The organism is Sphingobium sp. FG58, assembly GCF_057809055.1.
On the sequence record NZ_JBMDJF010000014.1, the window covers coordinates 1 to 85,433 of the forward strand.

Genomic DNA, 85,433 nt, shown 5'->3' on the forward strand with positions numbered 1-85,433 from the left:
TCGGGCCTCAACGGTGCGCAGTATGGTGTTGTGGATATCGTTCCTGAATCTGCTAGCAATGCCGCGATCTGCCGACAGCTTTGGTCGGGTCTGGCGTCTTGGAAAACAGTGCTATGCCGATGCAGGGCAAGACTTGTCTATGTAAGTCTGACGCTTGAAGCGATCGAAAAGTGCCGCACTGGGCCAGGCCTGTTTCCAATAAAACTAACGGGAACGGTATAGCGTCGGGATCGTTTGCGTTTTCAAGCTGTCCACTGGTCCTGGTGGCATAACAACAGCAAGACAATAGAAGATCTCATGCTGCGGACCTCATCCTTGATCGGTCTGCCTGACTGAAGCTTTTAACCCTGGCCACTTCAAGCCGACAGGAAATCTACATGCATGATATGGCGAGCGTGGCGATGGATTATGATGGGATTGTCCGCGTTTCGGACACCCAGCCGCCAGCATCTGACACCAGCGAATTCCTCCAAGCCGTAGTTGACGGACTATCGCAGCCCGAACGGGCAATACCCTGCAGGTTCCTGTACGACGCAGCGGGATCGGCGATCTTCGACCGGATTTGCGAACTGCCGGAATATTATCCGACGAGAACTGAGCGGTTGATATTGGAGACGCATGCTACATCCATTGCGGAAGCTATCAGCGGGGAGGTGCGCTTTATCGAGTTGGGCGCGGGATCGGGCGGAAAGGCCGAAATCCTACTAGACGCGATAGAGCAGGTTTGCGCTTATGTCTGTATCGACATATCCCCGGTTCCACTGGCATCGGCGGCAGCGGCTGTACGGGCACGCTATCCCGATATCACGGTTGATGCCGTGTGCGGCAACTATTTGGGCGAACTTGATCTTCCACCGCACGGGGGTTTGCGTGACATCTGCTTCTTTCCCGGATCGACCATCGGCAACTTTGATCGCGACGATGCGCAAGCCTTTTTGCGCGAATGGAGCGGGCGACTGGGGCAAGATGGCATGATGCTGATTGGCGTCGACCTGAAGAAAGACGCAGGATTGCTGGAGGATGCCTACGACGATGCGCAAGGGGTGACGGCGCAGTTCAGCCTGAACCTGTTGCATCGCGCCAACCATGAACTGGGCGCTGATTTCGACACCAGCGCCTTTGTACACCGCGCTCGCTATGTAAGCGAACCCGGCCATGTCGAAATCTCGCTCGTCAGCCTGCGCGAGCAGATCGTCACGGTAGCGGGCCGGCGCTTTGGTTTTGAACAAGGCGCGGCTATTCACGTCGAAAATTCGCATAAATATGCCGTCGACGAATTTGCCTTGCTGGCCAGCAAGGCCGGGTTCGACAGTGTCGACGTCTGGACTGACGAAGACACCCTGTTTAGCGTCCATCTGCTGCGCGTAGCACGCTGATGCATGCCGCCAAGATGCGCTACGCCTCAGTTCGCAAGCTGACTGAGAATCTGGCAAAGCCTCTATCGAACGCAGATGCCACGATCCAATCGATGCCCGATGCGTCGCCCGCCAAATGGCATCTGGCGCACACGAGTTGGTTCTTCGAAACCTTCATCCTGCGCGACCATGTACCAGGGTATCAGCCGTACCGGGCAGAATGGCCGTTCCTGTTCAACAGCTATTATGAAGCCGAAGGCGCGCGCATGGCGCGGGCGGCGCGGGGTATGCTCTCGCGCCCTTCACTGGCCGACATCCTCGACTATCGCGCGGCGGTTGATGCAGCGATGGATCGCGCAATCGAGCAGCTTTCGCCTGAGCTGCTAGCGCTGGTCGATCTGGGTTGCCACCATGAACAGCAGCATCAGGAATTACTGCTGACAGACATACTCCACGCATTTTCTCTCAATCCCCTGGAATGCGCGGTCTGGCCGCGCCAAGACACGCTACATCTCGCCGATCCTGCGCCAGTGAATTGGCTGGATGGCCAACAGGGACTGGTCGAGATCGGTGCCTGCACCATCGACAGTGGGGCGTTCGCATTTGACTGCGAAGGGCCGCGACACACGGCGTTGCTCCATCCCCACCAATTGGCGGATCGGAAGGTCACGAATGCCGAGTGGATCGCCTTCATGGCAGACGGCGGCTATGATGATCCCCGCTTGTGGCTGTCGGACGGCTGGGCCTGGCGGCAGGCTCAAGGCATCGTCGCGCCACTTTACTGGGCTGACAGCGCCGATGGCTGGACCAGTTTCACCCTGTCGGGTCGGCATCCTATCGATCCGGCTGCTCCGATCTGCCATGTCAGTTTTTATGAAGCGGACGCCTTTGCCAGCTGGGCTGAAGCCCGCCTGCCGACCGAGGCCGAATGGGAAGCGGCGGCCACGCAGCACGATCCAACCGGTGGCAACTTGCTGGACGGTCCGGGTGACATCCGCCCGCGTCCGGTCGATAATGGCCCGGCATTTTTCGGCAATGTGTGGGAATGGACCGGCAGTGCCTATCGGCCATACCCTGGATTTCGCGCCGCCGATGGCGCGATTGGCGAATATAATGGCAAGTTCATGAGCGGCCAGTGCGTATTGCGTGGCGGCAGTTGCGCTACCCCGCGTGGCCATATGCGAGCAAGCTATCGCAACTTCTTCTATCCCCATCATCGTTGGCAGTTTATGGGATTGCGGCTGGCCAAGGACAGTGTGTGATCGTTAGAAGCCAACCGAGATACTGCCGCTGCCTCGCAGTGGCGGAGGAAGTAAGCTAAGTGCTATGCCCGCTACTGGGGAGCACTGGCTGTCAGACTTAGCGACCGCCATTGCCTAGCGGCAGGCATTGATCGACATCCCGGTGGGACCACTGTCGACTTCCATTGCGCTATTGTTGCGCCAGCGCGGCGTATCGATCGGCTTTGAAGGACTGGTGCCGACCTTCCGCCAGATCCGTGCGGGGCGATATGCCACCGGGCAAGTGCTGGTGAACAGGCTGGCTGGGCCGGTCGCCAGCAACAATCCCTCCAGTACCATCAGGTAACGGGCAAGGCCGATGGAAAAAGCCGGAAACAGGAAGTGGAAACTGACGGTGAAGGCGAATTGCGATCGGGCTAGAAGCAGGGCGTCAAGCGAGTCGAACATGAGACATGTCCTTTCGCCCACCATGTAGCAGGTGGGCAGCGGGAAAGAGATCGGTCATATTGTCATGTCCGGCAGAAAGGCCGCAGCGCTGCGCCAGAGCATATAAAACGCGACGATGAAGATCAGCCCGGCAAAGACCGTGGTAAGCCGCCCGGTCTTTCCACCCAGCGCCTCGGCCAGCCGGGTGCCGCCGATGCTGCCCGCAATACCGCCGACGACGAACACGGCTGCCAGCGGCCAGTCGATCAGCCCGGAAAAGGCATAATTGGCCGCCGTCGTCAGGCCGAAAGCAGTGACCGCGACCAGGGAGGTGCCGACCGCCATCAGCATCGGCATCCCCGTCGACGCCACCAGCCCCGGCACGATCAGGAAACCGCCGCCGATCCCGAAAAAGCCGGAGAACAAGCCTGACCCCAACCCGTAGGCGACAACCTTGGGCGCTTTTTCCCGGTTGCATTCGGCTCCCGGATTGCCGGGGTTGCCCCGGCCTTTGAGCATCAACGCGCCGACCAGCAGCATCACCAAAGCAAACAGCGCCAGCAATTTATCGCCGTCGACCATCTTGCCAAATGTCGATCCGGCCAGCGCGCCGACGATGCCCGCCGTGGCGTATATGCCACCGCACCGCCATTTGACATGATGAGCGCGGGCATGGCTGGCCAGGCCTGCCGCCGCATTGGCCGCGACGGCAAGCGCGCTGGTGCCAATGGCGACATGGGCATTGGGCACGCCGACCAGATAGACCATCAACGGCACGGCAAGGATGGAGCCGCCCCCGCCGACCAGCCCCAGCACGAAGCCGACCAGCCCGCCAGACACGCCGCCCAGCAGATATTGGGTTGTGTCCATCATTGCGTGGTCAAGCGATGGATCGCCATGCCGCCCAACATGGCCAGCACGAAGGGTGCGACGGTTGCCGGAGCCAGCGCCAGGCTGGCAATGGCAGGACCGGGGCATAGTCCACCAATGCCCCAGCCGACGCCGAACAGGATCGCGCCCAGCGCCAGCTTGCCATCAATCCCGCGCGTTTCGGGCAGGACGAAGTCATTGGCGGCAAGGGGCCGATCGAGCCGTCTCTGCGCTGCCCAGGCCAGCGCCATCGGGATGATCGCCCCGCCCATGACAAACGCAAGCGTCGGATCCCATGCCCCCAAAAGATCGAGGAAAGCGCGCACCCGCATCGGATCGGCCATGCCCGAAATGGCGAGTCCGGCACCGAACAGCGCACCAGACAATAAGGCGATCATGATCCGCATCAGATTGTGCCTGCCAGACGCATCAGCGCCACGGTCGCAAAACCGCTACCCATGAACAGGGCCGTCGCGACGATCGAGCGGCGTGACAGGCGCGACAGGCCGCACACGCCATGGCCGCTGGTGCAACCCGACCCCAGCCGCGTGCCGAAGCCGACGACCAGCCCCGCGACAATCAGCAGGCCCGGCGCAGGGAAGCTCGCAGGCACTCCGCCCCACAGCCAGGCGGCCAAGAGAGCACCAAGCGGCAAGCCGATGATGAAAGCCGCCGCCACGCTGCGCGGCGCACCACTGTCCGCCAGCCCCGTAGCGCGCGCCGTCAGCCCGCTGACCCCGGCGATCCGCCCCAGCCCCAGCAGCATGATCGCGGCGGCCAGGCCGATCATCAACCCGCCGATAAGGCCCGCAACCGGCTGCGCCTCTGGAAAGCCGGGGATCATAGCTGGTTCACCGGGATTTTGAGGTAGGTGACGCCATTGTCGTCAGGCGGCGGCATATGGCCCGCGCGCATATTGACCTGCACCGATGGCAGGATCAGGCGCGGCATGGCCAGCGTGGCGTCGCGCGCCTCGCGCATGGCGACGAAATCATCCTCGCTCACCCCGTCACGCGCATGGATATTGGCACGGCGTTGCTCGGCGACCGTTGTTTCCCAAACATAATGATCGCGCCCTTCGGGCAGATAGTCATGGCAAAGGAACAGCCGGGTTTCAGGCGGCAATTCCAGCAGGCGACGCAGGGACCGGAACAGGGTGCGCGCGTCGCCACCAGGAAAGTCGGCGCGGGCGGTGCCATAATCGGGCATGAACATGGTGTCCCCCACGAACACTGCGTCACCGATGACATAAGCAACACAGGCCGGGGTGTGGCCCGGCACATGCAGTACCGTGACGGCCAGATTACCGATCATGAACTGGTCGCCATCGGCCCAGAGATGATCGAAGTCCGACCCGTCGCGCTGAAAATCAGCACCTGCATTGAACAGCGAACCGAATGTCTGCTGCACTTCGCTGATATGCGCGCCGATCGCGATCTTTCCGCCCAGCTTCTGCTGGAGATAGGGCGCAGCCGACAGATGATCGGCATGGGCGTGGGTTTCCAGGAGCCAGTCGACGCTCAGCCCTTGTGCCTCGACATAGGCGATGACCGGATCGACCGCATCATGCCCGGTGCGCCCGGTGGCGGGATCATAGGTCAGCACGCTGTCGATCACCGCGGCGCGGCGCGTTTCTGCATCATGCACCACATAGGTTACGGTGAAGGTCGGCGCGTCGAAGAACGCCTTTATAACGGGCACGCCGCTTCTGGCGACAGTGACTTGGACATAGGCTTTCTCAAATGCAGGGTCGGCCATGCGACTCTCCTTCGATTTCATATTTACATGAAATATGTATTTATATAATTTGAAATCGTCAAGGCCTTGCCACATTCCCCGGACGATTGCAGGAAAGCATCATGAACGACGTCACGACCGCCCGACCGAATCCGCTCCGTATTGGCTCCCTCGCGCCTGATTTTCGGGCACGTTCGACCATGGGTGATTTTCAGCTCTCGGCGCTGCGGGGCCAGTGGGTGATCTTCTTTTCTCATCCCGCCGACTTCACACCGGTGTGCAGCACTGAATTTGCAGCCCTTGCGCGGCGGCAGGCGGATTTTGAGGCGCTCGACTGCCGGTTGGTGGGCTTGTCCGTCGACAGCCTCTATTCCCATATCGCATGGGTTCGGGCGCTGCGCGATCTGTTCGACGTCCAGATCGCCTTCCCTATCATCGAAGATCCCAGCATGGCGGTGGGCCGTGCCTATGGCATGATCGATGAAGATGCAGCGGACAGCATGACGATGCGCTCGACCTTCTTCATTGATCCGCAGGGGGCGATCCGCGCAACCACGGCCTACCCCCACAATGTCGGTCGGTCGGTGGACGAGATGCTCCGCCTTTTGCACGCATTGCAGCGCGTCGATGGCGGGACCAGCCTGACGCCCGAAGGCTGGGCGCCGGGTCAACCCACATTGCTGCCTGCTGCCGAGTATTTAGACGCTGCACCCGACTGGTTCTGTCGACTGGAGGCCCAACCATGAGGGCTCTTTACGAAGATCGCGACGCAGCGGCGGCGGCGGCCGAAAAGATCAAGATCTTCGCGCAGCCTCAGCGGCTAATGATCCTGTCCTGCCTGTTGCGCGGCGAGCGCAATGTTGGCGAGATCGCCGATGTCACTGGTATTGGCCAGCCTGCGCTTAGCCAGCAACTGGCCGAATTGCGACGCGCCGATCTGGTCCAAACGCGCAAGGAAGCCAAGCAGGTCTGGTATATGCTGGCGGACGACAATGTGGCGCTGTGCGTCCGCAATATAGAGGCAATTTTCGGCAGTGAGGGCAGCCCTGTATTGCCGCCAGCGGCAAAGCCAGCTTTACAGTTGCCGCCAGCGGGCGGCGTGGCAGGTTTTGCCCGCGTCCTGTGACTGGAGAATTTCAGCCTTTCGATGGTGAGTTGCGCGGAGCCAGCTCGATACCTCGACGATGCGCTAAACCCGCGCTTCCGCTCGGATAGCGGACCGTCTGGACTTGGGAATTTAAATGGCGCGTCCAAAAGCCTGATTTGGGTCGCGAACTGCCTCAACAACGAGCAACTTACCCTGAGACTTTTCTGCCTTTTTCCGCAGAGGGGAATGCCAGTTTTTGGTGCGAGCAGCCCTGCCAATTCGGTCCATCCTCTGGCTGTCCGGCTTCTACCCAGGCGAGCTTCCGGCCGAGAAAATCCATCAGGATAATCTATCTGCTATCCCGTGCCATAACTGCCTGCTGGCCGAGTAGGATCGCGCCCAACGGACCCGCGTCGGCACCCAGTGCGGGCGCGACGATCAGTTGCTCCAACGCGGCGGCGTCCAAATCCTCTATATAAAGATTCAGTAGGTCGGCCGATCGACGGGCGATGAGAGGCAACAGCATGGGCCGCGCTTGGATCACGCCGCCGCCCAGCACCAGCCGCTCTGGTGAAAAGGCCAGGATCAGTATCGCTGTCCATTCCGCCAGATCGGCGGCAACGTGGTTCCAAAGCGGATCGTCGTCGGTCATGTCCGCCACCGCGATCGGCGATCGTGCGGCCAATGCCGGTCCACCGACCAGCCCTTCCAGACAGTCGCCATGGCTGGGGCAGGCACCGGCGAACAAATCGCCCGGCTGGCGCCGGACACGCATGTGTCCGGCTTCGGGATGCAGATGGCCGTGGACGGCCTGGCCGTTTACGACCAGCCCCAGGCCGACCCCGGTGCCGATCGTGGCATAAGCGTGGACCGCGCATCCCTGCGATGCGCCCCACATGCCCTCCGCCAGCGCCGCGCCCGCGACATCAGTATCGATAGCAATCGGCACGTCAAAGCGGCTGGCGAAATGCCCGAATATGTCGTGCCCGGCCCAACCGGGCTTGGGAGTATTACCCATATGGCCAAAGCGGGGGACCTGTGGATCCAGATGCAGCGGCCCGAAGCTGGCGATGCCGATTGCTGCGAACGGCATATCCTGCTGCCAGAGCGCCAGCGCATCGGACATGGCGTGCAACATGTCCGCCGTCCCGGTCGGCCATCGTTCTTGCCGCAGGATGGTCCGCCCCCGTGCCAGCGTAGCGATGCATTTGGTGCCGCCCAGTTCCAGGCCGACGATCAGCGGTTCGTCCATGGTCATGCCAGCCAAACCCTGTCTCCCGCAATTGCCAGCCGCAGTTCGGGGGCAGGCGCACCGCCGAAATGGTTGCGCGCCTGCGCCGGATCGGCCGGAACATGGGCGATGCCGGTCATATCAGCAAAACTCTGGACCGTAAGATCTGGCAGCACGAACCAGCTATAGGCCTGAAAGGGTGCCTCGGGTGGATTGGCGAAGGCAAGCCCGGTGCCGTTGATCGGTCGCCACGGACCCATCAGCCGATCCGCTACCATGCCGTAAAGACCATTGGGACCGGCCGGACCATCCTTTGCAAACACTTTCCGCTGGGTGGACCAGAAGAGATAATAGCGCCTGTCATGCACAATGACGTGGGGCCGCTCCAGTTCATTGTTCAGGCCATCCGCGGCGATCAGCGGCGGCAATGCGTCCCAGCCGCCATCGCCATTGCGCCGGGCCATGCCGACCGCCCCGTTCCAGAAGGACATCGATTGCGCCAATGATGCGGCGAAAAAGATATAGGTCTCGCCATCTGTCGGATCACGAAAGAAAGCGGGGTCGCGAAACGCCTTGATCGTGCCGATCGCCCCGCCGCCCTCCATGTCGCGCACATAATCCATACCATCGGGTACCAGCATCTCGACCGGCGTCGACCAGGGAGAAAAAGCGATGGCATCGCCCTTGACTGACAGGGTGGCACGGGTCTCGAACAGCCGCTGGCTGAAGCTGACGACATTTTCGCCGCGCACGCCCGCAACCGTATAATAGAGCGTGACCTGGCGATGATCGGACGACATTTTCGCCGACCCCGACCATTCCCGGCTGCCCGGCGAAAAATCGGTGTCGAACAAAAGGCCAAGGTCGCGCCATGCTTCCCCTAACCGATGCATCAGGCGCAGCCGGGCCATGCCATGGCGCGCTTCGGGATCGAGCAGTGCGGGGGCCGACAGCAGGATGAACAATGTGCCGCCTGCAATCTCCGCTTGCGACCCGTCCTCTTCCTGCACCGGCCAGTAATCCCACAGGTCGATGCCGGGTATCAGCGGTTGCGGCTTGGCAAATAGCGGCGCGCACGGCACGCTCTGACAGTCGATCGCGGCGACATGGGCGGCGGTCCAGTGGCTTGTCATCATCGGGGATCCGTCGGCAGAGCGTGGGAACAGTGGTTGAGCCATGGTCTCCGCCGGTGCGTGCAGTCGCCGGCGGAGACCATGATTTCCAAAGGCGTATAACGCCCCGGAAAAGAGTGGGTCAGAAGTCGAACCGCACCGAAGCGGAGACGGTTCGACCATTGATCGAACGTGCGCGAACGATGCCATTGGCAGGGATGGCGGCCTCCTCTGCCTCGGTGAATCCCTTCACGTCGAACAGATTATTGGCATTCAACGACAGTTGGACGCGATCCATCGGCTTGACCGTCAGGAAGGCGTTGACCTGAGTATAGCCCGGCAGCTTCAACTGGTTGCTGTCCTGCGCATAGCTACTGGACGTGCCGATGACATTCGCGCCGACGGTGAATATCCCCGCATCATATTGCGGCGTGACCTGGTACAAAAACTTGGCCTGGCGACGCGGCCGATTGCCGACGACCGTCTGGTTCAGCACGTCGCTGACGATCTTCGCATCTGTGTACGTTCCGCCTGCGGTGAGGCTGAACCTGCCGGTGCGATAGCCGCCCTCCAGTTCCAGTCCATAGGCGCGATAATTGCGATTGAAAAAGGTCTGGGTGGTCGCCTCGAAATTCTGTTCTTCGGTCTTTGCGTGAAAGGCCGTTGCATTCAGGGTCAGCCCGCCATTGCGATATTTGACCCCGCCTTCTAGCTGCCTGACGAAATCGACCGCAGCACCACTGTCGGTTAGCTCGCCGGTCGTGAAGCTGACGGCGGGACCAAATAGCAGGCGATCGGCATTGGCGCGCGCACCCCGGCTGTAGCGGGCGAACAGCGCGACATCGTTGGCCAGGCGGTAATTAGCGCCCAACGAGTAGGACAGATACTCATAATTATAGTCAACCGGGGCGGTCAGTGCCGGGATCACGGCAACCTGTGTTTCCGGAATGGAGATGACGCCATTGCCATTCATGTCGCGGCTGATGACGCCGATGCGCCCGCCGCCCAGATCCGATCCGGCGATCATACCCTTGGCGCTGCCGAAATCATAGCGCAGGCTGCCGTCCAGGGTCAGCGCGCCGGTGGCCAGGCTCAGCGAGGCGAAGGGCGCGTTGGTATTATAATCAACATCATAGCTGCGGCGGCAGCAATTGCCGAAGAAGGTCGCGCCATAGCCATAAGTGCCATCCTGCGTCAGCGCCTGACCCGCCGCATTGGTCAGGTTGACCAGAGCTGCATTGCCGCCGCCGGTCACTTCCAGCAGGTGCGACGTCCACAGCCAGTCGGTAGCGATCGTCTGGCGCGATTTGTAGAAGCCGGCCGTCGCGGTCAACTTGCCCAGGCCCAAGTCGAAATCCCGGCTGACGCGCAGGTCGTTGGTGATGTTGTTGAGGCTGTTGATCTTGACGTCGAACAGCACGATCTGCGCTAGATAATTGCTGCCGTTAAACGCCTGGCCCGCTTTTGGGCCATTGGCATAGGTCAGGGTCGATCCCGCGCCGCCCAGTGCGGCCGCGATCGCCGATCCGGTGTCGACCGCAGAGGGGAAGGGCGAGGTGAAACCGCCCGACACGTCCGAATAGCGGAAGCGTTCGGTAACGTTCCAGCCATCGCCCAATTCGAATTGCGATTCCAGGCCGACGGCATAGACGACGGGATGCTGGCCATCGCGAATGTCGCGCGTGACCGGATTGTTGCTGCCGTCCAGCGTCACATTGTCGCGAAAATAGCGCGAATGGAGCGTATCGCCATTGATGCTGAAACCGGGCAGATCCTGATATTTGGGATTGCTGTTGCTGCCCGTCACCAACACGGGATTGGGCAGGTAGCCGATGGCGCGGTCATCGAGATATTTGCCGTAGAGGCGGATATAGCCGCCGGCAAATTCCTTTGTGATGTTCGCCTTGATCTGCCCGCCCTTGTTGGCGTCATAGCCCGCCTTGCGCGGTCCTTCGCCCTGCCGATAGAAGCCGCCGACATGATAGCGCAGGCTGTCACTGATCCGGCCGCCATAGTCGAAGTCCAGGCGATAGTCGCGATAGTCGATGCCCGCCGTTGCCTGAATGGCACCGCCTTCCTGTTCGCCGGTCTTGGAAATCATGTTGATGACGCCGCCGGGCGCATTGGACGCGAAGGTGGAGGCCGACCCGCCCCGGACCGATTCCACCCGGCCGATGTTGAAATCGGACCGCAGGAAAATGTCGGCATTGCCGAAGGTGATGTCGCCAAATTCCAGCACTGGCAGGCCGTCTTCCTGCAATTGAAGGAACTTCGCGCCGCCCGATGCTACCGGCAGGCCGCGAACCGAGATATTGGCATTGCCTTCGCCGCCCGAGGATTCGGAGCGGATGCCGGGCAGGTTGCGGAAGATTTCGGCAACGGAGCGCGGTGCGGCCTTGGCGATGTCGTCGCTGCTGAGCGAGCTGACGGTGACTGAGCTGTTGAGCCGATTCTGACCGCGGGCCACCGCAGTCACGACGATCTCGTCACCTGCCGCCACCGCAGGCGCGGCATCGCCAGCCGCATCGGCTTCGCTCTGCGCATGGGCTGTATGGGGCGCGATCATCGCCGCCGACGCTAATAACACTGCCTGGAACTGCCTCTTCATCTTCTCTCTCCCGCGCCGATTCGGTTCGGCTTGATCGCTTGATGACGCTGTCCGCAAACGATTGCAAGAATTATTTGCAATCGTTTGCAGCCTTTGATACTGACAAGGACAGGCAGGATGATAACAGTCCGCCACGACCGGAGAGGCAAGGACCATGAGCGACGCGATATCCCGTAAACCGCATTTATCGCTCGGCAGTATCGTCCAGATGAATCTGGGCTTCCTGGGTCTCCAGTTCAGTTTCGGACTGCAGCAGAGCAATATGGGTCCGATCTATTCCTATCTGGGCGCGGACGAGGCGTCGCTGCCGCTGCTATGGCTTGCCGGGCCGATGACCGGTTTGCTGGTTCAGCCGATCATCGGCGCGTTGAGCGATCGCACCGTTACCCGCTTCGGGCGGCGCACCCCCTATTTCCTGATCGGGGCCATATTCTGCAGCCTGTGTCTGTTCACCATGCCCTACAGTCGCGCGCTATGGGTCGCGGCCAGCCTGCTCTGGGTATTAGACGCCGCCAATAATGTGACGATGGAACCCTATCGCGCCTATGTCAGCGATCGGCTAGACCAGCAGCAACGGCCACTCGGCTTCCTGACGCAGAGCGCCTTTACAGGCCTCGCCCAGACGCTTTCCTACCTTGCGCCCTCGTTGCTCGTCTGGGGCGGCCTAAACGCCGATGCGCTCGATCCATCGGGTATCCCGGTCATAACGAGGATCGCTTTCATCGTCGGCGCGGTGCTGTCGCTATCGACCATCCTCTGGTCGGTCCTGCGCGTACCCGAATTGCCGCTGAGCGCAGAAGAGATCGCAGCGATGCAGGCGGAACCCCTTTCCGCGCGCACGACCCTGCGCGACCTGAAACAGGCGATGGTCGAAATGCCTGTGCCCATGCGCCAGCTCGCTATCGCCATGCTGTTCCAGTGGTATGCCATGTTCTGCTATTGGCAGTTCGTCGCCTTCGCCATCGCCCGCTCGCTCTTCGACACGTCGGACGCGACCAGCGCAGGCTTTCGCCAGGCCGTACTGGTCAACGGCCAGATCGGCGGCTTTTACAATTTCATCGCCTTCATCGCCGCCTTTGCGATGGTGCCGATCGCGCGTAAAATCGGCGCCAGGCCTGTTCATGCCGTCAGCGTAGCGGCCTCTGGCGTCGCGATGCTCGCGCTGCCATGGTGTTCGAGCGAAGCGATGCTGTTCCTGCCGATGATCGGCATCGGCCTTGGCTGGGCAAGCATGATGGGCAACCCCTATGTCATCCTGGCCGACAGCATCCCGCCCGCCCGCACCGGAATCTATATGGGCATTTTCAACATGTTCATCGTCATTCCGATGATGATCGAAAGCCTGACGATGCCACTGATCTACCGCCCGTTGCTGGGCGGCGATCCGCGTCATGTGCTGATGCTCGGCGGAGTCATGATGATCGCGGCGGCGCTCGCGACCCTTGCGATCAGGGACAAGCCCGCAGCGGGGGAAACAGCGCCAGCCTGATCGTCAGGCGGATGCGCGCTGCACAAGTTGCGGCGTCATGCACACCGAAGCGGTTTCGCTCCCCGCCAGCCGATCGAACAGCAGTTCCACCATCAGCGCTGCGCCCCGCGCTACATCCTGCCTGATCGTCGTCAGCGGCGGGCTGGTCTGGGCGGCCACCATTACATCGTCATAGCCGATGACGGCCACGTCGCCGGGTACGCGCATTCCTGCGTCGCCCAGCGCCCGCAGCGCGCTCATGGCAATCACATCCGACGCGGCGACGATACCGTCGATTGGCGGATGATCCGGCAGGAAAAGCCGAATGGCGTCGTAGGATTCCTGCGTCGTCAAATGCGCAGGCAGAAGCAAACCGTCCCCTTGCCCTGCATCGGCAAGTGCCGCCCTGAATCCGGCGTAGCGCGCCGCGAATTCCGGCACGTCAGGATTGCCGAAAAAGGCAAGGTGCTTGCGACCTTGCGCCAGCAGATATTCGGCCGCCATGCGGCCGCCTGCGATATTGTCCGAACCTACGGTCAACTGCGCATAGCCCTCTACCGCCGCGCCCCAGATGACCAGTGGCGGATAGCGCGTCGCGACGCGTTCGATCACATCGATCTGGTCCGACTGGCCGATCAGCAGCACGCCATCGACCCGCCCGCCATCGACGATCCGGTCCAGCCACTGGCCATCGGAGGGAATGACGCGTGACAATAGCAGGTCGTAGCCCCGATCTGTCAGCGCGTCGGCCAGCGGGCCGATCAGGCTCATGAAAAAGGGATCGGACAGATGCTGCTGCGTCTCATGCCCCAGCGGCAGCACCACCGCTATCGCGCCCGTGCGCCCCAGTCGCAGGTTGCGGGCGGTCAGATTGATCTGAAAGCCATGCTCCTTCGCCAGCGCCTCGATCCGCTCACGGGTTCCGCGCGCGATCATGGGATTGCCCGATAGGGAACGCGATACCGTCGATACGGAGACGCCGGCGATCCTGGCCAATTCGGCAAGGCTGGAGGCATTGGTAGATTTCATGACGAGCGCGACGTCCACACATGATTGGCAGGTTAGCGGCAGAGCCAACGAACTAATGAACGACGAGGCATATCCCTTGGCCGATATCGAAGCAAGGAAGCCGAAAGCAGGCAGCCGGCCATTTGCGGGACAAAAAGCTGAAATCCGGCACGTCGGCTTCTGGCCTAAGCAACAGGCGATCAAGCGTCTTGAATGGGTAGGATTACCCGCGTCCGGCGTCAGCGCGCAAGTCAGGCGCGCTGACGCCGTCGTTTTTTTCACGCAGCGTCGACCAGCACAATTTCGCTGTCTTCTATCGCTGTCACGCGGATCACGTCGAGGTCACTGATCGCAGCGCCATCACGTGCGTTGACGCGGACGTCATCGATAGTGATCGCGCCGGTGGCGGGTACCAGATAGGCTTTGCGGTCGCGGCCCACCGGATATTCGGCGCTTTCACCAGCCTTCAATGTCGCCGCGACGACGCGGGCATCGGTGCGGATTGGCAGGGCATCATTATCATTCTCATAGCCCGACGCCAGCGTCACGAAATGGCCCGATCGCTCACCTCTGGGGAAGGGCTTGGCACCCCAGCTGGGTGCTTCGCCGTCACGGGTGGGGACGATCCAGATCTGGAAGATTCTGGTGGTCACCTCCTCCAGATTATATTCGCTATGGCGCACGCCCGTACCCGCGCTCATGACCTGTACGTCGCCCGCTTCGGTCCGGCCCTTATTGCCCAGGCTGTCCTCATGGGTGATCGCCCCTTCGCGGACATAGGTAATGATCTCCATATCGCGATGCGGGTGGGGCGGGAAGCCGGTCTTGGGCGCAATGGTGTCGTCGTTCCACACACGCAGATTGCCCCAGTGCATACGGGCGGGATCATGATAGCCAGCGAACGAGAAATGATGCTTGGCGTCGAGCCAGCCATGGTTGGCGCCTCCGAGGCTGTCATAGGGGCGAAGTTCGATCATGTCGGTATCTCCAATGTCGGCGGCGATGTGCTGCCCTGTTGGATATGCTTTTATCGCTTGCGAGCCTGCCTGCTCAGAGGGATAAAAGCAGACGAAACGTTCGAGGAAATCGAAAAGTGAACAGGCCAGGCACGCCGACCTTCGACCAACTGCGCATATTTCTGACGATCGTGGATACGGGCAGTTTTGCCGCCGCCGGACGCCGGCTCAACCGCGCCGTGTCAGTTATCAGCTATGGCATCGCCAATCTGGAGGCGCAGCTTGGCCTGATGCTGTTCGAGCGGGAGGGCACGCGCAAGCCCGTATTGACGGTCGCTGGCCGGGCGTTGCTGGCAGAGGCACGCAGCATTTCCCACGGCATGGACGGGCTGCGCGCAAAGGTGAAAGGCCTGCTCGACGGGCTGGAGGCGGAGGTCGACCTTGCCGTCGACGTGATGCTGCCGTCGGAGCGGCTCGGCAAGGTGCTGCGCGCCTTCGCGGCGGAATATCCGACGGTGCAACTGCGCCTGCATGTCGAGGCGTTGGGCGCAGTCACTGCCATGGTGCTGGACAGGCGCGCGGTCGTTGGGCTTTCGGGGCCGCTCGCGGCCGGAGTCGATGGCGTGGAGTGCGTCGCGGCGGGGTCAGTGCCTATGGTGCCGGTCGCAGCGCCCGATCATCCGCTAGGCCGGATGGAGCGGATACCTCCCGGCGCGGGACGCGATTACACGCAGCTGGTGCTGACCGACCGCTCCCGCTTTACCGAAGGACAGGATTATTCCGTCATGAGTCCCAAGACATGGCGGCTGGCCGATCTGGGTGCCAAGCACGCGCTGCTGCGCGAGGGGATTGGCTGGGGCAACATGCCGCTGCCGATGATCGAGCCGGACCTGATCGACGGGTCGCTGATACGCCTGGCGATGCCCGACCATAGCGGCGGCATGTATCGCTTCGCGGGCGTGTGGCGACGCGATACGCCGCCAGGGCCAGCCGCCTCTTGGTTGCTCGACCAGTTCGTGGCACTGGGGCGCGACGACAAGGCGCTGGAGGGCATGGGTGATGTCTGACACGCGCACAGGCAAAAAAGGCGGGATGCCGTCCGGCCGACTGGAAGCCTTTACCGACGGGGTCGTCGCCATCATCATCACGATCATGGTGCTGGAATTGAAGGTGCCGCGCGATGGCAGCCTCGCGGCGCTGTCGGAGAGCGTGCCGATCCTGCTCGCCTATATCCTCTCGTTCGTCAATGTTGGGCTTTACTGGAACAACCATCACCATCTGCTCCACGCGACCGACCGGATCGACGGGAAGGTTTTATGGGCCAATCTTTATCTGCTGTTCTGGCTCAGCCTCGTCCCCTTCGTCATCCGCTGGCTCGACGCGAGCGGCTTCTCGGCGATGGCGACAGCCTCCTATGGCGTGGTGCTGGGCATGGCGGCGATTGGTTACGAAATGACCGAGCGGGCGATCATCGCCTGCAATGGCGCGCAGTCCGCGCTGGCCCGCGCGGTGGGGTCGGACCGCAAAGGCAAGCTCACGCTCGCCCTCTACGCTATCGCCGTGCCAGCTGCCTTCTTCGCGCGGCCGGTGGCGATTGTGCTGTACATCATCGTCCTGCTACCCTGGCTTGTCCCCGACCGACGGATCGAACGCGCGCTGCGCGATTAGGCGGTAGCGTTTTCGCCTGCTGCCGGATGCATCATGCAGGCGAACGTTCCTGCAAGGACGAGGAAGCCGGCGAGCAGCAGCGGCAGGACAAGGCCGCCATGGATGACGAGCCACGCGCCAATGGCCGCGCCTAGGAAGATCGCCACGATGCTGCCGATACGCCGCGCCCAGTTGGGGTTGCTACCGCCCGCCAGACTGGAATCGGCGGCAAGGCCAGTGATCGTCAGCGTCAAGACCGTGGTCGTCAGGTCAGGCACCTTCAACTGGCGGATGGTGGCGTTGCGGAAGCCCATGGCAAGGCCGGTCAGGGCAATGATCGCAAAGACCTTGTACCCCGGCGACTGGCTGGCGACATCGAAGCCGACAGAAACAAGGGCTGCGATCCACAGCAAGGCCGCTTCCACCAGCGCTGCGACGAACAGCCAGCGGCGCAGCGGCAGTCCGGCATGATGCTTGCCCACGCGCCCGGCCACCAGCGCGCCGATCATGAAGGAAGCGATCGCGGCCAGATAGGGCGCGACGCGGAAGCCGGGCGTGCCTGCCGCAGCGAAGCCCAGGAACACGACATTGCCGGTCATGTTGGCGGTGAACACTTTGCCAAGGCCAAGCACCGAGATGGCATCGACAAGGCCGGTGGTGACGGAGAGCAACAGCAGCAGCCAGGGCAAGGGGGAGGGCTTGGACGGGATCATGGGGGTCTCCTGCAACAGATATTCGATCGAGATGGGCTTAACGGACCGGACGCTGCTCTCTCAGTCGAATAAGATCGTCAGATATGTTCGATAAATCAGAAAAGATCAGAAACGGAAATTGCTTTCCAGCCCCAGCATCAGGATAGTGCGCCCGGGGCCGGTCTGCCGGATGAAGGCACCCGGCGCGAAGGCGGAAACCGACGTGGACAATTCCCATTCCGGGCTGGCTTGCCAAGCCAACGTCGCTTCGGCCTCCTTGCCGATGGAGCGCGCGTCGCTGTCCCCTGCCGCGCGGATCAGGTTGCTAGGTATGTCATAGACGCCGTCGCCCCGGCTATAGCGCCAATAGGCCATGGCCGCGACACTGGCCGAAACGCCGCTCCCAAGATCGAAGTCGATACGCGGATTGACGCTGACGATGTTGGTCGGACCGACCGGCGACAATTCGCCGAAATATTTGCCCTTCGGAAACGGTGCGTTGAAGGTGTCGAGATGACCGTCCGCCGGATCGCGGTCGCCGCTCACGATGTTGAAGCGCAGGGTGGCGGCAGGCGACAGCGGCAGCGTGGGGAAATCGCGGCCGAATTCCGTGCCCAGCGTCCAGGCAGCGATGCGTTGGCCATCATAGGTGCCGAATTGGTAAAGGCCCTCGACATTCCAGCGCCAGTCACCGCGCTTGCCCTGCGACCGCAGGCCGATGCTGTGCCGAAGTTCGCGCCCGGTGGTTCCACCGAAGCGGGCCGCCCGGTTGCGGTAGCCCAGATAATAAATGTCCAGTGCAGGCAGCACAGCATAAGCGCCCCACAACGCCTTTGTGTCGGACGTCGCATCGTCGAAACTGGCGAGGCCTGGCTGGACCGGCTTGACCGCCAGCAGGCTGACGGTCGCCTTGCCGATCCGCACATCGGCGCGCGCGCCGTCGAATGCGAGCGGGACGTTGGGACCGTAGCGGGTGCCGACGATCCGTTCCGTGCCGAGCGAGAGCATCTGGCGTCCGGCCCGCAGTGTGACCGGCCCGATTTCTGCTTGCGCAAAGCCCTGTAGCAGGTCGACCCGGCTCTGGTCGATTGGACCGGCTGAGGGGGCCACGCCGACGGCATAGGCAGCGATTGGCTGGACAAAGGCCCGGAGTTTGCCGACATGCAGGTCGGCATAGGGCGTGGCGCGCAGCCACAGATAGCTGTCGTCCGGCGCATCCGCCCCGCCCCACAGGCTGTCGCGATAGCTTTCGCTACGCGCGCGCAGTTCGATGCCGGTGGAAAGCCAGGCATCGCCACCCAGCGGAATATATTTGAAAGCCTCCGTCCAGCGTCCGTCGCGGTTGGCGGGATCGGCCAGCCTGCTCCAATCCTCCTCATAGCGGGTATTGGTGAGCGTGGGCGGCTGCCACGGTTCTCCGCTTTGTGCGATCGCGGGCATCGCGACGCAGGCCAGCAGGAACAGCAGGCTACGCACGCGCACGCCGCCGGCGGGGCGAGAGGATGGCGACCAGCACGAACCCACCGACCAGACCCAGATGCTCGAAAAAGGCGTTCGTCGCCATGAAGCGATCCTGCTCCTGCCCGGAGATTGGCATCGTCCAGAAGGCGTTGGCGACCATCGCCGCCAGCAGTGTGAAAAGGCCCAACATCCCGGCACCCAACCAAGCAAGCCGGTCCAGCAGGATCAGGGCTGGGCCGATCAGTTCCACAGCGATCGTCGCGGCGGCGAACAGTGCGGCTGGCTGCATCCCGAAATGCGCCTGCTCCGCAATCGCGCCCTGCCAGTTGGCCAGTTTCATGATACCGCCCAGCAGATAAGGGCCGGTCAGCGCAACGCGGGCCAGGAAAGCGGTGCCGGGCCAATCAAGAAGGACGGCGACGAAGCGGGGATTGTCGATCGGCATGGTAATTCTCCTCCGTTCGCGCCGCATTGATGCACGGCACGTTGACGGGAATGGGTTGGCTTCCTTGGCCCCTCCCATTCCGGGGAGGGGCGCGTTTAGGCGTCAGACGGCCCAGCAGCCGCAGCCGAGCGATCCCCAGAAGCTCTGGACATCGGCGGCCGGCACTTTGGCACCCAATGCGGCGGCATGGTCGTGGCCGTGGACATTGCACGACGCGGCGCAACCGCAAGCCAAAGCCAGCTTCTGCGCCGTTTCGTCGCGGCGATAATGGCCGCCGAAGGTCGCGACCGGCGACCAGTCGGGCATCGCCTTGGGCGCAACCGGTGCCAACTGGCCAAAATCACCCTCGCCATAGACGATCTTGCCACCCAGCACGGTCAGGACCGAACGCAGATGCGCGATTTCGTCCTCCGCCACGCTGAAATAATCGTCGGATAGCAGCGCGAGGTCGGCCAGTTGCCCCGCTTTGATCTGTCCCTTTTTGCCCACCTCGTTGGAGAACCAGGTGTTGCGCTCGGTCCAAAGGCGCAACGCCGTTTCGCGGTCGAGCCGGTTGCGGACGGGATAAAGAGTCAGGCCGCCGACTGTTTTCGACGTGACCAGCCAGGACAGCGAAACCCATGGATTATAGCTGGCGACACGGGTGGCGTCGGTGCCGGCGCCCACGGGTACGCCCGCTGCCATCATCTTCTTGATCGGTGGCGTGGCCTCGGCGGCTTTTGCGCCATAGCGCTCGACGAAATATTCGCCCTGAAACGCCATCCGATGCTGTACCGCAATACCGCCGCCCAAGGCTGCGATCCGGTCGATATTGCGATCGCTGATCGTTTCGGCATGGTCGAAGAACCAGTTGAGCCCTGCAAGCGGAATATCCTTGTTCACCTTCTCGAACACGTCGAGCGCGCGGGATATCGTCTGGTCATAGGTGGCGTGCAGCCGCCATGGCCAGCGGCGCTCGGCCAGCAGCCGGATGACCGGTTCCAGATCGCCTTCCATCTCCGGGACCATATCCGGCCGGGCGACGCGGAAATCCTCGAAATCGGCGGCGGAATAGACCAGCATTTCGCCCGCGCCATTGTGACGATAGCTGTCGTCACCGTCACCCGGCTTGATCTGGGTCGACCAGCTCGCAAAATCCTTCAGCTCTTCCTTGGGCTTCTGGGTGAAGAGGTTGTAGGCGATGCGCAGGGTGAGTTCGCCATCCTTGTGCAGCTTGTCGATCACCGCATAATCATCGGGATAATTTTGCGATCCGCCACCTGCGTCAATGACGCTGGTCACGCCAAGCGAATTCAACTCGCGCATGAAATGTTTGGTGCTGTTGAGCTGATAGTCCGGGGGAAGCTTCGGCCCCTTGGCGAGCGTCGAATAGAGGATCGTCGCATTAGGCTGGGCCAGCAGCAGCCCGGTGGGATTGCCCTGCACATCGCGCACAATCTCGCCGCCCGGCGGGTTGGGCGTGTCCTTGGTATAGCCGACGGCGCGCAACGCAGCGGCGTTGAGCAGCGCGCGATCATAGAGGTGCAGGATGAACACCGGCGTGTCGGGCGCGGCGGCGTTGAACTCCGCGATAGTGGGCAGGCGCTTTTCGGCGAACTGATGTTCAGTGAACCCGCCAACCACGCGGAGCCATTGGGGCGGCGGGGTATTTTCCGCCTGGCGCTTGAGCATCGCCATCGCTTCGGACAGACTCGGCACCCCTTCCCAGCGCAGCTCCATATTATAATTCAAACCGCCGCGGATGACGTGGATATGGCTGTCGATCAGGCCGGGGATCAGGCGGCGGCCCTTCGCATCGATGACGGTTGCATCCGGGGCGGCGGCGGCGCGAACCTCCTGCTCGCTCCCCACGGCCAGGAACTTGCCGCCTCTTATCGCGACGGCCTCAGCCATCGGATTCTCGCGGTCAAGCGTCGTGACCTTGGCATTGATGAGAATGAGGTCGGTCGGGGTCATGGCGAAACACTCCGGTGCGCTAATAAGGGGGAGGCTGGCGGCACTGGCAAGCGCCTGTCTGCGGGTCATCATGCGTCGCGGCTCCGGTTGTCGGGCAGGTCGCCCAGCACATGAGGGGCGCAATCGGTCGCCACGAAACGGGTCAGTTCGGGCAAGGTGGCGAGGCGCTTTGCGATCGGGATCAGCTGTTCGCCCAGCAATATCCCTGCCAGTCCGACCAGTGCGATAACCGGCGGAGCGGGAGAACGGACACCCAACAGGCTATAGACGATGCCGACGATCAGCCCGGCGCCCAGCGCAAAAAAATAGGCTCTCATGTCCCTTCTCCCTTGTCTTGGCTCAGGACTGGATGAAGGCGAGGATGTCAGCGTTGAGCACGTCTGCATTCACGGTCAACATGCCGTGCGAATACCCTTCGTAGATTTTGAGCTTTGCGTTCGGCAGGATTTCGGCCTGAAGGACCCCGGCGTTCCGATAAGGCACGACCTGATCGTCATCCCCATGCAGCACCAGGGTAGGCACGGTGATGACCTTCAGATCATCGGTCTGGTCGGTCTCGGAGAAGGCCTTGATCCCTTCATAATGGGCAAGCGCACTACCCATCATCCCCTGACGCCACCAATTGTCGATGATGGCAGGTTTCACGTCCGCGCCTTCGCGATTGAACCCGTAGAAGGGACCAGCAGCGACATCGCGGAAGAATTGCGCCCGATTGGCGGCGAGGCCGGCACGCAGGCCGTCGAACACATCCATCGGCAGGCCGTCCGGATAGCGATCAGTCTTCAGCATGATCGGCGGCACCGCGCTGACCAGCACAGCCTTGGCCACCCGGCCCTGCGGCAAGCCATGACGGGCGACATAGGCGGCGACTTCGCCGCCGCCGGTCGAATGGCCGATATGGATGGCGTTGCGAAGGTCCAGATGCTGCGCGACCGCGGCGGCGTCAGCGGCATAATGGGCCATGTCATGGCCGGAATCGACCTGGGCGGAGCGACCGTGCCCGCGGCGGTCATGCGCAACGACGCGGAAGCCTTTTGACAGGAAGAACAGCATCTGCGCGTCCCAATCGTCCGACGAGAGCGGCCAGCCATGATGGAACATGATGGGTTGGGCGTCCTTACTGCCCCAGTCCTTGTAGAAGATGTCAATGCCATCGGTGGTGGTAACGAAGTTGCTCATGGAAAATTCCTTTGCAGACAGTGGGAAAGGGACGGCCGGGATCAGCCCCGGCCGCCCGAACCGGATCAGTGCGATTCCGATGCGTTGAACATCGTCTTGGCGTATGTGATGCCCAGGCCGTAAGCGCCGCCCCATTTCTTCGCGATACCGGTGGTCATGTCGTAGGTTTCGGTCCGCGCCCAGTCGCGCTGCAGTTCGAGCAGATATTGGAGCGAGGTCATTGGCTTAGCGCCAAGCTGGATCATGCGTTCGACGGCCCGCTCATGCGCTTCCTCTGAAATGTCGCCACAGGCATCCGCGATGAAATAGACGTCGAAACCCTGGTCGATGGCCGAGGCGACGGGGCCGACTATGCAGACCGATGTCCACAGGCCTGCGAAGATCACACGCTCTTTGCCGATGCGGTTGACCTCGTCGATGACAGCAGCGTCCTCCCAGGTATTCATCGACGTGCGGTCGAGCAGCGTCTGGCCGGGAAAGGCGTCGGTAATCTCGCTGAACATCGGGCCGGAGAAGCTGTCGACGGCGACGGTGGTCAGGATGGTGGAGACATTGAAGCCGGCGGCGGCGTTGGCGACCAGCGCGGCGTTGTTGCGCAACAGTTCAGTGGATATGGACTTGGTGGCGAAGGCCATCTGCGACTGGAAGTCGATCATGATCAGCGTGTGATCATTGGCGGAAATCAGGGACTTGCCGGGGGAAGGGGTGGCGATGATGGTCATGATATGTCTCCGTTTTGAAGGGCAGCTCTGGTTTGCTCCGGCCGTGGATGCAGCTCTAACGCTCGGCATTGCATCAAAACAGTAGGATAATTCTGTCCTTACTTTTCTATTTTTTAGAACGATAAACGATGAAGTTTTGCTTTGCGCCGTTGATGTTATCGACGACCTGCACCTCTCAAGAATCGCATCTTTCAAGGGCGTTGCCGACCACACCGGCCTGCCGATCATGCTATACAACAACCCTCCGGCCTATCGCACCGTGATCGATCGCTGCTGTGCGGCGCGTCCAGGTCGGAACGGCGACAGGATTTCCTGAACCGCTTCGACTGGATTTGTACTGGCCTCTGCTTCGAACCGCGCGGCGATGACATGATGTCGGGCGGCTTCCTCTAAGCGTCGACGGAAAATGGCGTTGACGCACCCTATCACCTTTTCCGGCGTGTCCGGGGCGCCCATTTTTTCGCGACCGCTTCCAGCTTTTTCTCGCCAGAGGGATGCCAGGCTTGGTATTAGGGTCGTGGTCATCACCGAGGATCTCGAGCGCCTCTTCATGATATCATGTTGGGGGTCGCCCAGTGCTTCGAGCTTTTTAGCATAGCCCCACGGCCGTTTCCGTCAGGGAAACCCCGAATTCGTCATATAGCCACCGCGCAAGACCAATCAGTCGCCAGCCCTCCCACCGGCCGCCATTGATGCAGAATTCGCCGCTTTGGGAATCCCCTACGTCTGTCAGCATCACAGGAGGTTGGCATTATATAACCGTCGGGTTGAAATTGATGAACATGTTAAGTATATGGTAATCTTGGTTGACGGGGAGGCTTTGGTGATAGCGCGCTATATCTTGACAATGTCGTGTGAAAACAGACCTGGGCTGGTCGCGGCGGTTGCCGGGGCGTTGGCTGCGGCGGGTGGCAATATCGTAGAGGCCCAGCAATTCGACGAAGCGAGTACCGGGCGTTTTTTCATGCGCGTGGTATATGACGCGGAGGCGGACGCAGCGTCCGCTTTCGCCGATGCGTTTGCGGAACTTGCTCGCTCACGTGGCTTTGTGTGGAAAATCAGCCTCGCCAGCCGTGCCAAAAATGTTCTCTTACTGGTTTCCAAGTTTGACCATTGTCTAGGCGACTTGCTTTACCGCCATCGCATTGGCGAACTGCCGATGAACGTCGTGGGGATTATCTCCAACCACCCGCGCGAATTGTTGAAGGTGTCACTGCTCGATCCCTTCGAATTTCATTATCTGCCGGTCACGAAGGATAGCAAGGCGCAGCAGGAAGCAGAAATAAAGGCGATCGTAGAAACGTCCAAGGCGGACCTCGTCGTTCTGGCGCGCTATATGCAAATTCTATCGGATGACCTCGCCGAATTCCTGTCCGGGCGATGCATCAACATTCATCACAGCTTTTTGCCCGGTTTCAAGGGGGCGAAGCCCTACCACCAAGCCTTTGCGCGGGGCGTAAAAATGATCGGCGCGACAGCGCATTATGTGACTGGCGATCTCGATGAAGGTCCGATCATCGCGCAGGATGTTGAGCAGATCAGTCATACCGACACCCCTGAAGATCTCGTTCGCAAGGGGCGTGACATCGAGCGGCGGGTATTGGCGCGCGCCGTCAGTTACCACTTGCAGGACCGTGTCCTGTTGAGTGGTGGCCGTACCATCGTATTCGGATAGGGAGCGAAGGCTGATGGCCTACCTGATCGACGGACAGCATCTGGCGCTGGGCGACTGGGTGAAGCCAGGCGCGATGGCGATCAATGTTGGTATCAACCATATCCTACGCGATGGCCAGACCAGAATAGCTGGGGACGTTAGGCGGGAGGAAATGTCTCAGGCTGCGGCCATCACGCCGGTTCCGGGAGGCGTTGGACCAATGAGCATGGCCCGCTTGCTGGAAAACATTGTTTACGCGGCGCTTCGAGCGCAGGCGGCTTGATGACCGTCTTGGAACCTGGAACCGCATTCGGACACGATCAGGCGGACCGCACGCGCTGCTTCGTGTCGCTTGCCGGGCTCCTTCTGGAGGCCAGTATCGGAGTTTACAGTCACGAACGAAACAACCTCCAATCGCTGATTGTGAATGTTGAGGCCGAGGTTGATCCGCCTACCGAGGATCGGCTTGAGCAGACGCTGGATTACACAGTCATCGCCGATCTCGCTCGGTCGCTTGCCCAAAGGCATATTGCGCTGGTCGAGACCTTTGCGCGTCGTTTGGCCGAGGAGTGTCTCAGGCAACCCGGCGTACGCATGGTCGATGTGTCGTTGGTAAAGCCCGCTGCAATTGCAAACGCCTCCGCCGGCGCTCGCATCAGAATAGCGACACGCAAATGCGTTGATCGGTATCAACAAGGAGAATAGCGATGATTAAATATGAGAGCGATGTCACGCCGGCGGTGTTGGCGGTTATGGAGCGCACTGCCGATCCCCGGCTTCGTGAAATCATGGTGTCTCTGATCAAGCACCTTCATGGCTTTGTCCGTGACGTGCGATTGTCGGAACGTGAATTTCGCGAAGCGACAGCCATTATCAACGAAATGGGGAAGCTGACGAGCGATTCTCATAATGAGCCAGTTCTTATGGCCGGATCACTTGGAGTGTCCACTCTCGTCTGTCTGCTCAACAATGGCGAAATGGGCAAGCAGGAAACGTCGCAGAATTTGCTTGGACCGTTCTGGCGAATGAGTTCGCCTCGGACGGAGAACGGAGGCTCCATTGTTCGTTCGCACACGCACGGGGCGCCCTTGTTTGTGACCGGACGCGTCGTCGATGTGACAGGCGCGCCGATCGCGGGTGCGGAGGTTGACATCTGGCATGCCTCACCGGTCGGCTTCTATGAGAACCAGGACCCAGAGCAGGCCGAGATGAATTTGCGCGGCAAGTTTACGACTGATGAAGATGGGCATTTCTGGCTAACGACCGTCAAGATGAGCGGCTATCCGGTTCCGATGGATGGCGTGGTAGGCCGACTACTGACGGCGCAGGGCCGTCACCCATATCGTCCAGCTCACCTTCACGCGCTGATTCTCAAGCAGGGATATAAGGTGCTGATCAGCCAGGTCTACGACCCTGCCGATCCGCATATTGAAACAGATGTGCAGTTCGGCGTTACCGAAGCGACAATGGGAAATTATCTGCGTCATGACGATCCGCATCCAAGCGATTCTTCGGTGACCGCGCCCTGGTACTCGCTCGACTACACTTATGTGATGGAAGCTGGTGATACCGTGCTTCCTCGCGCGCCCATCAAATAAGGCCGGCGAAACGAACAAGGAGACCAATTGTGCTGACCGAGGATGAAATCCGACAGGCTGCAGATGCAATACTGCATGCCGAGACCAGCAAGGTGCCGACCCCGCAACTATCCAGGCTGTTCCCGAATATGGGCATCGAGGATGCCTATCGAGTGCAGGATTTGTGGGCGGAGGCTCGCTTCGCGAAAGGTGCCAAACTGGCTGGACACAAGATCGGGTTGACCAGCCGCGCGATGCAGATGGCGTCCAAGATGACCGAGCCAGACTATGGCCGGATTCTTGACGATGCGTTCTACAATGATGGTGCGGTCATTGCGGCGTCGGACTTCCTGAAACCACGCCTTGAGGTGGAATTGGCGTTCATCATGGCGGAGGATCTGGAGGGTCCCGGCAAGCGCATATATGATGTCCTGCGCGCCACCGAAGTGGTCGTTCCAGCGCTGGAAATTATCGACTACCGAACGGAGGTCCCCCGCGACATTGTCGACACGATTGCGGACAACGCGGCATTCGGCGCGATCGTGGTCGGCGGGCGTCCGGTACGCCCCTATGACGTCGATATCCGCTGGATCGGCGCAACATTATCAAAAAACGGAATCATCGAAGAATCCGGGGTATCGGCTGCGGTGATGGGACACCCGGCGGCTGGAGTGGCATGGCTTGTGAACAAGCTGCACGCGGTTGGCGCTGGTCTCAAAAAAGGCCAGATCGTCCTCGGCGGATCGTTCACCCGACCCGTTGACATTGCCGCTGGCGACTCCATCCAGGTCGACTACGGGCATCTTGGTGCGATCGGGGTATCGTTTCGATGATGCCCATGCCCGCCAACCGGTTCAAGCGCGCGATCGGTGAAGGTCGCCAGCAGATCGGGTTATGGTCCACACTGTCCACCGCCTTCGCGGCGGAGGCGGTTGCGGGCGCCGGCTTCGACTGGCTGCTGCTCGACACCGAACACTCGCCCGCGGACGTCCTCACCGTGTTGCCGCAGCTTCAAGCGCTGTCGGGGTTCCCCGATGTTTCGCCGGTCGTCCGCCCTGCCAGCAACGATCCCGTGTTGATCAAGCGATTTCTTGATATCGGTGCGCAGACCCTGCTCATTCCCTATGTCCAATGCGCACAGGAGGCACGAGCAGCGGTCGCGGCGGTCCGATACCCGCCGGGCGGCATTCGCGGCGTGTCGGCCCTGACGCGCGCGACAGGGTTTGGGCGGGTCGAGGGCTATGCCAGCAAAGCGGCCGACGAAACATGCCTGCTGGTGCAGATTGAAACCCGGGAAGGCTTGGATGCGCTGGAGGATATTGCAGCGGTGGACGGAGTCGATGGTGTTTTCATTGGCCCCGGCGATCTGGCTGCCAGCCTGGGGCATATTGGCGACCTGAGCCACCCGACCGTGGTTGGCGCGGTAGAAGACGCGATCCAGCGAGTAGCGGCGATGGGGAAGCCGTCCGGCATCCTGACAGGCGACCCGGCCTTCGCCGAACGCTGTATTGCTCTGGGAACCTGCTTCACCGCGGTCGGAGTGGATGTTGGCTTGTTGGCGCGCGCGGCCGACGCGCTGGTCCGCCGGTTCCGGGCCGCATGATTGACTGTCAGGTTGCGCGCCGGGCAGCGTTGGAGCAACTCGCCCCGAACGGCGTGATCCGTGTCGCACTGAACATGGGGAATGCGGCTACGGTCAGCATGGCAAACGCTCATCTGAGCGGACCCGCGCCAGATCTGGCCAAGCAACTGGCAGCTTGGACGGGGTTGCCGATCGAGTTCCTGCGATACAGATCTGCGGGGGAGGTCATCGAAGCGGCGCGGTCTGGCAATGTGTGGGATGTGGCGTTCCTCGCAATAGACCCCGCACGTGCTGCGATGTTTCATTTTACGGCGCCGTATCTTGCGATCGAAGCGGCTGCGGTGGTCTGGTCGTATTCGCAGCTTTCTGCGGCGGCGGAAATCGATACTCCGGGCCTGCTAATTGCTTCAAGCAAGGGCGCAGCCTATGACTTGATCCTCCAACGGACGTTGCGCCACGCCACTAGAGTGCCTTTCGATAACCCCGCCGAATCTATTGCAGGTTTCGAACGCGAGCGTCTCGATATATTGGTGGCCGTGCGGCAGATACTTGATCGCGTCATTCTGGGCCGCGACGACATGCGCATCCTTCCGGGCAGTGTTGCCACGATCGCCCATGCGGTCGCAATTCCCCTCGATCGCACAAGGGCGGCGGGCTTGCTCGACGAGTTCATCCGCGATAATAAAGGTCGGCCTTAAGGCCAGGGCGGTCAAAGATACAGGTGGCACATCAGTAATACGTGTGACGGACAGAGATATGGGTCAGCCTTCGCCGCGATTGCCCACCAAACGCGGCTGATCCAGGAGAATAGAATGACGATCGTGCCGAGATTCACCTTTCCCTCGGTGCGAGGTCACGCACGGTGACGGTTTCTCGGCAACTACCACCCTATCGCAGGTCGCTTGCGGGTCGTCTCCTGGCCGCACGCGAAGCGGTGACGGCGCCGATCCGACCGATTCTTCGTGAAGCCGGCATCTCCGAGCAGCAGTGGCGTGTATTGCGCGTTCTCATCGATCAAGGCGCCATCGATCTTTCCACTATCGCCAGCGGCGCTCTTTTGCGGGCGCCGAGCGTGACCCGCATCCTCCGCGAATTGCAGCATCGGCAACTGATAACGCGCAATCTCGATGTCCGGGATGCGCGGCGGTCGATCGTGACAATTTCCGCGACTGGCCGAGAGCTTGTAGACCGGACGACGCACGTAACTTTGCCGATGCTGGACCGCTATGCTGATGCCTTCGGCGTGGAACGCCTTGAAGCGCTGCTGTCGGAATTGGCGCTGCTTGTCGAGACGATCGCGGACCCCGACCAGCTGTTCGGCGAAGACTAGCGCAAAAGTGCCTTACGACAGCATTGAGGGGTGGACATCTGCCCGATTAATTACTACACATGATAAACAATTTATGGGGAGGACGATTTATGGGCGAGCGTAAGAGTTTGGAAGACGTGCTGAACCAGGCTGGTAATGCAGTCCAGCTTTTGCGGAACTCGCAAATTGGTGCCTATGTCTATCCGGTAGTCGCTCCAGAATTCTCGAATTGGCGTGACGAGCAACGCGCTTGGCGCGAGACGGCAGTGCTTTTCGATCAGTCCCATCACATGGTAGATCTATTCATTAAGGGTCCCGACGCGCTGCGTCTGATATCAGATACAGCGGTAAACTCGATGAGAGGCTTCGTTCCCGAAAAAGCCAAGCAATATGTCGCAGTGAGTCCTTCTGGTCATGTCATTGGCGACAGCGTTCTATTCTACCTTGCGGAAAACGAATTCGTGTCCGTCGGTCGCGCGCCAGCAGCCAACTGGCTTGCCTACCAAGCCGAGCGCGGTGGTTACGATGTCGAGGTGATACGCGACGACCGCTCGCCTTCCCGCCCGATGGGGAAGCCGGTGCGTCGCAAATTCTGGCGCTTTCAGATCCAGGGGCCGAACGCTTGGGCGGTGATCGAGAAGTTGAACGGCGGCAAGGTAGAGCAGCTTAATTTCTTCAACATGGGTTATATGAATATCGCAGGGCATAAGGTTCGTACCTTGCGCCATGGGATGGCTGGCGCGCCGGGCTTGGAACTCTGGGGTCCCTATGACGAGAGCGACGAAATCCGTGCGGCTATTTTGGAGGCAGGGCGGGAATTCGGCTTGGTTCATGTCGGTAGCCGGACTTATCCGTCGAACACGCTTGAGAGTGGCTGGATCGCCTCGCCACTGCCTGCCATCTATACGGGCGACGAATTGAAGCCCTACCGTGAATGGCTCGGTGCGGACAGCTACGAAGCGGCGGGCAGCATCGGAGGAAGCTTCACATCACCCAACATCGAGGATTACTACGTTACGCCTTACGAGATCGGCTATGGTTCTTTCGTGAAATTCGATCATGACTTCATCGGTCGCTCCGCGCTCGAAGGAATCGCTCCCGAAACGTCGCGTCGCAAAGTTACGCTTGCCTGGAACGGCGAAGATGTCGCCCGAATATTCACCTCGTTGTTTGATGGCAGCGATGTGCCGTTCAAATTCTTCGACCTGCCGCTCGCAAATTATGCATCTTCCAACTATGATCGCGTACTCGATGCCGATGGGAAGTCGATCGGTTTGTCGATGTTTACAGGCTATAGCTGGAACGAGAAGACTGCCCTCAGCCTGGCCATCGTCAATGCTGATGTGAACATTGGCGATGAAGTGCGGGTGGTCTGGGGCGAAGAAGAAGGCGGTACGCGTAAGACCACCGTCGAGCGGCACAAGCAGATGGAGGTCCGCGCCGTCGTTTCACCCGTGCCCTATTCCAAGGTTGCCCGGGAGGAATATGAAGGGGGCTGGCGCGTCAAGGCGCAGGGCTGAACGTGGTGAGTCCGGTGCAGTCGAGAGAGGCCGGTAAGAGGGTGAGCGCCGTCGAACTGGTAGAGCGTTTCTCGATCGAGATGACAGCCAAGGACGTCGACAGTCTGCGGGAAGCGGCGCCGATGCTCGGACCGCAAACTCCGGTCTCGGTAACTTATCTTCCGAATGAGGGGGAGGCGGCCCGGGTGGCTGCGGCGGCGTTGGTTCGCAAGCTTGGCTTCGTGCCAGTGCCGCACCTTTCCGCGCGGCGGATCGCGAGCGAAGCAGAGCTGAACGGCTATCTCAGTGCCTTGTCGCACGAGGCGGGCCTCGACCGCTGTTTCGTCGTCGCGGGGGATTGCGAACCGAAAGGTCCTTTTACCAATGCGCTCGATCTTATCCGCACCGGTCGGCTCGCGGCCTATGGGGTGAGGCGTGTTGGTATTGCCGGATATCCCGAAGGGCATCCCGAGATCTCAACAGAAATGTTGTGGCGCGCGCTGGTGGAGAAGCATCATGTCCTTCGTCAACTAGGCCATGAGCCGATCATCACCACCCAGTTCGCGTTCGACGCGGAGGCCATGCTAAGCTGGATTGCCGAAGTCCGCGCGCGCGATATTAGTTCGACGATTCGGTTGGGAGTACCGGGACCCGCCTCAGTGAAATCGCTGATGCGGTTCGCAGCGCGGTGTGGCGTAGGGGCATCGACCAAAGTCCTTCGTAAATATGGGATCTCAATTACCAAATTGATGACAGTGGCTGGTCCCGATCGCCTGCTATCAGAAATATCGGCGCGGCTTGACCCAGCGCTCCATGGTGATGTGCGCATACATCTCTACCCATTTGGCGGCCTTAAGCGAGCCGCGGATTGGGCGGCGGACTTCTCTTTGTCCCAGGCATGTCCCTAAGCGCAATCCGCTGCTCTGGGTCAGATCATTAAGCCCAACGTCGCGTACCGAACAATCGGGTTCGAGGGACGAAAACAGGCGGCTGAATGGCAAGGAAGGCGCGGTTCCGATCAGTGTATCAGCGCTTCTACGCGGTGGAGCTTATCGGGATTACGCATGACATAAATGGCTTTCACCCGATCGTCCTCGATCAGAAGCGCGGTCGTCTGCAATATGCCATCTGCCTCCCGCGTGACAAAACCGGGCAAGCCATTGACGAACGCCTGCCTGATCAGGTTCGGGGCACTCTGACGCAAGCGGAAGATCGCCAACAGGCCTCGCGTGACCTCCAGCGCACCCTTGAGGATACGCCCTGCAGCGGGACGCTTGCCGCCGCCGTCAGAATGGAAGCTGACATCGCTGGCGAGAAGGTCGTTTAGCATGGTTGCGTCCCCCGCGCGGGACGCTTCGAAAAAGGCGGCTGCGATGGCGAGGCCGTGGTCGCGCTCGACAGGATAGCGCGGCCTTTCGCTCCGCACATGCTCGCGTGCGCGGGCGGCCAACTGGCGGCACGCCGCGGCATCCCGGCCGATCAAGCGGGCGACATCGTCGAAGCTGTCCCCGAACACGTCATGCAGAAGGAACGCCGCCCGCTCGAGTGGAGAAAGCCGCTGCAGCGCCAGCATGAGGGGAAGGGTGATATCCTCCACCGGCTCATCCTCTACGATCGGTTCCGGGAGCCAGGGACCTACATAGTCCTCCCGCCGGACCCGCGCGGACTTGAGATGATCGAGACAGAGGCGCGTCACCGTGCGGCGGAGGAAAGCGGCCGGGACGCGGACGGCCCCCCTGTCGGTCTCCGACCAGCGTATGAAGGCCTCCTGTACGATATCCTCAGCATCGGCCATGGAGCCCAGCATCCGGTAGGCGACGCGCAGCAATGCCGCGCGCTGCCCCTGGAAGCTCTCGGTGCCTTCGTCGTTCACACTGGCCAGCCGAGCGCGGGGTTGTAGAGGTGGAAGCCGACAGCCAGCCGGTTCCAGCCGTTGATGACGTTGATCGCCAGCGTCAATTGCACCTGCTCCTCCTCACTGAACTCGGCCGACAGGGCGGCATAGACGGCATCTGGCGCCCGCCGGGCGGCGACCTGCGTCAGATGATCGGTCCAGTCGAGCGCTGCCCGTTCACGCTGGCTATAGCATGGCGCCTCCTCCCACGCGCTGAGCAAGTGGATGCGCTGTTCGGTTTCTCCCGCCCTCCGCGCATCGGATGTATGCATGTTCAGGCAGTTGGCGCAGCCGTTGATCTGGGACGCGCGGATTTTGACCAGTTCCAACAGACTTTTCTCCAGGCCGCATTTCTCTACCTGCATCGATAGATCATACCAGGCTTTGAAGAGAGGTCCGCCGGCGGCATAGACATTGGCACGGTCGTTCATGGGTCGGTTCCTTTGATAGCTGTTGGATACCTTCATGACGAGATGGCGCCGGGCGATGTGACATGGACCAGGATTTATTTTGATGTCAGCTTTTCCATCGATCGCGTCCGCTTCTGAAAATAGAGAATGGCGGGCCGATCGGCGTGCAAAGGCAGTTGCGTCGGAGTCGGGTTAAATTTCAGGCAGGGCCTGCGTTGCGAACCCCCAGCCTTTTAGCCCTGCATTCCGCTTCAGCAGTGTTTCGAGATCCTCGATCGAGAAGGGATGGGCGTCCTTCATTTTGCGCAGTTCGTCCCAGCCGATCGGGACGGCGACGGGTGCGCCGGGGCGGGCGCGGGCGGAATAGGGAAGGATGGCTGTGCTGCCGCGCTGGTTGCGCAGCCAGTCGACGAAGATGCGATCCTTGCGCTTGGCCTTGCTCATCGTCGCGATGAAGCGTTCAGGCTCGGCGGCGCTCAAGGCCTGGGCGAAGCGGGACGCGAAATCCTTGTGCGTGTCCCAATCATGGCCGGGTGTCAGCGGCACGACGACATGCACGCCCTTGCCCCCCGAAAGCATGGCGAAGGAGACCAGTCCGATGTCGGTGAGATGATCGCGTATATCGATAGCTGCCTGCTTCACCCTGTCGAAGTCCAGCCCCTCGTCAGGGTCGAGGTCGAAGATCATCCGATCGGGCTGTTCCACATCGTCGGTTCTGCTGGCCCAGCCATGAAATTCTATCGTCCCCATCTGGACGCAGGCAAGCAGGCCGTCGGCATTCTCGACATAGATATAATCTTCTGATCCGCCATCCTTTTCCCGGATCGGCACCTGGCGCACCGCCTTGCCGAAGGCGCCGCTGTCATGTTTCTGGAAAAAGCATTTCTTCGCGCGCCCCTGCGGGCAGCGGACCAGGCTGATCGGTCGATTGGCGACGAAAGGCAGCATCAGCGGCGCCATGCGCATATAATAGTCCGCCAGCTCCCCCTTGGTCTGGCCGCTTTCCGGGAAAATGATGCGATCGCGGTTGCTTATCTTTACTGCGCTCTGGGGAGCCGGTGCCGGTGCTGGCTTTTCCGGTTTCACCGTCCCGGCCGGCTTGTCTGCGCGCAGGCCAAGAAAGCTGCCATGACGGACGCGACCATCGCCGGTAAATTCGGCGAAAGCGACTTCGGCGACGAGCTTGGGCTTTATCCAGTTCACCCCGCGCGCCTCCGCGCTCGGTACGTCGGCTGCGGGCTTGTCCGTGGCCAGCGAGTCTATCGCCTTGGCCAGTTCGTCCATCGTCGCGCTGTCGAAGCCCGTCCCGACCTTGCCTTTGTAGGTTAGTGTCCTGCCTTCATGCTGCGCCAGCAGCAGGGATGCAAAAGGACGTCCCTTGGCATTGCTCTTTGTCCATCCGACAAGAACGAATTCCTGCCGCCGGGTGCATTTGACCTTCACCCAATTGCGCGTTCGAGCGCCACGATAGGGGGCATCGGCCCGCTTGGAGATGATGCCTTCCTGCCGCGCCTCGCAGAGTGACCGGAACAATGTCTCGCCGGCGCCCAGAATATGATCGGAGACATGGATGGGCGGCTCGGCCATGCTTAGCAGCGCTGCGAGCCGCTCCTTGCGTTCGATGGTGGTCAGTCCTTTAAGATCCTGTCCGTCGAGCGAAAGGAGATCGAAGGCGAACAGGTGCAGTGGCTGTTCCGCATCCTCCTGACCATGCCCGCGCTTCAGCATGTTCTGAAGCGTCGAGAAATCCGGATTGCCGTTCCCGTCCAGCGCCACCACTTCGCCGTCTATCAGGCAAGGGGGCAGGTCGAGCGCGGCGATCGCGTTTGTCAGCGGCGTAAATTTTTCGGTCCAGTCCAAGCCGTTCCGCGTAAAGAGCGTCACCTTGGCTCCGCTCGCGGCGATCAGCGCGCGATAGCCGTCATATTTGATCTCGTGCAGCCAATCATTCCCGGTCGGCACAGCATCGACCAAAGTGGCCAGTTGTGGTTTTACGAAGTGGGGCAAGGGCGTGGCGCGGGCCTTCCGCTTGCCGCCGACCTTGGCATTATGATCCTTCGCCGCCGCCATCTTGGCCGCGAAGCTTTTGCCTTTCACCCCCGCGAGGGACTGTTCGCCGCCTTTGTCAGCTTCGATCTGCGCCATGGAACGATCCGTTAGTACGCTGGTCAGCGCACGCTCGACCAGCGCGTCACCCGATCCGGCCTCCTTGTCGTCGATCTTGCGCAACAGCCAATTCTCGCGCTTCTCCTTGGGACGCCCTTTCATCCGCACCAGCAGCCACTCTCCCTTCATCCGCTCTCCATGCAGGATGAAATGCAGGTGTCCGTCCTTCATGTCGGCGGCGCTCTTGCCCGCGACCGGCTCCCATGTGCCGCGATCCCAAAGCATCACTGTGCCGCCGCCATATTCTCCCTTGGGAATCGATCCCTCGAACGTGCCATAGTCGAGCGGATGATCCTCCGTCCGCACTGCCAGCCTTTTGTCGGCCGGGTCGATGCTTGGCCCCTTTGTGACGGCCCAGCTTTTTAGGACGCCATCAATCTCCAACCGGAAATCCCAATGCAGCCGGGTCGCGGCATGTTTCTGCACGACGAAGCTGTTGCCCGCGCTTTTCGCAACCTGGCCCTTGGGTTCGCGGGTGCGGGCGAAATCGCGTTTCGCGTTATAGGTGGCAAGGGCGTCCTTGCTGGCCATCAGGCACTCTTGCGCTTTGTCGGGGTCGCCTTCCTACTTTTCGTTCCGGGCTTCGCCTTCGTATCGACCGTTTTCGACGTCGCGCTCTTGCCCGCCCCGGCGGATTTTTTCAGCGCGGCCATCAGGTCGATGACATTGCCCGCCTTTCGCCCCGCAGGTTCATCATCGACATCCTCGATGATCCGCTTGCCCTTGGCCTTTTTCTTCTTCTCGATCAGGCGGTGGAGCGCATCGACATAACGGTCGTGAAATTCCTCCGGATTGAATGGCGCGGTGCGCTTGTCGATGATGCTGACGGCCAGGTCCAGCATGTCGGGATCAGCCTTTTCGCCCGGAAGTCCGCGAAAATAGCTCTGCGCCTTCGTCACCTCGTCGGCATAGCGCAGCACTTCCAGCACCAGCCCGCGCCCGCATGGCTTCAACGACACCAGTTGCTCGCGCCCTCGCACTGACAATTGACCGAGGCCGACTTTCTTCGTCTGCCGCAATGCGTCGCGCAGCACGGCATAGGCTTCCTCCGCCAGATCGTCGGCGGGCAGGACGAAATAGGGCTTCTCATAATAAAGCACATCGATCGCATCGGCATCGACAAATTGGACGAGGTCGAGCGTCTTGCGGCTTTCAATCTTGACCGACTCAATCTCGTCCTGCTCCAGCAGGACATAATTGCCTCTGGAAATCTCATACCCTTTGAAGATCTCGTCCCGGTCGACCGGACCGACTCCGCTTACCACCTTGTCATAATGTATCGGCTTGCCAGTAGGCTCGTGGATCTGGCGAAAGGATATGGCAGGGCCGGACTTGGTAGCCGGGTAAATTTCGACCGGAATCGAAACCAGCGCCAGCTTGATTTGACCCTGCCAATATGCGCGTGCGGACATGAACGACCTCCGCCCTATCAGCGTATGGCCATGAGGATGGTTCCCATCATGGGATTTGTACAAGGGCGCGCATTGAAATCAGGCGATGGTTGCTATTCGGGCGTTGCTGCCATGTGGCATCGGCTTGACGACAACCTGATCGCCTATCCGGTCAAACGCGATATCGACCTTCGCGGCGCCGATGCCCAGCCTCTTTATGGTGAGGCTTTGGAGGAAATGCGGCAGGGTGGGTTTGTGGAACGAAATTTGTGCCGCAGGGACGTCAAACCGCAGTCCGAGGCTCGACTGGATCAGCGCCAGCGGCGCGGCGGCTGACCATGCCTGCGGACTACAGGCAACCGGATAGAAGGTCGGCCCCTGAGAGCGGCGGCGCGGGAAGCCGCAGAACAGTTCGGGCAGGCGCATCATGTCGACATAGGTCGCCGCGGCGAACAGCCCCTCGAATATCTGGGCAGCTTCGCGCTGATAGCCATAACGGGAAAAGCCGCCCGCAATCAGGGCATTGTCATGCGGCCAGATCGAACCGTTATGATAGCTCATGGGATTGTACCGCTTTTCGGTCGAAGCGATCGTCCGAACGCCCCAGCCGGAAAAGGAGGCTGGTGCCATTAGCGTACGCACCACGGCTTCGGCGCGTTCCTCCCGTGCCAGCCCGGTATAGAGGACGTGTCCGGCGTTGGAGGACCGCACCCGGCATGGCTGCTTGTCGCCATCAAGCGCCAGCACATAGGTGCCAAGTGCCGCGTCGAAAAAGGCGGCGTCGAACCGGTCGATCAATTGTCCGGCACGGTCCCGATACACCGCTGCGCGTTCATCTTCGCCAACTGCGCCAAACAGCGCCTCAGCCGCTTTCCACGCGCCGTACACATAGGCCTGAACCTCGGCGAGAGCGATGGGGCCGCGTGCGATGCTGCCGTCGGCATGGAAGATGGAATCATGGCTGTCCTTCCAGCCCTGATTTTGCAGGCCCTGGTCAGTCAGACGGCCATATTCGACAAATCCGTCGCCATCGCGGTCGCCATGCGTGTCGATCCAGCCGAGCGCCGCATCGATATTCGGCAGGATCCTTTTCAGAAAGGCAATGTCGCCAGTGCGTTCGAGATAGGCACCCGCCAGCATCACGAACAATGGGGTGGAATCGATGCTGCCATAATAATGACGGAACGGTACTTCGCCCAGCTCGGCCATTTCGCCATGGCGCACCTCATGTAATATTTTTCCCGGTTCTGCATCGGCCGCCGGATCAAAGCTGGTCGCCTGATGCGCGGCCAGATAGCCCAGGACGCCACGGCTGATCGCCGGGTCCATCCATAGGGTTTCGAGCGCCGTGATGATCGCGTCACGCCCGAATATCGTGCTGAACCAGGGGATGCCGGCATAGGGATAGGGGCCAAATTCGGTATCGGTGGACAGCATGGATATGTCAGCGACGGATCGGCGCGCGACTTCGTTGAACAGATCGTTGGACGAATGCAGGGCTGCCGCTCGTTTGCGTGCGACCCCAAGCGCATGCATCGCTTCGCGCAGGGACTTCAGGAATCGCTTGGGCAGCGCATCGCTGGTTTCTACCCGGCCACAGCCTATGCGGGTGAACAGCGCGCAACGCTGGCCAGGCAGCACCGTCACGTCGAAGCGTGCATGGCTGTCCGTAAGTTGGCTGGGTACAGGATCGAAGTGCAGATGGGTCTGTCGTTCACGATCGTCTCGCCCAAGATAGCCCAGTAGGACGTCTGCCGTCCCGACCTGCGCCTCGCGCATGGCTCCGCGACGCAAGCGCGTCATGCCACGTATCTCGAACAGGTCGGCAAAGTCCGCCGCAAAGCTCAGGTCAATGCTGATCTGGCGCGTTTCCGTATCGAAATTGCGGATTGTGATCCGTTCGTACAGTGCATCCTTCCATAGGAAGCGGGTGCGGCGCAGGTGGATCAGGTCATGCTCCACGGCAACCTTGCCATCCTCCCCGAAGAAATCGGGATTGGCGAGATCGCATGTCAGCATGGCATTGTCGTCGCGCAGCGCCGAACTCAGCAGGATGGGGCGCATCCCGTTGATCGTAAGATACAGGTGCGAGAGATAGCGAGTGTCGCGATGGTAGAGGCCTTCCGGGCTACCCGGCCCGGAAATCGCGTCACCGCTATGGTCGAACACGGCGAAGCTGTCGCCATGTTTGAGCGTGCGCGGCCTGCGTTCGTGAAGCGAGGCGGTCGCGGGGATGAAGAACTGGGTCTGCGCCTGGGAGAGCGCCTGCCCGCCCGCGATGCCGTGCGGTTCGGGCTGGGGCTGGATCAGCGTCATGGCGGCTCCTATGCGACTATCTGAAGTTCGGCATCTTCTCCGCGCCGACGGCGCAGCCGGGCAGCGTCGGTGCGGGCGCCAGGCAGATCACGATATAGCGCGACATAGTCGGTCGCCATGCGCTCCGCCGTGAAGCGTGCGTCAAATGCGCCGCGCACCCGTGCGCGGTCCAGATGCGACAAGGCCGCGACTGCCGCCACCGCTTCATCTTCACTTTCGACGATATAGCCAGAGACGCCGTGCTGGATGACTTCGGGAACCGAACCGCAGCGGAAAGCGATGACCGGCGTCGCGCAGGCCATCGCTTCGATCATCACCAGACCGAAGGGTTCGGGCCAGTCGATGGGGAACAGCAACGCGCTCGCCTGCCCCAGAAACTGGGCCTTTTGCTGCTCGTTAATCTCGCCAATATATTCGACATTGGGATAGCGATCGACCAACGGGGCGATTTCGTCTTGCCAATAGGTCCGGTCGACATTGTCGATCTTGGCCGCGATCTTGAGTTTCCGGCCCGATCGTGCAGCAATCCGTATCGCCCGATCGGGCCGTTTTTCGGGCGATATGCGGCCCAAAAACGCCAGATAATCCTCGCCCGCGCCCAATCGCGGTGCCAGCAGATCAGCGGGCAGGCCATGATAGATAGTCCCGCCCCAATTGACCGGGGGCATGGGGAGCCGTTGATGGTCGGAAATCGACACCAGACTATGATCGGGAAATGCGCGATAGAAAGGCGGCAGGTCGGGCAGATCTAGCCGACCATGCAGCGTTGTAACGGTACGTCCGACAAAGTCTTGAACCATCGGCAGATGCAGCATGTCGATATGGAAATGCAGCGCGTCGAACTCGTCGGCGCGGCGGCGCACCTGTTCCAGCATGATCATATGATAGGGAATGGTATCGACCACGGCCGGATTGAGCCGAAGCGCCATCTCGGTGATCGGCACCAGTTCAGCGCTCGTCTGAGAATCTCCACTGGCGAACAGGGTGACATCATGACCCTGGCGTACAAGCTCCTCGGTCAGATAAGAAACGATACGCTCCGTGCCGCCGTAGAGTTTGGGCGGCACGCTTTCAGCCAAGGGAGCAATTTGCGCGATCTTCATCCGGGCGTTCCTCTCAATCGAGTGAAGCCCTCCGTTCCCCGACCAGCGGCAGGCTGCATCGGTACAAGCGTTCAGACACGCGCTGGTTTCATCAGCGGGCCACGTTTCGTCTCAAAAAGCCTGTCGCAATGCAGATCAGGGACGTACGCGCCGCCATTTTACGCGATGAATAAGGCATATTGTCAGCAGGGTTGAAGCGGCGTGCAAATGGGCTGGGTACAACGGCGCTCGCGCCGATGGCCTCTCGTGAACGCGTAAGGAAGATACACTCCAATTCCACCTTCTGCGTCGCCCATCCCGCGGATCATCGTTCGAAAATCGCAGCAAGGCCTTGGCCTCCCCCGATGCACATCGTTTCCAAACCATAGCGAGATTTCCGACGACGCATTTCATTCAACATCGTCGCGATTATACGTGTGCCGGTCACGCCAATGGGATGGCCCAGCGAGATGCCAGATCCATTGACGTTGAGCTTGGCATAGCGGCTGTCGTTTTCCGACCAGTTCCAGGATTTGAGAACCGCCAATACTTGCGGTGCGAAGGCTTCGTTCAGTTCGATCAGGTCGATATCGTCCCAGTTCAGCCCGGTGCGCGCGAATAGCCGCTCCACGGCTGGCACCGGCCCTATGCCCATAAGTGCAGGGTCGCAACCGGCCGCTGCCCAGCCGACAAACCAGCCATCAGGCTCCAGGTTCAGCTTTGCCAGATGATCCTCTGCCACCACCAGGCAGGCCGCAGCAGCGTCATTCTGCTGGCTCGCGTTGCCCGCGGTCACGACGCCATCGCCAAGCGGCCTTAAGGACCCCAGCGTGTCCAGCGTGGCATCCGCTCGATATCCTTCGTCATGGTCGAAGATGATAGGATCGCCGCGTTTTTGCGGCACTGCGACGGGAATGATTTCATCCGCAAACTTGCCTTCCTTCCAGGCGGCGGCGGCGCGGAGGTGCGACCGTACGGCGTAAGCATCGGATTGTTCCCGCGTGATTCCATATTCTCGCGCGAGATTGTCGGCCGTTTCGATCATGCCGGAAATCACCCCATAACGAGCAATCGGTTGTGACATCAGTCGGGCGCGCGTCAGACGGTCGTGCAATTCAATATTGCCCATACGCACGCCCTGCCGCAGGTCAGTGGAGTAATGTTCGACATTGGACATGCTTTCTGCGCCGCCAGCAACGACGACGTCGGCGGCGCCGGTCTGCACCATCATGGCGGCCTCGATCACAGCCTGAAGCCCCGATCCGCAGCGCCGATCAAGCTGAATGCCCGGCACCGTCTGTGGCAAGCCAGCGGCCAGCCAGGCCCAGCGACCGATACTGGGCGCTTCGCCGCTGGGATAGCCCTGGCCAAAGACGACATCGTCGACACGTTCGGGGTCTATGCCGGTGCGGTCGATCAAAGCCTTGAGGATGGTTGCGCCCAATTGACCGGCGGTCAGCGATGACAGACCTCCGCCGAATTTGCCGACTGCGGTACGGATGGGGGATATGATCGCTGCACGACGCAATGCCATGATGTCGGTTCTCCTGCACTAAATTCAAATGACGCGCGCTCATGGGAGCGGGATCGTCATCTGGGGAAATAACGGTGTCGATCAGAGGGGTATGGCAATGGCGGCGTTAGGGCGTGCCATTGGAGGGCGCCTTTATTGCAAACTCCCGCAAGAGTGATGTGTCGGCAAGGCTTTCATTTGTGCGACCACCAGCATTGACTCACGCCCATGTTACGAATATCGTTTGTTATGACCGATAATCGGACAAATAGGGCAATCCATGACAAAAAGCAAGATATTTCCTGATGCACAAAGCGCATTGTCGGGGTTGTTGTTTGATGGAATGACCATCATGTCGGGTGGCTTCGGCCTCTCCGGTAATCCCGAACATTTAATAGACGGCCTGCTCAGCGATGGCGTAAAAAAGCTCACGATCATCTCCAACAATTGTGGCGCGGACGGATTTGGACTGTGGACGCTGCTCAATAACGGGCAAATCGCCAAGATGATTTCTTCCTATATTGGTGAGAACAAGCTGTTCGCTGAACTCTACCTGTCGGGCAAATTGGAGTTGGAACTCAATCCGCAGGGTACATTGGCGGAGCGAATCCGGGCTGGCGGCGCTGGCATTCCTGCTTTTTACACGCGTACGGGCGTTGGCACCGTGGTTGCGGAAGGTAAGTCGGTGGAGGAGTTTGACGGCATCGCCTATGTCCGGGAGCGCTGGCTGCGTGCGGATCTTTCCATCGTCAAGGCGTGGAAAGCTGATCCGGAAGGCAATCTGATCTACCGGAAAACGGCGCGTAACTTCAATCCCGATATGGCTACGGCGGGCAAAGTGACGATTGCCGAGGTGGAGGAGATCGTCCCGGCCGGCACGTTCGATCCGGATCATGTGCATACACCCGGCATTTATGTCGATCGCATCATCCAGGGGCCAGCTTACGAAAAGCGGATCGAGTTCCGTACGACGAGACAACGGGAAAGGCAGGACCAATGAGCTGGAGCCGGGAGCAAATGGCGGCCCGCGCCGCGCAGGAATTGAAAGACGGATTCTACGTCAATCTTGGCATCGGGATTCCGACATTGGTCGCAAATTATGTGCCGGACGGTATTGAAGTTGTTTTGCAATCGGAAAATGGTCTGCTGGGCATCGGTCCTTTCCCCTATGAGGATGAGGTCGATCCGGATCTGATCAATGCTGGCAAGCAGACGGTTACCGCTTTACCCACTTCCAGCTTTTTCAGTTCCGCCGACAGTTTCGCGATGATCCGTGGCGGACATATCGATCTGGCCATTCTGGGCGCAATGGAGGTGGCCGGCAACGGTGACCTTGCCAACTGGATGGTTCCGGGCAAAATGATCAAGGGCATGGGCGGGGCGATGGATCTGGTCGCCGGGGTCAAGCGCATCGTGGTGGTCATGAACCATAATGACAAAAGCGGCGGTCCAAAGATCGTCGAACGGTGCAGCCTGCCGCTGACGGGAGCAGGGGTCGTTGACGCGATCGTTACCGAATTGGGCAGGTTCGAGATCGACCGCGTCAACGGCCGCCTTTTGATCCACGAATTGGCGGAGGACGTCAGTATCGATCAGGTGCGGGCGAGTACGGGAATCACCGTGGTGGAATGTTGAAAATGCATGATCGCGATATTCGCCAATTGTAGCATGGCAAGGAGATAGCCGATGCCAAACCTTAAAATGTTCGTTGGCGAGGCCGTGGACGACGCCAGCCGGGCTAGACTTCACGCCGAACTGCCCAGGATTCGCGACCTGCTTTGCAAGCTGTTGCTGGTCGACATCTCCCTTGCCCAGTTTGCGATCGTGCCGGTGCTGGGCATAGTCGATCAGGCGCAAATTGCCATCGAGATACAGTTGATGCCAAAAGCGGAGAGGACGCGAGAACATATCCGCTCTATGTGCGAGATGCTGCGCGGTGAAGTGCAGAAAGTGGTGGATGTGAAGGTCGCCATTCGCGTGATGACGGTTGATCCGGCAGCCTATCTGGTTGTTCGGTAGGATTAGGGCGCTCGGTGGCGAATAGGGACGGTGTGACGCCGCAGTCTCGCGCTTCTTCGTCGCACCTATGATATACTACGATCGAAATAATGTCATATGTATAGATAAGTATCAATCGATCTCTAAAATAGTCAATATTTCGACCATTTCAGAGATAGATATAATAGCAGAAATACTGCAACAGAAATGAACTTTTGGTTCAGATCGGATAGTGAACATGCTGCGTATCTACAGTGATCCAGCGTAGTTCGGTAAATTCGGCGATACCGGCAGCACCACCAAAGCGACCATAGCCAGACGATTTTACACCGCCGAACGGCATATGCGCTTCGTCATGGATGGTGGGGCCGTTCACATGGCACATTCCCGTGTCGAGTTGGTCGGCGACCCGCAATCCGCGCGAGATATTTTGCGTGAATACAGCCGCGGTCAGCCCGAACTCCGTGTCGTTGGCGATGCGGATGGCCTCCGCCTCCTCGGTGAAGGTGATAACCGTCGTCACGGGGCCGAAGCTTTCCTCATGATAGAGGCGCATATCCGGTGTGACCCCTGTCACGAAGCGAGCCGACATGATCGTGTGGTCGTGCGTAGACGCACCATGGAGCGTCGCGCCCTTGGCCACAGCATCGTCGATCAGTGCCGCCACGGTTGTCGCGGCCTTCAGATCGATCAGCGGTCCGAGTGGGGCGGTGCCGTCGCGCGGGTCCGCAGCCTTCAAGCTTTCAGCCTTCTTCGCCAGCTTTGCGATGAAAGCCTCAGCTACGGATTCGTGAACGATCAGCCGTTCCGTCGACATGCATATCTGCCCGGAATTCATGAAGGCGCCGAAGGCCGCCGCGGCGGCTGCTTCATCCAGATCGGCATCTTCAAAAACGATCAGCGGCGCTTTTCCACCCAGTTCGAGCACGACGGGTTTCAGCTGTTCAGCACATAGGCGGGCGATGATACGGCCAGTATGGGTCGATCCGGTAAAGTTCACGCGACGCACTGCGGGATGGGCGATCATTTCAGCGACGACATCGGCGGCGTCGGCCGGCGCGTTCAGGATGACATTGACCACACCGTCGGGAAATCCGGCGTCGCGGAACACTTCGCCAATCATTGCATGCGTGCCGGGCGACACTTCCGAACCCTTCAGGATGACGGTATTACCGCAGGCAAGCGGCGCCGCGATCGCGCGGACGCCCAGGACCAGCGGACCATTCCACGGCGCGATGCCCAATACGACGCCGACCGGCTTGCGCACGGACATGGCGAAGCAGCCGGGCCGATCGGAAGGCATGGTTTCTCCGCGGACCTGCGTGGTCAACGCGGCTGCTTCGCGCAGCATCCCCGTGCCAAGATGGACATTGAAGCCGGCCCAGGCGCGGGTCGCACCGATTTCGGCCATCATGGATTGGATGAAATCCTCCGTCCGGCTTGCCAATATGTCAGCTGCCTTCAGCAGGAAAATGCGACGCGCCGTGGGGCCGAGCGCCGACCAGGCAGGAAAGGCTGCTGCTGCAGCATCGCATGCGCGCCGTGCATCCATTCTATCAGCGCCCTGAACGCGCGTCGCAACATCTCCCGTGAGCGCGTTGATCCGGTCGAACACTGCTGCATCAGCGCGTGCTTCGGTTTCAGCACCGATGATCGATCGTACGAGTTTCAAGTCATCCTCCAACGGCGCTGGTCCGCGCCTTTCTGGTGTTTGGCACGCCTTCCACCTGGGCGTCGACGGCCAATTTATACTGTCCGACTAAGCTAAAAGCGGCATCTTGTTTGTCAAGGCCGTTGGCCTTCAAACATGGCGGATATAATAAATAAACCTGTCTTTATGTCCTGAATTGGTTTGGCCGATTGTCCTTGTCGTCAACCGATTATGGCTTTGGTTTGCACCATAGGCACAAGGGACGTATTTCTAATTATGGCTTGCCGATCTGCGATCCGTATGGAGCCATTCCAAGGGCGGTCATCGGCGCCGTCACAAATGGCATGGCAATCTTTGAAATAGACAGAATACTTGCCATTATCCGACTCCGCATCTGGTGATACGTGCCATCTGCCGCTCAGGCGGCTCACTATGGTACGCGATGCCTCGGCGGACGGTTTCGGGAAGGTGAGCTGATCGACCTTTGCCACGATCGCCGCCTCAGGCATGTCGGCTGGCAAGGACGTGATCCCTCGCTCCCTGCATCGTCAGGCGAGTCTAAAATCTGCCGGTCTCTATAAAAGGCACATAACCTGTCTAGTTTGCCGCTGATTTCGTGATTGATATGACACAGTCATGGGACAAGGGTAGATATTTCGGCTTCCATGCCTCCTTTTGCAAAATCGATAATAAACACCATTATATCAATTGATTAAATGGAGATTATGGTTGCCATACATTGCCCTGCAACGGCGTAAAATGGTCTGCGAGAGGCCGGGGCTTCAAGAAAATAAAAGGAAAGCATGATAACTATATTGAGTTCTGGTCGGAGCGGGGTTATGCCTTGAATACAAGGTGACCTGTCGACCCGTTAAGAGGGCGCGGTCACCACCGTTTGTGGCTTCTGGGAAGGCGCGAGGGAGAGGATCAGATGCATACAGTCAATGACTGGTACGTTGCATGTACCGAAGCGGAACTGACCCAAGGCAAGCCTTTTGGAACAACCGTGCTTGATCAGGGCCTGGTCATCTGGCGCTCCGGGGACGAACTGGTCGCGTTCGAAGATCGCTGTGTGCATCGTGCCGCCGCCCTGTCGCTGGGCCGATGCGAAGGGCAGACCTTGCGCTGCATGTATCACGGCCTGCTGTTCGATCGTACAGGCAAGGTCATCGATATCCCAGGACAGGATATTATTCCGCCGAACGCGAAGGTTCGCGCCTTCCCGGTGGTCAGTCATTATGATTGGGTATGGGTGTGGATGGGCGATCCGGCCTTGGCCGATCCCGCCAAGCTTCCGACCCTCTTCGCCGGCGTCGAACTCGACGATTTCGGCGTGAGTAGGGGGGTGCTGGATTTCGAAGCAGGCGCTCAGTTGATTTCCGACAACCTGCTTGATTTCAGCCATCTGCCCTATGTTCATGGGGAAAGTTTTCAGGCCCCCCTGGAATGGGCCGAATCCGCGATGACGATCAAGCAACTCGACAATGGCGTGCGGTTCGAACGGTGGATCGAAAACCATGATGGCTCTCACTTTATCGATGCTCTGAGGATCGGCGCCAATGACGGCTGGCTTGCCTATGACTATTTGGTCCCTGGCATATTGATCATGTGGGTCGGGAGCTTTCCTGTCGGAACAGCGCAAGCCGTCGACTTTGGCCGGCCTGATTTTTCGCTAGCGATTGCGCAGGTTTCGACCAACCTTCAGGCGATTACGCCGGTGACGTCAAAAACGTCTCGCTATTATGTATTTTCTGGCCTGCATCGCTCTGCAACTGGCGGTGGCAGCGATCCAGAGATTGTTGCGCGCAACCTGGAAGTGACGCTTCAGGCGTTCAATGAAGATAAGGTCATGATTGAGGCGCAGCAGCGGATCATTGATGAAAACCCCGGCCGAACATTCATGCCTACTGTGCATGACCGCGGCGTGACGCTGTATACTCGATTAAAGGCGAAGCTGATCCAAGCAGAGGAACGCAATATAGCGCAGAACGGGGAATTGACGCTCGCGGATTGATTTTCGAATTTTGATATTCGGAATATTTTATTTTCTAAGCTGACCAAAATCGACCCGCCAAACCACATTGGCACCGCAGTGTTATTCTGCGTTGCATAACAATCGGTCGGACAGGGTAACGGCTTTGATTATACGGACTGCAAATATAAAAAGGAGGGAGACGATGTTTAAATATCTGTTGGGCTCTGTCGGCGGCATCGCGCTGGCAACCAGCGCCGCTGCACAGCAGCAGCCCGCGACGACTGCCGATCCGGCTGGCGCGACCACGATCGCCGCCCCGCCGATAGCGGGTATTAGCGACATCATCGTGACTGCATCCCGGCGTGCAGAAAATGTGCAGAAATCGGCGCTTTCGATTCAGGCCGTCAGCGCCAGCGCGCTGGTTCGCGCCAATGTGAGCCGGCCTGAAGAACTGACGGCCGTTGCGCCTGGTTTGCAAATCGGCAGCGCTGGTCCCTATGCCCAGGCCTATGTACGTGGCGTTGGCAACTATGCCACCAGCAGCTTTGCGGAAAGCCCGATCGCGTTCAATCTGGATGGCGTATATATCTCGCGCAGTTGGGCGACACGCGGCATGTTCTACGACCTCGATCGGGTCGAAGTGCTGAAGGGACCGCAAGGTACGCTATATGGTCGCAACGCATCGGGCGGCGCGATCAACGTCATCACTGCGCGACCTAAGCTGGGTGAAACCAGCGGCTTTGTGGAAGCGCAATATGGCAATTACAATCATATTCAGGGCACCGCTGCACTGAATGTGCCGTTGAGCGATACGGTCGCGCTGCGCGCATCCGGGCAACTTATCAACCGCGACGGCTATCTCTCCGATGGTTTCGATGACGACAAGACGGAGGCTGCCCGCCTTCAGCTGTTCTTCAAACCCAATGACGATTTCTCGCTGCTGCTTTCTGGCAACTATCAGCATATTCACGGCAAGGGTGTTGGTGGCGGTATCCTGGTTCGTCCATCGGGAAAGAAATTCCAGGGCGCGACCGACAATCCGGTTGTTCAGCAGATTTTCCAGGCGGAACCGGGCCTTGGCCCCTTTAACGTCTATCCGAAAAATGACGGTTTCATGGAAGTGTCGGTCTATTCGATCAGCGCCGAAATGAACTGGAATCTTGGTTTTGCAACATTGACGTTGTTGCCGGCATATCGTGAAGCCGATTTAAGCGGTCTGCAATATTCAGCTGGCTTTTCAGTCCGCAATAACGAACATAATGAGCAAGCGAGCCTGGAAGCACGGTTGGGCAATGATGGCGACCGGTTCAAATGGGTCATTGGCGGCTATTTTTTCGATGAAAAGACGACCAATGGCGGCAATGATCCGACTCTTGTCGTGTTGCAGGGCGTAAGCGCTACGGTGTCGAACCGCCTTGAAGCCAAGACGCGCAGTTATGCGGCCTTCGGCCAGGGCACCTACGACATCAGCGATACGTTGCGGGCGACGGCTGGGCTTCGTTATACCTATGAGCGTAAGACCGACGACGAGCTGACATATAGCTACAGCTTCCCCAACCAGGTTCCGCCGCCGCTCTGCGCCAGCGGAGTTTTCGATCCTAACACGGTTGCCCCGCCGCTCTTTTGCCGTCTCGATATTCCGAGCGGCGGTAAACTGACCTATAATAGCGTGACGTGGAAGGGCGGCCTTGAATTTGATGTCGCGCCGCAATCCATGGCCTATGCCAATATCAGTACGGGCTTTAAATCGGGCGGCTTTTTTTCACTGGCTGCGCCACCCAACACGTTCCGGCCAGAAAAGCTGACGTCGTTCGAGGCGGGGATCAAGAACCGATTTCTCGACAATCGCCTCCAGATTAATCTGGAAGCCTTCTACTGGCGGTATAAGGATCATCAGGAATCCTATGTGGGGCCGACCTCCACACCCAATGTTTACGCGTTCATCACGACCAATGCAGGTCGCGCTAAGACCTACGGACTCGACCTTGACATGTTGTTCCGGCCGACGCCGAACGATGAGCTGAGCCTGAAAGTTCAGTATAACAAGAGCAAATATGATGAATTCAAGTTCGAAAATTTGACGTCAGTCTTTGGTCCTCCAGTTACGGGTTGTTCCGTAGGTCCGATTTCGGCTGGCAAGCAGACGATCGATTGCAGCGGCAAATCGCTCATCCGTGCGCCACTCTGGTCTGGTACGGCGGGCTATAACCACACGTTCGATCTGGGTACGAACGGCAGCCTGACCGCTGGCGTAGATACGCAGTTCGCCAGCGGATCCTTTCTGTCGATCGACTTTCTGGAGTCCGGACGGCAGGGCGCCTATGCCATTACCAACGCGGATCTGACGTACCGGACATCGGGTGGGAGATTGTCCATCACCGGATATGTCCACAACATCTTCAACAAGATGGTGTTCAACCAAGTGTTCCGGTCAAACTTCGTGTCACCAGCCAACCCGTTGGCCGATCCTGACGGTCTGTTCCTGGGAACGGCACGACCGCCCCGTACTTATGGCGTTCGCGCCCGTTACAGCTTCTAGTATTTGTCTCTGCCGACCCTGCTCATAACGGGGTCGGCACATTCATTTTGGGAAAGAATGTATGGCTTCGTCAAATCGTGAGATCGTTGAAACGTTTCTCGACCTCATCAATCATAAGCATCGCGTTCGCGAAGCCTTTGAGCAATTTACCGACGAAACCTATATTCAGCATAATCCCCATTGCCGAGATGGCCGCCAAGACGCAATCACGTTGATTGAGGGCATGGTGTCGCAGCCGGGTTTCAATGCTTCTCTTAAGCATGTCGTCGCGGAAGGCGATTTTGTGACCGTACATATGCATGTCGAACTGGGTGGCGGGCGGCCCGACCTGGCGGTCATGGATTTATGGCGCCTCAAGGATGGCAAGATCGTGGAACATTGGGACGTTATACAAGAAGTGCCTGAAAAGACGGTCAGCGGAAATTCGATGTTCTAAACTCATATATGGCACAAGGGTAGAGAAACAGATCGATATGGGAGCGGCAATGAATCGGAAAGCGCAAATTTTCTGCGGATGGTGCGGAGTGATTTCGATCGTCCTCCTGATTGTCGGCATGGGTCCGGTAGCGCATCTTTCGCCGCCACCTTCGCCAATGATTACGGCGGCCGACATTACGACGCATATTCAGCAATATGCGCCTGCCATGCAACTTGGCATGTTCCTGGTCAATATTGCCGTCGCGTTGAGTATTGCGATGGTCGTTGGGATTTCAATGGAAATACGGCGGATCGAAGCGTCGCCGACGCCGGTCCTGAGTTATATCCACATGATGAGCGGCACGGTGGCCAGCCTGTTTTTGATGCTGCCTGCGATGACGATGAGCGTCGCGGCCTATCGGTTGGATCGCGCGCCCGAAACCTTGCTGCTGCTGCACGACCTGTCGACCTTCTTCACCTTTCTGCCTTTTTCGGTCGCGACGCTCGAAGCGCTGGTGGTTGCGGTGGCTATCTTCGCCGACAGGAGCGCACGACCCGTATTTCCCCGATGGCTGGGCTATTATACGGTCGTCACCGGCTTGTCCTATATGCCGATGGGGTTGATCGGCTTTGCCAAAGATGGCTGGCTCGCGTCGAATGGCCTGTTGGGCTGGATTGTGCCGACGGCCCTGGTCGCACCATGGTATCTGATGATGGGCATTTTCCTGATCGCCCGCGGTGGGTTGCCCATAGCTAAGGTGCGCCGCGGCGAGGGACTGGGTAAAGACGCCCGCGAGCAAGGCATGTGAACGACGATATGACCTGTTATGCAGAAAGGAGGGTCAGGTGAGACAATCGATGCGTGAATATGACAGCCAATCGAGGGCCTTCGAACTGACGCGGCGGTTCCTGTGCATGATGGGTGCCGGCTTGTCTGCGGCTGGCTTATTGGAATTTAATCGCGCCGCGGCACTGGCGGCGAAAAGTGGCGATCTGTCAACCATATCCCATGTCGTTACGGATCAGCGGTTTGAGCAAAGCCGAAACTTCGGGAAGGTGCTGGCTGGGAAGGGCGTGCAGGCGCTGGAGGTGACCGACGGCCTGACCCGTTTGTGGCGTGAGGCATTGGTGCCGTTATGGCAGGGGGCGGGCGGAGCGGTTGCCGGGATTACCGATCATGGCACCTGGGCCTGCATCGCTGAACAGGCGCGCAGTCATGGGCGACGGTCCATATTGGTCGGTCGCCATGCGGTCGTTTCAGGCGGTGGGTCCGCATCGCATCTTTTGGCGATGGGAACCTCGCCAGCCCAAGTTGTGGCATTGCTCGACCGGTGCGGGGACGCCTGGCCCCATGTCATGGCCGATTTCGTCAGCCGTTACCCGACCGCTGCCCGACCCGTTCCCAATCAACGGCATCAGGGGCAAGCCACCGTTGGGTCGAACTCCGCCATCACCCTGACATCTTGGATCATAGCGTGACATTATGAGAACACCGCCCGAAATATCCCCTACAGTCTTTGCAACGGCGTTAAAGGAGTTTGCCGCAGTTGTCGGTCAGGACTGGGTTTTCACCAGCGATGAAGATCTCGATCTATATCGCGATTCCTATTCGCCCTTGCGTGGAACGCCGGAGGAATTAATTGCCTCCGGTGCGGTAGCGCCTTCTTCCGTGGAAGAAGTGCAGGCGGTTGTTCGGATCGCCAATATGTACAAGATCCCCGTCTATACGATTTCGACGGGCAAGAATCTTGGATATGGGGGGTCTGCTCCTGCCTATTCCGGTTCCGTTGTTCTCGATCTCAAGCGGATGAACCGTATCATTGAGGTCAACGACAAAAATCATTTCGCGATAGTCGAACCCGGCGTCAGCTATTTTGACCTCTATAACTATATTCAGGAGCGTGGCCTGAAAGTCTGGATCGATTGCCCGGATCCAGGTTGGGGCAGCCTTGTCGGCAATGCTCTCGACCATGGAGTCGGCGCGACGACGGGGCGGTATCGCAACCATTTCGATGCGCATTGCGGTATGGAAGTGGTTTTGGCCAATGGCGAAGTCGTGCGTACCGGCATGGGGGCTCTGCCCAAATCAGAGAGCTGGGCCGAGTTCAAGAACGGCTTTGGTCCGATCATCGACGGGCTTTTTTCCCAGGGCAATTTCGGTATCGTGACCAAGATGGGCTTTTGGCTGATGCCGGCACCCGAAGCGTTTTTGGAAGCGAAAATCCACGCTACGCGCTATGAGGACATTCATACGCTGGTCGATACTCTCAACCTGATCGAGAATAGCGGGATCGCCACGGGCCTTCCCGAGATATCCAGCCCGCTGCTATTGGCCAACGCAACCTATGGCCAGATCAAACAGTTTCGTGATGGGCCGGATCCGATTGCGGATGCGCATAAAAAGCTGCTGGATGGAGCCAAGGAAGGCTATTCCGCTGAACTGGAACAATATGGGATCGCCAATAAGATTCCGTATTGGACGCTGCGCCTCAATTTCTACGGTCCGACAAAGGTTGTGGCCGCGCAGTGGGAAGCCGCGCAGGATATTGCTGGTAAGGCGATAAAGGATGTCCACTTCGATGCAGGCCCGGTGCTGAAACTCCCACTGACGGAAGCGCAAGCGGCAGACTTGCCGCTGCCCCACGTTGGCATTCCGAACCTGGAGATATTCGTGTTTGGCGGACGATCACTCGCCAATCCCAACCCCACCGCTGGGCATATGTGGTACACGCCGGTCATTCCCCGGACAGGCAAGGCCATTATCGAAGCGAACCGCATCTTCTCCAAGGTCTATGCGGAAATTAACCTGCCAGTACAGGAGCTTAATCGCTTCGTCATGCCATTTTGCCTATATGAAAGATCTTTCCTGTTTGTCGTCGGTTTCCCCGTTCTGGACGACCCGGCCGTCAACAAGAAATTCGTCGAGGCGTTGCGCCATTTCATTCAGGCCGGCGCGGACCAAGGGTGGGGCGAGTATCGAACGCCGACCATTTTCCAGGACCAGGTCATGGGGCTCTATTCCTACAATAATCACAGCCTGTTGCGTTTTCACGAGGCGGTGAAGGATGCGGTCGATCCGAACGGAATATTGTCACCGGGGCGTTATGGCATATGGCCGAAACATTTGCGGGATAAGGCGACATGAATATTCTACGCGCAACCGTCTTGCTGTCGATCGCGATGAGCAGTGGTGCCGCTGTGGCTGCCCCGCCATCATCGGCACCTGTACCGCAAGGCAAGAAGGTCTTTCAAAAATGGTGCGCGGCCTGTCATGGTCCCGGCATACGGACACCTGGCACGAGCGCGCTGGCGGCCAAATATGGCAAGGAACAGCCTGCCGTGCTGGAGCAACGCAAAGATCTTTCGCCCGATATCGTCAAATATTTCGTGCGGCAGGGCGTTTCGATCATGCCATCTTTCCGCAAGACGGAGATTAACGACGCAGAGTTGAACGCGCTTGCCGACTATCTGGCGCGTACAAAGCCGTCCAGGAAATAGAGAGCGCTGGCCTCTCGGGCAGTGAAGGGCTGCCCTGGAGGCAGTGACGATATTGCGCAGCACGCGATTTGTCGAAACGGACACAGGCCTCGCGCTAGATCGCTGGAGGCGCAGAAACATAGAGGAAGCAGGTCCATGACGTTAGAATTCGACGGCCACCCGATAAAAGTGCAGACATCTCCTGTTCCGGGTGTGCCGCATGTGACGCTGGACCCGTTTGATGACATGTTTCTGACCGATCCTTACGCCCATCACGACGCCTTGCGGGAAGCGGGGCCAGTGGTCTGGCTGGAATCGCTGGGCGTTTATGCCGCTGCGCGGTTTGCCGAAGTATCTGCCGCGCTGCACGATTGGCAGAATTTCATATCGGGCAGAGGTGTTGGCTATACCGATTTTGCGGTCGACAAGCCATGGCGGCCGCCATCGTTGCTGCTGGAGGTGGATCCCCCGGTTCATGATCGCACACGTCGGTTGATGACGAATGTGGTTTCGCTTCCCCGGCTAAAAGCGCTGTTGCCGACCTGGAAATATGAGGCCGACCGATTGGTTGGAGGGCTTGTCGCGCAGGGCGCGTTCGATGCGGTCATTGATCTGGCAGAGCAGTTCCCGTTGCGCATTTTTCCGCAAACGATCGGGATGATGGAGGGTGCCGAGGAGCATTTGTTGATCTATGCCGCGCTGAATTTCAATGCGCTTGGCCCGCGCAACGCGCTGTTCTTCCAGAGCGAAGAGCGGGCCAAGGATGCAATCAAGTGGGTGGATGCGGCGTGCCGCCGGGAAAATCTCTCATCCGATGGTTGGGGGATGGAAGTGTATCGCGCCGTCGATGCGGGCTTGTGTACCGAAGAAGAAGCCCATCGGCTTGTTCGTTCCTTCCTGTCGGCAGGGGTCGATACGACAGTCAACGGCATTGGCAATATGCTCCACGCCTTTTCCAAAAATCCGGATCAGTGGGATGCGTTGCGAGCCAATCCGTCATTGAAACGAAAGGCTTTCGAGGAGTCCTTGCGCTGGGATTCTACGGTGCAAACCTTCTTTCGGACAACAAGCCGGACAGTTGAATTGGGCGGCGTCACCCTTCCTGAAGGCAGCCGAATTTTGCTCTTTCTCGCTGCGGCCAATCGCGATCCGCGCCGATGGCAAGACCCCACACGGTTCGACATCACGCGCCAAACCAGCGGACATGTCGGGTTTGGATTTGGGATACACCAATGCCTGGGCCAGATGTTGGCCAGACAAGAGGCGGAATTGATCCTGGACGCGCTTGTCGAACGCGTGGCGCACATTGTGCCGACAGGTGAACCGGTGCGACGATTGAACAACACGCTGCACGCATTGGCGAGCCTGCCGGTGTCGGTCAAGGCTGCCTGACATAGGCTGTTGTGAGTAAATTCTTTCGTCTATTGAAGATCTTGCCGGACAAGCCCGTGGTCCCCGACGGAATCTGCGCGGCTTTGCCTGTGTCCTTCACCTCTGGAAGGTAATCGTGCGGCCACCGCTTCGAAGCACGCGCACGGCACGGGCGAGTAGCTGACGTTCGGTGTCGCGCCCATTCTGGCCCAGATCGTCTGGCGTGGTTATGTTGTTCGCCATGCTGCGCGATGATGGGATCTTCGCCCAAGTCTCCGGCTACGCAGCGGGCGGTCGCTCCCATCATCTTCACGAGTTTGATTGAACCTGGCCAAGTGGGGCGCAATGCAGCCAAAGAGGTTTCGATCTAGCCGGAGCCAGGGACTCGTCACTTGCATCGCAAAGGCGAAACGGCTTGCCGTCGCCAATATATCGTCATATCGGTTGATATCCGTACAAGTCGAACGATATTCGAGCGGTTAGGATAGAGATTGTCTGCCCAAGACGGCATTGCCGACCCCAATTTCATGCTGTCGCTCGCCCGTGGTCTCGATATATTGCGCGCCTTCGAGGGGCAAGCGACGTTGACCGTGACGGAGGCCGCCCGTATCGGCCGACTGAGCCGTCCCAGCGCCAGCCGATGTCTGCATACGCTTGCGCGGCTGGGCTATGTCAGCGAACGGGGCGGGCGCTATATGTTGACCGCGCGGCTATTGCCGTTGGCGTGCGGCTTTCTTACCTCTACCCCGCTGGCTAGCGCCAGCCAGGCGCTGGCTCATGCCTTGCGTGACCGGCTTCAGGAAACCGTCTCGGTCGCAACGCTCGATCCGGCCGATCCGGGGCGCGTGATCTATATCGCGCGGGCAGAGAAGAATCAGATAATTGCCGCCCCGCTCATGGTGGGCAGTACCTTGCCAAGCCATTGCACATCCATGGGCCGCGTACTCCTGTCCGCGATGGAGCCGGAGATGTTGAACGCCTGGCTATCGAATGCCGCGTTGGAAAAGCGGACCGAACGCACGATCGTTGACAGCGATATGTTGAAAGCGGAGCTGGCGAACGTAGCCAGCCAGCGTTGGAGTTTGGTGGAAGAAGAGTTGGAACTGCAGCTGCGATCGCTTGCGGTGCCGATACGTAACTGGGAAGGGACGATCATCGCTGCGCTGAACGTTGCGACATTTTCGCACGCGCACAGCCCCGACCATCTGGTCGATACCTATCTTCCCGAATTACAGGCGGCGGCGGGGCAGTTGGCACGCGCCCTGTAAAAACAGGGAGCGGCGCAACATTGTCCTGCGGACGTCGTTCAAAACTTCACTATCGCGAAAAAGCCTTTAGTCGTCGCTAGCGCCCTGACTGCCGAGCTGATTATAATCATGGCCATAGGTTTCGAGCGCGGACAAGATAGCGTCGGTACGCAGGTAACCCAACTCGTTTCGCATCTCTTCTTCAGCCTTAACCAGCGCGAGGTGAAATGATTCCAGCCATTGCAGACCCAGTTTGGTGAAGCGGACGATTTTCGCGCGTGCGTCCTTTTTGTCGCGTATGCGTTCTACCAGGCCAAGTTGCTCGCATTGTTCGACGATCTCGCCCATGGCCTGCTTCGTCATGCCAGCCCGGCGCGCCAGTTCTGTCGTAATCGTGCCGCCGACGTCAAGATTGCGCGTCAAGTTGATATGGGAATAGCGTATTTCCCCATGACCTTCCTCCGTCAATATCTGAAGGACGCGCCGTTCGAACCGGTTGGAGGCGTTGATCAAAACCCGGCCCATATTATAATGTCGCCAGGCTTCCTGGCCATCGACAATTTTGGATTGTCCGTCTTTAGTCGCCATAATCGATCCAGTAGGTCACTTTTGCAAATTCACAGGATGTCCCCAGATTTTTTGAAGGGACCGATGATATGGCCAGATAGCATCGGGTTTCCCCGCCTGTCTACTCGCTCCCCCTTCATCATCGGCCCCCGTCATCACAACTGCAAAGCTCAGATTCCGAACTGTTGTTCGGAAAGCGGCTTGAACGGGTCCATCCCCATAACCGCCAACTCTTCAGGAGGAATGGGATCGAGATCGACCAGCACGTTGATACAGGCCGGCTCGTCCCTCGAAAGCGCAGTGCTGAGCGCCTTGCGCAGACTGTCTGCGCTGTCCGCATAATAGGCGCCTGCACCAAATGCTGCGGCGGCTTGTTCGTAGCGGCCATTTTCCAGCCTTGTTCCGGTAATACGGTTCGCGCCGACCACGATCTGCTGGAAATGCAGCGTGGCCCCCCAGCTTTGGTTGTTCATCACGATGACGATCAGCGGCAATTTGTTGCGGACGGCCGTGTCGAATTCCGCCAAACTATATCCCGCCGCACCATCCCCGGTGACGAGGATGACGCGCTTGCCCGGATCCACGCCCGCCTGCGCGCCGGTCGCGATACCAAAGCCACAACCCATGGAAGAGAGATGGCTGTGGAACAGCAGGGCTTCCGGGCGCGGTTCGGCAATCACCTCGGACAACCAGAGATAGGTGAGGGCGCCGTCGGCCACCACGGTCATGTCTTTCGTCACATGTTCGGCGACAATATCGGATGCGCGAAGCGGGTGGAGCAAGCCGGCGCGTTCCGTGACATGACCGGATACCGCCGTGTAGCGCTTTTTGACATGCGCGCGGACCGTCTTTTGCCATTCCGTTCTATCGACGGGGGGCAGGTTCTCCACACTGATGGACAAGGCTTCCAGCGAAGGGCCGACATCGGCGGCGATGCCCAGCTCCACTTCCTGCAAGCGCCCGATTTCCCGCGCATCCGGGTCGATCTGGATGATGCGGCAATCATGGGGGACGAGGCTGCCCGAGTCATGCGCGGTGTAGAGGCCGAAGCGCATCCCGGCCATCAGGACGACGTCGGGCGCATGATCGGCCATGCCATAAAGACCCTGGAGGAGGCCACCGAACAAGGTTTCGGGCAGGTCGCGTACTAGGCCGGCCGCTTCAAATTCGGTAAAGACGGGGATGCCGGTAACGGTCGCCAGGCGTTCGACGGAACCGCGAATATCGGTGCGGTTCGCTTCGGAGCCCAAAATGATGGCAGGCCGCTTCGCCGCCGCCAACATCTGTGCGATGGTGTCAAGATCGGCCGATGCCGCAGAGCCGGCGTGCAGGGTCGATGCACCGGTTTCCAGTAGGCTGTCCTCCTCCACGGTTTGCAGCAAAATGTCCCAGGGCAGATCAAGCATTACAGGGCCGCGCGGCGCCTGCATGGCGATACGAATGGCCTGTGCGACCAGCCTTGGTATCTGCTCGATGCAGGTGACGTGATGCGCCCATTTATTCACGGGCGTGCCCAGCGCCACCTGGTCGATATCATGCTGAAGTGTGTTGGTCTGGCGGCTGCGCAACATGCCCGAACCGCATAGATAAAGGACGGGCGTACGATCCAGTAGCGCGTTCGCCATTGAAGTCACAACGTTAGTCATGCCACCGCCAGCCGTGACCAGCGCGACGCCCAGGCCGCGTGTGACGCGCGCATAGCCCTCTGCTGCATGTCCTGCGTTCATCTCATGTCGACTGTCGACAATGGGCAGATCGATGTCCATGCATGCCTGGAATATCGAATCGATATTGGCGCCATGTAGTGCAAAAAGCTTTTCTACGCCCGCCTTTCGCAAGGCGCGTACAACCAATTCGCCGCCATTTACCAAAGCCATCCTTAATCTCCCGATCTTGTTTCCGGACTCGGTCCGGGCCGGCCTGTCTCAGGCTTTGATGATGATGAGAATTGTGTAATCCATGCAGATGGCGACCGTGCCGTCGGTCGCGCGATTGTAGCGCTCTGCGATGCTCCGCAACATCTGGCGATATTGGGCGCGCTCGTCTTCACTATAGGCCGCGAGCCGAAGGATCGCCGGGGGATGGTTGCGACAATGTTCGTCGACATATTCGTCGAACGAGCTGAAGCAGCTTTCATAGGTGCCACTGACATGACGCAGGCCTGCGTGTCGCCCCTTCAGCTTCTCCCGAAGATAGTCGCCATTGCAGAGCTGGAAAGCGGGCTGGATCTTGTCGATCGCGGTCGCGCCTTCATTCAGCGCTTGTCCCGCACGGAATACGTCGGAAGGCAGACTCGCCTCTGGCCACAAGGCGATGCCGATCGTGCCGCCTGGTCGTGTGATTCTGAACAGTTCGTCGATGACCTGCTGATGATCGGGAAAGAAGCTCGCGCCCAGGCTAGATAGCACGGCGTCAAAGGCGTCGTCTGCAAAGTCAATGTTCGGGGATGAGTTGCCGACATGATAGTCCACGCCGGTCAATTGTTCGGCTTCGACTCGCTGGCGGGCGACGTCCAGCATTTCCGGCACGATGTCGGTCGCGGTGACCCGCGCCCGTCGACGCGCCGCAGCGAGCGCCGTATTGCCAGTGCCAGCCGCCAGATCGAGTACGGTCTGCCCGGCGCGGATCTGAGCCTCCGCCACCAGATGCTCGCTAATGATCTGATGCTCGGCGGCCAGTTTATGATAGTTGCCAAGGCTCCATATCTTTTGGAACATGGACATTTGCTGATCAGCCATAGAGACTCTCCAGATATCGGACAGGTTCGGATCCGAACGGTTGTCCCGTGATATTATGTTGCGGTTATAGGGGCGCGGCGAGTCGATCGGGTGCGTCAGGCCATGACGCTGCCTGCCAATCCGCTGGGCGATCTTCATGCGCCGTAACAAATTTGCCGGACGCGCCTGAACGTGCTGGCTGACTGTCATGTCCGTCCACGGCAGATGATGGCGCATATGACTTCAAGCTATCCTCCACCCGATGTTCGGACCTTTGCAAATTTTTGCCAGTCGGTATCCTTGCATGGCATATATGCCTCCGCAGGAGAGCGAAGGGTAGAAGCGCCAGATTTTTTGTCAAGCGGCCTGTCTTTAAATCCTCGCAAATATGATAAGTCTGCTTGTCTTGATCGCAAAGCCATCCCACCGCCATTTCTCGCATGAAGGATGCCGGCGCTTCAAGGGTTCAGCATCTCAATCCGAGCAATTGCGGACATTTTCGGCTGATATCTGCTCTTTGGCATATAGGCATCTTCCAGGTCGCCGAGCCGCCGGGGTTCGGTGTCAAATACAGGAATTCCATCTTAAACAAGACAAGTCACTTGATTTATCTCTACCAATCCTTAGAAATCGAAATGCATAATACGCATCGAAACCGCCTTTCACGATTCGGATAGCGGGCGATGCGCGAAAAAGAAGCGAGGATGTCGGATGGCGGGATTGGATCGCTTGGATCATCTGGAAGAGAGATTGCAGCGCGCGCTGGACGAAATCGAGCGATTGACATCGATCGAGGCGATCCGGGAATGTGTGTATCGCGTGTGCCGGGGAACAGACCGGGTTGATGCCGACATATTGCGTTCGGCCTTTCATGCGGATGCGGTTCTCCATTTCGGCAAAATTTATGATGGTCCGGTCGACGGATGGATTGATGCTGCGATAAGGCATCAGTCGTCGCAATCGCAAAGGCAGCATCTGGTCGGCAACATCATCATCCGGATCGACGGGGACGAGGCGTTCGTCGAAAGCTATGAGTTGGACCGGCACAAGACGCCGATGAACGGAGAGGTGCGCGACCTGGTGCTGGCCGCACGCACGCTCGATCGGTTTCAGCGTCGCAATGGCGAGTGGCGCATAGCTGAACGTACCAAAGTGATGGATTGGGGGCGGGCCATTGCCGCGAATGATGGCCCCTATGCCAACAGCCCACTGACACGGGGCGGTGATGATCGCTCGGACAGTTCTTACTTATTGTTGCCTTGACGATATTTTTGAAAATTCCGGCGGTTGCCCCGTGCATTCCGTGAACAGAAATATAAATGGAGCTTGATGATGGCTGAGGGTATCAACGGAGATCTTTCCGGGATCGAATTTCACCTCGATGTGACTGGTCTGTTTTCCGAAGAAAGTTACAAGAAGGATATCGAGCAGATATTCAAGAAGTCATGGCTGGCGGTCGGCCATGATTATGATATTCCCAATGTCGGCGATTTCAAGACACGGAAATTGCCGGGATTGAATTATAATATCCTAATCGTTCGCGGTAAGGACGACAAGATCCGCGCCTTCCACAATATATGCCGTCACCGCGGCAACTTGCTTGTATGCAAGGAACAGGGCAGCAGCCGGGCCGGTTTCTCCTGTGGGTATCATGGCTGGACCTATAATATCGACGGCACCATTCGCGGCATCACCGATCGTGAGCAATTCCCTCCTTATGGCAATGAAGCGCTCGGTCTGCTGGAGATCAATTGCGAAGTCCGCCATTCCTATATCTTCATAAATTTCGACAAGAATGCTGACAGTCTTGACGACTGGCTTGCCGAAATGGCGCCCAACAATCTTTATGAAGGGTTTTTCGAAAACTTCCACATTACCAACCATTATAGTGCGACTATTCGCGCCAACTGGAATTTGGTAATGGATGCGTTTTCCGAATCCTATCATACCCTGTTTGTCCACAAGAATACGGCGACGGACTATCTGGGTGGCGACGATAACAAGATGCGCCATGTGCCTGCAATGGACATCATGGATTTACATGCCCGCCATTCCGTATCGGCCAATCCGGCCCATAAATGGGCGGATGTCGAAACACTCGCTTATTCCCATACCGCCAAGGCATTCCCATCTTTTGATTCCAATTCGGAGGGACTGCCGCCCGGCGTCGATTTCGGAAATCTGAACAACTGGGCGTTCGATATCGTCAAATTCTTCCCCAATCTCGTCATATTGACAGGTCGGGACTGGTTCATCGAAGGTTTCACATGGCCGTCAGCGGCCGACGAGACCATCTATGAATGGAACATCTATCTTCGCAATCCAAAAACATATGGCGAACGGGTAGCGCAGGAATTCTCCTATATCATAGGGCGCGAAATCGCCTGTGAAGATCTCTTTCTTCTGGAAAAACAGCAGGAGGCGCTCGAAAGCGAAGCAGTGAAGGACTATTTCCTGTCCTTCCAGGAACTCGTCGTGGCGCATCATTATCGCAGCCGCAATCGTATGTTTGCCAGAGCCGAGGGATAAGGACAATGGCTGGAAATCTACCGCAGAAGTTTATTGAACTCGACAAATGGTCGTCCTGGGCCTTCGCTACAGAAGGCGAGCGTTACAAAAAGCGCATCAGCGCAAGCATGGACGAACTCAAAGCATTTCATAGCGCGCTTAGGCCGCATATGGAGGATGTCATCCAATATCTTAAGACGTTCCCATGGGGAACGGAACTGTCGGAAGAGGATGAGCGACTGTATCATCTCGGCCTGTCTTACATGGAGGCAGCCGTACCGATCGATCTGGGTTGGAAGCAGCCGATCGCAGAGGATAGTTTCCCGGTCGACAGGCTGACGCTGCCGGTTCGTAAGTAGAGCGCGAGAGGGGCCGATTGTGGTTCGGTCCCTCTCCATGTCATGGCGGCTTTTTACGCCATGAAGGCTGCGGATGACGCACGGGGTCGGAAGCGCCGCCTTTCGTCAGGAACAGGCGGTGTCCTGCAAAGTCATTCTATGCGGGAACCTCAAGATGGTCTTGCTGGATGGCAAGAATTGCTACGGCTTTAAGATGCGTTTCCATTGAGGTTTGCAGCTAGGCACGGGCCAATAAAGGCTTCGTGAGGAGAGTGATATGAACGTCAACGATTTCCGTTCGACGCCAGAAGGCTATTTCACCAGTCGCTGGGGCTTGCCCGAATATACCGACTGGATCGACGAAAGCATGTCCTGGAAACAGACATGCTCGATCGGGGACTGGTCGTTCCTGTGGGAACGCCGTTTTCGAGGCCCAGACGCCATGCGCTTGTTGAGCGACACATCGGTCAATAGTCTGGCGAAATTCGAAATCCGGCAATCCAAACATATCGTGCATTGCGACGACGACGGCAAGATCATCGCAGAAGGCATCGCAACCAAAGCAGCCGACGACGAGTTCGTTCTATTCGGGCGCGGCACATTCTGGTTGGAGCATGTTGCCCGCCGTGACGGGTATGACGTTAGCTCCACCGGGGTCGACAGTTTCAATTTCCAGGTCGCCGGGCCACACGCCATCGCCTTGGTGGAGAAGGCCGCGGGACGGTCGCTGCGCGACGTCAAATTCATGTATTCGGAACATATCGACATTGGCGGTCGCCCCGTTATCGCCTTACGCCAAGGCATGTCGGGCGAACCTGGTTTCGAACTGCAAGGGCGGGCCGAAGATGCGCGCGTCGTCTATGACAGGGTGGTGGAGGCTGGGCAGGAGTTTGGACTGCGCAAATTGGGCGGCCGGGCTGTGTTCATCAATCATCTGGAAGCCTGTTTCCCCACGATCATCATCGACTATATGCCCGCTATCTTCGGTCCGAAAATGGCCGATTTCCGAGCGGAATTTCTCTCCGCAATGCCGGCGGCGTCGGCAACATTCAACATCGCTGGCAGTTTCCAGTCCGACGACATTACCGACTGGTATCGCAGCCCCGTGGAACTTGGCTGGGGCAAGAGCATCAAGTTCGACCATGACTTTATCGGGAAGGCCGCATTGGAGGCCGAATTGGCTGCCCCGCGTCGGCAAATTCGGACGCTGGTGTGGCATCCCGATGATGTCGTCAACATCTATGCGTCCCTGTTCCGCAAGGATGCACAGCCCTATCATTTCATGGAAATGCCGCGCGATCAGCGAGGCTTCATGTATGCAGATATGGTCCTGGACGGCGGTGGGCGGCAAGTTGGTGTCGCGACCTCCCGTGGTTACAGCTATTATTTCCGCGAGATGATATCGCTTGCTGTGATCGACGTCGATCATGCCGATATTGGACGCGAGTTGAGCGTCCTGTGGGGCAATCCAGGCGAACCGCAGATAGAGGTCAGGGCGACAGTCGCGCCTGCACCTTACAAGAAAGATAACCGCCGCGCCGACCTTAGCATGTTGCGTTGACGGGTTCGGCCAGATCTTGGCGATGAGTATTGACCTATTATGACGGAGAGCCACCCATGAAGGACCGGTTTGATCCCAACGAACTGAGCGAAAATGTTCGGTCTCGCTTTTATATCGGGGGGAAATGGGTGGCGCCGCGCACGGACGCCCGTCTGCCGCTCATTTCGCCCCTGACGGAACGCGAGCAGTTCAGCGTGCCAGCAGGTGCGCCGCAGGATATGGAGGATGCGGTTAAGGCCGCCAGGGAGGCCTTCGACCATGGCCCATGGCCCCGGATGACGCCGGCCGAACGGGCTGGCTATCTCATTGCCCTGGGCAGGGAGGTCGATAATCGACTGGGTCTGTTCCGGCGGGTCTGGACCGCGCAGGTCGGCGTGGTGAATGGCTTTGCCAGCATGATATCTGCCATGATCCCGCAATATTTCACTTATTATGCGGGACTGACCGATAGTTTCGCGTTTGAGGAAGATCGGCCGACACCCCATGGCCGTGCGCGCATATTACGCGAGCCGGTTGGGGTGTGCGCTTTGGTTCTTCCCTGGAACGCGCCGCTGATCCTGCTCGTTTCGAAACTCAGTCCGGCTTTGTTGGCCGGTTGCACCATCGTAGCCAAGCCCAGCCCGGAGACGCCGCTGGAAGCGTTGCTGCTGGCGGAATGCGCCGAAGCCATCGGCTTGCCGCCTGGCGTCTTAAACGTCGTTCCCGCAGAGCGGGAGGCGGGCGATCATCTCATTCGCGACAAGCGGATTGATAAGGTTAGTTTCACCGGATCGACGGCCGCAGGTCGGCATATCGGCGCGGTCTGCGCGGATCGCGTGGCGCGGGTCAGCCTGGAACTGGGCGGAAAATCCGCTTCGATCATATGCGATGACGCGGATCTTTCGGCTGCTATTCCAGCAGTCACGCCAGTATCAATGCCCTTTAGCGGGCAGATATGCTTCTCCCAGACCCGCATTCTCGTACCGGAATCGCGCCATGACGAAGTTGTCGACGCCTATCGCGCTGCGGTGGAAAGCATCAAGGTCGGCGATCCGTGGGATGACGATGTCGGCATGGGTCCGCTTGCCATGCGCCGTCAGCAGGACAGGGTGCTGGACTATATTGATATCGGTCGCTCAGAAGGTGCCCGTGTCGTGACTGGCGGCGGCCGTGGTGCATTCAACCAGGGCTTTTTCGTCCAACCCACGATTTTCGACGATGTGACGCCGGACATGCGGATCGCGCAGGAGGAAATCTTTGGCCCGGTCGTTTCCATCATCCGGTACAAGGACGATGCGGACGCAATACGCATCGCCAACGACAGCGCCTTTGGCCTGTCGGGCACCGTATTCACGCGCGATGTGGAGCGGGGAGAACGGATCGCGCGCGGAGTCCGAACGGGCAATATTTCCGTAAATGGCCTTCAACTTGAACCATTTGTGCCTTTTGGTGGCTACAAGCAGTCTGGCCACGGGCGCGAAGGTGGACCGGAAGGGCTTAATGCCTATCTCGAAACCAAAGCCATTTATCTTCCCTATTAGTCGTTAAGGTGCATGTGATGAAAGCAATGCCTGTCTCCAGCCTGGTCCTGGCTTGTGGCTTGATGTTCGGATCGGCTGTGCCGGCTCAGGCGCAGGTGGGTGATGCCGGTCGCGGAAAGCGCCTGTTCCAGCAGCGTTGCGGCATATGTCACAGCGTTGCGCCAAAGGCTTCCGGGGTCGGTCCAAATCTGGCGGGCGTCGTGGGGCGCAAGTCCGCCTCTATAACGTTCAACTATTCGCCGGCGATGAAGAAGGCCGGGCTGGTTTGGAACTCGGCTACGCTGGATGCCTATCTGGCCGCACCGATGAAGAAGGTTCCCGGCGCGCGGATGGCACTGTCGACCCCAGCGGCGGCCGACCGGCAAAACATCATCGCATATCTCGCCACCACCCGGTAGCGCGATAGCGTCCATCATCGTGGATAGATGCGCCATTGGCCGATTGTAAATGTGGAAATCAGGCTTCGGTTGGCCTGGCGGAAGACCAGGGACAGCCGCAAGTTCCCCAAGGCCTGTGCGCCCCCACCGCTCTCTTCCATATCGCAGTAACGGCCATCCATCGCTCCGTCAGAGCGCTGGCTCTATCGCTTTATTTGGGGTTAGTTCACTAACGCGGGCCAGGACAAAGTTCCAGTCCACTTTCCAGAAGGGAGAGGCGAGGCCTACTTCTTCGCCCAATTGCAGATCATCGACCTTCTGGAAATCGGCGATCAGCGAATGTTTGACACCAAAGACGGCATCTTCGGCGAGGTAGGGGCAATCAGGTGTGAAGATATGCGTGATCACTGTGTCAAAGCCAGGAGCCTTCACGATGAAGTGGAGATGAGCGGCCCGGTTGGGATGCCGCCCCAGCGCAGCGAGCATCTTGCCCACCGTGCCATCATCTGGGATGGGATAAAAACGGGGCTTGATCGTGCGGAACCAATAATTGCCTGCAACATCTGTGGTGAATACGCCACGAAGATTATAGTCCGGCTGAATGCCCTTTTGCTGGACATCATAAAAGCCATCATCGTTGGTTGCCCATACGTCAACAGTCGCGCCGGCGATCGGATTGCCATCCTTGTCGGTCACGCGCCCCCGAACCAGCAGTTGCTCGCCTTTTTGATCCAGGCAGATGTTGGCGCCATTTTCATGATGCGGCGCATTGGCCACATAGAATGGACCAAGGACGGTATTTTCGGTCGTTCCTTCTGGACGATCGTGATTGAGCGCATCGACCAGCATCGACACGCCCAGCACATCGGACAGCAAAATGAATTCCTGACGCCAATCACTGCACATCTGCCCAGTCTTTGTCAGGAATTCGATACCGGTCATCCACTCTTCACCAGTCAGATGCGCTTCTTTGACCGCTGCATGCAGGTGGTTCACCAGGATAGTCATGACTTGGCGCATACGAGGCGAAATGTCCGGCCCCATGCGCGCGTTGACGACCTCGGCCGAACGCCTGGCATCGAAAAAGGCCAGGTCGTTGGTGGGCTGATTGAATTGGCTCATAATGCCTCTCCTTCTATTTCTATCTGGCTTGCTGCGGCGGTTCACCCGCCCACGCAGCGGCGATGCACGCCCGAACAGCGTCGCGCTCCAGCGGGCGGGGATTCCAGTAGGCGTTGGCGAGCGCCAAGGTCGTCGCTTCATCAATGCCGCTTTCGGGCATCCCCAAATCGCGCAGTGCGCGCGGAGCGCCGAGTGTAGCGGACAGATCATAGAGCGCGCGGGCCGGATCGTCACTTGCCAGCACGGCCGAGAGTGTGGCCATGGCGCGTGGAACTGCCGGAGCATTATACTGCAAAGCATGCGGCAGAATGATCGTGTGCGTTTCGGCATGGGGCAGGTTGAACGTGCCGCCCAGCGTGTGACATAATTTGTGATGCAGCGACATCCCGACGGCACCCAGGCACGTGCCGCACAGCCATGCGCCATATTGGGCGTCCGACCGCGCATCCTTGTCTCCTGGATCGGCGACGATCCGGGGCAGGCTGCGAACGATGGCCCGAACGCCTTCGGCCGCCATCATGTCGATGATCGGATTGCCATCTTTTGCATAGAGCGCTTCGACCGCATGGGCGACAGCATTGATGCCGCTGGTCACCGATAGACCAGTCGGCAGGCTCAGGGTTTGGTCGACGTCGTATATCACGACCTCTGGCAAGACCTTCACGGTGGTTTGCGTCGTTTTCAACCCGCCGTCGGTCTGTCCGATGATCGGGGTCACCTCCGAACCGGCATAGGTTGTCGGCACGACGATCTGGGGCAAGTCGCTGCGTAGTGCGATGGCTTTGCCAAGACCGATGGTGGAGCCGCCGCCGATCGCTACAATGCCATCGATCCGTTCCGATAGAACGATGCGCATCGCCTCTTCCGTCACTTCGACAGGCGTATGCATGACGGCGCCTGAAAATATGCTGGCGCACGATGGTCCAAGCAGCCGCCCGACCTCTTCGGCTGCCCTTCTCTGCTCCTTGGTCGACAGGACCAATATTCGCGTCGTACCAAGTCGGGTCGCTTCATCGGCAAGCCTGGCTAACGATCCCGCGCCAAAAATGACACGGCCTGCATGGGCATTATAGGTGAAATCGCGCATAGCCCCTCCCATTCCAATCAGTTATAGTATGGCGCTGTTATTGCTGGATTATTCAGTTGGCCGCTTGACGAGGTTCAGGTGCGCCATGTGCGTCGTCCACATTGACTGATGCCAGATCAAGCACCGGAACGGAATGACCTGTAAGTTTCAGCAGAAGCAATCGTGGATTGATGCTGCCTGCCGCGCCGCGCCATGCCACGATCTGATCGGGGCGAACGAGCAGAAGGTCCGCTCCGTAGATCGCCCGGACATTCTCGGCCGACAGGTCGACTACATTCAGGTCGAGCTTCAGATCGTTTGCGGCCTGACGGAAGCAATCGATGCTTTCGCCGCTGCCCAGGGACAGGAGCGACCACCCAAGTCCCAGCAGGTCGAACAGGCTGCGGCCGTCGCTCAGCCACAGATGGGGCAACCGGCCGCCTGGCGACGCGCTGGGCACGTAGATGTTCATAGCGTCGTCGGGCAGGGGAGCGCCGTCGGAGTGGATGATAGGCGAACCATCATAACGTCCGCCAAAGGTGATGCCGGGGATAGCGAATTCGCGGCGGGCATGCCCATTGAGATAGTCGCCCGCTTCGCGCCGGACGGCGTCGCCCTCCACGCCCTCGGCTTCGATCAATGGATGCGGCACATAATTGCCGATCGATTCGGCCAGTTGCCGCGCATAGCCGGTGTTGCGTACGGCCAGGCGGTGGCGTTCGGTTGCATAGCTGGGCAGGAGACCCGGTCCCGCCGTGCCTTTCACCGCCGCTGCCAGCTTCCAGCCCAGATTGACCGCGTCCTCGACCGCCGTATTATAGCCCAGTCCGCCAGCTGGCGTGAACAGATGAGCGGCGTCTCCACCAATATACACTCGGCCACTGCCCAGATTTTCGGCGACAAGTGCGTGGCCTGCGATCCATGTGTCGACGGACAGCAATTCGACGTCCAACTCGATACCCATCGCCTGCGCCAACATTTCGCGCGCTCGGGCGTCGCTGACTTCTTCACTCTCGTCCTTCTTGAGTTGAGTATGAAAAGCGAACTCGTCGATGCCGTCGACTGCGGCGCACCATGCGCGTCGCTCAGGATTGAAAGCCCAATACATCCATGCGCGAGGATGCGGCACCTTGTCGTAAAAGTCCGGCGCGCGGAAGTTGATGGCGCACATCTTGCCACCAAAGAAGTCACGCTCCACGCCGGTTTCGCCGCTATAACGAATGCCAAGCTGACGCCGGACAAAGCTGCGCGCGCCGTCCGCGCCGATCAGGAAATCGGCCTCGATCTCGTGCCGTTCTTCGCTGTCCAGGATTTCGACCACGGCCTTCACCGAAGTCTCGCCTTCCTCGAATGAAATCAGTCGGGTGCCGTAATGGACTGATGTCTCGTTGAGCGCCTCCGACTGACGACGCAATACTTGCTCGACATATTTTTGCGACACACGGTGGGGCAGTTCGGCGGCATTCCAGATGCCCGAACGGTCGCGAGCAACCGATTCTGCTTGTGCAGAAGCGGGGAGAGCGAAGCGGGCCAGCTCGAGCTGATTAAAGCGCGTAAAATACGCGATGTCGGTGGGATAATCCTTGGGCAAGCCCAGGCTGCGGATCTCATCGGCAAAGCCCAGGCGTCGAAAATATTCCATCGTCCTTGCTTGTGTCGCATTCGCCTGCGGATTTACCGCCGTTCGCCGCTTCGAATCGATCAGGATGGAATGGACACCTCTCCGCCCCAGTTCGATGGACAACATGAGGCCGCACGGTCCGCCACCAACGATTAATACGGGCGTTCTCGACGCGATCGTCATTCCCATCACCTCCTTGGAATTCTGCTCTATGAGCATTTGTATAGTTAGATAGCCTGTCTATTATGGGGGAAATGATGGAAATTAGTCCAGCTAAAAATATCAAATTTGTAAAATCAGAGTCGGAATATCGTTGAATTTGTCCTCAAAATAATAAACAGGCCACATTACCATATTGCCAGCCGGAACAGGTCGCGCTAAGAAAATGCAGCGCAGTTCCGCAGAGGCGCTCTCAATCGAAGCGTAAAGCGGTTCGCACAAAATCGGGAGAAGGTATGACTGAGCGTCGCCGGGCTATCATCATCGGGGGAGCTGGCGGTATCGGAAGCGATATCGCGCAAAAGATGGCGTCGCAAGGCTATCGCCTCGTGATCGCGGACTTCAATTTTGACCGTGCGCAGGAGCTTCTGGACACGCTGGAAGGGGAAGGCCATGAAGCCGCGCACTTTGACATCACGGACCCCCAATCCATCAGTGCTACGTTCGACGCCGTGGAATCAAGCAGCCCTGCAAGCATCCTGGTAATCGCTTCGGGTGGCCCCGTCGTCCATCTGGGACAAAATACCAACATCGCGACGATGGCGATTTCCGATTGGGAAAAGACATTGACGCTCAACCTGACAGGCGTGTTCAGCGCCATCCAGAAATATGCGCAGTTGCGCAAGGCAAAACCCTTGGAGCATTCAAGGGTTGTCATTGTCGGATCGGCCGCCGCGCTGATTGCCGGGAATGGCACGGACGTCGCTTATATGGTGTCGAAAACCGCCTTGTTTGGACTGACCCGGCAGGCTGCATTCGAACTCGCGCCTGCCGGCGTCACCGTCAACATCGTCGCGCCTGGGCCGGTCGGAACACCAGAATTCTTCCGCAATACCAATGAGCAGATTCGCGCAGGCATAGCGTCCATGTCGCTTTTCAATCGCGTGGCCACGCCTGAAGAAGTGAGTGGCGGCGTCCTATACCTCCTATCGCCTGAAGCATCTTACATCACCGGTGCGACAATCGACATCAACGGCGGCATCCACATGCGCTGACACGGGCAGGCATCGCTGCGGACGTCAATGGCGGCGATGCCTGCCCTTTTTGCCTCTGCCTGCGACAGCGCATGGGCAGGCTGGTATAATTCCTTTCAAGAAAGAATAATGTCATGACAACGTCAAACAGCACGGTCTCAAGCCCCGCTGTTGAAGAGGACCGGCGCGAGATCAGGCGCTTGATCGAAAACTGGGTCGTATGGCGCGACGCCGGGGATTGGGATGCCTTTCGGACCGTATGGCATGACGACGGTCGAATGATGGCGACATGGTGCCAGGCCAGCGCGGACGGCTTTATCGAAGCGAGCAAGGAGGGCTGGCACAAGGGCGTGAGCATCCTGCATTTCCTTGGCGGCCATTCAGCCGAGGTTGCGCACGAACGCGCCGTCTCTCAGACCAAGATGACAATCAGCCAGCGCGCTGTTGTGCATGATGTGCTGGTCGATGTCGTTTGCACCGGGCGCTTCTACGACTTTATGGAAAAGCGCGATGGTCGCTGGGGCATGGTTCTGCGCCAGCCGATTTATGAAAAAGATCGCATGGATGCGGTCGATCCGGCTGCCACCTTGTCGCTCGACGCTGCGTTGCTGAACCGTTTTCCTGAAGGATATCGGCATCTGGCCTATTTGCAGACGCAGATCGGTTATGATGTGAAGGTGGACATGCCAGGTCTAAAGGGGCCGCAAGTACAGGCACTATATGGTCGTGGGCAGTCCTGGCTTGCAGGCGGGGATCTCGACTGAAGCGATATAGCGGCGACGGCTTTAGGCCGATGCGACCATTGCGACTCTGCTGACGCCCATCATTTGCTCTATTTTTCATGCGGGCGCCTGACGGCGTCCGCACGTGTTTTGCCGCTATTGGCGTGAAGATGAAGGGTGACCGCGGCACTATCGGTTGTAACTGAACATCCTCAGCAGTTGTTGAATAAATTGAACGCCTGATCTCCATTCCTATCGCAAATGAATAAACATGATCCGTCGCGACAACGATCTATGTCCTAATAACATACGGCGTGATCGGCAGACAGACCGATGGTGATTTCAGCGATAGCACCCTGCTCATTAAAAATTTAACCGAACAAAAATGTACGTAATTGTTAGGCAATTGGATTCGATCTAGCTTCATTTTCGACATCAAAAATCGATAAATGAGGGCGAGGACAAAATGGTTCAGGACGTCGATCCGTTGTTCGAACCGCTTTTGGTAAACAGCATAGTTTCGAGAAATCGTTTCGTCATGCCCGTCATGCAGCATGGTGGCGTGCGTAATTACTCGGCTACAGTAGAAATGGCCAACATCCTGCAGCGCTGCGAAGGCAGATCCGGCAGCGGATTTTCGGCCCGGTTCCACAAGAAATAGGGATGGGTGGCGCCGCATTGCGAAGGCCGTGACCGGCACGATCTGAAGGCCTGATATGAAAACGGCCATGTGCATGAAGGACAGATTGCGGACCAGTCGCGCAAGCGGGACTGATGACCAATCATGATTAAGATTATCCATATATAATAAATACATAGGAGATGGGGATGGAAGGTTCGCCGAAATTTGGTTCCCGGCTTTCCCGGCGTGACTTCGTTGTGGCAGGGGCGGCGGGGCTTGGCGCGTCGGCTTCCGCGCTTGGGGCGCAACCGACCCAGAAGATGTCGTCGGTTGGCAAATGGGATATCGAAACCGACATCGTCGTGGTCGGATCAGGTGCTGCTGCATCTGCCGCGGCAATCACGGCGCATACCCAGGGTGCGGCCGTCGTAATGCTCGAAAAATCGCCGGTCATCGGTGGGACGACCGCCAAATCGGGCGGTGGTTTCTGGATTCCCAATAATTTCAGGATGCGGGAAAAAGGCATCACCGATTCGCGGGAAGGCTTTTTGCGTTACGCTGCATCCTATTCCTTTCCGCACATTTTCGATCCGCAGTCCCCGACCATGGGATTGTCGGAGAATAGCTTTGCGCTGCTGGACGCCTTCTATCGTAACGCGACGATAATGACGGATTTGCTCCAAAGCACCGGGACGCTGAAAATCGGGCCGTTTTTCGTTGGCGATCCTGCCGAAGATGGGATGGGAATCCCCGATTATGGTCGTCTTGACGGCTATAATGAAGCGCCGCGCGGGCGTTGCCTGGGCGTGCGGACGCTCGAAGGCGGTCCGGGCTTTGGGCCGGATATGATCCGGCAGTTCAACATCAAGTTCGACCAGTTGAAATTGCCGCGTCTTACGAGACATGAGGTTACCGGTCTCGTGCTGGATGATGCAGGCGCGGTAGTCGGGGTGGAAGCGCTCGCCGGGGAAACGCGCCTTCGCGTGAAGGCGCGCCAGGGTGTCATTTTTGGCAGCGGCGGCTTCGCCTATAATCGAGAGATGCTCAATCGCCACCACAATATGCCAGTCTATGGCGGGTGTGGCGTAGCGACAAATACAGGCGACTTCGTCAGGATCGCCAGCGCGGTCGGGGCCAGGTTGGGCAATATGGCGAGCGCCTGGCGGGCGCAGATCGTGCTGGAGGAAGCGTTGCAATATGCGACAGTCCCGGCCGATGTCTGGAGCCCGACCGGTGACAGCATGGTGATGGTCAATAAATATGGCAAGCGGGCCGTCAACGAAAAGAGCAATTATCAGGATCGGACCCGGGCATTGCTGGGTTACGACGTCAATCGTTGGGAGTTTCCCAACCAGCTGATGTTCATGCTCTATGATCAGCGTACTGCGGAAATGTGCGCGGGCATCCATCCGATCCCGGATATGCCGACCGGGTCGCCCGCTGTCATCGTCGGGGATACATGGGCGCAACTTGCAGACCGTATCGACGAGCGGCTCAAAGAGCTGGAATCGCAGAGTGGTGGCGTCAGGCTCGATGCTGGTTTCAAACAGCAGCTGGCGCAGACGATCGAACGGTTCGATGGCTTCGCCAAGACCGGGAAAGATGAAGATTTCGGACGCGGGGACTACGCTTTTGACATCGAAACGCGCCCGATGTTCGGACTGCCCCGCCTGGATACGCGGTGGGGAGGGGTGTCTCCCACCAATCCCACCTTGTACCCCATGCAGAAGGAGGGGCCCTTTTATGCGGTAATACTCGCACCCGGAGTGCTGGATACCAATGGCGGCCCTGTTATCAACGAACATGCCCAGATAGTGAAAGAGGATGGTACGCCGGTGAAGGGGCTTTACGGAGCTGGCAATTGCGTCGCCAGCCCGAGCCATGATGCCTATTGGGGAATGGGCGGCACGCTCGGCCCCGCCATGACCTTTGGCTATATTGCGGCCAAACATGCAACCCAGTCGGCCCGCCGGACCTGAAAGCAAGGTGATGCCGAATGTCACCAGATCTGGTCCGCAACCATTGTCCATATTGGAACGGATCGTGGAAAATCCCGATGGCGCCGGCAACGGGACGGTGATCGCGTTGCATGATGCGAACGCACGGCTTGGCGAAACCATGCCTTTGTTCCGCAGGATGATTCAGGGGCAGCGTCTGATCGTTCCACGCTCTGCTCGCTGGTCGGGATATGGGGATGGCGGACGATATAGCTGGTTTTCCAGCATATCCCCGCCCTTGGTCGAACCGATAGGTTTTGGGGATTCGCTGATCCAGCTGGAGGCGCTGGCTCTGGAATATATGACGGCCGGGAAACAGCCGGACACCGTCCTGCTGGGGCTAGGACAAGGCGGGAGCATGGCACTTTGTCTCGCTGCGTTATGGCCCGAATTGTTCAGGGGCGTCATCGGGATCGACGCTTTCTGGCCCGATGTGGCCGGATGGCGCCTGCCTGAGCAGGATATGTCTTTAGTGCATGTGTTGCTGATCTCGCCGCGTGGTGACGCATGTTCTCCGCTGATGGCGCGGGGCGCGCAAATGACGGAAATGCGGGCACCGACGGCTGGGCCGACTTTAGGTGGCATATGTCGGCGCTGGATAAGCGACAAGATAGGGAGAGACGCATGAAACAGATGGCATTGATGGCTCTATCCTGCCTGATGGCGGTGCAGGTTGGCCCGGCGATCGGACGACCGATCGGGGGCAAGCCGCCGCCCTCTACGACAGTAAACGGCAAGCATGGCTCCCCACAGAAAAACGGCACGAGTCCCGTCAGCTTCAAACGCGATATCATCCCGATTTTCCGCAACAGCTGTACCATGTGCCATCAGGGCGACATCCCCATGGGCGCACTTGGGCTGACGCCGGATGTGGCCTATGACAATCTCGTCGGCGTCCAGTCCGCAGGCGCGGATATGCCCAGAGTCGATCCCGGCAAGCCCGATCGCAGTTATCTGGCATTTAAGACGTCGGGCAGAAACGCGCTTGTCAAAGGGAGCGGTTATGGAATGCCTTGGGGACAGACTCTCGGACCCGCCGACAATAATCTGATTCAGCGTTGGATTGAACAAGGCGCGCCAAACAATTAAGCATAACGCCAAATAGACATGGTGTGCGGGCCTATTTCACAGCGAACAAAAATGTACGTTATTGTTGATCGCTCGAATATGATTTAAATAGATACGACAATAGAATCTCGTAATAATAGAAAATTGGAGGGGTAAATGCGCGAATATATGCTCGCCGCTGGTGCATGTCTGCTGCCTGCGGCAATCTTGCCGATGTCAGCCATGGCGCAATCAGCCAGCGACACAACGGAATATGCGGCGCCTGCTGATGCTGATGCTGTGTCGGCCGGCGACATCATCGTTACGGCCCAAAAGCGCGGTGAAAACCTGCAAAAGGTAGCAGCGGCGGTTACGGCTGTTCTGGGTGAAAACCTTGCTGCGGTCGGCATTACCGATCAGGCCGCTTTGGGTAAGGTGGCTCCGGGACTTTTGATTGGCGCGCAAACCGGCTTCGCCATTTCCTTTCTGAGAGGCGTCGGTCAAACGCAGGCGGCGCCCAACAATCCCGCAGCGGTCGCCCTCCATCTGAATGGCGTCTATCTGCCCCCGGAATCCGGTTTCACGCCTCTTTACGATATGGAACGGATCGAAGTCCTGCCCGGACCGCAAGGAACCCTTTACGGTTTCAGCGCCGCCGGCGGCGCGATCAATTTCATAACCAAAAAGCCGACCAGCGACTATGGGGTTCAATTCAATGTGGAGGCGGGCAATTATGACTCGGTGAAAGCCACCGGCGCGCTCAATATTCCATTGGGCGGGGGCTTCTCAGCGCGCGTTGCTGGCATTCGGCAGACGCATGATGGCTATTTGTCCAACGGACTGAACGATCAGAAAATGTGGTCGGGCCGCATGACGCTCAGCTATGACGACGGCGGGCCGTTCACTGGATCGGTGATGGTGCAAAGGCATCATGAAGGCGGAACCGGCAATTCCGCGATTGCCTATACAGGGAGCGTTCCCAACCCCCTTTATCCCAACCCGGACAATCTCTACGATTCAGCCATACCTAATTATGGCCAGAATTATCGATTTAACAGCTGGCTGATATCGGGTGAATTCAATCTTGATATCAACGACAATCTTCAGCTGTCCTATGTTCCCGGTTTCGCCAGGGTGAAGGACAGGCAAGATCTATACTTCCTGACACTCATCCCGAACACGGTTTTCGACCATCATGTCACCCAATATACACAAGAGTTGAAATTAACCGGCCAACAAGGGGATGATGACTGGCTGGCTGGCCTATATTTTTTGAAAGCACCCAATCATTATCTGCGCGGCGCTGTGCCATTTCTGGGAACCACTGTCATCCAGAATGATCTGACATCTTACGCCGCGTTCGCTGAATATCGACTACGCCCTACACCGTCTCTGACGCTGACAGCCGGCGGTCGCTACTCGCATGATAAGTTCGAAGGACGCAATTATAATGAATTGCCGCCCAACTCAATAACCAATCCGCAGATCGTCTATCCTGGGGATAGTCGGGGTCGTTTCGATTTCAAACTAGGCGTCGGCTATCAGGCAACGCCAGATTCGCTTCTTTATGCTGCGGTTCAATCCGGCTACATTTCCGCTGGTTTCGACCAGAATGGTGAAGTCTTGGAACCTTCCGAACTGGTATCCTATACTGTCGGATCGAAAAATCGTTTCTTCGACGGATTGTTAACTGCCAACGTCGAACTGTTCTATTATGACTATAAGAACTTCCAGCTTCAATATAATGACGGGTTTATCTTTGGATCGGAGAGCGTGCCGGCAAAGATTATGGGTGGCGAGATATTGCTGGGCCTCAACCCCAGTCGCGACGACGTTTTAACGTTTAGCGCATTGATCCAGAATGCGGAAATGCGGGAAAGGGATGGGCGCTATACCAGAAACGGCCTGGTGAGCAGCGCATCAGTCAGCGTGTATGGCTACCAACTGCCTTATGCGCCTGCCGCGACGTTGAAGGGGAGCTGGACGCATACATTCCGCATTGGTGGCGACCGGCGGATAGTTGCCCGTGCCGATGTGCTTTACAGCGCACGTTATTGGCAATCTTTCACGCACGATCTCTACACTGACCAGAAAAGTTATACCAAGACCGATGCTTCGCTGACCTATTATTCGAAGAACGACCATTGGTCGCTTGGCGCCTATATACGCAATGCCGAAAATGAAGCCGTCATAAGCGGTAGTTCCAAATCACAAGGTCCCGGACTGACGGGGGCTCCCTATCTCCAGGCACCGCGAACCTATGGATTAAGTTTCGGCCTTAATTTCTAATCTGGCCGCGGCGCAGGGCGCAGCGCTTGAACACACCGAAGGATTGACATGCCGTTTGTGATTGCTGCGCCCTGTGTAGCTGATTATTCCTGCGTCGAAATATGCCCGGTCGACTGTATCAGTCCGTCACCGGGAGCCGACGACTTCGTCAATGCCGAGCAGCTATATATCGACCCTGAACGTTGCATCGAATGCGGTGCCTGCGTTGATGTATGTCCCGTCGCAGCAATTTATTCCGCTGAAGCATTGCCCCCCCGATGGACACATTATGCGGAGGTAAATCGCCTTCATTTCCAGCGTCAGGACAAGTTGGATGCCTGAGCTTCGCATAGCTATCGTCGGGGCGGGCGCAGCTGGCCTTTACGCGGTGCAGCATTTGTTGGAACAGACCGCATGGGATGTGACGATCGACCTGTTTGAACGGCTGCCGACGCCATGGGGGCTGATCCGGTCAGGTGTGGCGCCGGATCATCCGGAAAAAAAGCTGATCATCGATCGACTATTCGCCCTCTTCTTGCGGGATGAGAGAGTGAGGCTGATCGCCAATATCGACGTCGGCTCGGATATTGACCATGATGCGTTGGCGGCGCGTTATCACGCAGTCATCTATGCGGTGGGCGCTGACGATGACAAGGCGCTCGGTATCGAGGGCGAAAGCCTTGCTGGTAGTTGGTCTGCGCGGGAATTTGTCGCCTGGTATAATGGTCATCCCGCCTATAGCCATCTGGACTTCGATCTTTCCGTATCCCAGGCCGTAATCGTCGGCACCGGCAATGTCGCCCTTGACGCCGCCCGACTGTTGACGCTTCCGGTAGCGCAGCTTGCGACGACGGATATTGCCGACCATGCGCTCGATGCTTTGCAGAAGAGCCAAATCCGTGAAGTCGTGCTGTTAGGGCGCAGGGGATGCCGACAAGCGGCGTTTCATTGTCCTGAACTGGAGGAGTTGCTCCATCTCGACAATGTGGAAGTACAGATTGAGGCGGACGATCTTGGCCTGCCCGTTGAGGAGGCCTGCGACCAGGCGACGCGGCGTAAGCTCGACATTCTCGCCAGATTACAGCAGCGAAAATTTGCTGCGCCGGACAAGCGCATAATTTTCAAATTTCATCATAGTCCCATCTCCGTCGCGGGCGACAGTGCCGTCGCTGGATTGAACGTAGCCATTGGCGGCTCTTCGCCGGGCGCTGGCATGCTGCCTTGTGGATTGTTGCTCCGGGCCATCGGCTATCGGGGCAGGCCGATCAAGAATCTTCCCTTCGATGCGGATGCCGGCATCGTCAATAATCTTGCCGGGCGCGCGGTGAATGACGGGCAAATCATGACCGGCGTCTATGTGACCGGATGGATCAAAAGAGGTCCAAAAGGCGTGATCGGATCGAACAAATATTGTGCCGCGGAAACGGTCGGCTGTCTGCTGGACGATGCGAATGCCGGCAGGCTGACCATTAGCGCACAGGACGATATTGTGGCGTCTCTGATCGCCAAAGGGTGTCGTCCGGTCATGCGTGATGGATGGCGACGGATCGACGAAACGGAACGTCGCGCCGGCCGTATGTCAGGTCGCCCGCGCATCAAACGGACCGACAAGGCCGAATTGCTGAATGCCGCGGAACCGACGGGGCAGTTGATGCTCGTCGAGTCAGCACAGCGCAATATATTCCGAGGTGACCATGATTGAAACAGTGCATAGCTTCTGCCGCATATGTGAACCGCAATGCGGATTGGTCGCGGAAGTCGAGGATGGGCAGATAGTCTCGCTCCGCAGCGACCCGGCTAACCCCGCCAGCGCTGGATATTCCTGCCACAAGGGTATTCGCTATCTGGAGGTTCATCGGGATACGGACAGGCTGACATACCCGTTAAAGCGAACGAATCCACGCAGCGAAGCCCAAGGAAATTTTGCCCGCATCAGCTGGGATGAAGCAATTCAGGACATAGGTGACAGGTTGAAGGATATCGTCGCGCGCCATGGCGATGGCGCGATCGCGATCTACATGGGCAATCCCCATGCCTTCAACAGCCAGCTATTGACCAATGAGGAGGCTTTGATGGCGGGTTTCGGCACCGGACCCCGCTTCGGTGCTTACACGATCGATTGTGCGAACAAGCTGGTGGGCAGCGAACATATTTTTGGCTCGGCCATGGTCCAGCCGATCCCCGACCTGCTGCATACCGATTATTTCCTCGCCATCGGGACCAATCCTGCCGTGTCGCACATGGCCATCATGGATGTGACCGATCCAATGGCCAAATTGCGAGCGATCAAGGAGCGGGGCGGACAGACCGTGTTCGTGAACCCCCGTCAGATAGAATCGGCGACCCCTGGGACCGGTGATGTAGTGCTGATCAAACCGGGCACCGATTTCTTCTTTTTGGCGGCCTTGCTGCACGAGATCCTATTCCATGTCGGCTATGATCACGACCATAGTATAAAGCATGGCGCCAATATCGAGGGGCTAAAGGATTTTCTGCGCCGTTGGCCGCCGGACCGGGCGGCCGCGGTCACCAATATTCCAGTCAGCACGATCCAGCGTATCGCTCGCGAATTCAGTATGGCGCGTTCGGCAAGTATCCAGATGTCGACCGGGGTGAATATGGGCAAGCATGGCTTGCTGGCCTATTGGATGGTGCAGATGCTCAGCCTGTTTACCGGCAATCTCGGCCGCCGGGGCGGTAATATCTATTCACCCGGCATCTGCCCAACTGCGCATCTGGCAAAGCGGTCGTCAGATGATCCATATTTCGAAACCGAATTCGGGCCGGTACGCAAAGTGGCGGGTCAGTTGCCATGCGGTTTGATGGCTGACATGTTGCTTAGCGAAAAATCCCCCGTAAAGGCGCTGATCGTCATCGGCGGCAATCCGCTGCTTGCCGTACCCGGCGAAGAGCGGTTGCGAGAGGCCATTGAGGGTCTGGACCTGGTGGTGTCGCTGGACATCTATCGAACGGCGACCGGCGAACTGGCGGATTATCTGCTGCCGGCAAAGGACTTCCTTGAGCGGGAAGATGTCAATATTTTGGGCAACGGCCTACAACTGGAGCCGCACGTCCAGTATAGCCCGGCGGTGGCATCGCCGGCTGGCGAACGCCGCGACGATTGGTGGATATTGTCGCGGATGCTTCAGGCTATGGGCCGGCCATCCATGCTGGACGATCCGCGTCCCGATCCTTTCGGTGCGATCGAGGCGATGCTGCAATATCGCAACCTCAGCATCGATCAGTTGAAGGGGCTGCCCTGTCAGACGGCCCTTTTGCCCGATCCCAACCCTGGTGACCTGTTCACCTTCGGCATTCACAATGACGATGGGCTGATCGACTGTTGCCCGACGGTATTCGAACAGGGCTTCAGCGCAGCGGAGGATCATTGGGAGATGCTGATGACGGAGCCGTCCGATCAGCTCAAATTGATAACCCGGCGAACCGGGATGATGGTAAACAGCTGGATGGGCAATCTACCCGTCCATAAAAGGGGGCAGCATATGACCAACCCTTTATGGATGAACGAGAAGGATGCGGCCGGTCGCAACCTGTTCCCCGGCATGGAGGTTGAAGTGCGAACGGCCGATGGCATGGTCCGGGCGTTCGTGGCGATCGACGATACATTGAAACCAGGCGTGGTCGCCATGTCGCATGGTTGGGGAAATCGAAAGTCATTCGGCCTGTCCACTGCGCGTCGATATGCGGGCGTTAATGTGAACCGGCTGGCCCCCAGCGGTCCGGGGAGCTTCGACAGGTTAAGCATGCAGTCTCAGCTGACCGCCTTGAACGTCACGGTCAACGCACTTGATTAGGCAGGCACGCTGGCCGCAATAAGTATATTTCGCTGCGATCCTGGATGGGATATGGTCGGATGCTGAAATAACAAAAGCGGAGGGGTGCATGTCGGGCGAGACTTTACCCATTGATGGCGCCCAACTGATCATGTCCAGGATAGCGTCCGTCCTGGATCCTGCCGGACATACGTATATCAGTCCTGTGCAAAGGCAGTTGTTCGAATATCTGGTGAACCAGGTGTCCGAATTTGACGGCGATCGCAGTTGTCCCATCGTGAGTGTGGCGGACCATGTCGGGAACTACTGGCGCAACTGGCTGTTGCTTATCTGCCGTACCGGTCCCTATCGCCCTTCGACGATCATGCGCCTGTTGGAAGCGATCGATCCATCGCATCCGATATCCTACCGCATGCTGACGTTGAATTTGCGCATATTGGAACGTGACGGTCTGGTTCGGCGGGAAGTGTTCAATGACGAAAGAAACCATGTCGAATATGAATTGACATCACTGGGTGTGGAACTTTCCGACTGGATATTATCCTTTATACGATGGATCGAACGACGTTCGCCTGAAGTAGCACAAGCCAGAATATCTTTTGATTTATCCCGATGATTTGCTTGCAATCTGGAATTGTTGTATATTGTGGAAAATATATACATAGTATCAACTATGTTGCTGAATATGTTGCGATATAGACATTATTAAGCGATTTACGCCAACATGATAGGCAACTGGGTCTAATCTTGAAATCATGGTGGTTCGACGAGAGCCATCGAACAGTCAGCGGACTTTTTGTGGACGTCTGTGAACGATAGGTCCTACATGGCGGTATCCGGGCGATCTCGCCGCCCGCCCAAATACCGCCATGGCTCAAATATCTCCGGCTCGCATAAGATGAATATCTATCGACCGGTACATGGCCGACATGATGGATATCGGCCCATCTGGCTGGCCTTCGAATAAGGCCAGCCATTAACCGGTTACAGTGCGACAACCTTTTCGATGTCGAGACCAAGGTCGTCGAGGATCTTGACTGCAGTAGGTCGCCCGATCCCGAATACGCCGCCGCCCGGATGCATGAATGGGCCGCACAGATAGAGCCGTTCGACGCCCGGCACCGCATATTGCGACAGTTCCGGCGTCGGCCGATAGCCGCTGAGATGGAAGAATTGCGACCCCAGGCCGCCAGCGTCGCCACACAGCATGCTGTTGGGTGACCAGCGTGTCATGTCGAGAGGCGAATCGACCGTACGCTGAATGATGTTGTCCTTCACGCCGGGGATGAAATGGTCGAGGCGCTCGATGAGGCGGTCGGCCACGCGCTCCTTGATTTCGTCCCACTTTTGCGGGCCACCATCGGCCAGATTATAGGGCTGGAAAGACAACATATAGAGGAGCGCTTTTCCTTCCGGTTGACGGCCTGGCATCGACATCGCGCCACCGCTGAGCAGCGGATTTTCGAGCGACGTGCGGCCGTGACGCAACGGATCGAAGGATTCCAGATATTCTGTAAGGGTGTTTGCCGACACGAATTCGCCAAAGCCGTCGCTGCCCTCTGTCCCGTCTGGACCACGCCGGTTGAGCGGTTTGTCGAGTGCTGCGTCGATCTTCACAATGGAGAAGGGTGCGGGGAGGGTGCGCTTGGCGCGAGCCAATACGTCCGGCACGACACCATCGACGAAACGGTCGAGATGGTGGGGATGGATCGATGCGATGACCGCGTCCTTGGCAAGATATTGCTCGCCTGACGTCGTCTCCAGGCCGATCGCCCGCCCGCCGCTGGTAAGCACCCGGCTGACTTCACATTCGGTGATGATTTCCCCGCCATGATGTTCGATACAGCGGGCCAGGGCAGTTGCCAGCATACCGCTGCCGCCGATAGGCAGGCCGACACCATATTTATGGGCGAAGGCCGGGGTCATCAACATTGCGATGCCCGTTCCCATATCGTCAGGGAATTGCGGGAAACCCTCTGATGTCAGGCGAAGAAGATGAATCTTGAGAAGATCGCTCTCGAATAGTTCATCGACAATCTGCAAGGGGCTGCGCAGCATATAGTCGATGACGCGGCGGCCATCTTCGCTCTGCTCCAGTATCCCCAGAAACACTGACATGGGCAACGGCACGGTAAACATGCCCGCGACGATCATCGGCAGGATGCGCATGCCCCAGACAACAAATTCCCGGTAGGCGTCCGCGTCCCGTGGCGAAAATTGTGCGATCTGGCCACACATGGAATCGAGATCGACGAGCTGGTGAAGCGTTCGAAAGTCGTCCAGCACTGTCGTGGCCATCGCGGGTGGACGGAAATATTGCAGTCCGAACTGTGAAATCAGGCCCAGCTCATCGTTCAGGATCATGGGATTGGCTTGCGCCATTGCATGAACAACTGAATGCTTGTCATATTTGAAGCCTGGCGCATCGCGTTCCAGCGTAACCGCGCCGCCGCCGATGACGTCGTTCCGTTCCAGGACGACGACTTTTTTACCTGCCTTCGCAAGATAGGCAGCAGCACCCAGCGTGTTCTGTCCGCTGCCCATTACAACGACATCGTAATTGTTGCTCATATACCTCTGCCTATCTAATGATTGACTGCTTCTCGTGTCAGTCGGCGCTGGCGGCGAATGAAGGGTAGATCATCCTGCGATATGATCACTGGACAGGCCCCCTTTCTAACCGCCGCGCCGTCTCTCATCTTATGGCGCGTTGCAGGGGCAGTTTACCATTCCTGATTAGTCCCACGTCCAGGTGGTACGGATCGATCAGAAAAAGATCGGGATGAACATCCCATATCTTGCAGATAAAACGGTAGGGGGTCAGCCCGCGAAGGCATTTAAGCCGTCGCTTGTAGTTGAATGAATGGAGGAAATGCGCGAGGTACAGTTCGAGTTCCGCACGGTCCCCATAGGCAAAATGATCGATACTATCGCGGGGCAATTTGCCATCGGCCATGCTCTCGTCGAGCCAGCTTTCTTCGACTTGATATATCTGATGATCGATGCCGTGATACTGACACCGCCGATCGAAGCGCGGCGTCGAGAAATATGCGATCGACGCCCTGCTATAGCGTATCGGGAATGTACTCTGAACATAGTTGCTGGTCAGGACGATGTGGATTTTATAGGGAATGGACGCGACCAATGCGTCGAGAAACGTCACGGTTGCGTCATCGTCAGGTTGTTGGACGACTTGGGCGAACGTGAATTTGCTGAACCGGTCGGTGGCCGCATAAAGGTACAGATTGCCCCGCGCAGTCCGTAATTCGGTGAGCGAGATCACAAAAATGCCTATTTGACGCGGGAAGGAGCGCTTGTCGGTAATTCCGCCGAAATCGATGTTGGGAATGCGACTGATCCCGTTGCGCTTGAGACAGCGATGTAGCGATGAACGGGTAAGATGGGGAATCGATATCTGAAGCGCGTAGAGGCAGTCGTCCAACGGCAACATGCTGTGCCGCCGAAAGGAGATAACCATATTTTCTTCTTCAAGGGTCAGCGATTTCGAACAGGCCATTTTGCGGTCGACGACAGCATCGTTGGGGGTGGGTCGCTTTTTCCACTTGGCGACCGTTTTCGGGTTGATGCCATAGGTTCGGGCCAGGTGTCGAATGCTATCCGTGCTGTTGCGAATGGCGCGGCGGACCTCGTGGGTGGTTATACCGTTCTGCCTTCCTTCACGCATATTTGTGTGTCCAGCCCGCTCATGCACGCGCCAACATGGGAATGACCATGCTACGCCGCTCAGATGCTAGGTCATGCCGATGCATTTCGAAAGCCCGTCGGCTGGCTTCTGTATCGATCAGCCTGATTCTTCGATGCGTGGGGGAGGCCTGTGGCATGCTAACAGCCTCTTCTTTCGGATGAGCGGGGAAAACATTATCGGTTGGTGGCGATGCCCACCATAGAGACGGGTCGCTATCCCTGACTATAACTTGCCGGTGATGATGCATGGCGACCGAAAAGCGCCGACCGATCCTTGGTCGAGATATGAAGTCGCGCGATCTACCCAGAATGAAGTGCTTATACAGCGGGTATAGGATCAAGCAAGTTGGACGATATCGCCATCCCACCCTCGCGCGCAGCTTCAGTTAGGCTTGGCGCCTGTAGATTTGCGAAACAAC

At 58.6% G+C, this 85,433-nt stretch carries 80 protein-coding genes and 2 pseudogenes; 46 read left to right on the forward strand and 36 right to left on the reverse strand.

Going from position 1 to position 85,433, the window contains the following annotated elements:
• The first annotated feature begins 377 nt into the window (after positions 1-377).
• Together egtD and egtB are read left to right on the forward strand one after the other, a co-directional pair.
• Positions 378-1,376, forward strand: a complete 999-nt coding sequence (gene egtD / locus ACODR8_RS14865; protein WP_489007979.1) for an L-histidine N(alpha)-methyltransferase — start codon at positions 378-380, stop codon at positions 1,374-1,376.
• Positions 1,376-2,617: an ergothioneine biosynthesis protein EgtB gene (gene egtB, locus ACODR8_RS14870; protein WP_489007980.1), complete on the forward strand. Its 1,242-nt coding sequence runs from the start codon at positions 1,376-1,378 to the stop codon at positions 2,615-2,617. The genes egtD and egtB overlap by 1 nt, the downstream gene beginning before the upstream one ends.
• A 285-nt stretch (positions 2,618-2,902) precedes the next feature.
• Here the strand turns inward: egtB and ACODR8_RS14875 are convergent.
• From ACODR8_RS14875 to ACODR8_RS14895, 5 genes and pseudogenes are all read right to left on the reverse strand, one after another.
• A pseudogene (locus ACODR8_RS14875) lies at positions 2,903-3,043 on the reverse strand (cytochrome ubiquinol oxidase subunit I); the annotation flags it as partial.
• Between the two features lie 54 nt (positions 3,044-3,097).
• Entirely contained in the window at positions 3,098-3,895 is a 798-nt protein-coding gene (locus tag ACODR8_RS14880) for a sulfite exporter TauE/SafE family protein (protein ID WP_489007981.1), read from the reverse strand.
• The gene (locus ACODR8_RS14885; protein WP_489007982.1) at positions 3,892-4,299 is read right to left on the reverse strand and encodes a DUF6691 family protein; all 408 of its coding nucleotides are present in this window, start codon (positions 4,297-4,299) and stop codon (positions 3,892-3,894) included. The genes ACODR8_RS14880 and ACODR8_RS14885 overlap by 4 nt, the downstream gene beginning before the upstream one ends.
• Positions 4,299-4,736: a YeeE/YedE family protein gene (locus ACODR8_RS14890; protein ID WP_489007983.1), complete on the reverse strand. Its 438-nt coding sequence runs from the start codon at positions 4,734-4,736 to the stop codon at positions 4,299-4,301. Before ACODR8_RS14890 ends, ACODR8_RS14885 begins: the two co-directional genes overlap by 1 nt.
• Positions 4,733-5,650, reverse strand: coding sequence for an MBL fold metallo-hydrolase (locus ACODR8_RS14895; RefSeq protein WP_489007984.1), 918 nt, complete (start codon positions 5,648-5,650; stop codon positions 4,733-4,735). Before ACODR8_RS14895 ends, ACODR8_RS14890 begins: the two co-directional genes overlap by 4 nt.
• Positions 5,651-5,751: 101 nt before the next feature.
• On the opposite strand from ACODR8_RS14895, the gene ACODR8_RS14900 reads away from it, so the two are divergent.
• Together ACODR8_RS14900 and ACODR8_RS14905 are read left to right on the forward strand one after the other, a co-directional pair.
• The gene (locus tag ACODR8_RS14900; RefSeq protein ID WP_489007985.1) at positions 5,752-6,375 is read left to right on the forward strand and encodes a peroxiredoxin; all 624 of its coding nucleotides are present in this window, start codon (positions 5,752-5,754) and stop codon (positions 6,373-6,375) included.
• A complete protein-coding gene (locus ACODR8_RS14905) occupies positions 6,372-6,755 on the forward strand; it encodes an ArsR/SmtB family transcription factor (protein WP_489007986.1) in 384 nt (127 codons plus the stop codon). Before ACODR8_RS14900 ends, ACODR8_RS14905 begins: the two co-directional genes overlap by 4 nt.
• Positions 6,756-7,065: 310 nt before the next feature.
• On the opposite strand, the gene ACODR8_RS14910 is transcribed toward ACODR8_RS14905, so the two are convergent.
• The 3 genes from ACODR8_RS14910 to ACODR8_RS14920 form a co-directional block, all read right to left on the reverse strand.
• Positions 7,066-7,974 carry an ROK family protein gene (locus tag ACODR8_RS14910; protein ID WP_489007987.1) on the reverse strand — a complete coding sequence of 303 codons (909 nt, stop codon included), beginning with the start codon at positions 7,972-7,974 and terminating at the stop codon, positions 7,066-7,068.
• Entirely contained in the window at positions 7,971-9,083 is a 1,113-nt protein-coding gene (locus ACODR8_RS14915) for a glycoside hydrolase family 68 protein (RefSeq protein ID WP_489007988.1), read from the reverse strand. The genes ACODR8_RS14910 and ACODR8_RS14915 overlap by 4 nt, the downstream gene beginning before the upstream one ends.
• Before the next feature lie 118 nt (positions 9,084-9,201).
• The gene (locus tag ACODR8_RS14920) at positions 9,202-11,667 is read right to left on the reverse strand and encodes a TonB-dependent receptor domain-containing protein (RefSeq protein ID WP_489007989.1); all 2,466 of its coding nucleotides are present in this window, start codon (positions 11,665-11,667) and stop codon (positions 9,202-9,204) included.
• Positions 11,668-11,821: 154 nt separating this feature from the next.
• Here ACODR8_RS14920 and ACODR8_RS14925 point away from each other — a divergent pair, with 154 nt between their 5' ends.
• Positions 11,822-13,156, forward strand: a complete 1,335-nt coding sequence (locus ACODR8_RS14925; protein WP_489007990.1) for an MFS transporter — start codon at positions 11,822-11,824, stop codon at positions 13,154-13,156.
• A gap of 3 nt (positions 13,157-13,159) precedes the next feature.
• Here the strand turns inward: ACODR8_RS14925 and ACODR8_RS14930 are convergent, their stop codons facing one another.
• Both ACODR8_RS14930 and ACODR8_RS14935 read right to left on the reverse strand, forming a co-directional pair.
• Positions 13,160-14,164, reverse strand: coding sequence for a LacI family DNA-binding transcriptional regulator (locus ACODR8_RS14930; RefSeq protein WP_489007991.1), 1,005 nt, complete (start codon positions 14,162-14,164; stop codon positions 13,160-13,162).
• Positions 14,165-14,421: 257 nt separating this feature from the next.
• Positions 14,422-15,120: a pirin family protein gene (locus ACODR8_RS14935; protein ID WP_489007992.1), complete on the reverse strand. Its 699-nt coding sequence runs from the start codon at positions 15,118-15,120 to the stop codon at positions 14,422-14,424.
• 116 nt (positions 15,121-15,236) lie between these two features.
• On the opposite strand from ACODR8_RS14935, the gene ACODR8_RS14940 reads away from it, so the two are divergent.
• Both ACODR8_RS14940 and ACODR8_RS14945 read left to right on the forward strand, forming a co-directional pair.
• A complete protein-coding gene (locus tag ACODR8_RS14940) occupies positions 15,237-16,166 on the forward strand; it encodes a LysR family transcriptional regulator (protein WP_489007993.1) in 930 nt (309 codons plus the stop codon).
• Positions 16,159-16,767: a TMEM175 family protein gene (locus ACODR8_RS14945; RefSeq protein ID WP_489007994.1), complete on the forward strand. Its 609-nt coding sequence runs from the start codon at positions 16,159-16,161 to the stop codon at positions 16,765-16,767. Before ACODR8_RS14940 ends, ACODR8_RS14945 begins: the two co-directional genes overlap by 8 nt.
• Here the strand turns inward: ACODR8_RS14945 and ACODR8_RS14950 are convergent.
• The 7 genes from ACODR8_RS14950 to ACODR8_RS14980 all read right to left on the reverse strand — a co-directional run bounded on the left by ACODR8_RS14950 (position 16,764) and on the right by ACODR8_RS14980 (position 23,201).
• Complete coding sequence (locus ACODR8_RS14950; RefSeq protein WP_489007995.1) at positions 16,764-17,459, reverse strand: YoaK family protein; 696 nt, start codon at positions 17,457-17,459, stop codon at positions 16,764-16,766. The two genes, ACODR8_RS14945 and ACODR8_RS14950, sit on opposite strands and share 4 nt — an antisense overlap.
• Positions 17,460-17,564: 105 nt before the next feature.
• Positions 17,565-18,878: an alginate export family protein gene (locus ACODR8_RS14955; protein ID WP_489008057.1), complete on the reverse strand. Its 1,314-nt coding sequence runs from the start codon at positions 18,876-18,878 to the stop codon at positions 17,565-17,567.
• 28 nt (positions 18,879-18,906) lie between these two features.
• Positions 18,907-19,344: a DoxX family protein gene (locus ACODR8_RS14960; protein ID WP_489007996.1), complete on the reverse strand. Its 438-nt coding sequence runs from the start codon at positions 19,342-19,344 to the stop codon at positions 18,907-18,909.
• A gap of 102 nt (positions 19,345-19,446) precedes the next feature.
• Positions 19,447-21,372 (reverse strand): amidohydrolase, encoded by a 1,926-nt coding sequence (locus ACODR8_RS14965; protein ID WP_489007997.1) that lies wholly within the window; start codon positions 21,370-21,372, stop codon positions 19,447-19,449.
• Complete coding sequence (locus tag ACODR8_RS14970; protein ID WP_489007998.1) at positions 21,369-21,617, reverse strand: XapX domain-containing protein; 249 nt, start codon at positions 21,615-21,617, stop codon at positions 21,369-21,371. The genes ACODR8_RS14965 and ACODR8_RS14970 overlap by 4 nt, the downstream gene beginning before the upstream one ends.
• Positions 21,618-21,639: 22 nt before the next feature.
• Positions 21,640-22,479: an alpha/beta fold hydrolase gene (locus ACODR8_RS14975; protein WP_489007999.1), complete on the reverse strand. Its 840-nt coding sequence runs from the start codon at positions 22,477-22,479 to the stop codon at positions 21,640-21,642.
• A 65-nt stretch (positions 22,480-22,544) separates the two neighbouring features.
• Positions 22,545-23,201 (reverse strand): isochorismatase family protein, encoded by a 657-nt coding sequence (locus ACODR8_RS14980; RefSeq protein ID WP_489008000.1) that lies wholly within the window; start codon positions 23,199-23,201, stop codon positions 22,545-22,547.
• Positions 23,202-23,432: 231 nt separating this feature from the next.
• Here ACODR8_RS14980 and ACODR8_RS14985 point away from each other — a divergent pair.
• The 11 genes and pseudogenes from ACODR8_RS14985 to ACODR8_RS15035 form a co-directional block, all read left to right on the forward strand.
• Positions 23,433-23,591, forward strand: a pseudogene (locus tag ACODR8_RS14985) (4-hydroxyproline epimerase); the annotation flags it as partial.
• Between the two features lie 457 nt (positions 23,592-24,048).
• On the forward strand, positions 24,049-24,876 hold the full coding sequence (purU, locus tag ACODR8_RS14990; protein ID WP_489008058.1) for a formyltetrahydrofolate deformylase: 828 nt from the start codon (positions 24,049-24,051) through the stop codon (positions 24,874-24,876).
• 13 nt (positions 24,877-24,889) lie between these two features.
• On the forward strand, positions 24,890-25,138 hold the full coding sequence (locus tag ACODR8_RS14995) for a Rossmann-fold NAD(P)-binding domain-containing protein (protein ID WP_489008001.1): 249 nt from the start codon (positions 24,890-24,892) through the stop codon (positions 25,136-25,138).
• Positions 25,138-25,560, forward strand: a complete 423-nt coding sequence (locus ACODR8_RS15000; protein WP_489008002.1) for a dihydroneopterin aldolase — start codon at positions 25,138-25,140, stop codon at positions 25,558-25,560. The genes ACODR8_RS14995 and ACODR8_RS15000 overlap by 1 nt, the downstream gene beginning before the upstream one ends.
• A 2-nt stretch (positions 25,561-25,562) precedes the next feature.
• On the forward strand, positions 25,563-26,453 hold the full coding sequence (locus ACODR8_RS15005; RefSeq protein ID WP_489008003.1) for a dioxygenase family protein: 891 nt from the start codon (positions 25,563-25,565) through the stop codon (positions 26,451-26,453).
• A gap of 29 nt (positions 26,454-26,482) precedes the next feature.
• A complete protein-coding gene (gene hpaH, locus ACODR8_RS15010; protein WP_489008004.1) occupies positions 26,483-27,265 on the forward strand; it encodes a 2-oxo-hept-4-ene-1,7-dioate hydratase in 783 nt (260 codons plus the stop codon).
• Complete coding sequence (locus ACODR8_RS15015) at positions 27,262-28,035, forward strand: aldolase/citrate lyase family protein (protein ID WP_489008005.1); 774 nt, start codon at positions 27,262-27,264, stop codon at positions 28,033-28,035. The genes hpaH and ACODR8_RS15015 overlap by 4 nt, the downstream gene beginning before the upstream one ends.
• 29 nt (positions 28,036-28,064) lie before the next feature.
• Positions 28,065-28,712, forward strand: a complete 648-nt coding sequence (locus ACODR8_RS15020; protein WP_489008006.1) for a transporter substrate-binding domain-containing protein — start codon at positions 28,065-28,067, stop codon at positions 28,710-28,712.
• A 236-nt stretch (positions 28,713-28,948) separates the two neighbouring features.
• Positions 28,949-29,344 (forward strand): MarR family transcriptional regulator, encoded by a 396-nt coding sequence (locus ACODR8_RS15025; protein ID WP_489008007.1) that lies wholly within the window; start codon positions 28,949-28,951, stop codon positions 29,342-29,344.
• Positions 29,345-29,433: 89 nt separating this feature from the next.
• A complete protein-coding gene (gene ligM / locus ACODR8_RS15030) occupies positions 29,434-30,843 on the forward strand; it encodes a vanillate/3-O-methylgallate O-demethylase (protein WP_489008008.1) in 1,410 nt (469 codons plus the stop codon).
• 41 nt (positions 30,844-30,884) lie between these two features.
• Complete coding sequence (locus tag ACODR8_RS15035) at positions 30,885-31,730, forward strand: methylenetetrahydrofolate reductase (protein WP_489008009.1); 846 nt, start codon at positions 30,885-30,887, stop codon at positions 31,728-31,730.
• 110 nt (positions 31,731-31,840) lie between these two features.
• On the opposite strand, the gene ACODR8_RS15040 is transcribed toward ACODR8_RS15035, so the two are convergent.
• The 7 genes from ACODR8_RS15040 to ACODR8_RS15070 all read right to left on the reverse strand — a co-directional run bounded on the left by ACODR8_RS15040 (position 31,841) and on the right by ACODR8_RS15070 (position 41,615).
• The gene (locus ACODR8_RS15040) at positions 31,841-32,695 is read right to left on the reverse strand and encodes a sigma-70 family RNA polymerase sigma factor (RefSeq protein WP_489008010.1); all 855 of its coding nucleotides are present in this window, start codon (positions 32,693-32,695) and stop codon (positions 31,841-31,843) included.
• A complete protein-coding gene (locus tag ACODR8_RS15045; RefSeq protein ID WP_489008011.1) occupies positions 32,692-33,147 on the reverse strand; it encodes a carboxymuconolactone decarboxylase family protein in 456 nt (151 codons plus the stop codon). Before ACODR8_RS15045 ends, ACODR8_RS15040 begins: the two co-directional genes overlap by 4 nt.
• A gap of 171 nt (positions 33,148-33,318) precedes the next feature.
• A complete protein-coding gene (gene ligD, locus ACODR8_RS15050; RefSeq protein WP_489008012.1) occupies positions 33,319-35,823 on the reverse strand; it encodes a DNA ligase D in 2,505 nt (834 codons plus the stop codon).
• Positions 35,823-36,704 (reverse strand): non-homologous end joining protein Ku, encoded by an 882-nt coding sequence (gene ku, locus ACODR8_RS15055; RefSeq protein WP_489008013.1) that lies wholly within the window; start codon positions 36,702-36,704, stop codon positions 35,823-35,825. The genes ligD and ku overlap by 1 nt, the downstream gene beginning before the upstream one ends.
• Positions 36,705-36,782: 78 nt before the next feature.
• Complete coding sequence (locus ACODR8_RS15060; protein WP_489008014.1) at positions 36,783-38,999, reverse strand: amylo-alpha-1,6-glucosidase; 2,217 nt, start codon at positions 38,997-38,999, stop codon at positions 36,783-36,785.
• 8 nt (positions 39,000-39,007) lie between these two features.
• Positions 39,008-40,102: a glycosyltransferase family 4 protein gene (locus ACODR8_RS15065; protein ID WP_489008015.1), complete on the reverse strand. Its 1,095-nt coding sequence runs from the start codon at positions 40,100-40,102 to the stop codon at positions 39,008-39,010.
• Positions 40,103-40,406: 304 nt separating this feature from the next.
• Positions 40,407-41,615 carry an acetyl-CoA C-acetyltransferase gene (locus tag ACODR8_RS15070; RefSeq protein ID WP_489008016.1) on the reverse strand — a complete coding sequence of 403 codons (1,209 nt, stop codon included), beginning with the start codon at positions 41,613-41,615 and terminating at the stop codon, positions 40,407-40,409.
• Positions 41,616-41,874: 259 nt separating this feature from the next.
• Here ACODR8_RS15070 and ACODR8_RS15075 point away from each other — a divergent pair, with 259 nt between their 5' ends.
• From ACODR8_RS15075 to ACODR8_RS15085, 3 genes are read left to right on the forward strand one after another with little or no spacing between them, the layout of a single operon-like run.
• Positions 41,875-42,594, forward strand: a complete 720-nt coding sequence (locus ACODR8_RS15075; RefSeq protein ID WP_489008017.1) for a CoA transferase subunit A — start codon at positions 41,875-41,877, stop codon at positions 42,592-42,594.
• Positions 42,591-43,229: a 3-oxoacid CoA-transferase subunit B gene (locus ACODR8_RS15080; protein ID WP_489008018.1), complete on the forward strand. Its 639-nt coding sequence runs from the start codon at positions 42,591-42,593 to the stop codon at positions 43,227-43,229. The genes ACODR8_RS15075 and ACODR8_RS15080 overlap by 4 nt, the downstream gene beginning before the upstream one ends.
• Before the next feature lie 51 nt (positions 43,230-43,280).
• Positions 43,281-43,613 (forward strand): hypothetical protein, encoded by a 333-nt coding sequence (locus ACODR8_RS15085; protein WP_489008019.1) that lies wholly within the window; start codon positions 43,281-43,283, stop codon positions 43,611-43,613.
• A 199-nt stretch (positions 43,614-43,812) separates the two neighbouring features.
• Here the strand turns inward: ACODR8_RS15085 and ACODR8_RS15090 are convergent, their stop codons facing one another.
• Together ACODR8_RS15090 and ACODR8_RS15095 are read right to left on the reverse strand one after the other, a co-directional pair.
• Positions 43,813-45,207, reverse strand: a complete 1,395-nt coding sequence (locus ACODR8_RS15090; protein ID WP_489008020.1) for an aldehyde dehydrogenase — start codon at positions 45,205-45,207, stop codon at positions 43,813-43,815.
• Between the two features lie 257 nt (positions 45,208-45,464).
• Complete coding sequence (locus ACODR8_RS15095; RefSeq protein WP_489008021.1) at positions 45,465-45,752, reverse strand: hypothetical protein; 288 nt, start codon at positions 45,750-45,752, stop codon at positions 45,465-45,467.
• Between the two features lie 422 nt (positions 45,753-46,174).
• On the opposite strand from ACODR8_RS15095, the gene ACODR8_RS15100 reads away from it, so the two are divergent.
• From ACODR8_RS15100 to ACODR8_RS15135, 8 genes are all read left to right on the forward strand, one after another.
• Positions 46,175-47,257: a Rieske 2Fe-2S domain-containing protein gene (locus tag ACODR8_RS15100; protein ID WP_489008022.1), complete on the forward strand. Its 1,083-nt coding sequence runs from the start codon at positions 46,175-46,177 to the stop codon at positions 47,255-47,257.
• Positions 47,258-47,381: 124 nt separating this feature from the next.
• The gene (locus ACODR8_RS15105; RefSeq protein WP_489008023.1) at positions 47,382-49,757 is read left to right on the forward strand and encodes a TonB-dependent receptor; all 2,376 of its coding nucleotides are present in this window, start codon (positions 47,382-47,384) and stop codon (positions 49,755-49,757) included.
• A gap of 61 nt (positions 49,758-49,818) precedes the next feature.
• Positions 49,819-50,193 (forward strand): nuclear transport factor 2 family protein, encoded by a 375-nt coding sequence (locus ACODR8_RS15110; RefSeq protein ID WP_489008024.1) that lies wholly within the window; start codon positions 49,819-49,821, stop codon positions 50,191-50,193.
• Positions 50,117-50,983 carry a hypothetical protein gene (locus tag ACODR8_RS15115; RefSeq protein ID WP_489008025.1) on the forward strand — a complete coding sequence of 289 codons (867 nt, stop codon included), beginning with the start codon at positions 50,117-50,119 and terminating at the stop codon, positions 50,981-50,983. Before ACODR8_RS15110 ends, ACODR8_RS15115 begins: the two co-directional genes overlap by 77 nt.
• 37 nt (positions 50,984-51,020) lie before the next feature.
• Positions 51,021-51,653, forward strand: coding sequence for a hypothetical protein (locus ACODR8_RS15120; protein ID WP_489008026.1), 633 nt, complete (start codon positions 51,021-51,023; stop codon positions 51,651-51,653).
• A gap of 4 nt (positions 51,654-51,657) precedes the next feature.
• Positions 51,658-53,319, forward strand: a complete 1,662-nt coding sequence (locus tag ACODR8_RS15125; RefSeq protein WP_489008027.1) for an FAD-binding oxidoreductase — start codon at positions 51,658-51,660, stop codon at positions 53,317-53,319.
• Positions 53,316-53,672, forward strand: coding sequence for a c-type cytochrome (locus ACODR8_RS15130; RefSeq protein ID WP_489008028.1), 357 nt, complete (start codon positions 53,316-53,318; stop codon positions 53,670-53,672). Before ACODR8_RS15125 ends, ACODR8_RS15130 begins: the two co-directional genes overlap by 4 nt.
• A 135-nt stretch (positions 53,673-53,807) precedes the next feature.
• Entirely contained in the window at positions 53,808-55,043 is a 1,236-nt protein-coding gene (locus ACODR8_RS15135) for a cytochrome P450 (RefSeq protein ID WP_489008029.1), read from the forward strand.
• 96 nt (positions 55,044-55,139) lie between these two features.
• On the opposite strand, the gene ACODR8_RS15140 is transcribed toward ACODR8_RS15135, so the two are convergent.
• A complete protein-coding gene (locus tag ACODR8_RS15140; RefSeq protein ID WP_489008030.1) occupies positions 55,140-55,265 on the reverse strand; it encodes a hypothetical protein in 126 nt (41 codons plus the stop codon).
• 248 nt (positions 55,266-55,513) lie between these two features.
• Between ACODR8_RS15140 and ACODR8_RS15145 the strand changes: the two genes are divergently transcribed.
• Positions 55,514-56,290 (forward strand): IclR family transcriptional regulator domain-containing protein, encoded by a 777-nt coding sequence (locus ACODR8_RS15145; protein ID WP_489008031.1) that lies wholly within the window; start codon positions 55,514-55,516, stop codon positions 56,288-56,290.
• A gap of 66 nt (positions 56,291-56,356) precedes the next feature.
• On the opposite strand, the gene ACODR8_RS15150 is transcribed toward ACODR8_RS15145, so the two are convergent.
• The 3 genes from ACODR8_RS15150 to ACODR8_RS15160 all read right to left on the reverse strand — a co-directional run bounded on the left by ACODR8_RS15150 (position 56,357) and on the right by ACODR8_RS15160 (position 59,574).
• Complete coding sequence (locus tag ACODR8_RS15150; protein WP_489008032.1) at positions 56,357-56,857, reverse strand: MarR family winged helix-turn-helix transcriptional regulator; 501 nt, start codon at positions 56,855-56,857, stop codon at positions 56,357-56,359.
• Between the two features lie 149 nt (positions 56,858-57,006).
• Complete coding sequence (locus tag ACODR8_RS15155; RefSeq protein ID WP_489008033.1) at positions 57,007-58,707, reverse strand: thiamine pyrophosphate-binding protein; 1,701 nt, start codon at positions 58,705-58,707, stop codon at positions 57,007-57,009.
• 54 nt (positions 58,708-58,761) lie between these two features.
• On the reverse strand, positions 58,762-59,574 hold the full coding sequence (locus tag ACODR8_RS15160; protein ID WP_489008034.1) for a class I SAM-dependent methyltransferase: 813 nt from the start codon (positions 59,572-59,574) through the stop codon (positions 58,762-58,764).
• 690 nt (positions 59,575-60,264) lie between these two features.
• Here ACODR8_RS15160 and ACODR8_RS15165 point away from each other — a divergent pair.
• From ACODR8_RS15165 to ACODR8_RS15190, 6 genes are all read left to right on the forward strand, one after another.
• Entirely contained in the window at positions 60,265-60,816 is a 552-nt protein-coding gene (locus ACODR8_RS15165) for a nuclear transport factor 2 family protein (protein WP_489008035.1), read from the forward strand.
• 66 nt (positions 60,817-60,882) lie between these two features.
• Positions 60,883-62,082, forward strand: coding sequence for an aromatic ring-hydroxylating oxygenase subunit alpha (locus ACODR8_RS15170; RefSeq protein ID WP_489008036.1), 1,200 nt, complete (start codon positions 60,883-60,885; stop codon positions 62,080-62,082).
• A gap of 5 nt (positions 62,083-62,087) precedes the next feature.
• Positions 62,088-62,420: a hypothetical protein gene (locus ACODR8_RS15175; protein WP_489008037.1), complete on the forward strand. Its 333-nt coding sequence runs from the start codon at positions 62,088-62,090 to the stop codon at positions 62,418-62,420.
• A gap of 256 nt (positions 62,421-62,676) precedes the next feature.
• On the forward strand, positions 62,677-63,960 hold the full coding sequence (locus ACODR8_RS15180) for a glycine cleavage T C-terminal barrel domain-containing protein (RefSeq protein ID WP_489008038.1): 1,284 nt from the start codon (positions 62,677-62,679) through the stop codon (positions 63,958-63,960).
• A gap of 56 nt (positions 63,961-64,016) precedes the next feature.
• Entirely contained in the window at positions 64,017-65,480 is a 1,464-nt protein-coding gene (locus ACODR8_RS15185) for an aldehyde dehydrogenase (protein ID WP_489008039.1), read from the forward strand.
• Positions 65,481-65,542: 62 nt separating this feature from the next.
• The gene (locus ACODR8_RS15190) at positions 65,543-65,878 is read left to right on the forward strand and encodes a c-type cytochrome (protein ID WP_489008040.1); all 336 of its coding nucleotides are present in this window, start codon (positions 65,543-65,545) and stop codon (positions 65,876-65,878) included.
• Positions 65,879-66,046: 168 nt separating this feature from the next.
• On the opposite strand, the gene ACODR8_RS15195 is transcribed toward ACODR8_RS15190, so the two are convergent.
• Genes ACODR8_RS15195 through ACODR8_RS15205 form a run of 3 tightly spaced genes read right to left on the reverse strand, consistent with a single transcriptional unit; the run spans position 66,047 to position 69,885 of the window.
• A complete protein-coding gene (locus ACODR8_RS15195; RefSeq protein WP_489008041.1) occupies positions 66,047-66,979 on the reverse strand; it encodes an intradiol ring-cleavage dioxygenase in 933 nt (310 codons plus the stop codon).
• A 19-nt stretch (positions 66,980-66,998) separates the two neighbouring features.
• Positions 66,999-68,066: a maleylacetate reductase gene (locus ACODR8_RS15200; RefSeq protein ID WP_489008042.1), complete on the reverse strand. Its 1,068-nt coding sequence runs from the start codon at positions 68,064-68,066 to the stop codon at positions 66,999-67,001.
• A gap of 52 nt (positions 68,067-68,118) precedes the next feature.
• Positions 68,119-69,885 carry an FAD-dependent oxidoreductase gene (locus ACODR8_RS15205; protein ID WP_489008043.1) on the reverse strand — a complete coding sequence of 589 codons (1,767 nt, stop codon included), beginning with the start codon at positions 69,883-69,885 and terminating at the stop codon, positions 68,119-68,121.
• Positions 69,886-70,121: 236 nt separating this feature from the next.
• On the opposite strand from ACODR8_RS15205, the gene ACODR8_RS15210 reads away from it, so the two are divergent.
• The gene (locus ACODR8_RS15210) at positions 70,122-70,880 is read left to right on the forward strand and encodes an SDR family NAD(P)-dependent oxidoreductase (RefSeq protein ID WP_489008044.1); all 759 of its coding nucleotides are present in this window, start codon (positions 70,122-70,124) and stop codon (positions 70,878-70,880) included.
• Positions 70,881-70,993: 113 nt separating this feature from the next.
• The gene (locus tag ACODR8_RS15215; protein ID WP_489008045.1) at positions 70,994-71,623 is read left to right on the forward strand and encodes a nuclear transport factor 2 family protein; all 630 of its coding nucleotides are present in this window, start codon (positions 70,994-70,996) and stop codon (positions 71,621-71,623) included.
• A gap of 250 nt (positions 71,624-71,873) precedes the next feature.
• Here ACODR8_RS15215 and ACODR8_RS15220 read toward each other — a convergent pair whose 3' ends face one another.
• The gene (locus ACODR8_RS15220; protein ID WP_489008046.1) at positions 71,874-72,311 is read right to left on the reverse strand and encodes a hypothetical protein; all 438 of its coding nucleotides are present in this window, start codon (positions 72,309-72,311) and stop codon (positions 71,874-71,876) included.
• A 98-nt stretch (positions 72,312-72,409) separates the two neighbouring features.
• Here ACODR8_RS15220 and ACODR8_RS15225 point away from each other — a divergent pair, with 98 nt between their 5' ends.
• From ACODR8_RS15225 to ACODR8_RS15260, 8 genes are all read left to right on the forward strand, one after another.
• On the forward strand, positions 72,410-74,182 hold the full coding sequence (locus ACODR8_RS15225) for an FAD-binding protein (protein WP_489008047.1): 1,773 nt from the start codon (positions 72,410-72,412) through the stop codon (positions 74,180-74,182).
• A gap of 10 nt (positions 74,183-74,192) precedes the next feature.
• A complete protein-coding gene (locus ACODR8_RS15230; RefSeq protein WP_489008048.1) occupies positions 74,193-74,828 on the forward strand; it encodes an alpha/beta hydrolase in 636 nt (211 codons plus the stop codon).
• Positions 74,825-75,289 (forward strand): hypothetical protein, encoded by a 465-nt coding sequence (locus ACODR8_RS15235; protein ID WP_489008049.1) that lies wholly within the window; start codon positions 74,825-74,827, stop codon positions 75,287-75,289. The genes ACODR8_RS15230 and ACODR8_RS15235 overlap by 4 nt, the downstream gene beginning before the upstream one ends.
• Positions 75,290-75,424: 135 nt before the next feature.
• Positions 75,425-77,536: a TonB-dependent receptor gene (locus ACODR8_RS15240; protein WP_489008050.1), complete on the forward strand. Its 2,112-nt coding sequence runs from the start codon at positions 75,425-75,427 to the stop codon at positions 77,534-77,536.
• A gap of 48 nt (positions 77,537-77,584) precedes the next feature.
• The gene (locus ACODR8_RS15245) at positions 77,585-77,857 is read left to right on the forward strand and encodes a 4Fe-4S dicluster domain-containing protein (protein ID WP_489008051.1); all 273 of its coding nucleotides are present in this window, start codon (positions 77,585-77,587) and stop codon (positions 77,855-77,857) included.
• Positions 77,850-79,217, forward strand: coding sequence for an NAD(P)-binding protein (locus ACODR8_RS15250; RefSeq protein ID WP_489008052.1), 1,368 nt, complete (start codon positions 77,850-77,852; stop codon positions 79,215-79,217). The genes ACODR8_RS15245 and ACODR8_RS15250 overlap by 8 nt, the downstream gene beginning before the upstream one ends.
• Entirely contained in the window at positions 79,210-81,330 is a 2,121-nt protein-coding gene (locus ACODR8_RS15255; RefSeq protein ID WP_489008053.1) for a molybdopterin-containing oxidoreductase family protein, read from the forward strand. The genes ACODR8_RS15250 and ACODR8_RS15255 overlap by 8 nt, the downstream gene beginning before the upstream one ends.
• Positions 81,331-81,418: 88 nt before the next feature.
• Complete coding sequence (locus tag ACODR8_RS15260) at positions 81,419-81,925, forward strand: winged helix-turn-helix transcriptional regulator (RefSeq protein ID WP_489008054.1); 507 nt, start codon at positions 81,419-81,421, stop codon at positions 81,923-81,925.
• Positions 81,926-82,293: 368 nt separating this feature from the next.
• On the opposite strand, the gene ACODR8_RS15265 is transcribed toward ACODR8_RS15260, so the two are convergent.
• Positions 82,294-83,880, reverse strand: coding sequence for a phytoene desaturase family protein (locus tag ACODR8_RS15265; protein ID WP_489008055.1), 1,587 nt, complete (start codon positions 83,878-83,880; stop codon positions 82,294-82,296).
• Positions 83,881-84,004: 124 nt separating this feature from the next.
• Entirely contained in the window at positions 84,005-84,994 is a 990-nt protein-coding gene (locus ACODR8_RS15270) for a transposase family protein (RefSeq protein WP_489008056.1), read from the reverse strand.
• Positions 84,995-85,433: the final 439 nt, after the last annotated feature.

What these genes read in the sequence shown, in the direction of transcription:
- egtD (WP_489007979.1), top strand. Translation starts at nt 378, where the DNA reads ATGCATGATATGGCGAGCGTGGCGATGGATTATGATGGGATTGTCCGC.
- egtB (WP_489007980.1), top strand. Translation starts at nt 1,376, where the DNA reads ATGCATGCCGCCAAGATGCGCTACGCCTCAGTTCGCAAGCTGACTGAG.
- ACODR8_RS14880 (WP_489007981.1), bottom strand. Translation starts at nt 3,895, where the DNA reads ATGATGGACACAACCCAATATCTGCTGGGCGGCGTGTCTGGCGGGCTG.
- ACODR8_RS14885 (WP_489007982.1), bottom strand. Translation starts at nt 4,299, where the DNA reads ATGCGGATCATGATCGCCTTATTGTCTGGTGCGCTGTTCGGTGCCGGA.
- ACODR8_RS14890 (WP_489007983.1), bottom strand. Translation starts at nt 4,736, where the DNA reads ATGATCCCCGGCTTTCCAGAGGCGCAGCCGGTTGCGGGCCTTATCGGC.
- ACODR8_RS14895 (WP_489007984.1), bottom strand. Translation starts at nt 5,650, where the DNA reads ATGGCCGACCCTGCATTTGAGAAAGCCTATGTCCAAGTCACTGTCGCC.
- ACODR8_RS14900 (WP_489007985.1), top strand. Translation starts at nt 5,752, where the DNA reads ATGAACGACGTCACGACCGCCCGACCGAATCCGCTCCGTATTGGCTCC.
- ACODR8_RS14905 (WP_489007986.1), top strand. Translation starts at nt 6,372, where the DNA reads ATGAGGGCTCTTTACGAAGATCGCGACGCAGCGGCGGCGGCGGCCGAA.
- ACODR8_RS14910 (WP_489007987.1), bottom strand. Translation starts at nt 7,974, where the DNA reads ATGACCATGGACGAACCGCTGATCGTCGGCCTGGAACTGGGCGGCACC.
- ACODR8_RS14915 (WP_489007988.1), bottom strand. Translation starts at nt 9,083, where the DNA reads ATGATGACAAGCCACTGGACCGCCGCCCATGTCGCCGCGATCGACTGT.
- ACODR8_RS14920 (WP_489007989.1), bottom strand. Translation starts at nt 11,667, where the DNA reads ATGAAGAGGCAGTTCCAGGCAGTGTTATTAGCGTCGGCGGCGATGATC.
- ACODR8_RS14925 (WP_489007990.1), top strand. Translation starts at nt 11,822, where the DNA reads ATGAGCGACGCGATATCCCGTAAACCGCATTTATCGCTCGGCAGTATC.
- ACODR8_RS14930 (WP_489007991.1), bottom strand. Translation starts at nt 14,164, where the DNA reads ATGAAATCTACCAATGCCTCCAGCCTTGCCGAATTGGCCAGGATCGCC.
- ACODR8_RS14935 (WP_489007992.1), bottom strand. Translation starts at nt 15,120, where the DNA reads ATGATCGAACTTCGCCCCTATGACAGCCTCGGAGGCGCCAACCATGGC.
- ACODR8_RS14945 (WP_489007994.1), top strand. Translation starts at nt 16,159, where the DNA reads ATGTCTGACACGCGCACAGGCAAAAAAGGCGGGATGCCGTCCGGCCGA.
- ACODR8_RS14950 (WP_489007995.1), bottom strand. Translation starts at nt 17,459, where the DNA reads ATGATCCCGTCCAAGCCCTCCCCCTTGCCCTGGCTGCTGCTGTTGCTC.
- ACODR8_RS14955 (WP_489008057.1), bottom strand. Translation starts at nt 18,878, where the DNA reads ATGCCCGCGATCGCACAAAGCGGAGAACCGTGGCAGCCGCCCACGCTC.
- ACODR8_RS14960 (WP_489007996.1), bottom strand. Translation starts at nt 19,344, where the DNA reads ATGCCGATCGACAATCCCCGCTTCGTCGCCGTCCTTCTTGATTGGCCC.
- ACODR8_RS14965 (WP_489007997.1), bottom strand. Translation starts at nt 21,372, where the DNA reads ATGATGACCCGCAGACAGGCGCTTGCCAGTGCCGCCAGCCTCCCCCTT.
- ACODR8_RS14970 (WP_489007998.1), bottom strand. Translation starts at nt 21,617, where the DNA reads ATGAGAGCCTATTTTTTTGCGCTGGGCGCCGGGCTGATCGTCGGCATC.
- ACODR8_RS14975 (WP_489007999.1), bottom strand. Translation starts at nt 22,479, where the DNA reads ATGAGCAACTTCGTTACCACCACCGATGGCATTGACATCTTCTACAAG.
- ACODR8_RS14980 (WP_489008000.1), bottom strand. Translation starts at nt 23,201, where the DNA reads ATGACCATCATCGCCACCCCTTCCCCCGGCAAGTCCCTGATTTCCGCC.
- purU (WP_489008058.1), top strand. Translation starts at nt 24,049, where the DNA reads ATGTCGTGTGAAAACAGACCTGGGCTGGTCGCGGCGGTTGCCGGGGCG.
- ACODR8_RS14995 (WP_489008001.1), top strand. Translation starts at nt 24,890, where the DNA reads ATGGCCTACCTGATCGACGGACAGCATCTGGCGCTGGGCGACTGGGTG.
- ACODR8_RS15000 (WP_489008002.1), top strand. Translation starts at nt 25,138, where the DNA reads ATGACCGTCTTGGAACCTGGAACCGCATTCGGACACGATCAGGCGGAC.
- ACODR8_RS15005 (WP_489008003.1), top strand. Translation starts at nt 25,563, where the DNA reads ATGATTAAATATGAGAGCGATGTCACGCCGGCGGTGTTGGCGGTTATG.
- ACODR8_RS15015 (WP_489008005.1), top strand. Translation starts at nt 27,262, where the DNA reads ATGATGCCCATGCCCGCCAACCGGTTCAAGCGCGCGATCGGTGAAGGT.
- ligM (WP_489008008.1), top strand. Translation starts at nt 29,434, where the DNA reads ATGGGCGAGCGTAAGAGTTTGGAAGACGTGCTGAACCAGGCTGGTAAT.
- ACODR8_RS15045 (WP_489008011.1), bottom strand. Translation starts at nt 33,147, where the DNA reads ATGAACGACCGTGCCAATGTCTATGCCGCCGGCGGACCTCTCTTCAAA.
- ligD (WP_489008012.1), bottom strand. Translation starts at nt 35,823, where the DNA reads ATGGCCAGCAAGGACGCCCTTGCCACCTATAACGCGAAACGCGATTTC.
- ku (WP_489008013.1), bottom strand. Translation starts at nt 36,704, where the DNA reads ATGTCCGCACGCGCATATTGGCAGGGTCAAATCAAGCTGGCGCTGGTT.
- ACODR8_RS15060 (WP_489008014.1), bottom strand. Translation starts at nt 38,999, where the DNA reads ATGACGCTGATCCAGCCCCAGCCCGAACCGCACGGCATCGCGGGCGGG.
- ACODR8_RS15065 (WP_489008015.1), bottom strand. Translation starts at nt 40,102, where the DNA reads ATGAAGATCGCGCAAATTGCTCCCTTGGCTGAAAGCGTGCCGCCCAAA.
- ACODR8_RS15070 (WP_489008016.1), bottom strand. Translation starts at nt 41,615, where the DNA reads ATGGCATTGCGTCGTGCAGCGATCATATCCCCCATCCGTACCGCAGTC.
- ACODR8_RS15075 (WP_489008017.1), top strand. Translation starts at nt 41,875, where the DNA reads ATGACAAAAAGCAAGATATTTCCTGATGCACAAAGCGCATTGTCGGGG.
- ACODR8_RS15080 (WP_489008018.1), top strand. Translation starts at nt 42,591, where the DNA reads ATGAGCTGGAGCCGGGAGCAAATGGCGGCCCGCGCCGCGCAGGAATTG.
- ACODR8_RS15085 (WP_489008019.1), top strand. Translation starts at nt 43,281, where the DNA reads ATGCCAAACCTTAAAATGTTCGTTGGCGAGGCCGTGGACGACGCCAGC.
- ACODR8_RS15095 (WP_489008021.1), bottom strand. Translation starts at nt 45,752, where the DNA reads ATGCCTGAGGCGGCGATCGTGGCAAAGGTCGATCAGCTCACCTTCCCG.
- ACODR8_RS15100 (WP_489008022.1), top strand. Translation starts at nt 46,175, where the DNA reads ATGCATACAGTCAATGACTGGTACGTTGCATGTACCGAAGCGGAACTG.
- ACODR8_RS15110 (WP_489008024.1), top strand. Translation starts at nt 49,819, where the DNA reads ATGGCTTCGTCAAATCGTGAGATCGTTGAAACGTTTCTCGACCTCATC.
- ACODR8_RS15115 (WP_489008025.1), top strand. Translation starts at nt 50,117, where the DNA reads ATGGCAAGATCGTGGAACATTGGGACGTTATACAAGAAGTGCCTGAAA.
- ACODR8_RS15125 (WP_489008027.1), top strand. Translation starts at nt 51,658, where the DNA reads ATGAGAACACCGCCCGAAATATCCCCTACAGTCTTTGCAACGGCGTTA.
- ACODR8_RS15130 (WP_489008028.1), top strand. Translation starts at nt 53,316, where the DNA reads ATGAATATTCTACGCGCAACCGTCTTGCTGTCGATCGCGATGAGCAGT.
- ACODR8_RS15135 (WP_489008029.1), top strand. Translation starts at nt 53,808, where the DNA reads ATGACGTTAGAATTCGACGGCCACCCGATAAAAGTGCAGACATCTCCT.
- ACODR8_RS15140 (WP_489008030.1), bottom strand. Translation starts at nt 55,265, where the DNA reads ATGGCGAACAACATAACCACGCCAGACGATCTGGGCCAGAATGGGCGC.
- ACODR8_RS15150 (WP_489008032.1), bottom strand. Translation starts at nt 56,857, where the DNA reads ATGGCGACTAAAGACGGACAATCCAAAATTGTCGATGGCCAGGAAGCC.
- ACODR8_RS15160 (WP_489008034.1), bottom strand. Translation starts at nt 59,574, where the DNA reads ATGGCTGATCAGCAAATGTCCATGTTCCAAAAGATATGGAGCCTTGGC.
- ACODR8_RS15165 (WP_489008035.1), top strand. Translation starts at nt 60,265, where the DNA reads ATGGCGGGATTGGATCGCTTGGATCATCTGGAAGAGAGATTGCAGCGC.
- ACODR8_RS15170 (WP_489008036.1), top strand. Translation starts at nt 60,883, where the DNA reads ATGATGGCTGAGGGTATCAACGGAGATCTTTCCGGGATCGAATTTCAC.
- ACODR8_RS15175 (WP_489008037.1), top strand. Translation starts at nt 62,088, where the DNA reads ATGGCTGGAAATCTACCGCAGAAGTTTATTGAACTCGACAAATGGTCG.
- ACODR8_RS15180 (WP_489008038.1), top strand. Translation starts at nt 62,677, where the DNA reads ATGAACGTCAACGATTTCCGTTCGACGCCAGAAGGCTATTTCACCAGT.
- ACODR8_RS15185 (WP_489008039.1), top strand. Translation starts at nt 64,017, where the DNA reads ATGAAGGACCGGTTTGATCCCAACGAACTGAGCGAAAATGTTCGGTCT.
- ACODR8_RS15190 (WP_489008040.1), top strand. Translation starts at nt 65,543, where the DNA reads ATGTTCGGATCGGCTGTGCCGGCTCAGGCGCAGGTGGGTGATGCCGGT.
- ACODR8_RS15195 (WP_489008041.1), bottom strand. Translation starts at nt 66,979, where the DNA reads ATGAGCCAATTCAATCAGCCCACCAACGACCTGGCCTTTTTCGATGCC.
- ACODR8_RS15200 (WP_489008042.1), bottom strand. Translation starts at nt 68,066, where the DNA reads ATGCGCGATTTCACCTATAATGCCCATGCAGGCCGTGTCATTTTTGGC.
- ACODR8_RS15205 (WP_489008043.1), bottom strand. Translation starts at nt 69,885, where the DNA reads ATGCTCATAGAGCAGAATTCCAAGGAGGTGATGGGAATGACGATCGCG.
- ACODR8_RS15210 (WP_489008044.1), top strand. Translation starts at nt 70,122, where the DNA reads ATGACTGAGCGTCGCCGGGCTATCATCATCGGGGGAGCTGGCGGTATC.
- ACODR8_RS15215 (WP_489008045.1), top strand. Translation starts at nt 70,994, where the DNA reads ATGACAACGTCAAACAGCACGGTCTCAAGCCCCGCTGTTGAAGAGGAC.
- ACODR8_RS15220 (WP_489008046.1), bottom strand. Translation starts at nt 72,311, where the DNA reads ATGGCCGTTTTCATATCAGGCCTTCAGATCGTGCCGGTCACGGCCTTC.
- ACODR8_RS15225 (WP_489008047.1), top strand. Translation starts at nt 72,410, where the DNA reads ATGGAAGGTTCGCCGAAATTTGGTTCCCGGCTTTCCCGGCGTGACTTC.
- ACODR8_RS15230 (WP_489008048.1), top strand. Translation starts at nt 74,193, where the DNA reads ATGCCGAATGTCACCAGATCTGGTCCGCAACCATTGTCCATATTGGAA.
- ACODR8_RS15235 (WP_489008049.1), top strand. Translation starts at nt 74,825, where the DNA reads ATGAAACAGATGGCATTGATGGCTCTATCCTGCCTGATGGCGGTGCAG.
- ACODR8_RS15240 (WP_489008050.1), top strand. Translation starts at nt 75,425, where the DNA reads ATGCGCGAATATATGCTCGCCGCTGGTGCATGTCTGCTGCCTGCGGCA.
- ACODR8_RS15245 (WP_489008051.1), top strand. Translation starts at nt 77,585, where the DNA reads ATGCCGTTTGTGATTGCTGCGCCCTGTGTAGCTGATTATTCCTGCGTC.
- ACODR8_RS15250 (WP_489008052.1), top strand. Translation starts at nt 77,850, where the DNA reads ATGCCTGAGCTTCGCATAGCTATCGTCGGGGCGGGCGCAGCTGGCCTT.
- ACODR8_RS15255 (WP_489008053.1), top strand. Translation starts at nt 79,210, where the DNA reads ATGATTGAAACAGTGCATAGCTTCTGCCGCATATGTGAACCGCAATGC.
- ACODR8_RS15260 (WP_489008054.1), top strand. Translation starts at nt 81,419, where the DNA reads ATGTCGGGCGAGACTTTACCCATTGATGGCGCCCAACTGATCATGTCC.
- ACODR8_RS15265 (WP_489008055.1), bottom strand. Translation starts at nt 83,880, where the DNA reads ATGAGCAACAATTACGATGTCGTTGTAATGGGCAGCGGACAGAACACG.
- ACODR8_RS15270 (WP_489008056.1), bottom strand. Translation starts at nt 84,994, where the DNA reads ATGCGTGAAGGAAGGCAGAACGGTATAACCACCCACGAGGTCCGCCGC.